Annotated in this window: 94 protein-coding genes, 4 pseudogenes and 2 riboswitches (2 of these 100 cut by a window edge); of the genes and pseudogenes, 45 read left to right on the top strand and 53 right to left on the bottom strand. The window is 38.4% G+C overall.

The features are described 5' to 3' along the window. Positions 1 to 3745 carry the 5' portion of a hypothetical protein gene (locus tag AC3B6D_RS00760; RefSeq protein ID WP_489774697.1) on the bottom strand. The gene continues 395 nt to the left of window position 1, outside the view, so the window shows 3745 of its 4140 coding nt (coding positions 1-3745); the start codon lies at positions 3743 to 3745; the stop codon falls past the left edge of the window. Positions 3746 to 4766: 1021 nt separating this feature from the next. On the opposite strand from AC3B6D_RS00760, the gene AC3B6D_RS00755 reads away from it, so the two are divergent. Beyond that, entirely contained in the window at positions 4767 to 4859 is a 93-nt protein-coding gene (locus tag AC3B6D_RS00755) for a putative holin-like toxin (RefSeq protein ID WP_489774696.1), read from the top strand. Between the two features lie 901 nt (positions 4860 to 5760). Here the strand turns inward: AC3B6D_RS00755 and AC3B6D_RS00750 are convergent. Next, a complete protein-coding gene (locus AC3B6D_RS00750) occupies positions 5761 to 8451 on the bottom strand; it encodes a BspA family leucine-rich repeat surface protein (RefSeq protein WP_489774695.1) in 2691 nt (896 codons plus the stop codon). A 412-nt stretch (positions 8452 to 8863) separates the two neighbouring features. Here AC3B6D_RS00750 and AC3B6D_RS00745 point away from each other — a divergent pair, with 412 nt between their 5' ends. Both AC3B6D_RS00745 and AC3B6D_RS00740 read left to right on the top strand, forming a co-directional pair. Then, a complete protein-coding gene (locus AC3B6D_RS00745) occupies positions 8864 to 13111 on the top strand; it encodes a hypothetical protein (RefSeq protein ID WP_489774694.1) in 4248 nt (1415 codons plus the stop codon). Positions 13112 to 13604: 493 nt separating this feature from the next. Continuing rightward, complete coding sequence (locus tag AC3B6D_RS00740) at positions 13605 to 17468, top strand: pectate lyase-like adhesive domain-containing protein (protein WP_489774693.1); 3864 nt, start codon at positions 13605 to 13607, stop codon at positions 17466 to 17468. 151 nt (positions 17469 to 17619) lie between these two features. Here the strand turns inward: AC3B6D_RS00740 and AC3B6D_RS00735 are convergent, their stop codons facing one another. The 7 genes and pseudogenes from AC3B6D_RS00735 to AC3B6D_RS00705 all read right to left on the bottom strand — a co-directional run bounded on the left by AC3B6D_RS00735 (position 17620) and on the right by AC3B6D_RS00705 (position 26948). After that, positions 17620 to 17787 carry a hypothetical protein gene (locus tag AC3B6D_RS00735; protein WP_489774692.1) on the bottom strand — a complete coding sequence of 56 codons (168 nt, stop codon included), beginning with the start codon at positions 17785 to 17787 and terminating at the stop codon, positions 17620 to 17622. Positions 17788 to 18011: 224 nt separating this feature from the next. Next, positions 18012 to 18167, bottom strand: coding sequence for a hypothetical protein (locus AC3B6D_RS00730; RefSeq protein ID WP_489774691.1), 156 nt, complete (start codon positions 18165 to 18167; stop codon positions 18012 to 18014). Positions 18168 to 18716: 549 nt separating this feature from the next. Next, positions 18717 to 18897, bottom strand: a pseudogene (locus AC3B6D_RS00725) (IS200/IS605 family transposase); the annotation flags it as partial. A gap of 450 nt (positions 18898 to 19347) precedes the next feature. Continuing rightward, on the bottom strand, positions 19348 to 19488 hold the full coding sequence (locus tag AC3B6D_RS00720) for a hypothetical protein (RefSeq protein WP_489774690.1): 141 nt from the start codon (positions 19486 to 19488) through the stop codon (positions 19348 to 19350). A gap of 313 nt (positions 19489 to 19801) precedes the next feature. After that, positions 19802 to 22504, bottom strand: coding sequence for a BspA family leucine-rich repeat surface protein (locus AC3B6D_RS00715; protein ID WP_489774689.1), 2703 nt, complete (start codon positions 22502 to 22504; stop codon positions 19802 to 19804). Positions 22505 to 23007: 503 nt separating this feature from the next. Continuing rightward, positions 23008 to 25512, bottom strand: a complete 2505-nt coding sequence (locus AC3B6D_RS00710; RefSeq protein ID WP_489774688.1) for a hypothetical protein — start codon at positions 25510 to 25512, stop codon at positions 23008 to 23010. Between the two features lie 380 nt (positions 25513 to 25892). Further along, positions 25893 to 26948: a D-alanine--D-alanine ligase family protein gene (locus tag AC3B6D_RS00705; protein ID WP_489769291.1), complete on the bottom strand. Its 1056-nt coding sequence runs from the start codon at positions 26946 to 26948 to the stop codon at positions 25893 to 25895. 285 nt (positions 26949 to 27233) lie between these two features. Here AC3B6D_RS00705 and AC3B6D_RS00700 point away from each other — a divergent pair, with 285 nt between their 5' ends. After that, on the top strand, positions 27234 to 28175 hold the full coding sequence (locus AC3B6D_RS00700) for a DUF1002 domain-containing protein (RefSeq protein WP_489756997.1): 942 nt from the start codon (positions 27234 to 27236) through the stop codon (positions 28173 to 28175). A gap of 68 nt (positions 28176 to 28243) precedes the next feature. Here the strand turns inward: AC3B6D_RS00700 and AC3B6D_RS00695 are convergent, their stop codons facing one another. After that, positions 28244 to 29611, bottom strand: a complete 1368-nt coding sequence (locus tag AC3B6D_RS00695; RefSeq protein ID WP_489769292.1) for a bacteriocin secretion accessory protein — start codon at positions 29609 to 29611, stop codon at positions 28244 to 28246. After that, a complete protein-coding gene (locus AC3B6D_RS00690) occupies positions 29604 to 31778 on the bottom strand; it encodes a peptide cleavage/export ABC transporter (RefSeq protein ID WP_489774687.1) in 2175 nt (724 codons plus the stop codon). The genes AC3B6D_RS00695 and AC3B6D_RS00690 overlap by 8 nt, the downstream gene beginning before the upstream one ends. A gap of 237 nt (positions 31779 to 32015) precedes the next feature. On the opposite strand from AC3B6D_RS00690, the pseudogene AC3B6D_RS00685 reads away from it, so the two are divergent. Then, positions 32016 to 32132: pseudogene (locus AC3B6D_RS00685) on the top strand (type II toxin-antitoxin system mRNA interferase toxin, RelE/StbE family); the annotation flags it as partial. Between the two features lie 92 nt (positions 32133 to 32224). Here AC3B6D_RS00685 and AC3B6D_RS00680 read toward each other — a convergent pair. The 3 genes from AC3B6D_RS00680 to AC3B6D_RS00670 form a co-directional block, all read right to left on the bottom strand. Next, a complete protein-coding gene (locus AC3B6D_RS00680) occupies positions 32225 to 32581 on the bottom strand; it encodes a hypothetical protein (RefSeq protein WP_489769294.1) in 357 nt (118 codons plus the stop codon). Positions 32582 to 32602: 21 nt separating this feature from the next. After that, the gene (locus tag AC3B6D_RS00675; RefSeq protein WP_489769295.1) at positions 32603 to 33364 is read right to left on the bottom strand and encodes a CPBP family intramembrane glutamic endopeptidase; all 762 of its coding nucleotides are present in this window, start codon (positions 33362 to 33364) and stop codon (positions 32603 to 32605) included. Between the two features lie 144 nt (positions 33365 to 33508). Next, the gene (locus AC3B6D_RS00670; RefSeq protein ID WP_489769296.1) at positions 33509 to 34045 is read right to left on the bottom strand and encodes a hypothetical protein; all 537 of its coding nucleotides are present in this window, start codon (positions 34043 to 34045) and stop codon (positions 33509 to 33511) included. Positions 34046 to 34239: 194 nt separating this feature from the next. On the opposite strand from AC3B6D_RS00670, the gene AC3B6D_RS00665 reads away from it, so the two are divergent. From AC3B6D_RS00665 to AC3B6D_RS00655, 3 genes are all read left to right on the top strand, one after another. Then, complete coding sequence (locus tag AC3B6D_RS00665) at positions 34240 to 34869, top strand: helix-turn-helix domain-containing protein (protein ID WP_489769297.1); 630 nt, start codon at positions 34240 to 34242, stop codon at positions 34867 to 34869. Positions 34870 to 35038: 169 nt separating this feature from the next. Next, positions 35039 to 35185 (top strand): hypothetical protein, encoded by a 147-nt coding sequence (locus AC3B6D_RS00660; RefSeq protein WP_489769298.1) that lies wholly within the window; start codon positions 35039 to 35041, stop codon positions 35183 to 35185. A gap of 333 nt (positions 35186 to 35518) precedes the next feature. Further along, positions 35519 to 35857 carry a hypothetical protein gene (locus AC3B6D_RS00655; RefSeq protein ID WP_489769299.1) on the top strand — a complete coding sequence of 113 codons (339 nt, stop codon included), beginning with the start codon at positions 35519 to 35521 and terminating at the stop codon, positions 35855 to 35857. Positions 35858 to 35946: 89 nt separating this feature from the next. Here AC3B6D_RS00655 and AC3B6D_RS00650 read toward each other — a convergent pair whose 3' ends face one another. The 3 genes from AC3B6D_RS00650 to AC3B6D_RS00640 form a co-directional block, all read right to left on the bottom strand. Further along, a complete protein-coding gene (locus AC3B6D_RS00650) occupies positions 35947 to 36135 on the bottom strand; it encodes a hypothetical protein (RefSeq protein ID WP_489769300.1) in 189 nt (62 codons plus the stop codon). An 89-nt stretch (positions 36136 to 36224) separates the two neighbouring features. Next, complete coding sequence (locus AC3B6D_RS00645; protein WP_489769301.1) at positions 36225 to 36404, bottom strand: ComC/BlpC family leader-containing pheromone/bacteriocin; 180 nt, start codon at positions 36402 to 36404, stop codon at positions 36225 to 36227. Positions 36405 to 36444: 40 nt separating this feature from the next. Then, positions 36445 to 36627 (bottom strand): hypothetical protein, encoded by a 183-nt coding sequence (locus AC3B6D_RS00640; RefSeq protein WP_489769302.1) that lies wholly within the window; start codon positions 36625 to 36627, stop codon positions 36445 to 36447. 434 nt (positions 36628 to 37061) lie between these two features. On the opposite strand from AC3B6D_RS00640, the gene AC3B6D_RS00635 reads away from it, so the two are divergent. Continuing rightward, positions 37062 to 37730, top strand: a complete 669-nt coding sequence (locus tag AC3B6D_RS00635; RefSeq protein WP_489774686.1) for a helix-turn-helix domain-containing protein — start codon at positions 37062 to 37064, stop codon at positions 37728 to 37730. 160 nt (positions 37731 to 37890) lie between these two features. Here AC3B6D_RS00635 and tnpA read toward each other — a convergent pair. The 3 genes and pseudogenes from tnpA to AC3B6D_RS00620 all read right to left on the bottom strand — a co-directional run. Then, a pseudogene (gene tnpA / locus AC3B6D_RS00630) lies at positions 37891 to 38097 on the bottom strand (IS200/IS605 family transposase); the annotation flags it as partial. Between the two features lie 172 nt (positions 38098 to 38269). Next, positions 38270 to 38398 (bottom strand): bacteriocin, encoded by a 129-nt coding sequence (locus AC3B6D_RS00625; protein ID WP_489774685.1) that lies wholly within the window; start codon positions 38396 to 38398, stop codon positions 38270 to 38272. Between the two features lie 92 nt (positions 38399 to 38490). Further along, complete coding sequence (locus tag AC3B6D_RS00620) at positions 38491 to 39162, bottom strand: ribonuclease H family protein (RefSeq protein WP_489774993.1); 672 nt, start codon at positions 39160 to 39162, stop codon at positions 38491 to 38493. Positions 39163 to 39244: 82 nt separating this feature from the next. Between AC3B6D_RS00620 and AC3B6D_RS00615 the strand changes: the two genes are divergently transcribed. Genes AC3B6D_RS00615 through cls form a run of 3 tightly spaced genes read left to right on the top strand, consistent with a single transcriptional unit; the run spans position 39245 to position 41960 of the window. After that, on the top strand, positions 39245 to 40081 hold the full coding sequence (locus AC3B6D_RS00615) for an alpha/beta hydrolase (RefSeq protein ID WP_489774684.1): 837 nt from the start codon (positions 39245 to 39247) through the stop codon (positions 40079 to 40081). A 1-nt stretch (position 40082) separates the two neighbouring features. After that, complete coding sequence (locus AC3B6D_RS00610) at positions 40083 to 40478, top strand: hypothetical protein (protein ID WP_489769306.1); 396 nt, start codon at positions 40083 to 40085, stop codon at positions 40476 to 40478. Between the two features lie 21 nt (positions 40479 to 40499). Further along, on the top strand, positions 40500 to 41960 hold the full coding sequence (gene cls / locus AC3B6D_RS00605) for a cardiolipin synthase (protein ID WP_489769307.1): 1461 nt from the start codon (positions 40500 to 40502) through the stop codon (positions 41958 to 41960). An 88-nt stretch (positions 41961 to 42048) separates the two neighbouring features. Here cls and AC3B6D_RS00600 read toward each other — a convergent pair whose 3' ends face one another. Then, complete coding sequence (locus AC3B6D_RS00600; RefSeq protein WP_489756984.1) at positions 42049 to 42522, bottom strand: hypothetical protein; 474 nt, start codon at positions 42520 to 42522, stop codon at positions 42049 to 42051. A gap of 246 nt (positions 42523 to 42768) precedes the next feature. Between AC3B6D_RS00600 and AC3B6D_RS00595 the strand changes: the two genes are divergently transcribed. Next, positions 42769 to 43605, top strand: coding sequence for an aldo/keto reductase (locus tag AC3B6D_RS00595; RefSeq protein WP_489756983.1), 837 nt, complete (start codon positions 42769 to 42771; stop codon positions 43603 to 43605). Between the two features lie 83 nt (positions 43606 to 43688). Here the strand turns inward: AC3B6D_RS00595 and AC3B6D_RS00590 are convergent, their stop codons facing one another. After that, positions 43689 to 45074, bottom strand: coding sequence for an MFS transporter (locus AC3B6D_RS00590; protein WP_489774683.1), 1386 nt, complete (start codon positions 45072 to 45074; stop codon positions 43689 to 43691). A gap of 255 nt (positions 45075 to 45329) precedes the next feature. Between AC3B6D_RS00590 and AC3B6D_RS00585 the strand changes: the two genes are divergently transcribed. Continuing rightward, positions 45330 to 46895 (top strand): Nramp family divalent metal transporter, encoded by a 1566-nt coding sequence (locus tag AC3B6D_RS00585; protein ID WP_489756981.1) that lies wholly within the window; start codon positions 45330 to 45332, stop codon positions 46893 to 46895. A gap of 84 nt (positions 46896 to 46979) precedes the next feature. On the opposite strand, the gene AC3B6D_RS00580 is transcribed toward AC3B6D_RS00585, so the two are convergent. The 5 genes from AC3B6D_RS00580 to AC3B6D_RS00560 all read right to left on the bottom strand — a co-directional run bounded on the left by AC3B6D_RS00580 (position 46980) and on the right by AC3B6D_RS00560 (position 51234). After that, positions 46980 to 47675, bottom strand: a complete 696-nt coding sequence (locus tag AC3B6D_RS00580; RefSeq protein WP_489774682.1) for a MurR/RpiR family transcriptional regulator — start codon at positions 47673 to 47675, stop codon at positions 46980 to 46982. A 102-nt stretch (positions 47676 to 47777) separates the two neighbouring features. Next, positions 47778 to 48098, bottom strand: a complete 321-nt coding sequence (locus AC3B6D_RS00575; protein WP_489756979.1) for a PTS lactose/cellobiose transporter subunit IIA — start codon at positions 48096 to 48098, stop codon at positions 47778 to 47780. Positions 48099 to 48112: 14 nt separating this feature from the next. Further along, complete coding sequence (locus AC3B6D_RS00570) at positions 48113 to 48424, bottom strand: PTS sugar transporter subunit IIB (RefSeq protein WP_489756978.1); 312 nt, start codon at positions 48422 to 48424, stop codon at positions 48113 to 48115. 48 nt (positions 48425 to 48472) lie between these two features. Further along, on the bottom strand, positions 48473 to 49771 hold the full coding sequence (celB, locus tag AC3B6D_RS00565) for a PTS cellobiose transporter subunit IIC (RefSeq protein ID WP_489774681.1): 1299 nt from the start codon (positions 49769 to 49771) through the stop codon (positions 48473 to 48475). 17 nt (positions 49772 to 49788) lie between these two features. After that, positions 49789 to 51234 (bottom strand): 6-phospho-beta-glucosidase, encoded by a 1446-nt coding sequence (locus AC3B6D_RS00560; RefSeq protein ID WP_489774680.1) that lies wholly within the window; start codon positions 51232 to 51234, stop codon positions 49789 to 49791. A gap of 246 nt (positions 51235 to 51480) precedes the next feature. Between AC3B6D_RS00560 and AC3B6D_RS00555 the strand changes: the two genes are divergently transcribed. Next, positions 51481 to 52587, top strand: a complete 1107-nt coding sequence (locus AC3B6D_RS00555) for a DUF871 domain-containing protein (RefSeq protein WP_489774679.1) — start codon at positions 51481 to 51483, stop codon at positions 52585 to 52587. 118 nt (positions 52588 to 52705) lie between these two features. On the opposite strand, the gene lplA (AC3B6D_RS00550) is transcribed toward AC3B6D_RS00555, so the two are convergent. The 5 genes from lplA (AC3B6D_RS00550) to AC3B6D_RS00530 all read right to left on the bottom strand — a co-directional run bounded on the left by lplA (AC3B6D_RS00550) (position 52706) and on the right by AC3B6D_RS00530 (position 57868). Beyond that, positions 52706 to 53719, bottom strand: coding sequence for a lipoate--protein ligase (gene lplA, locus AC3B6D_RS00550; RefSeq protein ID WP_489774678.1), 1014 nt, complete (start codon positions 53717 to 53719; stop codon positions 52706 to 52708). Positions 53720 to 53746: 27 nt separating this feature from the next. Beyond that, positions 53747 to 54760, bottom strand: a complete 1014-nt coding sequence (gene lplA / locus AC3B6D_RS00545) for a lipoate--protein ligase (protein WP_489774677.1) — start codon at positions 54758 to 54760, stop codon at positions 53747 to 53749. A 72-nt stretch (positions 54761 to 54832) separates the two neighbouring features. Further along, a complete protein-coding gene (thiT, locus tag AC3B6D_RS00540; protein WP_489769314.1) occupies positions 54833 to 55405 on the bottom strand; it encodes an energy-coupled thiamine transporter ThiT in 573 nt (190 codons plus the stop codon). A 40-nt stretch (positions 55406 to 55445) separates the two neighbouring features. Beyond that, positions 55446 to 55545, bottom strand: a riboswitch (TPP riboswitch). A 125-nt stretch (positions 55546 to 55670) separates the two neighbouring features. Next, entirely contained in the window at positions 55671 to 56408 is a 738-nt protein-coding gene (locus tag AC3B6D_RS00535; protein ID WP_489769315.1) for a DUF4811 domain-containing protein, read from the bottom strand. Between the two features lie 2 nt (positions 56409 to 56410). Continuing rightward, a complete protein-coding gene (locus tag AC3B6D_RS00530; protein WP_489774992.1) occupies positions 56411 to 57868 on the bottom strand; it encodes an MDR family MFS transporter in 1458 nt (485 codons plus the stop codon). A gap of 265 nt (positions 57869 to 58133) precedes the next feature. On the opposite strand from AC3B6D_RS00530, the gene AC3B6D_RS00525 reads away from it, so the two are divergent. The 9 genes and pseudogenes from AC3B6D_RS00525 (at position 58134) to AC3B6D_RS00485 (ending at position 66394) form a co-directional block, all read left to right on the top strand. Beyond that, a complete protein-coding gene (locus AC3B6D_RS00525; protein WP_489756970.1) occupies positions 58134 to 58595 on the top strand; it encodes a MerR family transcriptional regulator in 462 nt (153 codons plus the stop codon). Between the two features lie 175 nt (positions 58596 to 58770). Then, positions 58771 to 59508 (top strand): DUF475 domain-containing protein, encoded by a 738-nt coding sequence (locus AC3B6D_RS00520; RefSeq protein WP_489756969.1) that lies wholly within the window; start codon positions 58771 to 58773, stop codon positions 59506 to 59508. 238 nt (positions 59509 to 59746) lie between these two features. Next, positions 59747 to 60952, top strand: coding sequence for a betaine/proline/choline family ABC transporter ATP-binding protein (locus tag AC3B6D_RS00515; protein WP_489756968.1), 1206 nt, complete (start codon positions 59747 to 59749; stop codon positions 60950 to 60952). Beyond that, complete coding sequence (locus tag AC3B6D_RS00510; protein ID WP_489756967.1) at positions 60945 to 61577, top strand: ABC transporter permease; 633 nt, start codon at positions 60945 to 60947, stop codon at positions 61575 to 61577. The genes AC3B6D_RS00515 and AC3B6D_RS00510 overlap by 8 nt, the downstream gene beginning before the upstream one ends. A 12-nt stretch (positions 61578 to 61589) precedes the next feature. Beyond that, positions 61590 to 62525: an osmoprotectant ABC transporter substrate-binding protein gene (locus AC3B6D_RS00505; protein WP_489774676.1), complete on the top strand. Its 936-nt coding sequence runs from the start codon at positions 61590 to 61592 to the stop codon at positions 62523 to 62525. Then, positions 62526 to 63185: an ABC transporter permease gene (locus AC3B6D_RS00500; RefSeq protein ID WP_489756965.1), complete on the top strand. Its 660-nt coding sequence runs from the start codon at positions 62526 to 62528 to the stop codon at positions 63183 to 63185. It abuts the gene before it with no gap. Positions 63186 to 63276: 91 nt separating this feature from the next. Further along, positions 63277 to 63702, top strand: coding sequence for an Hsp20/alpha crystallin family protein (locus AC3B6D_RS00495; RefSeq protein WP_489756964.1), 426 nt, complete (start codon positions 63277 to 63279; stop codon positions 63700 to 63702). A 203-nt stretch (positions 63703 to 63905) separates the two neighbouring features. Beyond that, positions 63906 to 65456: an APC family permease gene (locus AC3B6D_RS00490; protein WP_489757699.1), complete on the top strand. Its 1551-nt coding sequence runs from the start codon at positions 63906 to 63908 to the stop codon at positions 65454 to 65456. A 58-nt stretch (positions 65457 to 65514) separates the two neighbouring features. After that, positions 65515 to 66394: pseudogene (locus tag AC3B6D_RS00485) on the top strand (aldo/keto reductase). Positions 66395 to 66558: 164 nt separating this feature from the next. Here AC3B6D_RS00485 and AC3B6D_RS00480 read toward each other — a convergent pair. From AC3B6D_RS00480 to AC3B6D_RS00470, 3 genes are all read right to left on the bottom strand, one after another. Then, positions 66559 to 69696: an AAA family ATPase gene (locus tag AC3B6D_RS00480; protein ID WP_489774675.1), complete on the bottom strand. Its 3138-nt coding sequence runs from the start codon at positions 69694 to 69696 to the stop codon at positions 66559 to 66561. A 3-nt stretch (positions 69697 to 69699) separates the two neighbouring features. Beyond that, a complete protein-coding gene (locus AC3B6D_RS00475; RefSeq protein ID WP_489756961.1) occupies positions 69700 to 70821 on the bottom strand; it encodes an exonuclease SbcCD subunit D in 1122 nt (373 codons plus the stop codon). 123 nt (positions 70822 to 70944) lie between these two features. Further along, on the bottom strand, positions 70945 to 71976 hold the full coding sequence (locus tag AC3B6D_RS00470; RefSeq protein WP_489774674.1) for a PTS sugar transporter subunit IIC: 1032 nt from the start codon (positions 71974 to 71976) through the stop codon (positions 70945 to 70947). Positions 71977 to 72317: 341 nt separating this feature from the next. On the opposite strand from AC3B6D_RS00470, the gene AC3B6D_RS00465 reads away from it, so the two are divergent. After that, positions 72318 to 72638 carry a DMT family transporter gene (locus AC3B6D_RS00465; protein ID WP_489756959.1) on the top strand — a complete coding sequence of 107 codons (321 nt, stop codon included), beginning with the start codon at positions 72318 to 72320 and terminating at the stop codon, positions 72636 to 72638. Positions 72639 to 72770: 132 nt separating this feature from the next. On the opposite strand, the gene AC3B6D_RS00460 is transcribed toward AC3B6D_RS00465, so the two are convergent. The 3 genes from AC3B6D_RS00460 to AC3B6D_RS00450 form a co-directional block, all read right to left on the bottom strand. Then, positions 72771 to 73715, bottom strand: coding sequence for a 3-hydroxyacyl-CoA dehydrogenase family protein (locus AC3B6D_RS00460; RefSeq protein WP_489774673.1), 945 nt, complete (start codon positions 73713 to 73715; stop codon positions 72771 to 72773). 286 nt (positions 73716 to 74001) lie between these two features. Then, a complete protein-coding gene (locus AC3B6D_RS00455) occupies positions 74002 to 76401 on the bottom strand; it encodes a YhgE/Pip family protein (RefSeq protein ID WP_489774672.1) in 2400 nt (799 codons plus the stop codon). 34 nt (positions 76402 to 76435) lie between these two features. Further along, the gene (locus AC3B6D_RS00450; RefSeq protein WP_489756956.1) at positions 76436 to 76999 is read right to left on the bottom strand and encodes a TetR/AcrR family transcriptional regulator; all 564 of its coding nucleotides are present in this window, start codon (positions 76997 to 76999) and stop codon (positions 76436 to 76438) included. A 148-nt stretch (positions 77000 to 77147) separates the two neighbouring features. Between AC3B6D_RS00450 and AC3B6D_RS00445 the strand changes: the two genes are divergently transcribed. Further along, on the top strand, positions 77148 to 77837 hold the full coding sequence (locus AC3B6D_RS00445; RefSeq protein WP_489756955.1) for a GTP pyrophosphokinase: 690 nt from the start codon (positions 77148 to 77150) through the stop codon (positions 77835 to 77837). Between the two features lie 220 nt (positions 77838 to 78057). Here AC3B6D_RS00445 and AC3B6D_RS00440 read toward each other — a convergent pair whose 3' ends face one another. Continuing rightward, positions 78058 to 78585, bottom strand: coding sequence for a TetR/AcrR family transcriptional regulator (locus tag AC3B6D_RS00440; RefSeq protein ID WP_489774671.1), 528 nt, complete (start codon positions 78583 to 78585; stop codon positions 78058 to 78060). 135 nt (positions 78586 to 78720) lie between these two features. Here AC3B6D_RS00440 and AC3B6D_RS00435 point away from each other — a divergent pair, with 135 nt between their 5' ends. Next, positions 78721 to 79917, top strand: a complete 1197-nt coding sequence (locus tag AC3B6D_RS00435) for a YhgE/Pip domain-containing protein (protein WP_489774670.1) — start codon at positions 78721 to 78723, stop codon at positions 79915 to 79917. Positions 79918 to 80305: 388 nt separating this feature from the next. Here the strand turns inward: AC3B6D_RS00435 and AC3B6D_RS00430 are convergent, their stop codons facing one another. The 7 genes from AC3B6D_RS00430 to rsmG are packed head-to-tail and all read right to left on the bottom strand — an operon-like array spanning position 80306 to position 85641. Next, on the bottom strand, positions 80306 to 81073 hold the full coding sequence (locus AC3B6D_RS00430; RefSeq protein WP_489774669.1) for a DUF1129 family protein: 768 nt from the start codon (positions 81071 to 81073) through the stop codon (positions 80306 to 80308). A gap of 8 nt (positions 81074 to 81081) precedes the next feature. Next, positions 81082 to 82182 carry a redox-regulated ATPase YchF gene (gene ychF, locus AC3B6D_RS00425; RefSeq protein WP_489774668.1) on the bottom strand — a complete coding sequence of 367 codons (1101 nt, stop codon included), beginning with the start codon at positions 82180 to 82182 and terminating at the stop codon, positions 81082 to 81084. 15 nt (positions 82183 to 82197) lie between these two features. After that, positions 82198 to 82449 carry a DUF951 domain-containing protein gene (locus AC3B6D_RS00420; RefSeq protein WP_489756950.1) on the bottom strand — a complete coding sequence of 84 codons (252 nt, stop codon included), beginning with the start codon at positions 82447 to 82449 and terminating at the stop codon, positions 82198 to 82200. 10 nt (positions 82450 to 82459) lie between these two features. Continuing rightward, positions 82460 to 83314, bottom strand: a complete 855-nt coding sequence (locus AC3B6D_RS00415) for a ParB/RepB/Spo0J family partition protein (RefSeq protein WP_489774667.1) — start codon at positions 83312 to 83314, stop codon at positions 82460 to 82462. Beyond that, positions 83304 to 84071, bottom strand: a complete 768-nt coding sequence (locus AC3B6D_RS00410; protein ID WP_489756948.1) for a ParA family protein — start codon at positions 84069 to 84071, stop codon at positions 83304 to 83306. Before AC3B6D_RS00410 ends, AC3B6D_RS00415 begins: the two co-directional genes overlap by 11 nt. Then, positions 84064 to 84894: a nucleoid occlusion protein gene (gene noc, locus AC3B6D_RS00405; protein WP_489769324.1), complete on the bottom strand. Its 831-nt coding sequence runs from the start codon at positions 84892 to 84894 to the stop codon at positions 84064 to 84066. The genes AC3B6D_RS00410 and noc overlap by 8 nt, the downstream gene beginning before the upstream one ends. Before the next feature lie 30 nt (positions 84895 to 84924). Then, on the bottom strand, positions 84925 to 85641 hold the full coding sequence (gene rsmG / locus AC3B6D_RS00400; RefSeq protein WP_489756946.1) for a 16S rRNA (guanine(527)-N(7))-methyltransferase RsmG: 717 nt from the start codon (positions 85639 to 85641) through the stop codon (positions 84925 to 84927). Between the two features lie 186 nt (positions 85642 to 85827). On the opposite strand from rsmG, the gene AC3B6D_RS00395 reads away from it, so the two are divergent. Next, on the top strand, positions 85828 to 86343 hold the full coding sequence (locus AC3B6D_RS00395) for a GNAT family N-acetyltransferase (RefSeq protein WP_489756945.1): 516 nt from the start codon (positions 85828 to 85830) through the stop codon (positions 86341 to 86343). Here the strand turns inward: AC3B6D_RS00395 and AC3B6D_RS00390 are convergent. Further along, a complete protein-coding gene (locus AC3B6D_RS00390; RefSeq protein WP_489774666.1) occupies positions 86325 to 87299 on the bottom strand; it encodes a S66 family peptidase in 975 nt (324 codons plus the stop codon). The two genes, AC3B6D_RS00395 and AC3B6D_RS00390, sit on opposite strands and share 19 nt — an antisense overlap. 117 nt (positions 87300 to 87416) lie before the next feature. After that, entirely contained in the window at positions 87417 to 88739 is a 1323-nt protein-coding gene (locus AC3B6D_RS00385) for a C1 family peptidase (protein WP_489774665.1), read from the bottom strand. 84 nt (positions 88740 to 88823) lie between these two features. Between AC3B6D_RS00385 and AC3B6D_RS00380 the strand changes: the two genes are divergently transcribed. Together AC3B6D_RS00380 and AC3B6D_RS00375 are read left to right on the top strand one after the other, a co-directional pair. Continuing rightward, on the top strand, positions 88824 to 89501 hold the full coding sequence (locus AC3B6D_RS00380; protein ID WP_489769327.1) for a type 1 glutamine amidotransferase: 678 nt from the start codon (positions 88824 to 88826) through the stop codon (positions 89499 to 89501). A gap of 100 nt (positions 89502 to 89601) precedes the next feature. Continuing rightward, the gene (locus AC3B6D_RS00375; RefSeq protein ID WP_489774664.1) at positions 89602 to 91365 is read left to right on the top strand and encodes a thiamine pyrophosphate-dependent enzyme; all 1764 of its coding nucleotides are present in this window, start codon (positions 89602 to 89604) and stop codon (positions 91363 to 91365) included. Between the two features lie 52 nt (positions 91366 to 91417). On the opposite strand, the gene AC3B6D_RS00370 is transcribed toward AC3B6D_RS00375, so the two are convergent. Continuing rightward, entirely contained in the window at positions 91418 to 91798 is a 381-nt protein-coding gene (locus tag AC3B6D_RS00370; RefSeq protein ID WP_489769329.1) for a VOC family protein, read from the bottom strand. Between the two features lie 137 nt (positions 91799 to 91935). Here AC3B6D_RS00370 and AC3B6D_RS00365 point away from each other — a divergent pair, with 137 nt between their 5' ends. Continuing rightward, positions 91936 to 92589 (top strand): NAD(P)H-binding protein, encoded by a 654-nt coding sequence (locus AC3B6D_RS00365; RefSeq protein WP_489774663.1) that lies wholly within the window; start codon positions 91936 to 91938, stop codon positions 92587 to 92589. 115 nt (positions 92590 to 92704) lie between these two features. Here AC3B6D_RS00365 and AC3B6D_RS00360 read toward each other — a convergent pair whose 3' ends face one another. Both AC3B6D_RS00360 and AC3B6D_RS00355 read right to left on the bottom strand, forming a co-directional pair. After that, positions 92705 to 94675 carry a cation:proton antiporter gene (locus AC3B6D_RS00360; RefSeq protein ID WP_489774662.1) on the bottom strand — a complete coding sequence of 657 codons (1971 nt, stop codon included), beginning with the start codon at positions 94673 to 94675 and terminating at the stop codon, positions 92705 to 92707. A 123-nt stretch (positions 94676 to 94798) separates the two neighbouring features. Beyond that, complete coding sequence (locus tag AC3B6D_RS00355; RefSeq protein WP_489756937.1) at positions 94799 to 95392, bottom strand: ECF transporter S component; 594 nt, start codon at positions 95390 to 95392, stop codon at positions 94799 to 94801. A 280-nt stretch (positions 95393 to 95672) separates the two neighbouring features. After that, a riboswitch (Lysine riboswitch) is annotated at positions 95673 to 95854 on the top strand. Between the two features lie 82 nt (positions 95855 to 95936). Between AC3B6D_RS00355 and AC3B6D_RS00350 the strand changes: the two genes are divergently transcribed. After that, positions 95937 to 97379, top strand: coding sequence for an amino acid permease (locus AC3B6D_RS00350; RefSeq protein ID WP_489756936.1), 1443 nt, complete (start codon positions 95937 to 95939; stop codon positions 97377 to 97379). Positions 97380 to 97508: 129 nt separating this feature from the next. Here AC3B6D_RS00350 and AC3B6D_RS00345 read toward each other — a convergent pair whose 3' ends face one another. Next, positions 97509 to 98045 carry a biotin transporter BioY gene (locus tag AC3B6D_RS00345; RefSeq protein ID WP_489774661.1) on the bottom strand — a complete coding sequence of 179 codons (537 nt, stop codon included), beginning with the start codon at positions 98043 to 98045 and terminating at the stop codon, positions 97509 to 97511. A 161-nt stretch (positions 98046 to 98206) separates the two neighbouring features. Here AC3B6D_RS00345 and AC3B6D_RS00340 point away from each other — a divergent pair, with 161 nt between their 5' ends. The 4 genes from AC3B6D_RS00340 (at position 98207) to AC3B6D_RS00325 (ending at position 103710) form a co-directional block, all read left to right on the top strand. Then, positions 98207 to 98905, top strand: a complete 699-nt coding sequence (locus tag AC3B6D_RS00340) for a Bax inhibitor-1/YccA family protein (RefSeq protein ID WP_489756934.1) — start codon at positions 98207 to 98209, stop codon at positions 98903 to 98905. 187 nt (positions 98906 to 99092) lie between these two features. Next, positions 99093 to 100277 carry an MFS transporter gene (locus tag AC3B6D_RS00335; RefSeq protein WP_489756933.1) on the top strand — a complete coding sequence of 395 codons (1185 nt, stop codon included), beginning with the start codon at positions 99093 to 99095 and terminating at the stop codon, positions 100275 to 100277. Positions 100278 to 100300: 23 nt separating this feature from the next. Further along, positions 100301 to 101164, top strand: a complete 864-nt coding sequence (locus AC3B6D_RS00330) for an NAD(P)-dependent oxidoreductase (RefSeq protein WP_489774660.1) — start codon at positions 100301 to 100303, stop codon at positions 101162 to 101164. A gap of 197 nt (positions 101165 to 101361) precedes the next feature. After that, positions 101362 to 103710, top strand: coding sequence for an ABC transporter ATP-binding protein/permease (locus AC3B6D_RS00325; protein ID WP_489756931.1), 2349 nt, complete (start codon positions 101362 to 101364; stop codon positions 103708 to 103710). Between the two features lie 82 nt (positions 103711 to 103792). Here the strand turns inward: AC3B6D_RS00325 and AC3B6D_RS00320 are convergent, their stop codons facing one another. Then, positions 103793 to 104560: a pyrroline-5-carboxylate reductase family protein gene (locus tag AC3B6D_RS00320; RefSeq protein ID WP_489774659.1), complete on the bottom strand. Its 768-nt coding sequence runs from the start codon at positions 104558 to 104560 to the stop codon at positions 103793 to 103795. A gap of 275 nt (positions 104561 to 104835) precedes the next feature. Between AC3B6D_RS00320 and AC3B6D_RS00315 the strand changes: the two genes are divergently transcribed. The 9 genes from AC3B6D_RS00315 to AC3B6D_RS00275 form a co-directional block, all read left to right on the top strand. After that, positions 104836 to 105678 (top strand): hypothetical protein, encoded by an 843-nt coding sequence (locus AC3B6D_RS00315; RefSeq protein ID WP_489756929.1) that lies wholly within the window; start codon positions 104836 to 104838, stop codon positions 105676 to 105678. A gap of 327 nt (positions 105679 to 106005) precedes the next feature. Next, complete coding sequence (locus tag AC3B6D_RS00310; protein ID WP_489756928.1) at positions 106006 to 107469, top strand: cytochrome ubiquinol oxidase subunit I; 1464 nt, start codon at positions 106006 to 106008, stop codon at positions 107467 to 107469. After that, positions 107469 to 108479 carry a cytochrome d ubiquinol oxidase subunit II gene (gene cydB / locus AC3B6D_RS00305; RefSeq protein WP_489774658.1) on the top strand — a complete coding sequence of 337 codons (1011 nt, stop codon included), beginning with the start codon at positions 107469 to 107471 and terminating at the stop codon, positions 108477 to 108479. The genes AC3B6D_RS00310 and cydB overlap by 1 nt, the downstream gene beginning before the upstream one ends. Positions 108480 to 108482: 3 nt before the next feature. Then, complete coding sequence (gene cydD, locus AC3B6D_RS00300) at positions 108483 to 110213, top strand: thiol reductant ABC exporter subunit CydD (RefSeq protein ID WP_489756926.1); 1731 nt, start codon at positions 108483 to 108485, stop codon at positions 110211 to 110213. Next, positions 110213 to 111937 (top strand): thiol reductant ABC exporter subunit CydC, encoded by a 1725-nt coding sequence (cydC, locus tag AC3B6D_RS00295; RefSeq protein WP_489774657.1) that lies wholly within the window; start codon positions 110213 to 110215, stop codon positions 111935 to 111937. The genes cydD and cydC overlap by 1 nt, the downstream gene beginning before the upstream one ends. A 180-nt stretch (positions 111938 to 112117) precedes the next feature. Then, complete coding sequence (deoC, locus tag AC3B6D_RS00290) at positions 112118 to 112792, top strand: deoxyribose-phosphate aldolase (protein ID WP_489774656.1); 675 nt, start codon at positions 112118 to 112120, stop codon at positions 112790 to 112792. Positions 112793 to 112803: 11 nt separating this feature from the next. Next, entirely contained in the window at positions 112804 to 113991 is a 1188-nt protein-coding gene (locus AC3B6D_RS00285; protein ID WP_489774655.1) for a phosphopentomutase, read from the top strand. Between the two features lie 9 nt (positions 113992 to 114000). Next, complete coding sequence (locus tag AC3B6D_RS00280; RefSeq protein WP_489769340.1) at positions 114001 to 114948, top strand: sugar-binding transcriptional regulator; 948 nt, start codon at positions 114001 to 114003, stop codon at positions 114946 to 114948. A gap of 142 nt (positions 114949 to 115090) precedes the next feature. Further along, positions 115091 to 115343, top strand: partial view of a pyrimidine-nucleoside phosphorylase gene (locus AC3B6D_RS00275; protein WP_489769341.1) — the 5' portion only. The gene runs 1046 nt beyond the window's last position; only the first 253 of its 1299 coding nucleotides appear in the window; it begins with the start codon at positions 115091 to 115093; the stop codon falls past the right edge of the window.

Genomic DNA, 115343 nt, shown 5'->3' with positions numbered 1-115343 from the left:
GACCATAATCAATGTTTTTTGGAACTGCCAAAGATACATCATATAGATTGTTGTAAGTCAGTGAACCCGAAGCACCTAAGTTCAATTGCTGGTCAGGTGCTTCCGGATCTGTTGTTTGTAAAGTTGAACCATGTAGAGTTAATTGCGTATCAGCTTTGGACTTTTTATACGTCAACGGTGTATCAACCTCAAAACTCGTTCCGGCAGGAAAACTCGTTCCCGTGAGTTTGAAATTACCCGGGGTATAGTGCTGACCATAAGCAAAGTCCGTTAACGTCTGGTCTCCTTGATTAGGAATGTGCAAAATCAATTTTGCAGTTCCCTTCTTAATGCCACCGCCATAATCGGCTGGTTCAGTCAAACAAAAATCGTTTAAGCCGACGGTACTCATCTTTGGTTGATACAGATCTTTTTCCAGATAATTTCCACTAGACAGATAGGATTGGTGCTCACCTTTAGCGGTCGTATCTAGCGGCTTGGTAAGATCATTTTGTTGATATAACTCTTTATAACCATTAAAGGCGGGCACATTTTCGACATGATAGTTATACTGCAATAGATCTGACGTAGCCAAATTGCCAGCAGCGTCCGGCTTGACGTAGGGACTCAGGCCTTGTTGATCATCACTACCCTGAATATACAGGGTGTGATCGCCTGATGTTTGTGTCACATGATCAACATCCCAAGTATGTTTTGTTAAGGTAGGCACGTCTGGTGGCGTAACAGCTGGCGGTGTAACATCTGCAGTTTGAGGTGGAGTGTCTGTGGCGGTATTCAGGCTGGTAGTGCTTCCCTTTTTATCATAGCCCTTTAAGTGAATAATATTATTACTGCTAATATCATCTTGATATTCTAACGGTACAGAAACTTTGTCGCCCAATAATACCTTTGGTCCTCGATAGACATTGGACTTGGCAGCAGCTTCTTGGTCAAAGCCCAAATACAAACTATTGATATCCACAGTTTTAGTAGCAGATTCTTGGTTATTAGAGACGGCGCTCACCTTAACCGTATCATTCGGTTTTAAGGTTAATTTTGTAAAGCCATCCTTCCCCTCATTTTTAGTATTATAATTATCCACCGCTTTATCAATATCAAAGGAGAAGTGAGGAATATTATTCGTGTCAATTTGCCAAGCGACGCCTTGAGCCCCGGATAAATATAACGGCGCAGCTGTAACTTTCTTGCCAAGATCCCAAGTGGTTGTGCCATCAGTAGCTGTACTATAAGCAATATCGTCGTCATCATTTAAGATATCGGGCGTTGACGGACTAAAACTAGGAATATAACTCCCACCAGAAGGAGTAAAACTGCTGGCAATATAGCCTTGTGTATCCTGCTTATCAGCACTCGCATCTTCATTTCGGACAGTTCCTAAATCATAATCTTTTCCTCCATCATTAACTACCACTTTCAGCATCGGCGGATCCGGATGGAAATCATCCTCTGACTTATTCAAAGAGCCGCTAACCGTACGAGATATCGGATCGATGATCGGTGTCTTTAAGTGTTCAACCGGACCATCAATTTCTGAAAAATGGATATGGCTAAATTCTTTAGAATTTCCCGAACCAGCGGATGTTTGCATTTGATTTAAGTAATTTAATAACCGTTTAATTTCTGCCTTACTACCAGTTAAATCTTCGGGTGGTGACTTTAAGACAAACTTTGTCAAATCAATATAGTTACCAGTAAACGGAATACTAAGATGTTGCATTTGTACAGGATTTTTGTCATTGGTTGAAGAATCATCGAAACCAAACGATACTTTGGACTGAGAATTCGTCCCACTAGCTCCCATTTTGATATCGTAAGCTTTAATATCCGTCGCTGCACTTGTCGAAACAATATTTGATGAAGCATTAGTATTATAACCGAGATCCAGATCGACATTTTGGGGTTTATACAAGCTGATGTCAGTTTTTCCCTTAATATTCAACAATTGCACATTACCCGAACTTGGTTGCTCAGGTGTATCAGCAATCTTAATATTAAAGTTACCACCCTTCCGTACAATTATCTTCGAAGTTTCTAATGAAGATGGAGGTCCTAACTGGAATAAACCCGAATTACTCGTAGTACCCAGATTATTCGCGGTAATATTAAAGTCACCACGATTTAACTCAGCTGTACCATCAGTAAACTGGACTAAAGGTTTAGTATCAGCTCCCTCACTCGTCACATTAATGGATTCATCCAAACCTTTTTGATAGCCACCTGAATTATAAACAATCTTTGAACTAGCACCTTTCATATAAATCGCATTGGCAGTCGTAGTGGAAGAATAAGGATCATTATAAGTAGCGGTCGTATCATAGGCACTCGTATCACCACTTAACTGTTCCATGGAGTCTTTCATCGAATCATTTTTGACATCGATATTGAGATGAGTATTAGGATTTAATGTTAAAACACCTGTATTCATTAAATACAATCCGGAAGAACCGTTGGGGGCATCTTCCCCACTGCCGCGCGGATAGAGATTAACCTCCGCGCCTTGTTTCTTAGCATCATCCCCTAATAACGTGGCATTACCAGTCAATTCCAAAACATTACCATTATAAGTAGAACCATTAAAAACAGCGTCTGGTTCAAAGGTAACATTCGTCACTTGCATAACTTGTTGATTACCAGGCCCCAAAAAGTTTTGACACGAATAAATTCGTTGATCCACTGGGCTTTTATAAGTGTTTAATGAATAAGCCGTCGTATGACCAGAAATATAAACATTAGAAGATCCAGAGGTGCCAGATCTAGTCCACAAAAATTGCGCACCATAATAAGTGATATCACGATAGAATTCATTAGTAGAACTACTAGAATTATTTCCTAACCGGACAAAGCCATAAAAAGTCGAACCATAAATTTGAAGATTATCTAGCGTGACATTATCCATTTGATTCGAATTATAAGCAAACCGTAAGCTATAATTACCCGCATTAATTTTAGGAGTACTTTGATCTGGACCATGATTACCAACAATCGTCAAATAATGATTAGTTGCTGAATCACCTGGTCGAGCCGCTAAAACAGTATAGTGATATAGTCCCCCACCATCACCACAACTAGGAGTAGGACTAGAATCGGTCACCCCACTTAAGCTACTCTTTCCTTTAAAATATTTAGCTAAAAGTGGATTATCTGCATTAAACACATCTGTTGAAACAAAATCCAAGTCTTGAACCACAATAATGCGTTTGACCGGACTAGTAGACGTTGTTGCATTATCACCAGTACCAGTACCATTACCTTCATCAATATCAGCAGTATTGGCTGGTCCCATTTTTTTAATACCGTAAACCGCTAGTAAAAATTGCAAAACGTTACGCACATAAACGGTTTTTCCATCTTCATCAGAATCGATACTCTGGGTTCCAGTACCATCACCAGTAATCGCCCCTGGTTGAACATCTTTCGTGGCATCAGCATACATTCCATCACTAGGCCAGTTAATTTTGGAGGGGTCAATTTTCGAATAGCCTAACTCTTCGAGTTTATCAGCATCGCCAAACCCCCCCTGCGAAACGCTGTCGTCTGTCTTTAATAACGAGTCCGTAGCACTAGTAATATTAGAACTAAACCGGGCTGGCGTAATACCAGTTGGTGGCAAACTACTATTTAATTGTGTCAAATCTTGCTGAAAACTATCAGCATTAGCAGCCCCCCGAACAAGATTACCCTGTTCACCGCAAACGATCGTCAAAGAAAGCAACATCAAACTAAAAATCCACCGAATTCTTTTCATATTATCCCCTAATATTCATGATTATGTAATATGATTTAAATATCATTAAAATTATTTTGTTAATTTAACTAAGATGACTTTTTATCTAAAAAATAATTGTACCATTTATAATTTAGTTCTAATTACATACACAAAATAATCATTACATAATGATATCATCATTAGACTCACTTTTAAACAACATCTGTACATTATTTATGTTTTTAGGATAAAAATTCAGTCATAGCAGGTATAATATCTGTTTTCAAAAAGATATTTTTTCATTTAAAGTTGTTTATTTAGTGCCAATACACCACCTTAATTAAATTAGTTTCAATCATTCAGCTCAACAATCGTGAAAAAATGAATTTTAAGCTAGCTTTAACTAGCTGTTAAGTTTATAACCATAAAAAAAGCAGTTTAGGCTTAAAGAACAATTCCTAAACTGCTTTCATCATTAAATTGTCATTTCACTAAGATCTTTGGGTTGAAGACAGTCACTACTCATTGGCTAATGACCATTCACTTCAAGTTGAAGAAAAATACCGGCTGCAACGCATGATTCTGCTATAATACTTGTGAGTAAAGTTACTGCTAAGGTGACGACTATTCCGCAAGGAAGTGGTGCTTATGGTGTTAATGCTGTAATCCCAGAGCCTATTGAAAGGAATAGTAATTTGAAACTACTAGCTATTGCTTATCTAAGCCATAGCTTTATTGGATTAGTCCGCATAGTTGTAGAACTTGTCAAGTTCATAAACAAGACAAGAAAATAGCCATCCTTAGCTTGTACAGAGCTAGATGGCTATCAATATAATATAAATAGTCGCTACTTTGGCAACTTTACCAAGAGTCAGTGTATCCAGCACTGGCTCTTTTTCTATCCTTAGAATAACACAAACTAAAGAAAATACCAGTTTCAGCAGATGATTCTGCTATCATATTTCTAGTAAAGTTAAGCTAAGGCGGTAGCTATTCGACAAAGGAGTGGTGCTTATGGTGTAACAACTGTAACCACAAATCCTACGAAAGGAGTAGCAGTGTGTCCGTATCAGACGCTCTTCAATTAATGTTTGCATTCGGTATGTTTATCATAGCGTTGCTTTCATATATTGATCAGCATAATGATCGGTGATACAAAAATAATCGCCTTAGCCGAGCAGGGCTAGCGATTATTAATATTTTCAATATTTAATAGCTGCTGTTTTAGCAACTTTACTAAAAATTCAGTGTATCTCTACTTCTATCACTAGGATAACACAAACTAAAAAAAATACCAGTTTCAACAGATTATTCTGCTATAATATTTACTAGTAAAGTTAAGCTAAGGTGGCGGCTATTCCACAAGGGTGTGGTGCTTATGGTGTTAATACTGTAATCCTAGATTCCATTGAAAGGAATAGCAATTTGAAGCTACTAGCTATTGCTTATCTAATCCATAGCTTTATTGGATTAGTCCGCATAGTTGTAGAACTTGTCAAGTTGATAAACAAGACAAGAAAATAGTCATCCTTAGCTTTCACAGAGCTAGATGACTATTTCAACAATTTTTAATAAATAGAATAGTCGCTGCTTTGGCAGCTTTACTAAAGAGTCAGTGTAACCAGCGCTGGCTCTTTTTCTATTTTTAGAATAACACAACTGGCAGAAAATACCAATTTCAACAGATGATTCTGCTATAATATTTACTAGTAAAGTTAAGCTAAGGTGGCGGCTATTCCGCAAAGGAGTGGTGCTTATGGTGTTAATGCTGTAATCCCAGATTCCATTGAAGGGAATAGCAATTTGAAACTACTAGCTATTGCTTATCTAATCCATAGTTTCATTGGATTAGTCCGCATAGTCGTAGAACTTGTCAAGTTGATAAACAAGACAAGAAAATAGCCATCCTTAGCTTTCGCAGAGCTAGATGACTATAAGATTTATAAAGAATTCAATAGTCGCTACTTTGGCAACTTTACTAAGGAGTCAGTGTGTCCAGCACTGGCTCTTTTTCTATCATTAGAATAACACAACTATAAGAAAATACCAGTTATTTAGTTCTTGGTATAGTAAATATCAACCACTTGATCTTGATCATTGCTGGTGACTGTTTGTGCGGCAACCGTTGCTTGACTAGCAGTATAACCACTAATCACTGGTGCCAAAAATTCATCCCAATTGCCCGTACTCCAAGTGCCGTAAACCTTTTTGCCGGTAACTTGATCAATGTACAGATTTTGCTTCAAAACAGCAACTTGATCGTAACTCTTGGTCATGCCACTGGGATAATTGACATTAATCGTCCGCAGAATGGTCTTAGTTTGTGAACTAGTTTGAATTTGATGATCAACTGCTACTTGAATAATCTGCTGGCCTGAGCCGTCAATGGTAATCGTGGTTTGCGGTTGTTCCAATAATTCATAACCCTTTGGAGCATGATAATTAAGCGTCAAGACATCACCCACATAACCCGTCAAAGTTTGCGTACCAACTTCTTGACCATCGTCCAAATATTGAATCGTCACTGTTTGTTCAACTGGTGTGTAATAAATATCAACCGTCTGATCTTGTCCATAAACATCAGCATTTTGCGCGGGTACTTCAGCTTGACTGGCTTGATATCCTGCAAAAGTCGGTACCACATAAGCATCCCATTGATCTTGTGACCAGTCGCCATAATCCACCGTGTCATCATCGTTGTAGTGAACATTGCGCTTTAAAGTGATCGTTTGCGTCTGTGTTTGCAGCCGCCCATCGGGTTGATGAATATTAATCGTGCGCGTTACGGCTTTTTTCTCAACCCGATCAGGTACGAATGGTTCGCTGTCCCAATCATAGGTAGTGATTTGGTCACGATCAGTAGTTTGTGCAATCTCTTCTGGCGTATATTTAGTTCCTTGCTGGTAACCTTTTGTTGCAACCCAATGTTGTGAGAGCAGAGTTTTATTAGTTCCTGGAATCTTAGTTCCTACTTCAGGGAAACCACCTACTTTCCCATTATATCCGAACGAGTCAAATTCAAGGGGTATATTAGGACCAACTACAATATGATTTAATGGAATCCATTCAAAAATAACATCAATACCCTCCACCACTTCAGGACATAATATATGCCAGCTGCTTAAGTCTAAGCTGTATATCGCATCTATGCATCCAAACATACCGTGCATATTAGTACCTAAAATATCTGGATTATCAATAGTCAGCTGAAATACTTTAATATTTTTACAAGACTGCATGGAATAAAACATTTCCGTCATATCTGCACCTTGCTTAATAACCCAGTTGGACAGATCTAAGTCAGTTATGGATGAACAATAGAAAAACATCCCATACGTGTTGGTCACATTAGAAACGTTCCAATTATTAATATCTAAACTCTGTAAATCAAAGTCCCACGCAAACATACCTCGCATATTGGTAACTTGAGAAGTATCAAATGATGATAAATCAATTGTTTTTAAATTGGAACATCCATCAAACATGCCCATCATGTTAGTCACTTGGGAAGTATCAAAATTGCTAACATCCACGTAGCCTAAATAATAACAACCATAAAACATACCGTACATGGTTGTTACTTTGGATGTATCAAAGTTGCTTAAATCTAAAGTTGTTAGATTACGACATCCAGCAAACATGCCATACATCGTATTAACTTTAGATGTGTTAAAATTGCTAACATCTAAGCGAAGTAAGTCACTATCATTGTAAAACATACCATACATATCAGTTACATTAGACGTATCAAAACTGATTAAATCTAAATGTTGCAAATTTAGATCGCTAAACATTTCTTTCATCGTCGTTACTTGAGATGTATTGAGTTTACTAGTATTCAAGCTAGTAAACTTGCTGCCAGCAAACATATCACTCATATCTGTAACATTAGATGTATCTAAATTACTTAAATCCAAATTGCCATAAGAACCCCGACCAAACATGCCCCGCATGTTCGTCACATGGCTGGTATTAAAGCGGCTTAAATCTAAATCGGCTGTTAATTGAATATTACGAAACATCCCCTGCGTAGTTGTAACATTAGACATATCTAAATTACTCAAACCCAAAATTCGTTTGACTGGTAAGTACGCAAATAAGAACGAAGAATTTGCATTAGCAACCACTCCGGGATCAAATTGAATCTGTGTTAGCTCATCAATCCACTTAAAGTTTTTATGGAACACATCCGGGTCGCCACCAATGCTTCCATATTCATATTCATCCATTGGATCGTCATTTGTATCTATCCCATTGACATACAAGTTATACCGGTGTCCTTCCCCCAGCGTACCGGCATGAAAAGTCAACGTATAATCGTCACCTTGGTGGACATAATCCCAATTACTGGTGCCCCAAGTTCCTGTTGCAATGACTTCGCTTGTAGTAGCGTCAGGTGTTGGATTAGTCGGCGTCGTTGTCGAAGCAACATTAGTAGTAACATTCACATTATTTGAAGCGCTATCATTAGTTGCCGAATTAACACTTGCCGCAGTTGTTGTAGAACTCGATCCCACATTATCCGTTGGTGCTGGTGCTGGAGTTACACTGGCGTCTGTGGTTGGTGCTTCGTTATCCGCCCCAACATTATCATCACCAACATTTTGCGCTGAGGTTGTCGGTGTTGTCACCGCTACTGATTGATTAGTTTGGTCTGTGTCCGCAGCCACTTGTTGTGTTAACGCTAAGCCACACACCAAGCCTAATAGTGTCCCCGTTGTGGTTAGCCATCGTTTCTTATCCAAAAGAACTCCTCCTCAATTCAAGTGATTTATTTAACAAATTTAATTATATCTTGATAATTTTAAATCACAAGTCATTTTTGATTAAAATTATTCGATCCGATCCAATCTATTTGTTACTTTTTGATTAAAAAGCAAATGTTTAATGTTTTTAAAAGTAACAGCATATTGTAATGGATTACTTTACTGAGTAGTTCATTGAATTTCACATTCGAATCAAATTTGACAGATTTTTATTAAATTAAAAACAAATAACAAAAAAATGCAAAATAACTGTAATTCAATTCATTTGATTAATAAAAAAGAAGGAATTATAATGATGGCGCATACCTTTCATATATTATGAAAAATCGACAGCATATTCATTAATGAATTACTTTGAATAATTTCTAGAAATTCAATTGAGGTCGTATTTATGTACAAAATTAAAGTTATTTTATCTACTATTCTCTTTACTGCTATTATCTCCCTAACTCAACTAACACCCGCAAAAGCCGACTTGCTGAAGCCGACTACACCTAACGATGAGATAATTGGATCCTACACAAAAAATCCAGCAATTCAAAAGACGCCTACTTTCACTCCCCAGGAAGTGACACGCGAATCTCCCTTATTAAAAGATGATAGCCAAGATGGTGTAGCTTATCCGAATATGCCAACTTACGATGACATGACAATTGTCCCCGACAGTAAACCCAACCCTGAGAATTCTAAAGACTTAAAATTCTGTCTTGGTGAAGGAAACACGGATACTTATACTGCCTATGTTGATACACCAAGAGCTTTTTTAGAAGCTGTTTATGACTTACAAGCAAGTGGAGCAAGTTCACATAACAGTGTTCCTTACAGTGCCAATTCTGATGGTATTTCACACATTGATAATATAGTAGTAGAAAAAAATTTAAATTTAGCAAAACCAGATCTAGGTGAGCCATTAGATGCTTTTGGTTTTCAACCAGGCGCTGACCACGTTAGTTATAATTACACCAGACATTTTAAGCTAACAATTGATGCAAACAACCATTCTATAAATTTTGGTGACCACAGTATATGCATAATGGGACCTGGTGGTTCAGGTGGTACTGTTCCGAAGGGTTATCTATATAAAGAAGACTGGACTTTGTGCAATGCATATCTATATGGAAGTTCTTTCTGGGGTCCTGTAGCTGCTAATACAGGGCTTGCTTCTCTAGCTGATAAAGGACTTTCAGATGAACAATTATCCGCCGGTTCTAGCCAAGGCGGCGGTGGCTATACAAAAATGACTTATGATAATTTAGATTATATTGGATCCCAGTTGCACAACTCAGTAACAGGTGGCGCAAATACTCTTATAACTATTAAAAATCGCGTAAGTTCATCATCTATTGAAAGGTATAAATACGGAACTGACGTATACAACACATCAAACAACGAAAATGGTAATCAGCAAATATTTGAAGCTGCTGATATTATATTTGATAAAAACAGCTATTTTACAGGATATACTTATGACAGTACAGGTATTAGATTAGGTTCAAATACTTCTGCAAATATAACCTTAAAAAATAATGCAAAAGTATATATTTATCCGCATGGTAATAATGATATGGAGTGGGCAGGAGATTCGAATTCGATGCCTTATGGGATTACTACTGTCGCAAAAACATCAAATATAGATTTATATGATAATTCAAAGCTTTGTGTAATAGATAACGATGCACCAACAAAAGGACAATATATTTCTAGTAGTTCTGATAAATTAAGACACGTAACTAGCAACATAGGAGGTGGATTATATCTATCTGGAACTACCAATATCAACTACCACAAAAAACACAGCACTAGTGATTCTCCTACTATTAGTATACAAAGTAATGATCAAGACAATATGTATTACGATGATCCAGACGCAGATCACCCTTATGGTAAAGAAGATGACAGCAAAAATCTATTAGAAAAAGACTCTATTGGTGCTAGTTCAGTAACTGCTCCGACAGAGCAAAGCACTGCAGATACAGCAGATACTGATTACAATCAAGACTACAGTAAATACGTTAATTACTTATATAGCAATGATTGCCCATACCAACAATCTAATGATAAAGTCGGCAACACTTTCTTATCTTGGGGAAAAAACCTTCCTTTAGTTGATTTTGCTGGTGGTGGACAAGCTACACTAGAAGATGGAACTTTTGAAATTGAAGCCGATAACCTCGGAGCTTTTAATGGCAATATCATGCATATTGGTCCCATGAAAGTTGTTATCAAAAAAGATGGTATTTTTAATTTACAAGCACTAGGTACTACCAACCAGCCAATGACCTTATTAGGAGCAGATAATGGCTTAAGCTTGGATATTTCTAATCCAGAAAAAGTCGCACTAGATGCTGGATCTAATAACAATCCCGATACACATATTGTAAACGTCAACGGTGGTAGTAATACTGTTGAGGGTGGAAACGTTGACGTTAAGAACACGACCTTTAGTGCTGATGGTAATATTTCAACTATTAAGGGACCAGCAGGCAATTTAGGTACTGATATCAGTAAAATTAGTGCTAGTGATATTGAACATTTAACTGATTTAGGTGTCATGAACAGTAGTGGCGATATTAATTTAGATAATATTCCTTTACAAAGAATTGACGTACCTTTCACATACTACGCTATCCCTGCTAATCTTTTTCAATCTGGTAGTAACGCTGTTTACGCCCGCAATCAAACAACCGGCAATAGTGACTTGGATAAGTTAAATAGTGCGTTAACTGCTATGGCAGGTAAGGAATTTCATAAAATTCAATTTGGCAAATTGGACAGTCCCCTAATTAACAACAACACAAGCTATATCATCCCCGATCACAAGACTAAAGATAAAGATGATTCTCTGATCACCGGTTCCATCAAACACTTTGATGGTGATACGCCGTTCACGCCTGCTACACCTTTAATCAGTTTAAAGGTTAAGCGCGCTGATGGCACCATTTACGATTTAGGTACCGTAACTAATGCTGATCAAGCTTACGGTATTCCGTCTACCAATAAGTTTTCAATTGTTAGCCCGAACATTTTAGGAGTTGATAGTAAAGGCAATCAAACTGGTGTCACGAATACCTTAGGAGCTTTTACCGATACTGCACCTCAATATCTAGCTACCAATACCGCCGCCGACACTTCTAAGCCGTTAACCATTACCCAAACGGATGATGGTAGCGACTCCAATAGCTCTACTTTTGATTACAGTATTGACCTCAAAAAAGCTATCGCTACCTATGATGACCAAAATCCTACTAATAAATTGCCACCATTAAAGTCCAACGATGAGATTCAAGTAGGCGCTGTTACTAACTTCCAGAGTACGCCGTTGCAAAACATTAAGATCACCAACTTATTCCTAAATACTACTAAAAATATTGACCAATATTTATTAGGGGAAGATGTTCATGTCCCTGTCACTTACTTTGATGGTGACAGTGATGCTAAAAACGTCGCTCTTTCTGGAAGTGTGACTGATAATGGTGCTTCACAAACGTGTAGCGGCTCATTACCGTTTGCCGACACCTATGATCATAAAGCAGAAGCTACTAACAAGTGGAATATCTCCGGAATCACTAAAACTGTTGATACTACTAGCACAGACAGTTCAACAGATACTCATCACACACTAACCTTTAGTGGTCACGATGATACGAATCCTGCTAACGCTTATCCAATGACAGGCGTTGATCAACCATTAACTTATAATTATCAAGTTCTGCCTTACCCAAAGTATGACGGCAAAAAATATTTAACGAAGGTTAATCATGATGGCAAAACTATTGATAAGGGGGGCAATACTTTAGAGACCGACTTTACACCAGTTGGTCATCACGATTTAAGTAACGTCCAATTTATCATTGGTGCACTCAATGGTGCTAGTGCTGACACCCCGGCCAAATCAAATGGTAGTTTGACTATTACTGCCACTACGCCCACTGGTCAAAGTGGTACTTATCGCCCCACTACTGTGCCTGACGATAACACCTATAATCTAACTGGTATCGACTTTGGCTTTGACTCTGCTACTTTACCTGCAGATACGACCTTTACGATTAAGCAACCAGTTACTTTTCCTAATGACAGTGGCTCTTTCATTCCTAGCACGGATAGTATGTATTCTAAAAGTGCTGATAGTACTCAAATTAAATTAGCTGATTCCGACAATTTAGCTACGGACGGTTATGGTATCGGGTTGCCGGATCTTAGTTTGAACGTCCCTCAGCAATTAGACTATTCCGCAATTTTAAAGGGTGAAGAACAAAAAATCTTTCCTAAAAAGCTTGCTGACACTGATCCACAAGTTACTCTAACCAATAACTATGTCGCTCCTTTGAATGTTCAATTGACGGCGCAAGTTAATGCCAAAAATTCAACAATTCGAGACTTGTTCTACTTCCAAGAAGCACCAACTACTGCCGACAGTACTACGAATGCAGCGCTAGCAGCACCAGTAACCGTCTTAGATCAACAATTCCCCAGTCAGCAAACACAAAAATTAACTTTATCAACTGATAAACAAGCCGCTAGTCCGAATATTGGGCCCTATTTGCAGATAGATAAAGACGACAGTAGCCTTAAAGCTTTAGCAAAAGAGCCCCAATCGGCTAGCATCACCTGGACTGCTACCAACAGTCTCGTTAATTAACGTCCTTCCCCGAACAATGTAATTCAGATAGAACACAAAAAAGCCAACTAGAAAATTCTAGTTGGCTTTTTTATTCATTAATAATAATTTGTACCAGTCTATCACTTAGGCAACCCTTACCTAAAGTAAGTTTAGGCTGTAACAAACCCTTTTTATTTTATCTAACTATCTGAGGGAATGCAATTCTTAATTTAATCTTTTGCTTAGTCTAAATTAATTTTAATCATAAAAAATAATTTTTTGAACTGCTTTTTGGAAAATAGTCTATAAAATCTGGCTTCGCTTACAAAATCAATTTTTGCTTAACATCGTGAAATATTTTACCACAAATACTCATTTTATTATTTTACTTAATTTTATTTACTAGATTACTTGCCTAGCAGTAGATATAGGTTTATAATACCTTAGCTTTCCAGATTAATTAATGCAATATTTTTAATCAAAAAATATTTTTCCTAATCATAATGTAATAAAAATAGGTGAGATAAGATAAATGACCAAAAAAATCAATTTTATATTCTATTTATTATTCATAGTCTTTATTAGTAGCAATTTCTCAACTAAAGTTAAAGCTGATCTACTAAAACCACAAACAGGCGCCGATGCACAACTAATCAGTGCTGTTAACCAACAGACTCCTAACACCCAAACTACTAGTCCATTACAAGCATCCCCTTTACTGGATAATCCCGCCCGCTCGGGCAGCGCTTATCCGGATATGCCCCAATATTCTGATATGGATGAAATTATCTACGACGGAACAAACCCCGATGTCGGCAATACCTATACCGTATATGTTTCGACACCCAAAGCTTTTTTAGAAGCCGTCTATGATGACCAAGCTCCAGGTGGCGTTTCACATATTGACCACATTATTTTAAAAAATAATCTGGATTTATCTAATGCCGGTGTGTATGGCTTTAGCGGTGGTGGCTATAGTTACGACTTCACGCGCCACTTCAAACTAACCATTGACGGTGCAGGCTATACGCTCAATTTTGGTTACAATAGCATTGCGCTAAAGGGTAATAACGCGGGCTTAGTGACCAGCAACTTATATAAAGAAGACTGGACTTTAAAAGATGTTAATTTGTTTAGCTCTTCATACTGGGGACCCATTGCAGGTAATTCCGGTAATTCACAAAATGTTGATTTAACCGATAACGCGGCGATTCAAGCCGCTGGCGGTTACACCCAAATCACTTATGATAATGTCAATTACGTGGGTTCACAAACCCATAACTCACTGAATGGCGTCGGCACGACTGCAATTATCATTAAGAATCGGGTTAGTTTGTCCTCCGTTCAAAAATATAAGTACCACGATAAAGTCTACACAACTGACTCCGACGGTAACCAACAAATCTTCGAAGCTTCGCGGATTACTTTTGATAAAAACAGCCATTTCTCCGGCTATACCTATAATGGCAACGGGATTGAGTTAACAGGGCCCAAAAACAGCGTGGTCTTAAAAGATGGTGCCCAAGTTTACCTCTACCCCCACGGCCAATCAGGTGAAAATAGCGGTTTTGGCTATGTGGAAAATCATAATTACGCCTTAGTGATGCACCCATCAGACTCTAATGCCACTTCTGATATTGACCTTTACGGTAATTCGCAATTAAATATTATTTCTAACGATGCTCCCGCCAAAGGCCAGTACTCTGACGGCACCAATGCACTGCGCAGTACCACTAATTTAGCTGGTGCCATTTATGTTTCTGGAGCCAGCAGTATTCACTTCCACAAAGAAGCCAGTGGCTCTCCCATTATTCGCCTGCAAAGTAATGACCAAAGTACCATGGATTACCAAACAGATGCCAACAATTTATTAGATGACCAAGGCAATATCAAGGATACCTCCGCGCAAGCCGTCGGCGATGCCGCTAGTTACGCTTCTAATCACGGTGCCGACTACGGCAAATATATTACGCCTGATAGCCCCAATGCCAAAAGTACGCTCAATCACAGTCTCCCCTTAGTCGATCTCAACGGCGGAAATATCACATTAGATCACGGGACTTTTGATGTGCAGTCTAATAACTTACACGACTTTGGCGGTAGTGGTACTACCCTAAATCCCCGATTTGGTAATTTAATGCGAATTGGTTCCAAAATGAACATTACCATCAAAAAAGATGGCGTTTTTAAATTACACGAAACCGGCACCAAACAAACAAGCAATAGTATGAATTTATTAGATACGGATGCGGGCTTAAATTTGAATATTTATAACCCTAAGGAAATCATGCTAGATTTAGGTAACAACGATAACGACAATGCTCATATCGTCAACGTTGAAGGTGGTAATGACAGCAGTGCGGGCGGTGACGTTATCGTCCAAAACACGACTTTTAGCGCCCAAGGTAATCCTTCACCAATCACTGGACCATCGCAGTCTTTAGGAACTGCTAATTACCCCGAACTGACCCTCGATAAAGTTCCAGTCCAAAGAATCGATGTCCCGTTTGCTTATTGGGCTATTCCCGCCACCTTATTCCAATCTGGTAACAAACAAATTTATGCTAAACAAGCGGATTTAATGCAACTAAATCAAGGGTTAAGCATTATGCACGGCAAAGAGTTTCACAAAATCGTCTTTGGCAAGCTCGGGAGTCCGACCATCACCAATCACACCGCGCAAATCATCCCTCACCAAGATGCCAGTGAAGACATGCATATCAAAGGCAGCGTCCAACCCTACAGCGATGATACCCAAGAAAGTTTTAACCCCACTCCACCTTTAATGCACCTGGTACTCAATCGCTTAGGTCAACAATATGACTTAGGGACAGTGACCAACTCCCAGCAAGCCTATGGAATCAAAAATGCTAATACAATTTTGCCGGTTACCCCCGGAATGTTGCTGGCCGACGATCAAGGCGTGCAAGATGGGGTGGCTGATCCGGATAATCTCGGTTCCTTAGTTGATAGTGTTGATGCCATGCCGCAATACGTTGCCGACACTGCCATTAAGTGGACCCCTGATGCAAAAGACTCGACCGTGCAAAATTACGATATCGATTTACAAAAAGTGTTAGCTAATTACAATACGCTGCACCCCACAGCTCATTTAGAATTTAATTCCAGTGATACTTTGCAGTTAAGTGCGGTGTCGAATTTTCAAGAAACGCCTAAGCAAACCATCGGGGTTACCAACCTTTCTTTAGGAATCCCCGATAAAGTGGATCAATATTTAATTGGTGATACGGTTAAAGTTCCCCTGACTTATTTTGATGGTGATGCAACTGCTAATAACATTAGTATTACGGGTCAGGTAAATGACGGTCGCAACGTTGATTTACAAAAGCACATTGCAATCACTTCGCACAAGGAACCCATCAAAGATTCTTCTTGGCAAATTGATAACATCACTAACCAAGCCGATAGCGATACCTCGACTCACCAACTACAGTTCCGCGGTCAAGATGATGCCAGTCCTACAAACGATTATCCACTCAAAAAAGAAGACCAGGCTACTTATCAATACAAAGTCTTGCCGTTTCCTAAGTACTCAGTTACCAAAACTGTGAAAAAGATTAACAAGGGACAAAATACTATCAGTCGGGGCGCTAATCATTTGCAAACCACTTTTAAACCGGTGGGGCAACATGCTTTAGACACGGTTCAATTTAAGCTAGGTAGTTTAACTTCTAATTCTACGGTAGCAACAACTAGTCCGCAACTGACATTTACTGCGAAGACTCCTGATGACCAAAAATCCATCCAAGTAGCGACGAATTCCAAAGATACCTATACCTTAACGGGCAAGGAATTTGGCTTTAGTGACGGCCAAATTCCGGCTAACACCACTTTCACAGTGGAACAACCACTGCAAGTTGTCGGTAAGAACAATAGTCGTTTAACTGGTCACAGTGACCAATTACTGGCGGTTGCTGCAGACAAAAGCACTCATTTTTTAGGCCAGAGTAAAATTCTCAATTATTTAATTACTGAACCAGATATTGAATTAGATGTTCCTCAGCAACTAGGTTTTAGTGTGATTTTAAAGCACCAAAATCAAACGATTTTTTCTAATACGCCTAGCGCTACTGCCAAATTAACGAATCACACTAAAAGTGCCACTAACGTTTCTCTCTTAGCCAGTTTCAGCGGTAATAAAATTTTGACACCCTTAATTTATTATCAAACCGCAAAGAGTGCCGCCGCTTTAGCTGATCCTGCAACAATTTTCACTGGCACACTCACTGCCAATCAAAAAAAGGACATTCAGCTTAATCCTTCCACTGCTACTAAGCAAGGACTTGCTTTAAAGATTCCAGCCAACGACACTGCGTTAAAACCTGGATCTCAGGGCGGTACGTTGACTTGGACGGTGCAAAACAGCTTAAAATAAATAGTTGAGTTTTAACTAGACCAACTGCCAAGCTAATATTATTAAAATAATATGTAATGTGTTACAATTAATAATGAAAAAGGGACTGGTGCTAACACACCAATCCCTGAACGATCCGCTTTAAAGGCGGTGACTAGTTATTTAAACAATTTTAAATCGCCCTATAACTTGCCAAAGTTACTGTAGGACGGTTTTTTATTACTTTTTGTGGTTCATGATTGTGGCAACTAATGTGCCAAAAGCAATCATCAACACCAATACCTGATAGGTATTCAAGTAAGACTGGATATCCTTTCTGTTGATTCTTCCGTATTCTCATACGCAAGCACCTCCTTGAGAACAAACAGTCACCGCCCATAAAACTTATCGCATTAATTATTTTAGCACATCGATTAGCGTGAACCACTTATTAATTTTAGAAAATGATTTTTCCCGAATAATATGTTATTATAATATTGAAAAAGGGATCAGTGCTCCAAACACTAATCCCTCAGCGATCCGCTTTAAAGGCGGTGACTAAATTATAGAATTTATTTGATCGTCCTATAACTCGCCAAAGTTATTAATAGGACGGTTTTTTGTTACTTTTTGTTCATGATTGCGGCAACTAGTGTGCCAAAAGCAATCATCAACATTAATACCTGATAGGTATTCAAGTAAGACTGTGTATCCTTTCTGTTGATTCTTCCGTATTCTCATACGCAAGCACCTCCTTGAGAACAAACAGTCACCGCCCATAAAACTTATCGCATTAATTATTTTAGCACATCGATTAGCGTGAGCCACTTATTAATTTTAGAAAATGATTTTTCTTGAATAATATGTTATATTGGTAATGAAAAAGGGACTAGTGCTACAACACCAATCCCTTAGATAAGGTTGCTAAGACAGCAGCTACTAAATTTTGGTAAATTTAATAATCGCTAGCCTTGCACGGCTAAGGCGATTATTTTTTTGTCTTGTTTTTCAACTTGACAATTTCTACAACCGTACGTACTCCGTTAACAAAACTGTTAACTAAATACGCAATGGCTAGTAGTTTCAACCGGCTACTCCTTTCCTTAGAATTGTGTTTACAGTTATTACACCATAAGTACCACCCCATTTCTGGAATAGCCACCGCCTTAGCATTTACTTTATCTGAAACATTTTAACATATTGCTTAATCTCTTTTCATTAAGTAAAAAGCCCCTTTAAGGGCCCAACAAAACACTACCAACCACTACTGCTCGTGATTTTTATTTGTTATTAATTTTTAAATGGATCAATATATTCTTTTTTACTAATACTATATTGGATCCGATCTTCCATTTCTTGATCGCGTATATATTTGGCGATCGTTTTTTGATTTAATACTACAGTACTTGCGTAAAATCCCCGAGCCCCAAAAACTAAGGTTGCCATAATTATATTCTAAATTGGCATGTCGTTAATGAATTATGACTACCCCCCTTACTTAGAGTACTTTTCTACGATATTTAGGCGTAAAAATAATGTGATAGGCTATTAATATCTTGTTTCAAGATTAGAAAAACTCTCTTTCGATAACAGTATTGGTTGGTAGCCAAAAACTGTTATATCGAAAGGGAGTTTTTAACGCTAAAGTTATTTCTGATTCCTACAAGTAAAACCTGTGGTTTATTTTCACCTTATATAAGCCAAAAAATCCAGCTCCAAATCTGCTAAAAATTTGGAGCTGGATTACATTTTGAGATTTTTCTATTGCTAAATACTTAAGGGTACAAAAATATTATAGCATGTGTTATCATTGATACTGAAAAAGGGATTAGTGCTGTCACACCAATCCCTTAGCGATCCGCTTTAAAGGCGGTGACAATTGTTATAAAACTATTTTAAATCGTCCTATAACCTGTCAAAGTTAATGTAGGACGGTTTTTGTTACTTTTTGTTGTTCATGATTGTGGCAACCAATGTGCCAAAAGCAATCATCAACGTCAATACCTGATAGGTATTCAAGTAAGACTGGATATCCTTTCTGTTGATTCTTCCGTATTCTCATACGCAAGCACCTCCTTGAGAACAAACAGTCATCGTCCATAAAACTTATCGCATTAACTATTTTAGCATATTACTCAAACTGCATGACTTTTCAATTTTGAAAAATGATTTTTGCCAAAAATGTATTGAAAAAGGGACTGGTGCTAGTACACCGATCCCTTAGAGATCCGCTTTAAAGGCGGTGACTACGTTATTAAGACATTTTTAATCGCCCTATAACTTGCCAAAGTTAGAGTAGGACGATTTTTTGTTGTTCATATCAAAAGCTCCAATGACTTTTAGTTTATTTAAAATGCAATTACCAACAATCATTTTTAATTCATCAACGAATTAGTGATTGACCACGTCAATTGTCCCTGATATTGACCACTTTGAAAGTTAAGCAAAGCCGTGCGTAAATCTAACATCAATCCGGCTACTTGTTGCCCATTAGCAGACCACCAAGCTTTTGAAATATCTGTTGTGTCAATCTTCGGCGTCTGAATAGTATCAACAGTCGCTGTTTTACTATCTACCAAAGTATCACTAGTACCTACTGTTTCTAAAGTACCATTATTTCTTTGCTGATATTTCAAAACATTACTCAACAAATCGTTATTATGATTCGTCAATGGTTCTGATAACCTAACTAATAATTGCCAATTAGGCTTTTGGGTAGTGTCCACCACTTGCAAGTTTTGGTTGGATGAACTCTCAGGCAAATGGTTTAATTGTCTACTTTGTGAAATAATCTTAGTGCCAAAATCTAAATTAGCAGGAACGCCTTGCAGCATTAGGCTACCGACCTCAGTATATACTATCTTGACTTCAACAGGATTAGCACTTGGTTTGGAACCGTCAGCATTCGCGACTGATTGATAGGTCACTGAAGCAGGGCGTGTTTTTAAATGATAACGATGATATTTAGTATAAATATCGTCGGGATAATTAGTAGTATCTTGGGCAAGATTCAAAGTCTCGCCTACCGAACCATAATAAGAAGCCGCGGGCCGGTTGCCGGTTTCCTCAGCGTTAGGTAACGGATTACCATTTTGGTCAACCGTATCCACTGTAATTTTACTATTTTCTCTAATTGTCAACTGCGCGGTGGTAACTCGGGGATTAATCGTCGTGAATTGGCCACCACTATCAATCCCATATAGGTAGATTTGATGTCCACCTTGTTTCGGTATAGCTAATGTCTTGAGATCAGAATCAACTTTAATTTGAGCTGGGTAAGTGGTATTAATCGGAGCCGAACTAGTGCCCGAGAAAGTTGTTAGTTGCTGACACTTTTTGATATCCGTTAAATTAACCAACTGCTTATCAATAGAGTAATACAGCGCCACGGTCGTACTATCAGGATCTTGAACTCGAACATCAAACTCAAATGGCGGTAATTGGTTACTATTCCAATCTTGCGCATAGGTATAACTGGTTTGAGTCGGTGTTAATGTTGGCGCAGTGTTGGCCCACTTTCTTTGCCAGACTAATGTTTCGGGCAGAATATGATTGGTTGCTAAATGACTATTTAAACTATCACTGTTAGAATAAATGGTACCTGCCGGGGCAATATCACTGCCGCCAGCAACGCTTTGCCAACCACCTACATTTTCATATTGGTAACCATTGTAAGTTGAGATTTGTCCTGCTTGGGGCATTGCTAAATCCGGCGAATTCGTAAACTTGGTATCCGTGCCTAATTGTAGCTTCCACAGTTTCAAATCCAAAGTGAACATTTGAGTCATGCCGGTCAAATGAGCAGTGTTAAAGGAACTTAAATTCAAAGTTTGCAAATTAGAACACCCGTAAAACATGTAAGACATATCAGCGACTTTGTTAGTGTCAAAGGTGCTTAAATCCAAAGTTGGTAAGTTATAACAGCCATAAAACATATACGACATATTAGTAGCTGATGAAGTTTTAATTTGACTAACATCCAAACTGGTCAAATTACTGCACTGATTAAACATTGACTTCATTAACGTTACATTACTCGTATCAAATCCCGCACCGAAGGTGATTTTTGACAAGTTGGAACACCCATAAAGCAGCCATCCCATATCAGTCACTTTACTAGTTTGAAAAGAACTTAAATCTAAATTACTTAAGCTGGAACAGCCGTAAAACATTGCTTCCATATTAGTAACTTTGCTTGTAGCAAACTTCTGACCAAAATCAATCTCCGGTAGCTTAGTACAATTATAAAACATGTAGCTCAGATTAATTACTTGACTCGTGTCAAAGTTATTACCAAAATTAATATGCGTTAAGCTGGAACAGTTATCAAACATATAACCGATGTCATGATTATTACTGGTATTAAAACTGCTCAGATCAATATCCGTCAAACTTGCACAATCGAAAAACAAGCTGCGCATTCCTTCTATATTATTAACATTCAAAGTCTTAAAATTACTTAAATCAACTTTCTTTAATGAAGTACAACTTCGAAATAAATTTCCCATCATAGTAGCTTGACTAGTATCCAAGTTTGTTAAACCAACAATCTGCTGTAAATTAGTTAAATTAGCAAATAAATAAGAACAATCACTATTTGTTTTCACACCGGGGGCAATCTTGACGGTGGTAATCTGATCGCGATAAGCAATCCAAGGACCGCAGCGATTCCGGTAAGTGCTATTAGGATCTTCACCAGGCATTGTATTGTTCACGGTTCCTATAGTTCCAGCATTAATATTTAAAATCGTATTGTTATCAGATAAATACCAATAACAACTGCCCAACGTCCCCGAAGTAACCGCAGTTGTTGGATCAGCTTGAACATTAATGACATTGTTCAACGTTGAAGCCGGTGCAGGGGACTGAGTTAAATTCTGCGGTACAGATAATAAATGCAGCACTGGTTGCGTGGTTATAGTTGTTGAACTCTTAGTATTACTTTGCTGTTGAATGCGAGATGTAGCTGCTTGTCCCCGCTGAGAAGTCGCTAATATGACCGTGTGCTGCGAGCATGCCCAGCTCATAATAAATAACAACAACGCAGTTATGAGCACTAACTTGCCAGATTTAAACATTTCCTGCACCACCCTTCTCTCGTTAATCGCCCCGTTCAGGATTGATTATTTTTACTTAAACAGTGTTTAATCCAAAGTTGCCATCAAATACTTTTAAGTCTCATCATTAATAACAGTCAGATAATATTTAATTCTTTTAAATGTTGTTTTTATCTTTTACTCTAAAATAATTAATCAAATTATATATTTATTCACTCGTAAAAACTGAATAATACATAATTTGATTCAAAAAATAAGATTTATATTATTAAACTTCGAAGAGATTATAGCACTCATCTATAACAAATAACAAATATTTTCCAATTTTTTCTAATAGTTAATTTTGAAATGTTTTTTGACATTTTTTAATTAGATTGCTTTTTTAAATATTTGTTGATGATCAATGCCGACGGCTGTAAATTAATATTGTCATCCAGAGTTAAAACAACAGCACTCACAGCACAAAAAAGACTAATTGTTTAATCCAAGAATTAAACAATTAGCCCTTTATTTTCGGTTCAATTTTACAGCGAATTAACCATCGACCACGTTAGCTTTCCTTTATAATCTCCAGCTAAAGCATTACGCTGCGCATGTAATTGCCACTGGTTAGCTCCCACTAAATCAGTCAAATCAATCCCACGTTCATTAATGCCAATACTATTACCAGAACTAGGCGTAATCTTGGCCACCTTAATACCGCTGCTTAAAACCGGCTGTTCTTGATATGCTAATAACGACGTTCCTTGTGGTATTAAGCCAACCGAGCCGTTTGTTAATCTTTGACTACCAGTATTATCATAAGCCACTCGGATCTCATAACCTTGAGCGGTCGCATTTTGAAAATAACTATTAACTTTTAACGCTCCCTTGGTAGCACGATTAGTCACGGATTGCCCCGCATTCACAACTTTACCAAAATCAATCGTCGTCGGTATCTCAGTAAAATAAGCGAAATTAGCACGCTGCAATATTAATATTGGCGCGTTAACAGTATTCCCTTGCCCAGAATTGAGAGGTGCTGAAGCATTGACATTATGTTGTAAAGTTTGATAACTACTATTATGTGCTCCAGATAAATCCCCTACGGCTACACCAGTAATCGTTAAACGCAAGTGATCGCCCGCTTTGAAAGCTTCTCCGCTGCGTTTTTTAACTACAATTGTTTGCGGCCAATTGGCATTTGTCTGATCTGTCATATAAGTAGTTACTAAATCAGTATTATTAATGCCGTCGCTCGCAAAAACATAATTAGCAAACTTCAAACCAGCACTGGCTTGTGTTGTAAAGACTAGCTGTGATGCCGTGGCCGTACTATCCGCAGCAATCTGATAGTCTAAATAAAAATCAATCGTATCTCCGGGAACATAATAATTGGTTGGTAAACTGCGCGTACGATCCACCGCGGTTTGCGTTAAATTGGCAGAAAAAGTTAATTTTTCAACTGGAATACTCAAAGTGGAACCATAAAAATCACTGGTTGGATGACTACTTAAATTCTGTTCTATGGCTGTCGCCTTAGGCGTCGTACTTAAAGTTGTTCCATTAGCACTCGTATTAATTGTCCCCAGAAAAGTAATCTTTGCCTTTTGGTTATCCTTGAGTACAATTGCATCAGCAGGGCTCAATTGCAGTCCTCGATTAGCAATATTATAAGCAACCGTTTTGTCCTGACCATTGGCGTAAGTAATTTTAGCACTTGTAACTTGGAAATCAGTGGGGAGCAAATTACTTAAGTTGGTGGTTTGATAAGCACTCGCAAAACCATCATTACCTAAAGTCACATCAAACTCAATTTGATCTTGGGGATAATTTTTGCCATCACTCCGGGAAACGTTGCGCCAAGTTTCTGTCAACCATGGTTTAGAATACGCACTAGCATTAATTCCCAAATCAACCGCGTAATGCTTAGTTTGACCAACCGCCAAATTAGTTACTGGCCACAGCAGAGCATACGCTGAATCGGGATAGGAACCGCCGCTTTTTGGTAATAACTCAGAGCCAGCAGGATAACTACCAACCTCTTGACCGGTAGCATTGGCTAAACTACTGCCCTTAAACACGGCAGTGCCATAAGCAAAAGTACTGACTCCACTCGTATTGCACTTGATATAATCGCCATAAAAACCCGCGAGCCAATGCGTAGGACCATCGGTAACATCGGTATTAATATTTAAACGATGATTTGGAGACTGGATATACATGCCCCGGTTATCCCCCAAGGCATAAACCGGTACCCGGTCACTAACATAAGAGCCAATCTGATCTTCATTTTCTAACTTCGTATCTTCCCCTTCAGCTACCACATAATTTTGCAATGTCGTTGAAACATTCTTAACATACAATTCCTGAGCTACGCCACCATCTGAGTAACGAGAAGTCCGCAACACTTCTTCCACTTCCAAAGCCCCAGAACGTAAGTATCCCATAATCTTAACTGCCTGGACTCTTCCACTGGCATCTTTAGAAACAAAATACGTCAAATTAGACATCGTTTGTAAAACTCCTCCTGTTTGCCCAATGGAGGTCGTCGTACTATCTAATAAGGCATAATCAACACTGGTACTGGGACCAATACTGACACCACCATAGAAAGCTTGAATATTGTTGGGAGTTCCGTTATCTTTTTGACCATCATGTAAGAAGATATTGGCCTTGCGGCTAGCAGTTAATTGACCCGAAATCGTAAGATCACCCCAACCACCAAAGGTAAAACCCATATTGACACTTTTACCTTGATTATTCGTAATAGCTGACGTTTGACCGAGCTCAATCCGGTTTTGAGCCGGCGACCAAGTCAAGCCATCATCAATATCTGTAGCTTGTGGCGGATTAACTGCCAAATTACTGACAGTAATGGTCGGCGCCTGTAAAACTTGATTATTCGGTAACGTAACTGACCCCACTTGTTTGACCAGCGGGGCAGTCACATCATTGGGATCAGCATTAACATTATTAACGTGTAGTTGCAAAATCAAAGCCCAACTAAATAATAAAATTACTATTGATAAAATTTTATCGTTACGCATTAGCCTCACTATCCATAATATATTTTAGAAAATATTTATTCAAAATATAATTATCAAAATTACAGCAGCAGTTATACTTTTATCGATAATAAAACGCCTACAGATGGGGATTACATCAGTTTTTTGTCAGTATCATTTGTTAGAGTATACCATGAATCACGAATTTTGTTGAGTAATATATTCATTATATCTAATATTTTTTTATATTTAATAAATATAAAAATATTTAGATTTAATTACTAATTATTCTTTTTAATGTAAATTATTAAAGTAAAACCATTATTATGTAACATTTGAATTAATTCATTGGCTTTTCTAAAGCACAAAAAAACGACTGTGGCTTTTTTGAACCATCAGTCGTCTTGTTTATCTCTTAAATTTTAAGCTTGTTGCTCGTACCAACGCCATTTACTTTGAATAATCTTCTCACATAAATCAGGATAACTAATCCCCACGGCAGCCGCTTCACGCGGAATCAAAGAGCGCGGCGTCATGCCCGGTAGTGAGTTAGCTTCCATGACGTAAGCCCCTTCTTCACTTACCAAGAAATCAATGCGCCCGTAATTTTGCATATCTAAGGCCGCAAAAGTTTGGCGCGTCAACTTTTCTAAAACTTGCGCTGTTTCATGATCCAACTCGGGTGGTGTAATGAATTGCGTTTGGTTATTATCTTGGAACTTATGCTGAAAATCATACCAACCAGTCGTCACCACAATCTCCACGGGTGGCAAAACTTCGCCATCAATAATGGCCACCGAAAATTCGCGCCCTTGGATGTACTTCTCAATCAAAGCTTCCTCGTCAAATAAAAAGGCATCCTCTAAGCTCGCCGCCAAATCCGCATATTCGCGCACAATGTGCGTACCTACACTCGAACCACCATTAGCCGGTTTTACCACAACTGGAAAACCAAACGGAATGTCCGCTGGAGCGATTTGCGTGGTTTTGGTCGTTATATAAGGTGCCGTAGGAATTTGATTTTGCACAAAAACTTCCTTAGAAAACTTCTTATTCATTGCCAGACCGGAAGCTAAGGGACCGCTACCCGTGTAACGAATATCAAAGACATCTAACACGGCTTGGACTTTGCCATTTTCGCCATCTTCACCGTGCAAACCAAGATAAACCAAGTCAGCAGCTTGGCAAATCTTGAGTACGTTTTTGCCAAGTAAGCCACGCGTACCATCCGTGCGCAAAGCATTAATCTTTTCATCTGTGAGCACTTCATCATCAATCACTAACTTGGTCTCATCCGCTAATTGCGTCGTGAAAAGATCTTCAACCTTCTGATTGGCCGCTAGTTCTTGGCCCAAGAAAGAATCCACCAAGGCTACAGAGTAGCCTTTAGAGCGTAAAGCATTGGTAATTTTGACACCAGACGATAGTGAAACATTGCGTTCGGTGCTGCGGCCACCGGCCAAAACAACTATTTTCATTTGTTTAACTCCTTTAATTAAATTGAAGTTCATTTATCGGTCGTACTTAGAACCTTGAGTATAACACATTTAATTAAAGAACCAATAGAAAATCGTTCCTCCTGGTAGCTATCTACCACTGAAATGTTTAGCAATAGTAACTCCAAGCAGCATAAATTCTAACAATTTTCTGCTAATCATTGACCGAATAAGTTTGTCATTACATAAGTACTCTTTGCGCGAAAGTAGTCAGTAATTTGTTAAGTTGTTATAATAATCCTAGATCCCCATGAGGAGGAAAACACCATGAAATTACGAACACGTTTATTAACCTTATTGACTGTGTTAATTGGTGGCTGGTGGCTAACGACGACCACCACCCAAGCGGACAATAATTGGGACACCCCGGTGATGACCTTAGGAACTTCATTGTCCAACGCCCAAAAGCAAGGGACGATTGACGTTTTATCGAATCAAATCCAAAATAAAAACTTTCAACAAATCACCGTCACCGGTGCCACGTTAGTGCAATACCTCAATCCGGCAGGCGATAACTTCACGGAGCAATCAGGCGTTTGGTCCTCAGCTTTAATTGAAAAGACCAGCCGTGGTTCGGGCATTAACGTCCAAATTTTAAAATATGACGGTCACAATAACATCACCACGATTACTGCTAATCAATACCGTAATGCGGCTTTAACCGCCGGGATTAGCGACGCTAATATCTACGTCACTTCGGCCACTCCGATTGATGGTTCGGGTGCCTTAGCTGGTGTTTACGCCGCCTTTGCTCAAAATGGCCAACAACTCAATGAGAATCAAGTCGCCGCAGCGCAAAATGAAATGGGAACGTTAAGCCAAATTAGCCAACAAAATAAGGGCCAACAAGGCTATAGTGATACCCAACTCAACAACGCGATTGCGCAGGCTAAGAGTCAAATGGCCAAGATTGGGAATAACGTGACGGTTAATCAAATCACCAATATCGTCAACAACACGATTCAAAATAATAATCTGCAAAACATTATTACTGATAATCAGAAACAAAAAATCATTAACTTATTGGTTCAAATTCGGGATTCCGGTGCTTTAAAAAATGGCAACTTTCGCCAGCAGGCCAATAAATTAAGTTCGGATATCAAAAGTCATGCCCAAGATTTATTTAACAAAGTCAATACTCCCCAAAATCAAGGCTTCTTACAGCAATTGTGGACTAAAATCGTCAACTTCTTTCAAAATTTGTTTTAATTGATATGTCAAAAGGCTAGGTATCAGTCAGCAAGACAGCGACTTTGATCCTAGCCTTTTTTATTAACTTAATTATCTTCATGATTAAATAAGCGGTTTTTATAATAAGTGAAAAATGATTCCCGACCGGTGATAATGGAACCTTGTCCCGCCATGCCATAATGCAAATTAGCAATTTGTGCCGCTGGGACTTTTGCCAATGCTTCAACGACATAATAATTACTCTTACCCACAGTCACCGGTGCAACACTAATGGTTTTAATGCGTCCGCTCAAGACAATGGGGGTCGGCACATTGCGACTGATTTTAACTCGTAAAATTTGCTGGCGCCGTACGGTTGAAATATCATTGGGCGCAACATAAGCCTGCAATTTGAGTGGTTTTTGAACCGTCAACGGCGGATAAATTTGAGCCAGCGGATTGCCCGTGCCCACCAATTTATTACGCTGATTGGGATTTAACACGTGGACGATCCCCGTAATCGGCGCTTTAACTTTCAAATCATGCGTGGAATCTTGAACTTCTTTGAGTTTTAAATTATTCTGACTTTGCTTTTGTTTCAGATCTATTTGTTGTTGAGAACAGGACCTCAATTGTTCCGCTTGTAAACTAGCCAATTTTTGCTGATTAGTTGCCACATCGTATTGACTACTATCAAAATCGCTTAACTCTAATTTTTGCTGAGTCGTCGCTTGAATGCTGTCTTGCAACTGGTCAATTTGTTGCTGAATATTGGTTAAAGCATCTGCTTGCGCAGTGCTCGGATCTTGGGTTTGTTTGGCTGTGAGATAAGCTGTATATAAATAACGATAAGTGGAATTGCCCGGATCAGAGCCTTGCTTAATCGCTTGGGCAATATTTTGATAAGCAGCTAATTTGGTTTGCGCTGTTTGTAAACTAGTATTTAAATTCGCGATCAGCTTATTCTTTTTGGCAGTATTCGTTTGGGACTTTTGTTGTAACAATTCATTTTCCAAGAGATATACTTGGCGTTGATTTTGATAACTGTGATACAAATCCTCATAACCAAATTGATCCGTCTGGGCAAACAAATCTTGATTTTGCTGCAGGCTATTATTCAAAGTGGTGAGTGCCGTTAACTGTTGTTGAAATAACTGTTGTTGTTGCCGTAATAAAGTCAACTGATGCTTTAAAGATTGGGACTGATAAGTGACCAATAGCTGCCCCTTATGAACGTGTTGTCCTTCTTTTAAATAATCATGCGTAATTTGATTATTACTCGTCGATTGTAAAATGGAAACTGCTTTGCCCGAGGCGACTTGACTAGGCGCCTTAATCGTAATTTCACGTTGGCCAATCAAAGAAAATAAAATTACTAACACAATCAAAATGGCCACCGGCACAATTAATAATGTCGAAAAGTTATTAAAGCGCGCATGATAAAATTCACTACTCTCTAATTGAGACTCATCCATTTAAACCACCTCCCGTTGCGTTTAATAAGCGGAAGTATTCGCCTTGTTGGGCGACTAATTCTTGGTGCGTTCCTTGTTCAATTAATTGGCCCTGTTTTAAAACGACAATGTTATTGGTTTTTTCCGCAATTGCTAAGCGGTGGGCGATAAAAATCACCGTTTGTGGCAATTTTAAGAGTGCCGCCACCAACTTAGCTTCCGTAATAGCATCTAGCCCACTGGTTGATTCGTCAAAAATCAAAACTTGCGCCGGTGATAATAGTGCCCGTGCAATTGTTAAGCGTTGCTTTTGCCCGCCAGATAAAATATCGCCATTTTCATCAAGTTTGGTTTCATATTGTAAGGACATGTGTTCAATGTCGGATTGAATTTGCGCCACCGCACAAGCTTGGCGAATGTCTTCAAACGTAACCCCCGGGCGATTGCCTAATTTGAGATTATCCAAAATCGTCCCCGAAAAAACATACGGGTCTTGCGGTACATAGACAATCTGGTGCCGCAAAGCGGTTTTATCAATTTCTTGGACGTTATGATCATTAATCAACACTTGTCCTTTGGTCGGTTCAAAAAAATCAACTAATAGTTTGACCATGGTGGACTTGCCCGAGCCACTCATCCCCACGATTGTTAACTTGGAACCCGCTTGAATCGTTAAATTGATTTGGTGCAAAACGTCTTGACCGTAACCATAGCGGTAACTCACATTTCGCAATTCTAAATCACCATGCAACAGCTCCTGTTCTTTCAGCGGACGTTCTTGATTAAACTCCGATTCCACCAAATATATTTCGTTGAGTCGATTATTAGCTACCTTGGCACTTTGAAGTTTAGGTTGCAGGTTCACAATATTTTGCAGCGGATTAGTAAAATAAGTCAGTAAGGCGTTAAAGGTCATTAATTGGCCGACTGTCAGCACATTTTTGACCACCAAATTGGATCCCACCCATAAAACTACGACGCCGAGTCCTAATTGCACAAAGAGCTTGAGGGCTTGTTGTAATTGATCAGCTTTGGTATATTTTAAATTTTTTTTGAGTAAATCCACAAATTCATGATCAACTTTTTGATAACTCTGTTCTTCGCTCGATAATGACTTGATCGTTTCAATTCCGTGCAAGTCTTCAATAATGGAAGAATCTAACACTGCACTGCTTTCCATTTGCTTGCGATTCAAGGTTTCAAACGGTTTATTAAACGCCCAAATAATTACAATATAAATCGGCAACGCAATTAATGTAATTAAAAATAACGTCCCGTTTTGCAGCGTTAAAACTGTCCCCATAATAACCACGATGGTTAAATCTAAGCCAATCGAAATAATGGAGCTCGCTAGCGCATCAATAATTTTGTTGGCGTCATTAAACCGCGAAATAATATCGCCTGTTTTGCGCGTGGTAAAAAACGACATCGGCAATTCAAAAATATGGCGCACATAGCCTAAAATAATCTCAATTGATAGCCGCTGACCTAAAATTGCCAGTAAAAAATTTTGCGCATACGAAAAAATTGCCTGAAAGATGTAAGCCACTACTAAACCCAGCGCAATAATTGATAGGGTGTGAATCATATTATTGGGAATATATGTATCAATTAAACTTTGGAGAAAATATGATCCCAAAATACTGATTAACGTCACTAATAGTGCGGCTAAAATAATGTTGACTAATAATTTTTTTTGCTTGAAAATTACGGGCAAGAATTGTGCCAATGAATTCTTTTGTTGGTCTTTCACCGGCTGATACGTTGGTTTGGGCGCAAAAAACAAACTCACCCCCGTCCACTCTTGGTTAAACTGCTCGTAAGTCATTTTAGTGACGCCAACATCTGGATCGGGATCAGCAATCAACACGCCTTTCTGTTCTGCCTTGAGCACGACATAATAATGTTCCAAGGCTTCATCTTTCACGACGTGCGCAATAAACGGATATGGAACATCCTTCATTTGAAATAACGAAGCATCAGCTTGCACGGCTTGAACTTCCAAGTCAAAATGTTCCGCGGCCTTTTTTAAGCCAAGGGCTGTGGTGCCTTCATTCGTTGTCTTAGTAAAAGTGCGCAAACGCGCTAAGGAAAATTCCGAACCATAATTTTTCAAAATCATGGCTAGAGCTGCCACACCACAATCTTCTTCATCAACTTGAGGAATATAAAGTTTTTTGGGATTCATCAACACACTCCAACTTGTCTTTAAATTAAGCTAAATAATAATTTAGCAGATTCTAGACATTCATTAAAATGAAAAATCTACTAATATACTTAATGTAAAACCATTTTTCTCAAAGTACAAGCTATCTGTGACAGACATTATTACCTAGGAAATATTAATGACAAATAACTTAAACAGTAAAATATTTTAAATCCATAATATAATTTTGAAAGACGCTTTAAAAGCTACTATAAAAACATCTTAAAAGTCGTTATAAAAAAGAAGATTTTGAAAAAGTATATAATTTGCCATTGAACTTGGGTGAATCGTAAACCGGAGCGTGATTTACATATTAAGCCAGATTGGTTATTGATGCTGGTTCACACGTAGAGCTTTTCAGATAATTAAATACATTCAAAATCCTGCCTAGCTAACAAGCTAAGTAGGATTTATCAATTGCAGTAAAATTACAAAATCAAAAATAAACTAATACTAAAAATAATGTATACGACCGTTTTGCCAATGTTTGTCCAATAAAATTTTGTTTTATTCTCAGCTTTAATTGAAGTGTGGGCAACTTTAGTTTTCCAAAATAAAGCTGTCCAAATTACGGCACCAATAATGTAGACACCAATTAGGACTACGAACAAAATATGATAATTGGTTATCGACAAATGGGCTACATTTCTCTGCAAAATTACATTGCCTAAACAAATTGCTAAAGTCCATAACATTAAATTAACGAAATCAGAATTTTTCTTAGAATGGATTGTTTGCTTCATCTCCATGCCAACGCCAGTAAAGGCACCATCTTTTTGAGCCATTTATTACTTCCTCCAAGTTTATTAATTGTTTATATTATGAGTTTTTAATTTTGATAATCGCCAAATTAAATAACAAATTGGCACAAAGAAAACAACAAAAGCTAGCGCCAATGGCCACCATGGATTGACTGGCTGAACGCCAGTAATGCTTGGAGCAAAATCCAATAAAAAATGTACAACAATAGGTAACGTAAATCCATGAAAGACAATACGCAAATATGCTAAGAACAATCCCATAATCAAAGCCATGAACATTTGTTGAACGGTAGAAATGAATGATTGTCCCTCAAGAAAATTCATTAAGTGTAATAGTGCAAAACAGACACTACTCCCAACGGACGCCCACAATAAGCGATAGCGACTATTTTGTTTCCATTGCCAAAACAGATCAAATAATAAGCCACGGTTTAATAACTCTTCAAATATGCCTGCCGCAGCAGCTATCAAAAAGATATTAAAAATTTGTAATGGCTTTTCTTGTAGCGCATTAACCACCCCTACAATTGTTCCGTTAAACAAAAAGTACAAGATCATATAAATTAAAGCTACAAAGTAATAGACCAATCTATGAGAGAACTTAGCTGTCACCAATACCTTAACAGGTTCAACCTGTGATAAACGTCTAATACCAACAATTGCTAAGCTTAAAACAGCTGCCAAGATGAACTTAATCACACCTAAGCGAAAATTGTTATCGTTACCGTATTGAGCCAATAACGCATCTACTCCAAAATAAACAATTATAATACCAATTGCCAACTGTACTTGTTTACTTAACTTCATTCAAGTCACACTTTAAATTTAATTTTCATCACATATGGTTGTTGGACGCTGAAATAAGCAAAACAACTAACACAATATCCAACATTATTGCACCCAACGACTTACTAAATCGCTTCACTAAGATTAGTGAAAAAGTTCAAATTTTTATTCAGGTAAATATGGTTGTAAACCAGTCAACTTTTGCCGGAAATTTTGTTGATCATAAACATAGTCAATTGATAAATCAATCGTAATAGTTTGCGAATTTTTTAAAGTTAACGTTAAATTAATTGGATTCTTAGCAGCCAGCATTCCTGGCAAGAAAGCCCCGTAAGCAGTGGAAACTGGCAGTGGCAAATTAACATCAGTAAATTTATCATGGCGCCCTTGAATTTGATAAGATGACACCTCATCAATTGCAACACTTTGTGGTTTTTTAAAAGGCAATAAAACTAAGGAAATCCGCTCACCAAAACTAGCTGTAGGATAATAATAAATTCTCTGCTCATCAACTTGTAAATAACCATCTAACGTGGCAACTTTCCGCGTATAATTTAAAATCATCAAAATAAAAACTACTACAAATACTGCGACACCTAAACCCACGTTCCAAACCGATCCAACAAACAAGCCAAACACTGCACCTATTAACAAACTCATTATTAATGGACGATATAACGGTTTACGACCAAAAGTTAACATAATTTAACTCCCCCTGTAAAATAGCATTTTATTATACGCTTACATTTAAAGACTTTTTCTTCAATTTAACAAGCTTCATTTCTCAGACACTACTTATTTGGGGCAATATTTCCCTGGAAATATTTGGCTCAGCTGAAAAATTCGTAATATAATTAAAACATTGTTTATTAAGTCAAAACTTAGGGGTACAAACAATGAATATTGGCGAAAAAATCAAATTTTACCGTCAACAACAAGGATTAACTCAAGCGCAACTGGGACAAAAAATTATGGTTTCTCGCAAAACTATTTCTGGCTGGGAGAACAACCATAGTATTCCCGACATTAACATTCTTATCAATTTATGCGATATCTTTCAGACGAGCTTAGATGATTTAATTCGTAACGATCCCCAAGTATTAGATCATTATGAACAGCAAGAAAAGAAACTATCACGTTTCAAGCATTTAAAACTATACATTTATTGGCTACTGCCAATATTATTAGGACTAAACTATTTTAAATTTTTTGGAACGATTCCTCAGGTACGCTTTGTTTTTACAACAATGGTCGTGATTTTGATATTTTATCTTTATCTTTTTGATGATTGGCAAAGATTCCAACAACACCGCCTACTGTTCCGTCTCATGATCTCTAGTATATTGGCATTCATTTTCAACCTTTTAATTTTGTTATTTAACCAACATATTATTAATACTTTTTCAACTAACCACGTCTTCGATTTGGGCCTGTGCATTGGTATTTTACTAATGACTCTTATCAATACTTGTTACTTAATTATGATTTTTAATTTGTATCCTACAAAATATTACTCAAAATCGTAGACAAGTTTAAAAAACAAACATTTGCTGACTGCCATTTGTGAACGTTAATCATTGAAAAATAGACGTTAAAAACAAGCCGACCTTTTCTAAAAAATATTTATTAAAATAAAAGTTGTAAGTTACAACGACTTACGTCAATAAAAATAGTTGATGGAAAGGAGTACAACCAATGAATAACTTTCAGATTATTGATAATATTAAACTGCAAAGTGTTACTGGTGGTGGTAAAGCTGATTATAACTTTGGTTACGGCATTGGCCACGGTCTACACAAGGGATGTAATAGCGTTAGTTCTTGGCTTCATAAACATTTATAAAAATACAAGATGAATAGTATTGATTTAACCAATACTATAATACAAGTATTTAATAAAAGGGAAGCATCTTTTCGCTTTTTAGTTTAGTAAAATAACAAACTACACAAAATAACGAGGAGTCAATAAATATTGAAAAAAGTTTTAATTTTTATAGCTGCTCAAATTCCATCACTGGCAGAGACTTTTTGGAATAATGAAAATAAATATCACGCGTGGTGCCAGTTAAAAAATAGTTGAAATAAAAAGCCTGACTAGGCTACACTTTAAGTTACCTCTAACAAGAAAGTGATAGCCATGTCAGACCTACTTAAGTGTAACCAAGAATCTCTTAGCTTGCAATCTTTAATTCAAACTTGGATTAACATTTTAACGCCACTCTATCAAGAATTTGTCCCTATTACTATTCAAAACCTCCGCAATGTGCATTTGGCTAAATTATCAGACGTCCAATTATTAGCTTTAATGGTGTCTGCAAGTACAATTGGTATCTCTAATCAACGTAGTTTTTATCGTTTATTAAGCTTGTTAAATTTGTTTGATTTACCAGAAAGATCAAGATTTAATAGTCTCACCCAAAGATGTGATGATTTATTTCAATACATTAGAACTGGTATCGTTAATCAGAAAATTAAACCAAAATATACGATTATGAAATCAAATATTCGATATTAAGCGCAACCATGACCGTTATTTAGCGTAATTCGTTATAACAATGTTTATTTGTAGATAATTTGGAAAAAATAATTAGCACAACGCGTATTTTATTTTTCAAATATAAAATATATTAGTCCCAAAAATGTTGCCAGTAAAAGTAAAGCATCTATAATAAAAGCAAAAATATTAGTATCCAAAAATTGCTTTATATGCTCCAGACAAAAATAATTTATTACAGATAAAATAACTATTATTAATCTTTTATTACAATGGCTTTTTATTAATTTTTTAATCATAATGAACTCCATTTCTACAAATACAAAACGAGCCAAAGAAATTGATATTTCTTCAGCTCATTAAAATCACTTACAAAAGCAGCTTTTTGTTATCCCCATTTAATTCCTTGTTCATAATGTTGAGCGTAGTAAACATTGTTATTACATGCAACATGTGACCAATAACCAACTCCATACCAAAATTTTGATTCCCAATTTCCTCCATTGATATTATTCAATGCTTCAGTATCAATTTTATCAAAATTATTAACTTTAAAGTTTTGGGTCATTTTACTATTCCTCCATAATTAATTAAAATTACATTATAAATTATCTTTTATGACCAGCATGCTTCCAACCAGAATAAATATTGCCAACGTGGCTTATAGCTGAACTTGCTATATTACTACCGACAAATCCCAATATTCCGCCCCATGCACCGCCACCATTAATATTAGTCATATCAGCTTCAGACAAATTATTAAAGGCACTATTTTTATTAAAGTCAACCATATAAATTTCTCCCTTAACTATAAATTTAATGATATAAATATCCGTAAATTGATTAACTAGTATTTAATTTTCGGACATCTTTATATTATTTTAAAATAGTTATACTCTCAAGCTGCTTAATTAAGACATTCAAAGTTTTCCATTAAAAATATACTATCTTAGTCCTAACAGTATTATCAATGCTGTATATCTTTAATCAACGTAGTTTTTATATCCTATTAATCTTTAACAACTTATTTACTTCCTGCTAATCAAATATATTCTAATTAGAAATTCAACTTATAATTAAAGACTCCCGGTATCTTTAAAAATAAGACATAAAACTACCTATAATTTTAAACAACAGAATATTTATACTGAAACTTAATAACCATTGTCATATAATGTAAATATGTAAGCGAATTAATATAATTAAACCAGGAGTATACATAAAGATGACAATCGGTGAGAAAATCAAATTAAATCGGCAAAAGCTGAACTTAACCCAAGAACAACTGGGACAAAAAATAATGGTTTCGAGGAAAACTGTTTCTGGTTGGGAAAATAATCGCAGTATTCCGGACATTAATACTTTAATTGATCTAAGTAATTTGTTTGATCTTTCCTTAGATTATTTAATTAAAGATGATGCCGTGATTTTAGATCACTATGAAAAACAAGAGAAAACTGCTAACCATAACCACTATATGGAAAGCTTTTTATATGTATTGTTGATTCCGTTATTATGTTTAAACTACTTACATTTATTTGGTCAGTTACAGCAGATTAAGTTTGTACCTTTGTTAACATTAATCGTCTTAATTATGTATTTATGTTTCTTCACTGATTGGCAAAGATTCCAAACAAAAAAGAAACTAGTTTGGTTACTAATTTCTTTTGCTGGATCTTTAATAGTTAACATTGCTCTTTTGATTAATAACCCTTACATCACAAACATATTATCAAGCGATTCCAATGCAACGCAAACTCTAGGAACATCCATTAGTATGCTAATAATAATTATTATAAACACATTTTTATTAGCAACACTTCTAACCCTATATCCACTTTGGATTAAAAATAAATCCGATTATTTGTCAAAAAAATACAATAGTGCTAGTTAAATTTAAATACTAGTTAATTATCCACTAGCTGAGCTGGTGGCTTTTTTATTTAGCCCTAAAAGGGCTCTCACCCGACGCAAAAAGTCCCTTTAAAGCCCCAGTCAACACACTACCAACTGCTACTACTCGTGATTTTTATTTGTTCTTACTTTTTAAGTAGTATTTTCACTAACATGTGAATATAATCTGGCGTCGCATGTGCTTCAATAATTTCCAATTCTTTTAATTCACACAAACGCCTTAAGATTAAGACAAATGTCTGGCCGTAATTCTCCATAGATTACTTTTCGACGATATTTAGGTTAAAAATAATGTGATACTTACAATTCCATCTTGTATGTGCTAGGCTATTAATATCTTGTTTCAAGATTAGAAAAACTCCCTTTCGATAACAGTATTGGTTGGTAGCCAAAAACTATTATATCGAAAGGGAGTTTTTAACGCTAAAGCTATTTCTGACCCCCACAAGGGTTTATTTTCAACTTATATAAATTAAAAACGCCAATAAAAAATTCATCAGCGTTAATTATTAAATAGTATTAATTAGTAAAAGATTTAAATAATGGCTTAAATCCTACCCATAAATCATGCCACATATTTTTCTTTCCCCCAATAACACTATTTAATTCATTATTACTTAAATTTTTAAACTCATTTACATTTTTCATTTAATTTTCCTCCTTACATCCTTTAACATAACGTGAACTTGACCCTGGTTTCAAGCTGAATATCTAAGACATCAACAATTTTTACTTCTAGCTTACATCTGATCCATTGTCCGATTTAACAGCTCGTCAACAAAGACATTACCGGCATTATCCGCGTGTCCTTTTGTCCATACAAATTTAATTTGAGGAAACTGAGGTAATAAGGCGGCAATTTGCTGCCACAACTCGACATTTAAGACCGTTTCGCCGGATGCTTTTTTCCAGCCACGGCGTTGCCACCCCGCTAACCACTTTTGATTAATAGCATTTAAAACATATTTAGAATCCATCACAACTGCAATTTTTAACCTATTGAATTGTAAATCCACTAAGCGCTGCAAGCCCATTTGCAGCGCGGTTAGTTCCATTTGATTATTGGTTGCCCCTAAACAACCCTGAGTGCCAGAAAATTCTTTTCCTGCACTTTGAATTAAGTACGCCCACGCGGCTTTATCGCTAGCTTTGACATGACCACCTAAGACATTGCCCGTATTACGCGTGCCACCATCAGTATACATTGTCACTTGCGCCGTCCAGTTTGGCGCTTTTTTAGTAGCAGTGGCCGTGGCCGTCTGCGCAACCATAAATGTTTGGGCTTGTTTTAAAGTAGGAAAACTTTTGAAAATTGCCCCTTTGAAACCTTGAACTTGTTTTTGGCAATCGGGCCAATTGTGATAAATTCCCGGCTTTCGACCCTTTTTAACTGCATAATATTTTGGCATAATTTCTCCTTGAACCTAGAATTACTAGTTTAGAACCTGTATCATATTTAATAGTTAACTTTAGCTAGTAAGAGGCACTTTCTCCATGAAACTTTGGCATTCTTCCAAGCATCAGACCGCAACTATTCCCATCTGTAAATTAGACGAACGAGTTTCCGTTGATTCGAGCACTGAACAAATCCCCACTTTTTATCTTCATGGCTTTCGTGGTGGTAATTATACCACGGAAAAAATGGTCGGTTCGGCGCAAAAAATGACTGGTTCACCCGTTTTTTTGCGTGCCACGGTGGATTGGCAGAGTAAGATCCATTATTCTGGTTACTGGTCCACCGCCAAATATCCAATTGTCCAATTAATTTTTAAAGATCGCTGGATCCCGTCTAGCACGATGGAACGTTGGTTTAATCAAATCTTAAGCGACTTATACCAACGTTATCACTTTCAACAGTATAATGCCATTGGACATTCGCTGGGTTCCGTGGCCTTAGTTTCCTATCTAATTAAAACTTACAATCGTCCCTTACCCAATATCAATCGCTTGGCACTGATTGCCGGTCCGTTTGACGGTTTAGTCGCGTTTGGTGATTTACCTAATATTAACCCTTTAGCAGTTTCCGGCAAACCCGCTTTTATGACGCCCAAATACTTATGGATGTATTTGAATCGTTTTAAGTTTCCTAAAACAGCACGGGTTTTAAATATTTATGGTAACATCAATGACGCGTCCAACACAGACAAGTATGTGTCCGTGAGTTCTGCGCGCTCCATTAAATACCTTTTACAAAATCACGTCCAGGAGTTTCAAGAATACAGTGCCTTAGGCGTGAGTGGCGAACATTCGCAAATGCATGATGACGAAGACGTGCTCAACAAGATTAATAATTTTATTTATCCCGAATTTACTACAACTAAGGAGGATTAATTTGCCACAAGTTAATAACTTACACCCCATAATCACCGCCCATTATCAACTGGATTTTCTCAGTTACTTATCTGGTCAAGAACTACAAAAATTTTTGGCCGTGGACTTACCCGAGTCCGCACACATCATTAATCACGCTATGCAACAGACGATGGCTAATCAAGCCGTCATCTGGGGCGTTACAGCCAAACAATCAGCCACCATTTTAGGACTGATCACGTTAAGTCATTTTGCAACCACGCCACTAACTTTAGATTTAAACTTTAAGCAAGCTGTGCCTGAAGAAATTTTGACACGCTTAAAACAGTTAATTCACGTGCAATTTTCCAACCAGGCGGTCCAAGTCACGCCGTCATCCAAGAATGCGACACAAGTTCAACAATTTTTTAATCATTAAACCTTTTTGAGGAGTAGGTTCATGCGTATCTTTTTTTTAATTTTGAGTTTAATTTTATTACTTAACACGATTGCCGCCATTATTACCGTGTTTCACCGGCGGCGTAGTATTCCCACCACTTTAGCGTGGTTGATTGTCTTAATTTTATTACCTGTCATTGGCTTTTTAATTTTTGCTTTCTTTGGCCGCGGGATTGCCCAAGAAAACCTCTTTGCCATTAGTAATGCCGAACATATTGGGCTTGATCGATTGAAGCAGATGGTCAACCAGAGTAGCGAGCAAAAGCGCCCGTTAACCCCCAGCGATACGACTTTACTTGCCCAACGTCAAATCGATTACTTTAATCATAATGATGATGTTCCTGTGACAATCCATAATGATCCCCAGATTTTTACCGATGGTCACGCCAAATTCGCCGCGTTAGAACAGGATTTGCGTAATGCCCAAGAAACCATTCATTTAGAATACTATTCTTTTTTTAATGATGAGTTAGGGCGCCAAGTCTTAGATATTCTGACTCAAAAAGCTCAAGCTGGCGTTGAAGTACGCGTGATTTACGATCGCTGGGGGTCTCCCGGGGCCAACAAAAAGTTCTTTCAACCACTAGTTGCCGCTGGGGGGCAAGTCATGCCCTTTATCACTTCACAAAATGCCATCGCTAAGTACCGTTTAAACTACCATTTGCACCGCAAAATCGTCGTCATTGATGGACGCATTGGTTGGACGGGCGGCTTTAATATTGGCAATCAATATCTTGGCCTCAAACCCAAGTTTGGTTATTGGCGCGATACTCATGTGCGTATTTACGGTTATGCCGCGTTATCTTTACAAGAACGCTTTGTTTTAGACTGGAACGCTTCCGTCGATCGCCACCACGAAAAGATTTTATTTCAGGAAAAATATTTTCCCACGCAAATCAAACAGCCCCAGCACATTACCCCGATTCAAATCGTTTCTGATGGTCCCGACAGTAATTTTGACACGCTCAAGGGTGGGTTCATGAGTTTAGTCATGAGTGCCAAAGAAAGCATTTTAATCCAAACGCCCTACTTAATTCCGGATGAACCAATGATTGACGCCCTCTTAGTGGCCGCACGCTCCGGTATTAAAATTAAAATCATCATCCCCGACAAACCAGATCATCCCTTTATTTTTCGAGCTACACAATTTTATGCCAATTTATTAAGCGAGCACAATATTGAAGTTTATAATTATAATAATGGTTTTATGCATGCCAAAACGGCTGTTTTTGACAATCAAGTCAGCGCTATTGGTTCAATGAACCAAGACTACCGCAGCTATAGCCTCAACTTTGAAGCAGATGCCTTCTTTTACGATACTCAGGTCAGCCAACAGCTAACGGAGATCTTTCAAGAGGATTTAAAACACAGCACCTTGTTGACTCCCGAAATCATTCAGCAACAGTCTTACTGGCTCCGCTTTAAACAACTTTTCTCACGCTTACTGTCACCAATCTTATAAATAATTATGTACTAAAAAACCTTGTTTTCCAGAAAATCATCTAGAAACAAGGTTTTTTTATTATATTTAATTTTTGTCCGCAAACTACCTACATGTGAGCAATTTCGACTTCGATATTCTGTGGTAAAACTGCTTTTAACTCTTGCTGTAATTGGGCGACCGACTGTTTAAACGTCATTTGAATATTTTGCCGATTAGCCACGGTAAAAATTGAAATTACTTGCACGGGGGCATTAGGCAATTCTACCGGAATCAGTGTTACATGAGTCAATTTTTGATAACTCAGTGAATTAGAAAAAAAGCCGCTGGTCACTAAGCGCTTTTGCGCCATACCGCCAGTACCTTGCATTAAGGTCACTGTTAAAAAGGCAGCCACCATTACCACGTACCACCACGAATCTTCCGGCATGGATAACACCCACACTCCAAAAATCACAGCAATAATTAAACTGGAAATTTTATATTTAGCATGTACCACAATCTGAGATTGCCAATACAAATTATTTAGTAGCATCGCTACAAAAAAGATATCAATTAAGATTAGTAGCCAATCGTTTAGCATAATGTCCCCCAATTAGTTAATTTGTGAAAGCAAATAAGCTGGAACTACAAAAATTTTTCGTCAATTTACACGAACATTTTTTCTGATGGTACTCCATTTGTCCCAATCTCAATGAATTGCTTCTAAACTTAAATATGATAACATTTAAGTAAGAACTCGCAAACCAAAAGTTCGCAAAAATCTGGCTTTTTGTACCAGATCATTAACATGTAACAACAGTGGTTTTAATATTAAAGGAGGTTCCTTATGAAAATTCCTACCCGCACCACTTATGATGGCTTAATTTTACCACAGATTGGCTTTGGAACTTACAAATTAAATGGCGCAACAGGCGTCAATGCCATTACCAGTGCCTTAAATGCCGGCTATCGGCTCTTAGATACGGCTTTTAATTACGAAAATGAAGGCGCTGTCGGTCAAGCCATTAAGCAAAGCGGCTTGCAACGCTCGCAAATTATTGTTTCTTCTAAATTACCCGGGCGACACCATCGCTACCAAGAAGCACTTCAAACGATTCAAGAATCGCTTTATCGTGCCGGTTTAGACTACTATGACCTGTACTTAATTCATTGGCCTAATCCTAAAGAAGACCTCTATGTCGAAGCTTGGCAAGCCTTAATTACAGCTCAGCAAATGGGTTTAATCAAAACAATTGGCGTGTCTAACTTTTTACCAGAGCATATTGACCGTTTAATTGCCGAAACTAACGTCAAACCAGCAGTTAATCAAATTGAATTGCATCCTTATTTCTCTGAAGCCACATTACGGCACTACGATGATCAACATCAAATCATCACTTGGGCTTGGAGTCCGATCGGCCGTGCTAGTTCTATGTTATCCGACCCCATTATTCAAGGTATTGCGCAAGATTTAGGAAAAAGTGTCGCGCAAGTGATTTTACGCTGGGAAATTCAACTCGGCGTCTTGCCGATTCCAAAAGCTACACATTTTAGTCGGCAGCAGGAAAATTTGCAGGTCTTTGATTTTGAATTAACTCCTGCACAAATGCAGACAATTACTAATTTAGACCGACCTGATGGGCGACTCAAGAATCAGGATCCCGCTGAATATGAAGAATTTTAATAATTAAAATTAAAAAAGGTCCAAAGTTACTGTCAAATTATCGCAATGTTTGACCAGTAATTTTGGACTTTTTTGCTGTCTGACTACCGGCCGTGCTGATTTTTAATCAAACACGCTATCCCTAATCCGAATAAACTAATTGCGAAAAATACCCCAAAGACCAAATGAAATTGTCGTTGTTGCCGCAGAACTAACGTCGCACCATTGGCGGGTAACGCCAATAAAAGTGTGGCTAACGTGACGCCAAAAGAGCCTAAGATTTGTCGTGCGGTGGTAATAACCGCCGTACCATGCGCAATATATTTTTGAGGCAACACATCGGCTCCCAAGGTCACCGCTGGCATCATTACAAAGGCATTGCCACCTTCAATCAGCGCTGCCAAAATCATTAACCAACCTAAATTTAACCGTTGCTGCAACACAAATAATAGTAACCAACCGCCAGTAATCATACTCATTCCTAATAGTAACGTCACTTTAAAGCCCCAATGATCCGCTAATTTTCCGGTTAAGGGGTTCAAGAGACTTAACAAAACCGCTCCTGGAACTAACGCCATTCCAGAAGTAAAGGCCGTTAAATGCAAGATGTTTTGGTAATACAACGGAAAAATAATCGTTACCACGATTAAGGCAATATAAGAAATCCCCGTTAATAATACTGCCCAATCAAAATTAATTTGTTTCAAGACCCGCAATTCTAGCATGGGGTGCAAGCTAGTCAATTGTCGCCAAATAAAAACTGCTAAGCCCAGACTACTCAAAATTAAAATCACACTTAAACTAAAGGTCCACTGCTTACTTTGCCCCCACTTAGTTAAAACATATAAAAAGCCAATAAAATTCACGGTTGAAAGAGCAGAGATGAAATCCAGTTTTGTCGGTTGTAAAACTAAGGGGCTCGTGATCGTAACTAAAGAAAGACCTAAGACCACTGTAATAATGAAGGCAAAACAAATGAAGACCGCTTGCCAAGTAAAAAAGCGTAACACAATCCCCGAAATAATCGGTCCAATAGCTAATGCTGATCCCATAACTAAGCCCGCGGTCCCCATCACGCTGCCACGCCGCTTAGATGGTGTAATTTTTAAGAGCACCGTTTGATAGGCAGGGAATAAAACACCTACAGCCATCGCTTCCAGAATGCGTCCGAATAGCATTAAACCAAACGTTGGCGCCCAGATAATGATCACGGTGCCCACATCAAAAATGGCTAATAAGTTTATAAATAATTTTTTAAAAGCTACATTAGCCAACAACCACGGACTCACTGGAATCATCACCGTCATCACCAACATAAAACCGGTAGTCAACCATTGAATAGTGGTTGCCGGCACCGCAAAATAATGCATTAAAGTCGGATACGCTGTTGACAAGGAAGACTGACTGATGGACATCGTAAAAGTTCCTGCTAATAACGTGGCCACAAACCACCAATGCGCACTTTTGGATAAATGGATTGAATCAGCCATTGCCATCGCTTCTTTCAAACAAACAAATTAAAACAGTTTTATTAGTTAAACGCCCGCAAATCCTTGATAATTAAGGCAACTACTCGCCACAAAATTATTGCTAGTTACTAACCTCGACTTATTTTCCCCCTCATTATTAAACCCTTTTCAGAAAATAGCAAAGAAAATGTTTTTTAAGTTCACCTAATTTAAGGTTTAATTTTGGCGAAAGTAGGAGTATCATTGTTTTTTGGAAAAACATGAGGAGGAATTCTTTTGGTTGAAAATACAAAGAAAAAACACCATTTAATTGAATATGCCAATGGTCCTTCCTTGGAGGAAATCAACAGTACCGTTGAAGTTCCCCATGGCAAAGGCTTTTGGCGCACATTATTTGCCTATTCTGGTCCTGGAGCCTTAGTTGCTGTCGGTTATATGGATCCCGGTAATTGGTCCACATCTATTACTGGTGGTCAGAATTTCCAATATTTATTAATGTCCATCATCTTAATTTCAAGTTTAATTGCCATGCTTTTACAATACATGGCCGCTAAACTTGGCATTGTGACGCAAATGGACTTAGCGCAAGCAATTCGCGCTCGGACAAGTAAATCGCTTGGTGTCATTCTCTGGATTTTAACGGAGTTAGCGATTATGGCGACGGATATTGCGGAAGTTATTGGGGCCGCGATTGCTTTATATCTCCTGTTTAATATTCCGTTAGTCATCGCCGTTTTCATTACCGTCCTGGATGTTTTAGTCTTGCTGTTATTGACTAAAATTGGTTTTCGAAAAATTGAAGCGATTGTTGTGGCCTTAATTTTAGTAATCTTGGTCATCTTCGTTTATCAAGTAGCTTTATCTGATCCCAATTGGGGTGGCGTTTTGAAGGGATTAGTTCCTTCAGCTCAAGCCTTTTCTTCACATCCTGTTGTTAATGGCATGAGTCCGTTACAAGGTGCTTTAGGAATTATTGGGGCGACAGTTATGCCACATAATTTGTATTTGCATTCTTCAATTTCGCAAACACGGAAAATTGATCACAACAATCCCGACGAAGTCGCTGATGCTGTGAAATTCTCTGCTTGGGATTCTAACATTCAATTAACCTTTGCCTTCTTTGTTAATGCGTTGTTATTAATTACTGGTGTCGCAGTCTTCAAGACTGGCGCTGTCAAAGATCCATCATTCTTTGGTTTATATCAAGCTTTATCCGATACTTCCAAATTAAGTAACGGCATTTTAATCTCCATTGCCAAAACAGGCGTTTTATCTACCTTATTCGCGGTCGCTTTGTTAGCTTCTGGTCAAAATTCGACCATCACTGGTACTTTAACTGGTCAGGTTATCATGGAAGGTTTCGTGCACATGAAGATGCCACTGTGGTTACGGCGTTTAGTAACCCGGGTTATTTCCGTGATTCCGGTCCTCTTCTGCGTCTTGATGACTAGTGGTCAAAGCCCCATTAAACAGCACGCTGCATTAAACGATTTAATGAATAATTCACAGGTCTTCTTAGCCTTTGCCTTACCATTCTCCATGCTACCGTTATTAATGTTTACCGATAGTAAGGTAGAAATGGGAACCCGGTTCAAAAACTCACTTTGGGTCAAAGTGTTAGGTTGGATTTCGGTTATTGGTTTAACTTTCTTGAACTTGAAAGGTTTACCAGATTCCATTGCCGGTTTCTACGGTGATAATCCAACAGCCGCGCAATTAACCCAAGCCAACGTGATTGCTTGGATCTTAATTGTCCTAGTTTTAGCTTTATTAGTTTGGACGATTGTGGAATTATACAGAGGCAATAAACGCTTTGAAGAATCCCAATTAGCTAAACAATAAAAAAGTTAAGTATTTGAAATATGACTTTAATTAAAAGAAGTGTTCGCATTGATTGTGAACACTTCTTTTTTAGTTCCAACTGTTTTAACAATGAACAACTTGGGCCAAACGCTCTAACAAGTAAACCACGGGGACTTGACTGGTGAGATTCACCGATTGGCCAATAATACGACTATTAATATGGTAGGAAAAATTTAAATCCGCTAAAGTAGTTAAGGAATTATGGTCATCATTGGTAATACTAACCAAGGTTGCCTTTTGATCATGAAAACTCGTCGCCTGCTCCAGCATTTGCTCAGTTTCACCACTCACCGATAAAATCATCACCACATGATTATTCATAGCCGCATGTCCTAGTTGAATAGGATAAAAAGGATCAGCAATCACGTAAGCTTCACGCCCATTATTCACAAACTGCCGCGCCCCGTAACTAGCCAAATCACCGGAAGTCCCTACACCGAGAAAAACAAAAATCGTCGCCGGATCAAACAAAGTTTTAAACTGCTGAATCTTTTGGTCATAGTTTTCAATATGGGAAAAATAATCGTGCGCTTGATAGGTAATATCATCCACTAAGCCTTGACCAGCTACTTCTTGCTGTAATTGCTGGCAAAATTCATAATAATGCTGATAACCTAAACGATTAATTGTCCGTAAGACTGAGGCCGGCGCCACCCCTAGTTTAGCAGCCAAATGACGCAAACTGTAATCTTTGACTTGCTCCTTATGAACTTTAATATACCGATAAATTCTTTTTTGCGTCGCTGTTAATTGTGTCAATGACTTGTTGAACAACTCCTTTTTTTAAAAAAGACGTAGTCATGACAAAAGTTAACCTCAGCTTTTGTCTCAACCACGTCTTAATTAATTATTGTATCATTCTTATTTAGCAGCTAATTGCTTATATAAATCAACAATTTCTCCTGCTAAATCGCGAAAAGTGATCGCATTCATGATATGATCTTGACCATGAACCATCAATAGCGTCACTTGCTCATGTTCACCACTAGCTTCTTTAGTTAACATGCCCGTTTGCGCGTTATGGGCTTCTGCTAAAAATTTGTCCGCTTCTTTCAGCTTGGCTTCCGCAGTAGCAAAATCATTCACCTTAGCGGCTTTAATTGCTTCAAAAGCAGCACCTTTAGCATTACCACCATTCATGATGAGACCCATAACTGTTTGTAAATTTTCTTCTTCGTTCATTAATTAAATATCCTTTATTCCTGAATTAAACTTAAAGCTTCATCTAAAACTTTCGGTCCGTTCATCATACCGTAGTCTTGCATATTGATGACTTCGACTGGAATGGAAACCCGCTTTTTAAAATCATCTAACATGTAGCTAACTTGCGGCCCCAACATCAAAACATCTGGGTTTTCGGTTTCCATTTTGGAATCTGCATCTGCAGCAGCGGTTGCAAAGATATTAGCTTCAACGCCCTTTTCTTCAGCAGCTTTTTGCATCTTGCTAACTAATAAACTCGTGGACATGCCGGCGGCACATACTAACATAATCGTCTTTTTACTCATAATTAAATTCTCCTTTAATCTTTTACTTACTTATATTAAACCACTAATCTAGGCATTTTGCGCTGCTTTTTCTTCTTTTACTTTTTGATTATCCATGCTCTTAAAGAAGAAGAAGTAAATCAAAGTATCTAAGACAATATTGACAATTTGTAAGACTGCTCCTGAAATATGACCAGTAGCTAAATAACCTGACATAATCGGTGGTGTGGTCCAAGGTACCATGACACCCATCGTTTTAGCAACCCAACCCCATTTCATAGTTAAATAGGTCACGGTAACATTCGTTAACGGTGCTGCAATAAACGGAATGACCATCTTATAGTTCATGACAATTGGTAAACCAAAGATAATCGGTTCGTTAACATTAAAGATCGCAGGTCCAACGACTAATTCACCCAAGGTCTTATACTCTTTACTCTTGGACATAAAGGCAATCATCAACGCTAAACCAATCGTGGCGCCAGAACCACCCATGTGAACAAAGTTATCAAAAAATTGTTGTGTAACAATATTTGGTAAAGCATGACCAGCTTTTAAAGCGGCCGCATTTTGGGCCATCGCAGCTAACCAAATAGGTTGCATCACGCCAGCCACCGTATTGGAACCGTGAATCCCAAAGATCCACAAAATGCAGACCAAACCTTCTGCAACTAGTGCTCCCGGTAAAGTATTACTCAAATGACTCAACGGATCCTGTAAGAAGAAGGTAATCACATTAGGAATACTCTTCATTGGTGTAGCTTCAATTCCTAAACGAATGACCCACACAACTAGTAACGAAATTGCACCCGGAATCAATGACGAGAATGAATTACTGATGGCCGGTGGCACACTCGCGGGCATCTTAATCGTCCAGTTCTTATGAATAATCCAGACATATAAATCAGTAATAAATAAACCGACTAAAATCGCAATAAATAAACCTGAGGAATCCAGTTCTTTTAATGGTACCCACAAATTACCAGCTTTATCCGTTTTCAGCGGAATGGTTAAAATATAGGCTCCAATAGAAACGATCATCGCTGAAAAAGCATCAACTTTATAACTGCGTGCTAAGTTATACGAAATCCCGGCGACAGCGATTAACCCCATAATATGAAACGATGCATTAGTGATATACTGGGCCACATTTGCCCAATTTGGTCCAAAAGTATGCGCCATAAAAGCTAAATAACCCTTAATCGGAAATTGCGCAATAATCATGAAGATTGAACCAATGATAATCATTGGAATCGCAGCTGCCATCCCATCACGTAAAGCTACCATATGACGTGCTGACGATATTCTTTGGAAAAATGGAATCAGTTTAGTCGTTAAAAAACTATTTTTAGACTTTTCTTCAGCCATTTTAACTGCCCCCTTTTTTAAGCTAAATCTTCGCCATTAGATGCAATGACTTTTTGATACCAAGTAAAGGAATCTTTTTTCGAGCGTTCCAAAGTGCCGTGACCTTCATCATCTTTATCCACATAGATAAAGCCATAACGCTTAGACATTTGTCCTGTCCCCGCAGAAACTAAGTCAATGCAACCCCATGGTGTATAACCCATTAAATCAATCCCATCTTCTTCGACGGCTAACTTCATTTGTTCAATATGTGCGCGCAAATAATCAATCCGGTATTGATCATGGACTGAACCATCAGCTTCTTTTTGATCAACCGCGCCAAAACCATTTTCTACAATAAATTGCGGTTTATTGTACCGATCTGCTAACCAATTCATGGCGTAACGCAAACCCTCAGGGTCAATTTGCCAGCCCCACTCAGAGGACTTGACATACGGATTAGGAGTTCCATCTTGGTCTTCATCATAATGATAATTAACTGGTTCATGGTCTTTTGCCCGAACAGCCCGGGACATATAATAACTAAAGCCAATATAATCAACGGTGCCTTGTGCCAAAGTTGCTAAGTCTTCAGCGGTAATATCCATCTCCCAGCCTTGATTAGCTTGATAAGTCCGAAGCCAATGCGGATAACGACCATTAGATTGCACATCTTCAAACCAATACCGCGCTTCATTCGCCCGTTGGGCTTTTAACATATCCGCTGGTTTAGGACTTGCTGGATATAACGGCACCATCGCGATCATCGAACCAATTTGAAAGTCCGGATTAATTTGGTGTCCGATTTGGACCGCTTTCGCACTCGCCACCAATTCATAGTGTGCGGCTTGATACATGGTCTGTTCCATATTTTCACCCGGACGTTTTAACAGCCCGGAATTAGTCATCATCGAAAAATCATTTTTGTAATCGGTTTGATTATTGATCTCATTAAAAGTCATCCAATATTTAACTTTATTTTGGTAGCGTTTAAAGACAGTCTCAGCAAAATTCAAGAAGAAATCAATCACCTTACGGCTGCGCCATCCACCATATTCGGTAACTAGATGATATGGCATTTCAAAATGTGATAACGTAATGACCGGTTCAATGTTATACTTTAAGCATTCATCAAATAAGTCATCGTAAAACTTCAATCCTGCTTCATTAGGTTCTTTTTCATCGCCATTAGGAAAAATGCGCGTCCATGCAATTGACGTCCGAAAACATTTAAAACCCATTTCGGCAAACAATTTAATATCTTCCGGATAACGGTCGTAAAAATCAATGGCTTCGTGATTAGGATAGTACAGCCCGTCTTTAACACCATCGGTAATTTGCCGGGGAACACCATTAGCGCCAGCCGTCATAATATCGGCAACACTCACACCTTTATGACCTGCTTGCCAGCCACCTTCTAATTGATGCGCTGCTACAGCGCCTCCCCACAAAAAATCTGGTCGTAATTGTTTCTTGTTAGTCATCAAACAGCCTCCCAATTTATAAAAACTTTTTTATGTAACGCTTACAAGAAACATTTTACTATTTTGTTTCTAAAAATCAAGATTATGTGGTAAAAAATCAGAAACACGTTTCTCAAAGAAAAATATCTTTTTCCGTCATTCTTGCAAATTAGGCTCATTCAGTTAAACTAAAATTACAATTTAATTAATTAGTTAACACAATGCCCAAGAATTTGCTCGCTGATGAATTTGCTAAAGGAGTTTATTATGACAAAACGACAATTAGGACTATCGATTTATCCAGATCATAGCAATTTTGCAGAAGATAAAAAATACTTAGAATTGGGACACAAATACGGCTTTTCCCGAATTTTCATGAGTATGTTAGAAGTTACCGATTCTCCGGAACAAACTAAAGCTAAATTTCAAAAAATTATCGACGTGGGTAACAAGCTCGGTTATCAAACCATTATTGACGTTGCTCCTAACATCTTTGATGAATTGAATATTTCTTACGATGATTTATCATTTTTTGCTGAATTACATGCAGCGGGCATCAGGTTGGATCAAGCTTTTGATGGCGCCACTGAAGCCATGCTGTCTTATAACCCTTACGGCTTAATTATTGAACTGAACCTTAGTAATAATGTTGATTACTTAAATAATATTTTAAGTTTTCAAGCCAATACGCCCTTTATCTATGGCTGTCACAATTTTTATCCGCAAATAGGAACTGGTTTACCCTATGATTATTTTATGGAGTGTAATCAGCGCTTCAAAAAAGCTGGGATTCATACTGCCGCCTTTGTAGCGAGTCATGTGGGCGACCAAGGGCCGTGGAATGTCAACGATGGCTTACCAACTTTAGAAATGGATCGAAAATTACCTATTGCTGTGCAAGCCAAGCACTTATTTGCCTCTCAAATGATTGACGACGTGATTATCGGCAATGCTTACGCTAGTGAAAGTGAGTTGCGAGCCTTAGCCCAAACTGATCGCTATCAATTAGAATTTGACTTGGAGTTAAATGATACTGTTAATCCGGTTGAAGCAGACATCATGTTCAAGCCACAACATTTTCGGCGCGGTGATATTAATCAATTAGTCATTCGTTCCACTATGCCGCGCGTTACCTATCACGCTGTGGCCAATCCACCGCATGATAATGACCAAGTTTTCCAACGTGGCGATGTTTTAATCGGCAATGATAACTTTGGCGTTTATAAAAATGAACTGCAAATTGCTTTAGAGCCTCATCAAGATTCACGTAAAAATAAAGTCGGACAATTAAAACCGGAAGAACTATTCTTGTTGGACTTCATCAAACCGTGGACAAAATTTAAATTAACGCATCGAACTGACTCCAAGAATTAAATTCTAAGCAGAAAAAACAGCTAGCCTTAGTCCAAACTATTGCTAGCTGTTTTTTAATTGTTAGAAACTGGAACCCAAAGAATGCTGCGGGAATTGCAACGACTTTTGTTCTAATCTTTCATGGCTTTAACAAATCAACTAATTGCTGTGCCGTAAAATTGGTAAAATATTGATCCACATCAACCTGATCTAAGGCCTGCGTTAACGCTGATTCCGTATAGTCAATGCCAACTAAATATGCTGGTAATTCACTAACATCTTGTTGGCCAAAGAAATCTCCATAAAACTTAATTTGAGCAATTTTCCCATGGTCAATCAATAACCGCGCATCAATGGTCCCCGCATTAAAATGCTGACGCTTTTGAATGGTAAATTGTGGCGATTGTCCATAAACCCAATCCCAATTGGAATATAATTCTTGGTTTAGTTGGGCAATCCCCGCCTGATCTTGAGCGTTCAAGTGATACTCTTTATCCTTGATGTCTGCTAAGTCTCGTGCTTCAAACAGACTCAACAATAAAGCATCGCGAAACTGTTCAATGGTTAAGTTTTGATATTCAGGTGCCAAATAAGGTTTCAAATTCGTCACGCGACTGCGGACTGACTTAATACCCTTAGACGCAATTTTATCAGGCGCCACCTTGAGTGCTTGGCTCAAAACATCTAAGTCCACATCATAAGTCAACGTCCCGTGCGAGAAAGTTTTGCCATTTTTAGTATACATGGCATTGCCGGAAAACTTTTTACCAGCAATTAATAAATCATTGCGCCCGGAAACTTCTACCCCCGTGGCTCCCATCCGCTGTAAAGCTGCCACAATCGGTTGGGTCATTTTTTGAAAATCGCCAAACCGCTCATCTTGCGCATTAATCACAAAACTAAAAGAGACGTTACCTAAGTCATCATACACGGCGCCACCACCCGAAAGCCGTCGGGTAACCGTAATTTGGTGTGCTTTCACGTAATCTAAGTTTAATTCTTCCAAAGTATTTTGATTGCGTCCCACAATAATACACGGTTTTTGAATATAGAACAAAACCAATGGTTCATCAAAGTCCTTATTGTTCATTAAATATTGTTCGGTTGCCAGATTTTCACGAATATCTTGTGCTGGCATGCAAAAATAATACACGGTCCTGCACTCCTTTGGAAAAGATTTTTAAGGTGTCACTAGCTTGATCAAATCATCTGCTTTAATACCGGTAAAATACTGGTCTAAATCAATCGTTTGTAATTTTTGAGCAAGATGATCATAATCATAAGTCACACCTTGAAGTTGTTGTTCTAATTGTTCAACATCTTGTGTACCAAAGAAATCACCGTAAAACTTAGCTTGACTAATCTTGCCTTGCTCAATGACAAACCGTGCATCAATGGTCCCCATCTCAAAGTGTTGGCGATTCTTCACGGTAAACTCGGGTGATTTGCCGTACACCCAATCCCAATTAGCGTAAATGTCTGTTTTTAATTGCGCAATTGCTTGCTGGTCTTGGGCGGTAATTTGGTATTCGTGATCTTTAATGTCTGCTAAATCATCAGCTTGAAAGAGACTTAATAACAAAATATCGCGAAATTGTTCCGTCGTTAAATTTTGATACTGTGCATCTAAATACGGCCGAATATTCGTTACCCGACTGCGCACCGACTTAATACCTTTAGAAGCAATCTTATCTTTGGGTACATGCAAGGCTTTTGTCAGGACGTCTAAATCGACATCATACGATAAAGTACCATGTGAGAAAGTTTTGCCATTCTTGGTATACATGGCATTGCCCGAAAACTTTTTACCGTCTATTAAAATATCATTGCGCCCGGAAACTTGCGCCCCGGTTGCCCCTAAGCGGTGTAAGGCGTCAACCAACGGTTGGGTTATTTTTTTAAAGTCACCAAACTTTTCATTTTTTGCATCAACTACAAAACTAAAACAAAGATTACCCAAATCTTGATATACTGCGCCGCCCCCCGAAAGTCGTCGAGTAACCGTGATTTGATGTTGACGGACATAGTCGTTATTCAATTCTTCAATTGTGTTTTGATTATGACCAACAATAATACAAGGACTTTCAATATAAAACAATACTAGTGGTTCATCAAAATCCTTATTATTCATTAAATACTGCTCAGTGGCTAGATTATCACGGATATCATGCGATTGCATTACTACATAGTACATTCAGAGCACCTCTCTTTATAAACGTTTTCAATAACATTATAAAGAAATTAAGCTCAAATGACTATCTTTAATTTATTTTATTTTTAAATTTAATAATTTAACTAAAATATTTTTTAAACAGCCAAAGACGATTAACGCAAAAACTAAACTGGCAACTGCACTACCACCATTAACTAATAACGACCATGTCCACGGATTAAATGCTTTGGGAGCATAAGAACCCCACACCAAGACGCCCGCCACAAAATGACAAAAGTATTTGATAAATAATGCAACACTACTACTAACTAATACTGCTGGCAAAATCGATCGGTGTTGTTGAATCCGCTGCTCAATCACAGGCGCCCAAAGACCAGCTAAGCCTAAGACCCCAAAGGCCACAGGATATTCCAATATTCCTTGCCACACATTTAAAACCGAACCACTACTTAAGCCTCGTAAAATCAAATCCAATAATCCCCACACAATACCAGCGATAATGCCGGCTTTAACACCCCGGCGCCAAGAATATAAACACAAAGGAACGACTCCATACAAAATCTCAATTGAGGAAATTCCTAAACTGTGAGGAATATACGACAAAGCCATGGCTAGCGCCACGATGATTGCACCTTCAACCAACGTTTGTAACTTATTTTTTGACACCAAAAAACACTCCTTTTTAACTATCTCGCAAAAAAGAGTGTCTACCACTAATCACAATTCCTACGCTTGTACTAACAAACAGGTTCCAAGGGTCTGAACTTAATCACTCTCAGCTATTTATAGCTCCCCTTTGCGATGATAATCTGATTTAATTAATTCGAGTGTAACCGAATTGATGTTAAAACACAAGAAAACATCCAAAAAAATAGACTTTTGAGAAATTTCTCAAAAGTCTATTTGGAACATTTAGTTGTTGTCACACAGTTTATTGACCAACTGCTTTTTTAATCAATTGCGTTTGAAATTCTTGCGCATATTGTTTACTCAAAGCTGTCATTTTGGTCTTATTAGTCATTAAACTAGGATCTTTCTTCGCTGCAGCAGCCAATTTTTGTTTAACATAAGCTTGAGCTTGTGTTTTAACTTGCGCTTGACCAGCTGGCGTTTTCATTTGGGCCATTTTCTTTTGTAATTGCTTCACTTGATTCATTGATAAATGTAACCAATTCTTAGGCAAATAGAACGTATTAACCCGTTTAACTAATTTATTATCCATCCCAGAAACGCCAAACCAAATCTTATCCGCATTTGATTTATACTTCCAACGCGTAACCGTCTCTTTTAAAGAACCGTCCTGTTTAGTGGTGGACTTAATGTGGTTATTAGAAATTGTTTCTTCATTAACTTGTGAATGAACGGGCTTTTTCTGATCTGGATCAGTTTTATAAACTTGCACCGTTTCTTTTCCATTGGTACCCACAGTCTTATACAACATTAAGTTCAAGCCATTAGCTGATTTAGCTGGGTAAATCTGGGTAGTTTTACTTTCGGTCACTTGGTGCATACCGAAGTGATTATAATCATTCAAGACTAAAAAGACGAGTGACAATCCGAAAATAATTAAAGCAATAAGCGTAGCGAATGTCCGTAAAAGTGGTTTTCTTAAATAGACAAAACTCATAAAGGTAGCGACTGCACCGATAACTAAAGTTACTAAAATCATGCCTATTCACCCCCCTTTACTACTTTGTTAACATCAACATCTTTAGCCTGGTTCTTTTCCTTTAAGAAGAAGGCCAAAACCACACCAATCACAGCAAAGACTAAGGAGAACATAAAGGAAGCATGATAACCTGCTAAAGTTGCATTTAAGAAGTCATGCTTATATTGGAATGGTGCCGCATGCAATAAATGCTTACCTGGTTGTTGACCTTTAGTAACATTAGTCAATAACGTAATCATAATCGCTGAACCAATCGAAGACGCAATCTGACGTGCCGTGTTGTTAGCTGCCGTACCATCAGCAATTAAATCATCTGGTAAAGCATTCATTCCGGAAGTGGTAACTGGCATTAAGACCATCGAGATTCCTAATGTCCGTACTACCTGTAAAATAACAATGTAACTGGTTGGTGTGTCAGCAGTTAACCACACGAATGGCAACGTTGCTAACGTCAAAATAACCAAGCCAATAACCGCTAAACGCCGACCGCCAAATGCATCAAAGGTCCGTCCTGTAATAGGACTCATGAAGGCCATGACTAACGCCGCTGGTAGTAAAATTAAACCAGACTTCAAAGCACTCATACCGTGCACAATTTGTAAATAAAGTGGTAAGACTGTAGAAACACCTAACATCGCAATTGTCACAATTGAGGACAAAATAGCTGCTAAAGTAAAGTCTGCTGTCTTAAAAACTCGTAATTCCAAGAACGGCTTAGGAATTACTAATTGCCGCCAAATAAAGAGAACGACACCAATTGCACCACCAATTAAGGTTGCTAAAACGTTAGCGGAAGTCCAGCCGTCATTCCCTGCGGCGGAGAAGCCATACAATAAGGCTCCAAAACCTGCCGTGGATAAGAAGACGGATAACCAATCCAATTTTTGTTTGTGGGTTTTTATAACTGGCTTCATGAAGATTAAAGCCAAAATAACTACGACCACCACAAATGGAATTAATAAACCAAATAAATCACGCCAATTCATGTTATCGACGATCCAACCAGATAGAGTTGGTCCAATCGCTGGCGCAAAGCCGACAACAATACCAACTAAGCCTAGCGCGGCTCCCCGCGATTCTGCCGGGAACAACGATAACATAATTGTCTGTAATAATGGCATGGTAATTCCCACACCAACTGCTTGGATTAACCGCGCAGCTAACAAAATGCCGAAACTAGGAGCAATAAAAGCTAAAACTGTCCCAAATAAGAAAATAACCATCGCTGAGATATATAACCATTTAGTATTAACAGTCGTTGCTAAATAAGCAGACAATGGAATCATAATTCCGTTCACCATCAAGAAGCCAGTCGTTAACCACTGAACCGTTGCTGTCGAAACATTAAATGTGGACATCAACTTTGGTAATGCTGTCGATAATAAAGTCTGATTTAACACAGTACAAAATGTTCCAACTAGTAGAACAATAATCAGCATTAATTTGCTGAACTTATTCATTGTGTTACTTTCTGCCAAGTAAAATCCTTCTTTCCAATAAAATTATTCATTAAACATGTAGAACCGATTTAAGAACTTCTTAAATCCCGATAGCAAAGCAATACTGTACAATATAAACTATCTCCTACTCTTTGTCAATTATTTGATATTCATGTTAACAAATTTACAAATTAACAGAAGAACTTTATAATAAGAAGACGTTTAGTTTTGCTACACAAATTTTCTTGATGCTCAGATTTTATTTTAGACAAGAACTAGGTGAAAAATGGCTCAAATTAATGATTACGCACAATGGTTTCATAATATTATTCGACCAGACAATCTGTATCTCAGCATTCGCGACACTGCCCGTGCCTGTCAAGTTACTGATACGCAGATTCGCTACTGGATTAAAAATGGCTATCTCAAAACCGTCAAAACCGAAAACGGCGCAGTGAAGTTACCCTACCAACAAGTAATTCACGCCCGCATGATTAAAAATTTTTTAGACGATGGTTATACCCTGCACGCTGCCGTTGACAAGATGAGAGACAACCTGTCAATTGCCCGCTCTGTCCAGCACATTTTATTAGATAGTATTCAAAATATCTCTATCCAAAATGATAATATTATTTTAGATTTTGGTCCGCTAGCCGAAGATCATAGTCAACATGTCTATTGCATTGATAATCATCAACAAACAAAATTTACTATTCAAAAACCGGAGCTGCTCAATCAAACATTTTAGTCAAAATAACTCTTATGCCAGGCTGCACAGCCGCACTGGCTTTTTCTTTTCAGTAGTAGATTTGTTACAATAAACTAAATTGCTAGTAGCTGGTTAATTGGCTTTATAACCGAAAGCAGCAGTTAATATGAGCTGAATGCATTTTTTTGACGTTACTATTCTAAAGGAGAATTCTGTGAATTTCATTATTAATTTGTACCGGCCGTTTTTTGAGTTACACAATTGGGAGAAAGTCATTCAGTCACCGAATGACTGGTTACTGATTATTTCGTTAATTATTATGGAGTGTCTTTTGTCTGTTGATAATTCGATCGTTCTCGCCGCCCAAGCACATACCTTAAAAACTAAAAAAGAACAGGCAGATGCCCTGTTTTACGGTATTTGGGGAGCTTTTATTTTTCGCTTCTTAGTAATTGGCATTGGCACTTATTTAATTGACTTTTGGTGGATTAAAATCCTAGGTGCAATTTATCTAGTATATATGTCAGTTCATTTTTTCTGGGAAAAATTTTCCGGCGAAAAAAAGCAAATTAAAATGTTTAAAATCAAAGGCTTATCTCCATTATGGCAAGTGATTATTTCGGTTGAATTTACCGATATTATGTTTTCCTTGGACTCCGTTTTAACCCTCATCGCGGTGTCCAATAATCCCGTCATTATTTTAATTGGTAGTGTGATCGGGATTATTGCCATGCGGGGAGTGGCCGAAGTGATTATGAGTTTAATGAACAAAATTCCCGAATTGGAACCCATGGCTTATATTTTAATTTTATTAATTGCCGTGAAATTATTTTTGACGATTCCCGCCATTAACATTGAAATTCCGAATTCCATGTTTACGCTGGCTTTAGCCGTTGCTTTTATTGTTACTTTTGTGATCCATTTTATCCGTAAAAAACAGACTAAAAAATAGTCTGTTTTTTGATTTCATTCTAGCGCTTCGTTATTATGGTAGTAAGATCTCTCCTTAAAATACAAGTATTTTTGCCAAGATCGATTCTATTACCTAATGGTATCAAGACAACAATTAATTGGATTTAACTTGACGCTTATAACACTGGCGTGATTTTAATTAATTGTACTTTTGTCGTAGCTATTTTTAATGTCAGCGACTATTAATCCTGACAAACACAGAGAGGAGTATCAACTGCATGACAGATAATACACCAATGGTGGAGTTTAAAAATGTCACTAAAATCTATAAAGGAAAAACGCCCGCGGTTAGTAACGCTAATATCAAAATTGCTCAAGGAGAATTTTGCTGTTTTATCGGTACTTCCGGTTCGGGCAAGACCACTTTAATGCGAATGATTAATCGCATGAATAGCATTACTTCTGGTGATGTTTTAATTAAGGGAAAAAGTGTTAACAGCTTTAACGCGGTCGATTTGCGCCGCAAAATTGGGTATGTGATTCAAAATAATGGGCTCATGCCCCATATGACGATTAAAGATAATATTATTTTAGTTCCAAAACTATTAAAATGGCCTAAAGACAAACTAGACAAACGGGCCAAAGAATTAATTCAACTGGCCGAATTACCAGAAGAGTATTTAGACCGCTACCCTTCCGAATTATCCGGTGGCCAACAACAAAGAATTGGTGTGGTTCGCGCCCTCGCAGCTGATCAAGATTTGATCTTAATGGACGAACCATTTGGGGCATTAGATCCTATTACGCGGGATAATTTACAAGATTTAGTTCAAAAATTGCAACGCGATACGGGCAAAACCTTTGTCTTTGTCACTCACGATATGGATGAAGCTTTAAAATTAGCCACCCATATTGTCATTATGCATGATGGTCAAGTGGTCCAAGATGATACCCCTGATCAAATCTTACGACACCCCGCTAATGATTTCGTGGAAAACTTAATTGGTGAAGATCGGTTAGCTGAAGCCAAGCATGATATGGTGCAAGTTAAAGAAATCATGTTGACGGAGCCGGTACAAATCAACTTGGGTGCTTCCTTAAAAGAAGCTTTGGTTTTAATGAAACAACGGCATGTTGATACCTTATTAGTAACTGATGATGACAAACACCTCAAAGGTTTGATTCGCATTGAGCGCTTGGAACATCGTTACCATAAGGCCGCAGGAGTCAGTGATATTTTAGATACGAATATCTATACTGTACGTCCTGAAGCCTACTTGCGTGATACAGTGGATCGAATTTTAAAACGGGGTTCTAGTTATGTACCTGTAGTTGATCATAATGGCGTTTTAGTCGGGATTGTTACCCGTTCAGCTTTAGTTAATTTGGTTTACAACACCATCTGGGGGGATAGCGATCCGCTCGCTGAAAGCCAGGATAATAATCACACGCCATCTAAAGGAGCTGAGCAAAATAATGAGTAGTTTTTTAGCACAGCATGGTTCTGAATTATTAGTTAAAACTTGGGAACAAATTTATATTTCAGCTATTTCTCTAGGCTTGGGCATTTTGGTCGCTGTTCCCTTGGGCATTGTATTATCTCGTTTTCCCAAAACGGCCAATATTGTCATGAATATTGCTAGTATGCTGCAAACTATTCCGGCCTTAGCTTTATTAGCCTTAATGATCCCAGTGTTTGGCATTGGGCAATTACCCGCAATTATTGCTTTATTCATTTATAGTTTAATGCCGATTTTGCGTAACACTTATATTGGTATTAAAGGGGTCGATCCTAATATTATTGACTCCGCCAAGGGCATTGGCATGACTAATTGGCAATCAATTATTAAAGTCGAGGTTCCTTTGGCGATGCCCGTAATTATGTCGGGGATTCGTTTATCCGCTATCTATGTCATTGCGTGGTCCACCTTAGCTTCTTACATTGGTGCTGGTGGTTTAGGCGACTTCATTTTTAATGGTTTGAACTTGTTCCAACCAGCCTTAATTTTAGGAGGCACCATTCCAGTCATTATCTTAGCCATTCTCACCGACTATCTATTAGGCAAATTAGAACAAAAGCTAACACCAGTTTCCAGTAAAATTAACTAAGGGGGTTGAACTATGAAAAAGAAACTACGCCACTGTTTACTGGCCTTAGTTTTATTATTAACAACTGTCACCGCTAGTGGTTGCAGCCTACCCGGTCTCAGTTCCGCACAAGGCAATAGTGATACGGTACGAATTGCTTCTTTAAATACAACTGAATCACAAGTTATTGCTAACATTATCAGCGAATTAGTAGCTCATGAAACCAATTATCATACCGAAATCGTCAATAACCTCGGTTCGGCACCGCTTATGCACCAAGCTTTAATTCGTAAAGATGCTGACATTCAAGCTGTATCTTATAGTGGTACCGAATTAACCACGACGCTAAATCTACCGCCAACTAAAAGTGCAGCTAAAGCAACCCGAATTGTTAGTCAAACGGTTAAAAGCCGCTATAATCAAACCTTATTTCCTACTTACGGTTTTGAAAACAAATTTGCCTTTATGGTCACACAAAAAACTGCTAAAAAGTATGGTTTAAACAAGGTGTCCGATTTAGGTAAAGTGGCCAATAGTTCCACGATTGGTGTAGATGCTAACTGGTTAAATCGTAAGGGCGATGGTTATAAAGATTTTACTCGTTATTATGGTTTTGAGTTTGCGAAAGCCTATCCCATGCAGATTGGGTTAGTTTATTCGGCATTAGCCTCTAACAAGATGGATGTCGTTTTAGGTTACTCTACTGACGGACGCGTAGACAGCTATCACTTAAAGCAACTACAAGATGATAAAAAGTTTTTCCCACCATATAAGTGTTCTATGCTCGTGAACAATTCTTTATTAAAAGAACATCCTGATTTAAAACCCATTTTACACCGCTTAGATGGCAAGATTAACGTCCATACCATGCGTAAGCTCAACTATCAAGTTGATGATCAATTGCTAGAACCCCAAGTTGTCGCCCACAAATTCTTACAGGAAAATCATTATTTCCGAGGTGATAAGTAGATGTCACATTTAAATATTTGGCAACAATTAATTTATTATTATCAGCACAACGGCATGTATATCTTGCAACAATTCTGTCGGCATTTTTTAATTTCGATTTATGGCGTTTTGTTCGCGGCCATCATTGGTATTCCTGTGGGCATTTTAATTGCTCGTAATCATAAGCTTGGTAACTTCGTGATCAGTATTGCCAATGTAATTCAAACCATTCCGTCTTTAGCCCTCTTGTCGATTATCATGATTGGCATGGGGTTAGGCGTCAATACGGTCATTGTGACTGTGTTCTTATATTCTTTATTGCCAATTATCAAGAACACTTACACTGGTATGCGCAATGTTGATGCTAATATCATTGATTCTGGTAGAGGCATGGGGATGACCAATTGGCAAATCTTGTATATGGTCCGTTTGCCCCTATCATTATCAATTATTATGGCCGGCATTCGCAACGCTCTGGTCTTAGCGATCGGGATTACAGCAATCGGGGCATTTGTTGGTGCCGGTGGTTTAGGCGACATTATTATTCGGGGTACCAACGCCACCAATGGTGGTGCCTTGATTTTAGCTGGGGCTTTACCGACTGCCTTAATGTCAATTATTTCCGATACCCTTCTCAACTTATTAGAAAAATGGTTAAAACCCGCTGGTTTAGAAGGTTAATTAGCACTATCTAATTAATAGTGCTAATTAGTTGAAATTTATAACGTTGGAGGCTACAATGTGGTTATAAATTGAAAGGAAGTAATCAGTTATGAATAATAATTTAACGAATCGTCGTGGCGATATGTTTGATATGTTCAACAATATGGATCGTTGGTTTAACAATATGACACCGAGTTTTACTAACTCTAATATGAAGACTGATGTTTCTGAATCAAGCCAAGCCTATGATGTTGCCATTGATTTACCCGATTTAGATAAGAAGGATATTAGCATTAATTACGACCGTGATATCTTGACCGTATCTGCAAAGCGTGATTCTTTCTCTGACGCCAGCAATGACCAAGGTCAGATGATCATGAATGAGCGCTCCTACGGTCGCTTTAGCCGCCAATATCGCTTACCTAATGTGGAGCGTAATCAGGTCAGTGCGCAATATACCAACGGTGTTTTACAAATTCATTTACCTAAAGCTCAACCAAATTCTAGTAACGATACCAAAATTGACATTCAATAATTAATATTTCACAACGTCCTCTGCAATTGTTATCGACAATTGCAGAGGATTTTTTTATAATCATTAGCACAACCAGCTTTAGACTTGATTGCTCGTTTTCAAAAATTTTTTTATGTTGCTTATCAAAAAGTGGTAAATTAATTAAGTATTAGTACTCTTGGGAGAATGAAATGAAAAAGAAAATTAATTTATTTCACTTAGTCATGCTGGCACTGGGATCATTAATTGGTTCCGGTTGGCTCTTTGGTTCGTGGGAAGCCGCCAAAATTGCCGGTCCGGCGGCCATTTTAGCTTGGGTAATCGGAGCAGTCATTATTGGCGCAATTGCTTATAATTATGTCGAATTAGGGACCATGTTTCCCGAATCTGGGGGCATGAGTAAATTCGCCCAATATAGTCATGGTTCCTTACTCGGCTTTATTGCTGCCTGGGCCAACTGGATCTCTTTAATTACTCTAATTCCGATTGAAGCAGTAGCGGCCGTGCAATATATGAGTTCGTGGCCGTGGTCTTGGGCTCAATTTACCCACCATTTATTAAATCATGGAGTAATTACCAATTCCGGCTTACTAGTCGTTTTTGTATTCATCATCGTGTTTACACTGATCAATTACTGGTCTATTGATTTATTAACGCGTTTTACCAGCTTCATTTCTATCTTTAAAGTCGTTGTTCCCCTATTAACTATCATTCTATTAACCATCAGTAGTTTTCATCCGGCTAATTACGGCCATAGTTGGCACACTTTTATGCCTTATGGTAGTGCGCCCATTTTTGCGGCCACTTCTGTTTCCGGGATTATTTTTTCCTTTGATGCTTTTCAAACCGTGATTAATATGGGTAACGAAATTACTAATCCGAAAAAAAACGTAGGCCGGGGCATTACCATCTCACTCAGTATCAGTGCTGTATTATACATTCTCTTACAGAGTACCTTTATTACCACATTAACACCCAAAATGTTAAGTCATGGCTGGCAAGGTTTGAATTTTAATTCACCCTTTGCGGATTTAGCCATCTTAATCGGACTTTCCTGGCTGTCAATTCTTTTATACTTAGATGCTTTTGTTTCGCCCTTTGGTACGGGAGTTTCGTTTGCTGCCTCCAGTTCGCGCGCTTTAGCGGCTATGGTCGACAGTGAACACTTGCCGACTTTCATTGGCAAAATGAATGCCAAATACCACACTCCGCGCACGGCCATGATTATTGATGCCGTTTTGAGCATGATCATGGTGAGTGTTTTTCGTTCCTGGTCCACGCTGGCAACGGTCATTTGCACTTCCACATTAATCGCCTATCTTACAGGACCAGTCACTGTCGTTTCCTTGCGTAAATTAGCCCCGCAGTTTCACCGTCCTGTCAAATTAAAACATTTATCCTGGTTAGCACCGCTTGCCTTTGTGCTAACTTCTTTAGCGATTTATTGGGGCATGTGGCCCACTACCATTGAAGTTATTTTAGTCATTTGCCTGGGTCTACCAATTTATTTTTACTATGAGGCCAAAAATCATTGGCAACAAACCAGCGCTAATCTCAAAGGTGCCGCCTGGTTGTTATGTTATTTACTATTTATGACACTTAGCTCTTTACTAGGTAGCCATGAATTTCACGGTTTGAATTGGATCAAATATCCTTGGGACTTTGGTGTCATTATTATCGGCAGTCTATTATTTTACTTCTGGGGTTTGAAAAGTGCTTGGCCATCCACCTTCTTAAAAAAAGCTCAAACGGCCAACCAAAAATCGCACTCTTAATCCTTGACTTCGTGTTACTCGAAGGTGCTACAGTCAATTTATCCTAGGAGGTTAGATCATGAAGCAAGTTCCAAATATTACGTTGAATAATGGTGTGCAAATGCCTCAAGAAGGTTTTGGCGTCTTCAAAATTGCTGATTTAAAGCAGTGCCAAACTGCCGTACAAACAGCTTTAGATACTGGTTATCGCTTAATTGATACCGCGCAAGCTTACTATAATGAAGAAGCTGTCGGTCAAGCAATTGCTGAGAGTTCCGTCAATCGGCAAGATATTTTCTTAACTACTAAAGTTTGGGTTTCAAATTACGGTTATCAACAAACTAAAGATTCTCTCCAAGAATCAATGCACAAACTCCAAACTGATTATTTAGATTTAGTGTTACTCCACCAACCATTTAATGACTACTATGGTGCTTATCGTGCTTTAGAAGAGTTATATCAAGCTGGGCAAATTCGGGCGATTGGTGTTTCCAACTTTTTACCTGATCGTTTTGTTGATTTAGCAGAATTTAACGATGTTCAACCAGCAGTGAACCAATTAGAAACGCACGTTTTCTATCAACAACGTACTGCCAAAAAATATTTAGATCAATACCAAACCCAACTGATGGCGTGGGGACCTTTGGCTCAAGGTCAAAATGATTTATTCCATAATCCCACCTTGGTCCAAATCGGACAACAACATCACAAAACAGCGGCGCAAGTTGCTTTGCGCTACTTGATTCAATTAGGCATTGTCATTATCCCGAAGTATCCCGAAGTCAATTCATCCTGACCGCATGCAACAAAATTTAGATTTATGGGATTTTGCATTAACACCTGAACAAATGCAGCAAATTCAAAAACTAGATGCGCCGAATGCGCCCAGAAAAGATCGGCGTGCTCCAGAAAATGTCAAGTTCTATAAAGACTACGATCAAAATAATCGACCTTCCTAATTAGCTCCGACAGCTGATTAACAAAGAATTACAAATCAAAAAAGACTGGTTCTAGTCATTGATCCTTAAAAACCACTAGCTACAATGCTAGTACGCAATTAACGTGGATCATTGTTCGGCTGATTGCTCCAGTCTTTTTTTGATATACATAGCGAACTAATATTTTATTCAGCAGTCATTTCATTAGTAATCAGGCGAATCTTACTTTGGCCCTGACCCGTAGTCTGAATACGAATTTGATTAGGAATTTGTTCCCGCAATAAATCGACATGACTGATAATTCCGATCAGCCGATCTTGACTTTCCAATTGTTCCAAGGCCGTGAGCGCCGTCGTTAAAGTAGCTTGGTCTAAAGACCCGAAACCTTCGTCAATAAACAGCGTTTCAATACTAATACCACCAGCCTGTTGCTGAATCACTTCCCCCAATGCTAAGGCTAAACTCAAAGCTGCTAAGAAACTTTCTCCTCCCGACAACGTATGAACACTCCGTACTTGGCCGACGTGATCATCATAAACATCAATTTCTAAACCGGTATTTTTCTGATAAACACCTTTTTGTTGGTGCAACAACATGTAATAACGCCCCGAACTTAACTGCTGTAAATGTTGATTCGCGACTTCCAAAATTTCGGCTAGTTGGGCCTGCAAAACAAAACGTTCTAAGCTTAACTTGACTTCATTGTTGCCCGACATTGTTGTCACTAATAAGGTTAATTGCTCTAGTTTTTGCTGAATGGCTTGCAACTTTTGCGCACTAGTTTGGATCTGTTGCAGGAGTTGTTCATTGAATAGAACTTGTTGCTGTAATTGGTCGCAAGATTGTGTTTGTTGCACTAATTGAGCTTGTAGCTGATCCAATTGTGCTTGCAGCTCCTGTAAATCAATCATTTCTTGTTGACCGACTAAATTTTGGTAAATATCAATTTGATTATTCACCTGCTGTAATTGTTGCTGATACTGTGTAAGTTGTGTTTGTAAAGTCGGCAATTGGTCCAGTTGCGATAATAATTGCTGCCATTGTTGTTGCGCATTCTGCGTAAAATGGTCCTGGAGGCGTTGCTGCCAATCAGCGGTTTGCTTGGTCAATTCCGCCGTTAATTGTTGGACTTGTTGGCTTAAAACTTGCGCTTGTGCTTGCGCGGTAACTAGTTGTTGCTTGGTCGTAGCTTGTTGGTGTTCTAGCAACGCTTTTTGATCATTAAATTGGTTAATTTGCTGTTCTAACTCTTCCATACGTTGCTCTAGTTCAGCCTCATGAGACCATTTGATCGTCAATTGCGCTTGTAAATTCTGCTGTTGACTCTGCAAAACTTGAAGTTTTGTAGTCTGCTCTTGTAATTGTTGCTGTGTAGCCTGTTTTTGAGCAAGTTCTGTTTGCCAAGCTTGGCGTAATTGTGGCAACTCTTGGGTTTGCTGTTGCCAGTGAGTCCAACTAGCGGTACGTTGTTTAATTAATTGTTGGTGCTGAGTAATTTGTTGCGTTAACTGCGACTGTAATTGCTCCAGCGTCACAGCTGAATCCCATGTCAGATTGATACTTTGCCATAATTTTTGTAATTGTTGCTGAGATTGTTGGTAATCTAACTGTTGGTTTTGTAATTGCTGCGTTTGCTCTTCTACAATAGTTTGCAAGCGAACTAACTGTTGTTGGTGTTGCTGTAATTGCGTATTCGTCGCTTGCCACTGCTGTAAACTAACAGTAGCTTGCGTAATCACCGGCGGTTTGGGATGCTTGCGACTACCACAAACAGGGCAGGGTTGGTTAGTTTGTAATTGTGCGGCCAAAGTTTGAATTTGTTGGTGTTGACGTTGGCGCTCTTGCTGTGCGGATTGTTGCTGCCAGTGGCGCACATTTTGTTGCTCTTGTTGCAATGCTTGTTGCTGAAGCTTTTGATCCGCCTGCAATTGTACTTGTTTTTGTTGCAATGTACTTAATCGTGCGACCTGAGTTTGCATGGTCTGCATGGTTTGCAATTTTTGCCGGTCTGTAGCGATTTGGCTGAGATCTTGTGGCGGACTTTGTAGTTGGGTTTGAACTTGCTCATACTGCGATTGTGTTTGTTCGACCACTAACTGTTGCTGCTGCAATTGTTCTTGCAAGGTTTGTACTCGGGGCTGCAATTGTTGAATTTGTTGCAGTGTTGCTTGCAACTTAGTCAAAATCGGCTGCTGCTGTTGTAAGAGTTCCAATTCCTGCTGCTGGCGGTCTTGTTGGGCTTGCTGTTGTTGTAATTTACTTAATTGTTGCGTTTGTTGTTGATAAATTTGCTGCTGTTGGCACACTTCTTGCTGGACTTGTTGTAATTGCTGTTGCGAAGATTGTTGACGGTCTTGTTGCTGGTGGATCATTTGTAATAAAGGCTGTTGCTGTTGCACCCACTGCAATTGCGTAATTGTTTGTTGCATTTGCGTAAATTTCGGTTGCTCTTGCCTTAATTTATGCTGCTCAGCCTTTTTTTGCTGCAACAATTGAATTTGCTGATTCAATGTTTGAGCATGTGTTAATAACTGCTGCTGTTGTTGTACTTGTTGCTGTAGCTTGGTTTGAGCGCTTTTTTGCTGTGCCAATTGTTGCTCGTCATGGTCTTGTTGTGTCGTTAACTGGGATATTTTACTATCTACATCACTAGTAGTTGGTTTGACCGCCCAGTGAACCTTCTCCAATAACAGCTTCAATTCTTGTTGCAAATTAGTCTGTGTTTTTTTATAATCTTTCAATTGTTCATTCAAGACTTGCGTCCATTTTTGATACAACTGTGTCCGAAAAATTTTGCGTAAAACTGTTTCTTTATCATTACTAGAAGCCATTAAAAAGCGTTGAAAGTCTCCTTGTGGCAATAACACAATCTGCACAAATTGTTGGCGGGACAGCTGTAAAACATCGAGTAATTTTAAATTAATATCTTTGATTTTGGTCAATTCCGCGATTTGTTGGCCCTGTTCAAGAATTGCTAACCGCCCGGTGCTTTCGTAAACTTTTTGTCCCGCCCCGCGCTTTTTGGGTAGAACCTGCTTAGGACAGCGAGTAATTTGATACTCACGTTGTTGATGTACAAAGTTCAACTGCACTTGGGTGGGTTCACTGGCGGATGCAAAATCCGAACGAAAACTCTCCGGTGTCCGCGCATCGGTAGTTGTTGCTCCATATAAAGCAAAAGTCAAAGCTTCAAAAATAGTGGTTTTACCACTCCCCGTCGGACCGGTAATTAAAAACAAGCCCGAATGTGCAAAGGTCGTAAAATCCACCGTTTCGTGGACATAAGGTCCAAAATTTTGCATTACTAATTTTAATGGCCGCAAAGCTTACACCTCTTTTTGAGCCGTTTTTAAAGCTGCAGTGGCCCACTTTAATTGCTCAGTTGTTAAAGTTCTTTGTGTGGTTTGTTGATAAAACTTGGTTAATAATTGCATCGGATCTTGATGTAAATCCGGCCGCTTTTTTAAGGTCGTCTGCGGTAGTTGAATGGCTGTTGCCCGTTGCACGCTCAAAATTTTCGGATAAATTTTTCGTAAACGAGATAATACATTGGGAATGATTTGCTGATCAGTTAAGATAAAACCAAAATAATCATCTAAATTTAACTGCTGATAATAAGTTGGCGTGATTAAAGTTTGAAAATCCTGCGTTAGTTGGTGGACATCATGCAAGGGGTTTAAGGGCATAAAGGTTAAGTGAAAAGGTTCGGTATCCACTAGCCAAATTCCCTTAGTTTGCTGGGCTTCGGACAATGAAAATTTAATCGGCGAACCACTATAACGAGCATTCGGCAATCTTAAAGCATCCTTACCATGTAAGTGCCCTAAGGCAACATAATCAAAATCAGCTAACAAATTTCCTGGTACCGCGGCCAAGCCTCCAATTTTTAATGGCGTTTCGGAATTGGTTTGTAAACTCCCTGCCACAAAAAAATGTGCCACTAAAATATGCTTTTTTTGCGGATGAAACAACTGCTTAATTTTTTGCAACACTGGCACAATCGCTTGCTGTAAGGTCTTAATCTGAGCGTTCGCAAAATATTGGCGGACGGCGAACGGTTCAAAATACGGCAATAAAAAAATCTGCGTATCCGCTAATTCAATCGGTTCAAACGCCTGTGCCAATTGGGTCGCCAAATACAAATTAGTATTTTGGTACCATGAACTACCGGTTGCTAGCCGCGTAGCACTGTCGTGGTTGCCCGCAATCGCATAAATCGGCAAATGATCAACTAAATTAAGTTGCTTTAATTGCTGATTAAAGAGCGCTACTGCTTGTTCAGATGGTAAAGTTCGATCATATAAATCGCCTGCAATAATTATTCCATCAACATGTTGTTGCAAAGCAATTTGTTCAATTTGCTGAAAAGCAAACTCTTGCTCCGCTTGTAAACTAAAGCCGTGTAATTTTCGTCCTAAATGCCAATCGGCCGTGTGTAAAAAACGCATATTTTAACCTCTTTTAATTCATTGTACACTGAAATTTATGTACAACAAAAAAAGTTCGGTTCCATTAACTAGCGCCATTAATTTACAATAGGACTGTTTTGAAAATTCCCTTAGCAAGCTTTTTTACGTAAAGGATAATTGAAAATCCTGACTATTAAAAAGTCGATGATTAAAAATTCGATTACTAATTAATCCCAGGACAATGGGTAAGAACAGAAATAAACTTAAAACAATAATCCAGTTAGAACTGGTAGCGCCCATTGTTTCTAAGGCCGTAGCTGGACCAATCAAACCAGAAAAACCAAATCCTGCACTTTGTGTCGTTCCAGTCACTTTAAAGATGGCGCCTACAGCTCCTAGGAGACCAGAATTAATCAATACCGGAATTAATAACTTCGGCTTGGCCATTAAGTTAGGCATCTGCATTTTGGGTGAACCTAAAAAATGGGCCAACGACGTGCCAATGGAATTAACCTGCCAGCCATAAATTGCTAAGGCAAAACTAGCCGCCGTAATCCCCAAATTAGCGCAACCAGCAGCTACACCACTAATTCCAATGGCCGAAGCGATTCCCACTGAAGAAATGGGGGACAAAATCAATAAAGCAAAAGTCATTCCCACTAAAGTTCCCATTACAATTGGTTGAAAAGCCATTAATTGTTTAACCCCGAAGCCAATGAAGGCCGTTACTTGTTGGACGTAAGGCAACGTCACTAAGCCAATTCCTCCAGCAATGACAATGACGATTAAAGGGACCAATAAAATGGTATAAGCTTTTAATTTTTGGCCTAAATATAAGATCACCGCCTCAGCAAGCATAATCGTTATCGCTATATTAATCACATCACCACTACCTTGGACCACTAACTGTTGATGACTTAATTTTACATTTCCGGCGCCACACATAGCCGCAATAGCGACGGCACCAGTTTGAATGGGTGTTAATTTTGCAGTCATCCCCACACAAATTCCGCCCATCACTGGTAATAAGCTGGTCGCAACTCCCGTTAAAAAATTTAAAATTTGAATTTGTGGCCAAATGGGCGTTAGCCACTTCACCAATAAACTGACTAAAACTCCGGGTACCAAAGCTAATACAATTCCCGTCGATAAACCGTTAATTGTTTCCCAACAAATTTTTTTAACATTTGCCATTTTGATTCCTCCATCGCACTAAAAAAGCCTACAGGTTTGACCATGCAGGCTTTTGACTTCTTACTCCAGCACTACACAGTTCAAAAGATGATGTTTTGATCTGTGTAGTCGTATAACAAAGAATACTGGTACTCAGATCAACGATCGAAAGTACCGGTAAAAATGAATATTCAACTGTCGGTTAATACTTAAACGCATCATGTTCACCTCAAATTGAATTTTAATTAAAAATACTTAATTTTTGATTAAAAATCAAGAACTTTTTTTAATTTTATATTGCTTGCTTTCCGCAGATAACCTCTTTAAAGTAATGATTATTAATTATATGAAGGAGAAACTTTATGAGTTATTTATACTTGCTCATTGCCGTCATTGGTGAAATCATCGGTACTTCACTACTGAAAGCCTCAAATGGTTTTACCCAATTATTTCCTACTGGTGGGGCCTTAATCTCTTACGGAATTTGTTTTTACTGTCTGTCATTATCATTACGCAGTATCAACCTAAGTATTGCTTATGCGTTATGGTCAGGCGTGGGGATTATTGCCACCACCATCATTGGCGTCTTATTATGGCATGAAAAATTAAATTGGATGAGTGTTTTAGGTTTACTGTTGATCCTCATGGGCGTCATCTTAGTTAATTTATTCAATCACCATTGACCTAACTTTCTAGTAAATTTTTTCTTGGACAACTATGGTTGTTCTCAAACGTTTCACGTGAAACGTTTTCTCAGTAATAGACTCAAAAAGTCCCAATTACCGGCCATTCCACCGTAATTGGGACTTGCTTTTTTAAGCTTGTTTTTGATCAAATTTACATTGATGCAGTAGTACTTGATAGGACTGTTCTTGCATTTTGGAAATAGTTTTTTGATCCCACGCGTAAAAACCTTGCTTAGATTTAACGCCTAGTTGGTCCGTCATAACTTTATTTTGCAAAACCCAGTCCGTCTGTTTAGCACTGGACAAATTAGAATAAAGATAACTGCTCAAACGCTCCAACACATCTAAACCAATTACATCAGCTTGTGTTAGTGGACCCGCAGTTTGCCAATAACGGGCTAAACCATATTTAAAAATCGTATCAATCGTTTGGGCATCCACTACGCCGTGATCAATCAACGAAGTAGCCTCTCTCAGCACTGCCATTTCTAAGCGCTCACTAATAAAGCCTGCCCCCTCAGCAGTTAAATGCACCGGTTTTTTATTTAACGAAATAAACCAATCCATTAAGTGTTCGACGACCGCTTGAGCGGTCAATTGCCCAGACATAATTTCTACTAGCGGGATTAAATAAACTGGATAGCCAAAACATAGTCCCACAAAACGTTTGGGGTATTGTAATTGCTTTTGAATATCCGTCGGACACAAGTAAGTATTACAGTCAGCCAAGATGGCGTTTTGACTGACCAAGGGTTCAACTTCCTGCCAAAAATGCTGTTCCGCGAGCATCGTCATATGGTTGGTAACAAATACAATATCTGCATCTTGAAAAGCGGTGGCAGCTTGAATTACTAGATGAATATCATTCCAAACTTCTGTCAAAGTTGTTTGTAATAATTTTTGTTGCACCAAATCCGTTAATTGTTGTTGAATCTTTTGGTGGCATGTATCTAAATCAGCTTGCGGTACGATTAAATTAACCTGGTAACCGGACCCAGCCAATTGAATTGCTAAAGAACAACCCAATTTGTTGGAACCAACGATACAGCAGTTGTTTATTAGATTTGACTTCATCAATTAGCCTCCTAATTAATTAAACGTCAAATAATCAATTTAACCCATATCTTCCCCTAGCTTCATCATAGTCTGGTTCGATAACGATTACAAGCGTAACTTGGTGTGAACTTTCTGAAGCCGAGTGGAGAGTAACCTTACGAACCTTCAGCTGTTCAAACAAGACGAGACAAAAAAATGTTCGTATCAAATGATACGAACATCACACTGCTCTAGGGGTCAGCAGTTTATATTTTTTCTGAGTGCTTTTAGTTCTAAATTGTTACTATCAATGAAAAATTTCAGCTTACTTTTCCACTGCTTGTAAATCTTGATTACCATCTAGTTCTGATTTACCAGCAAGATGCTTTCGTTGTAAGAAATCCATACTTAAATATAACAAAGCCAAACTGATCACGATAATTGATACTAAGACAATCACTGCTTGCACAAAGGTATTGTAACCTAATCCCGAAGTCAAAGCTTCCCGAAAACCATTAATTGAATAAGTCATTGGCAAGTAAGGATGAATTACATTATAAAAATGACTCGTAATTGGCATAGGGAAAGTTCCACCAGAACCGCCTAATTGAAGCATCAACAAGACCATTGCTAAAAAGCGTCCTGGATTATCTAATAACATCGCCAAAAACATAATTAGGAACATCGACGTCAGCGAGAATAAAATGGCAATCGTAAAGTACTCGCCTAAATTATCTGGTTGCAGTCCACCGACTAACATCAAGCCTGCATTTAACACGCCCATTGCGACAGCAATCACTGCTCCCACACTAATTTTACTTAAGAACCATTGCCAAGAAGGTTTTCCTGTCTCAGAAACACGACGAATCGGATAAATAAAGTTAAAGACGATAGAACCAACATATAATGCCACTGACAATACATACGGTGCTAGCGCATGACCATAATTAGATACGCGGCTATAATGATGCTGTTTAACCTTAGTCGGCGCAGCCATCATCTGGGCATTTTTAGTAGTTGGTTTAATTTGACTTAACGTCTGTGAACCTTGATTCAAGGCTTGACCTAATTGACCACTACCACTGAGTAATTGTTGCGCACCCGCGGTCAACGGCTCACCACTGGATGCCAGTTGGCCGGTGGCACTAGCCAGCTGTTGCACACCTGAACCCAATTGCTGACTACCAGCATCTAATTGATCAATCCCGTTAGTTAATGTCGGTACAGATTGATTAAGTTGTGACAAACCACTAGCTAATTGATTAGCACCCGAAGTTAAACCTGCTTGTGTACCCGTACCATTTAAAGCACTTTGAATACCTTGCACACCCGAGTTCAATTGGTTGATTGCCTGGCTGGCACCTGGTAAGGCTAAGTTAGAAGCTTGCGCTAATTGTTGGACACTACCTTGTAGTTGACCTAATTGACCTTGAATTTGTTGTAATTGCGGTTGTGCTTGTTGCACTGCTTGTAAGTTAGCTCCAATGCCTTGTGTAGCGGCACTGGCTGCCTGCAAATTACCAGCTACACTTTGTAAAGCTGGTTGCAAGTCACTGGAAGCACTACTATCAGTTCCTTGAGCTAAACCAGATTGTACCGCTTGACTAACAATTGCTTGTTGATCAGCCGTCAATGGCGTTCCTTGATTAGCTAATTCTTGATTGATTTGGCCAATAATTGCTTGGGAACTTGTCGCCACATCAACTCCACTACCGGTATTTGTATTCAAACTGGCCAAAGTTTGACTAGCTTGTTGTAAATTACTACCAATCGTTTGCGTTTGGCTACCAATTCCTGCTAGATTATTTTGAAAATTACCTAAGGCACCAGTATTTGTTTGTTGTAAGGTTTGATTTAATTGTTGCAAACCAGAATTGATTTGAGGTAAAGCCGCAACAACTTGTTGTAATTGTGCTTGTTGACTGCCAGAAGCGCTCGCGCTCACAGCATTTTGTAGCTGGGCCAAGCCGGAACTTAATTGATTAGCACCGTTACTTAATTGGCTGACACTGCTTGCTAGAGGTTGCACTTGTTGTTTTAATTGCGCAATCCCGTTCGTTAATGGCGCAACATTTAAACTCAAAGTTTGCACACCGTCATTAACCTGGGATACTGCCGCCGTATATTGATTCAAACCATCACTCAATGTGACCGTACCAACGTTGAGTTGACTAGCACCACTCGCTGCCTGTTGCATGCCATGGGTAATCACATTTAAACCAGCAAACATGGCTTGCGCATAAGCTTGAGTGACCGCAGATCGAACTTGCGAATTTAACTTAGTAACTCCCATCTGACTAATCACACTGCCAATATAATTCAAGGAATCATTAGTTTGGTATTGTAACTTCATTTTCTTAGGATGTTTGTCTAAAGCAGTTGCCGCATTTTTAGAAAAATCCTTCGGAATCGTCACCACTGTAAAATATTTTTGATCTTTCAGACCCTTTTTTGCTTGTTTAGCGGAGACAAAGCGCCAGCCTAACTGGTGATTTTTTTTCAATTTTTTAACCGTTTGCTGTCCTACCGCTAACTTTTTCCCCTCATAGTGCACTGGCTTATCTTCGTTAACCACGGCGACAGGAAGATGTTGCGTTTCACCATACGGATCCCAAACTGAACGCAAGAAGAAAATGGAATACAAAAAGGGAATTAATGCAATGGCAATCAATGAAATCCAAATCATATGATGTTTGCCAATAAATTTCCATTCTTTTTTAATCATAAATAACAAACTACTCCTTATTAATTTCTCTTAGTTATTCAATAATTTCATTGAGCTGCAAAGCCAGAAGTTCTTGAAATGACTGTTGGCGTTGCTTTTGTTCAGATGGTAAGAAACCCATCATTTCAATAGCGGTAAAGCCGAGTACCGCACTAATAAAAGTTTGGACAAAATTCTTCGCATGCATATGCTTCAAATGCACCCCCGTGACCAATTTATCCAAGATTTGCCAATTACGGGCTGTCTTTTGATAAAACAGGCTATCATGACTAAAGCGATGGACTTCATAAACTAGTTCCACCAGTTTACCCTGACTTTCAAAATAATGATGGGCCACTTCCCCATACTTTTGAAACGCCGCTTTGCCGGACAGACCAAGCAAATTATCCATAAATAATTGATACAAATTGTCCATAAAGTCCGCACCAATCTGATTGATTAAATCTTGCAGATTTTTAAAGTAATTGTACAAAGTTTGCGAACGAATATCCAATTTTTGGGCGATGAGTGGAAATGATAGCGAACGAATGCCATCATCAAAAACGATTTGCTGCGCAACTTGAACAATCTGCTCCTTAGTTACACGTCGATTAACCATTTTCCATCTCCTTATATTTGTAAAAACAATATTACAATGTGTAATTTTAATATAAATTTTTTCGGCTTTCAAGCACAAAATCTTCAAACTTTCAAAATAGTTCTACCAAACAAAAAGTTTTATAATAATGAACATTGGAGGTTTCCTTATGATTCTAGAACGTAATAATTTTTTAAGTATTGACCAAATTGAAATGCAGATTAGTTCCGTCCTCATGAAAGATCACGACATTGATCTCACTCAACTAATTAACCTATATATGTTACGCCGTTCTGCCATTAAAGAGATCGGCACGAAGTTAGAAAACTTAGATGATGAGTATTCCATCACGCACCATCACAATCCGATTAATCTCATTGAAGAGCGAATCAAAAGTCCCGCCAGTTTATTTGATAAACTAGAACGCAAACAGCTCCCTTATTCAATTGAAAGTATCAATAAAAACATGCTCGATATTGCTGGCATTCGCGTTATTACCAATTATCTGGATGATATCTTGCGCGTTAAAGAAGCCTTAATTAATCAAGACGACGTCAAATTAATCAAAAGTAAAGATTACTTAAATCACCCTAAACCTAACGGCTACCGTGGGTTGCACTTAGTTGTTAGTGTCCCGGTCTTTTTAGCCAATCAAACGCACAAAGATATTCCCGTGGAAGTGCAATTACGCACTAGCGGCATGAACATGTGGGCTAGCCTCGAACATAAATTACATTATAAAAACCTCACTAGTACCGCTAAAGCTGATACCTATACTGATAAGCTCGGCGAATACTCCCAGCGGATCAACGATATTGAAGTCGGAATGCAACAAATTGCTAAAGATTTAGATAAATAGTTCCTACCATATATTTTTATCATGATCATTAATCATAAGGTTATCATCAGCCGAATTTATGAAAGTTATGTGACTATGCAAATTGGCTTGAAGCCAAGTCTACTGGCCTGAAAATGTTCCTGATGAAATCGTTGAAGGTCATTTTTCCCATTTAGCTTCAGCAAAAGAGCGTTGTTCAACTTCCAAGCAGAAGTTGAACAACGCTCTTTGAATATTCCAATTATTTATCGGCGCCTTGATTAATTACCGAAAACATTGCCTGACGAGCTTGATTAATTTGTTCAGCCGTAATTTCGATCTCAGTCGAGACAATATACTTAATCACAGAAATAGCATTAATACTAACCAACGACGACTGTAATGAATCCGGCGACCATTGATACTTTTGATGTAATAATTCTTTAAAAGATTGCGCCAATTGACTCTCAAAATCTTGATGTTGTGAATAAAATTTACTATTAAATAGTGCTTGAATCAACTCACGATGTTCAAAAAAATAATGAATGTGCTCAGCACTTTGGTTTGTGATCGCGTTGTCTAACACGTCCTTAGAATCTACAATAAATCTCTGACTTAATTTTTCTACTAAATCTTCTTTATCTTCAAAATAGTTATAAAACGTATTGCGATTAATCATTGCTTTTTGGGCTAATTGATTAATCGTTAATTTGTGATAGCCGTTTTTATTAACCAATTCTATAAAGGCCTCTACAATAGCTTTTATTGTCTTTTTTTTACGTAAATCCATATTTTCTCCTCAAATAGTGAGCACTTTGCTTAAAAATGTCGCAAAACGAACATTTTCAGAAAAATTAACTAATGATTTTTAATATTAATGTGGCTAAAATGGAACAATCACACAAGCAAAGGAGTTTTCACAAGTATGAAATTTTTCAATTTCTTAAAAGCTAAAGGCTTTTGGATTGCGATAATTGCTGCCACCTTAATGGTAACCTTTTTAGGTGGTATTCAAATCGGTGTCCGCAATAACGTAGCTGTTAAAAAATTACCCGTGGCAGTGGTTGATCTGGACAAAGGTCCCCAGTCCCAGAAAATCGCTGATAAATTACATTATGCTGGCACCAAAAAAGATGACAAAATCAAATTTATTAAAAAAAATTCTGTTTCAACTGCCAAAAAGGCAATTAACGAACACAAGGCTTACGGAATTATTGTTTTCCCAAAGAATTTCTCAAAAAAACAAAAACAAATTGGCACTTACGTACAGCAAGTGGCTATCGCCAGCATGACCAACAAGCCTGAGCCAACTGCGCCACAGCCGATTAAAGTTAAAATCATTGTTAGCCAAGGTTCGAACGTTTCAGCCAGTTCTGCTTTAACTACCGGCCTCCCGGTCTTAATTAATAAATTAAATGCAGGTATGAGTAAACAAATTAACTTACAACTTGCTCAAAAATCTGTTAAATTGTCACCACAAGCTTACTCCGCACTCAATAATTTAATGGTGACCCAAGTTAAGAATATCAATAAAGTACCTGATAAATCAATGAGTGGCATGATGCCAATGATGACCACGGTCTTCATTTGGATTGGAGCTATGATGGGCAACATGATGTTATGGCGCTATTTAAAAGCCCAAACCAAGACTAAACGTTTAACTACTAGATTAGTAGGACAGCAAGCTGTCGCTGGTATTTTATTAGCTGCTATTGTTACACTAGTAATTTATGGAATTAGCAGTGCCTTCTCCGTACCAATTCCAAATACTGGATCTTATCTCGGAATACTCTTTACTTCAGTCTTAGTCTTCTTCTATTTACTCAGTGCCCTCTTTGATTGGTTGGGGATGGGCGGTCAATTAATCGCAATGGCCGTTTGGATGTTATCAATGGCTGTTGCTGCTTATCCTAAGGAAGCCTTAACCGCATTCCAAAGAGACTTTATCTTTAGTTGGACCCCAATTAAATTTCCAATGGAAGCTTTGACCAATATTTTCTATCTACCCAATGGTACCACAACTGGTAGTATGATGAGCATCATGGCCGTGATTGGCATTATCTGCTTAATTGTAATGTTCTTAGCTAGTCTAGGACAAAAAGATAAGACCGTCACTGCTTAGAATCAACTATTTTCAGTCAGTAAAAAGAGTAGAACAAAAGTGAGCAACTTTTTGTCCTGCTCTTTTTTGTATATTAATATGAGCTTAATACCGAAAATAACCACTAAAATTAAAGCAAAAGTACCTACTCTAGATAACCTTGTAACAAACAATAATGGAACCCAGCTAGGCATCTGCAAATAAAACCAGGATGTTGGGACAATAACATTAATTAGTTACTTTCACTACAACGGCAATTTTTAATTAGGTTTGCCAGCAATTACCAAAACTTTTCTCGAGTATACCAGCCGTTTTTAGGACAATTTTCTCCAAAAGAAAAAGATTGAATGTAAAAGCTTAAAACAGCCACTTTCACTTCAATCTCTATTATTTCCAAAAATTAAAATTTCTACCGTCCGGTAAACGAACTAAACGTAATATGATAATACTTCCGAAAGCCCCAGCGAGCTGCATAAGCTACGATGGCAATTACTATTTCAGCCCAAGCTGGTAAAATCGGATTGAGGACTGGTGGGACAAGCACCGTTAACATCCAGACAAAGAACATGATCAACAAACCAATAATGATAATCAAAATGGTTTTCCAGAAAGGTTCGCGTTTGTGATCCTCTGCTAACATGCGTTTATTCAACCAACCGAATAAAACGCCCCAAACAATCGCAATCACTAAAATAGATAAAATTCCACTTTGGTTTTGCCGACTAGGATGCTTAATGAATAAGCTCATCACTCCATACATAATGGCAAAAATTGCTACAAATAACAAGGAATTATCCACCGCCATTTGCCAAGTCGGTGTATTGGAAGCTGTAGCCTTCGGCGTCTTTTTATGAATCAACGAATCGATTTTCGTCGTTACGGAACCATAAAGTTGGCGCGCCGGAATCCCCTTAATTTGATTATCAAGGACTTCTTGTAGCAAACCATCAACCAATGTTTGGGCTTGTTGTGGCGTTTTTCCTTGCTGTGTCAGCCCTTTTTGCAACCGAAATAAGTAATCTTCATTTTTATTACTTAGTTTTTGACGTAATTGTTCGGGCGTGGCATCTTTAATTTGCTCTTCAACTTCTAATTGATGTTCTCGTTTTTGAGTACGTTGCTGCTGTTGTTCTTGTTGGTGTTGTTGTGCTTGTTTATTTTTATCTCTGGGATCCATAGCTACTCCTAAACATTAAACCGGAATTCAATAATATCGCCATCTTGAACTACATAATCTTTACCTTCAAGCCGTAAACGTCCAGCTTCTCTGACCGCTTGCATACTACCATATTTGTCTAAATCGGCATACGAAACCGTCTCAGCTTTAATAAAGCCCCGTTCAAAATCTGAATGGATCACTCCAGCCACTTGGGGAGCTTTCATTCCTTGCTTAAACGTCCAAGCTCTGGTTTCTGGACCACCAGCCGTAAAGAACGTCGCTAAACCTAGTAAATGATAGCTAGCACGAATCAACCGATCTAACCCGGATTCTTCTACACCTTCAGCTTCCAAAAAGACTTGGCGTTCATCATCATCTAATTCCGCAATTTCTTCTTCCGTTTTGGCTGAAATACCAATCACTTCTGCATTTTCCTTTGCGGCATAGTCTGCAACTTGTTGATAATATGGTGATTGAGTAGGATCGGCCATGTCATCTTCAGCGATATTAGCTACATATAAAACTGGCTTGGCGGTTAATAAAAATAACCCCTTAACGATTGGCTGCTCTTCCTCACTGAAATCAATACTCCGCACGGCACCGCCTGCTTCTAAGACTGGTTGAATTTTTTGTAAAACGGCTAATTCTGCCACTGCCGCTTTATCTTTGGTGCGTGCTACTTTTTCAACTTTAGCTAAGCGTTTATTAACACTGTCTAAATCCGCAATACTTAATTCCAAATTAATCGTTTCAATATCATCCAAGGGATCAATTTTACCATTGACATGAGTGATATTATCATCAGCAAAGGCCCGCACCACGTGCACAATTGCATCCACTTGGCGAATATTTTCTAAAAATTTATTACCCAAACCTTCACCTTGGCTAGCACCCTTAACAATCCCGGCGATATCCGTAAATTCAAATGTGGTATGAACAATTTTCTTAGCGGGAATTAATTCATCAATCCGCTTTAAACGCGCATCTGGCACCTCAACCATCCCGACATTGGGATCAATAGTGGCAAAGGGATAATTAGCCATTTCTGCTCCTGCTTTGGTAATTGCATTAAATAAAGTTGATTTACCCACATTAGGTAAACCAACGATTCCTGCTGTTAAAGCCATGATCTAAACTCCTTATTAATTTAATTGATTAGGTATTTTTAGTTTTGCAGTTGCGATATAAAATTCTTCTTGAGCGGTTTTAACTTCGTGCTCTTTGGTAATAATTTTTTTGAATTTTTTATTAAATTCCGCCCGAGGCATCATCACTTGGTGGCCGCAGCCTAAACACCGGATCTTAATATCGGCACCTAAGCGCACAACCTCCCAGCGATTATAGCTACAAGCATGCGGTTTTTTCATTAAAACAATATCACCTAGCTGATACATATTGGCCCCCTTAATCAACAGAAATGTCTAATAAATCTAAAATTCGATTTAAATCTTTCGTCGAAGAAAAATCAATTTGAATTTTACCTTTACCATTTTTGCCATCGGTCACCTTCACACTAGTACCAAACTTATCAACCAACTGCTCTTCAGTGGCCCGAATGAAGGGAGATTTGGTTATTTTCTTTTTGGTTTTCACAGGTTGATTAGCCATTGCTTCTAATTGTCGCACAGTTAAGCTTTGTTGGACGGCCATCTTCGCTACTTGATCAATTTTTTGTGGATCTTTAAAAGTCAATAAAGTCCGAGCTTGCGCCATCGTCAATTGACCATTAATTAAGTATTGTTTCGTTTGGTTAGGCAAACTGAGTAGGCGTAAATAATTTGCAATATAAGGTCGACTCTTGCCCAGACGTTCCGACACTTGTTCCTGCGTTAAATGCAATTTTTCAATTAAAGTTTGATAAGCCTGTGCCTCTTCAATCGGATTTAAATCTTCACGCTGGAGATTTTCCAAAACGCCAATTTCCATCATTTGGCTTTCGTCTAATTGCCGAACAATGGCGGGAATTGTTTGCCGTTGAGCTATTTTACTAGCGCGAAAACGGCGTTCCCCCACTACAATCTGGTAGCCATTAACACTTTTACGCACCACAATTGGTTGAAACACGCCATTTTCTTTGATTGATTGCGCCAATTCATTTAAAGCTTCTCGATCAAAGCTTTTACGTGGTTGATACGGATTGGGACGAATGGCTTCTAAGGAAATCTCAACAACATTTTCAGAACTAATTTCATTATTTTCAAAATCTGAAAAGATGGCATCAATTCCGCGACCTAAGCCGCTTCTCTTTTTATCGGGCATCGTTGTTCATAACCTCCTTGGCTAATTGCAAATAGACCTCCGCTCCCCGTGACTTACGATCAAAATCAATAATCGGCAAACCATAACTAGGAGCTTCGGCTAAACGAGTATTCCGTGGAATAATCGTTTTATAAACGTGATCTCCAAAATAACTTTGTACTTCCGTTACCACTTGGGTCCCAAGATTAGTTCGCGCGTCAAACATTGTTAACAACACACCTTCAATGGCTAAATCGGGATTAAAATGTTTTTGCACTAAGCGAATCGTATTTAACAATTGACTCAATCCTTCCAAAGCATAGTATTCGCTTTGTACTGGAATAATAATTGAATTGCTAGCAGTAAAAGCATTGATGGACAATTGCCCCAAGGAAGGTGGACAATCAATCAATACGTAATCATAATCAGTAGCAATCGAACCAACGGCCTCCTTGAGGCGGGTTTCACGGGCCATCATTGAAGTTAGTTCCATTTCGGCCCCCGCTAATTGGATAGTAGCGGGCACAATGTCCAAGTTTTTGCGCTGTGTATGCATAATTGTATCTTTCAAGGGCATTTCATTAATAATGACATCGTAAATATCTTGTGCCACATCAACTTTCTTAATACCTAAACCACTAGTGGCATTGCCTTGCGGGTCAATATCAATGACTAATACTCGCTGGCCTAGTTCAGATAAACAAGCACCCAAGTTAATGGTCGTCGTTGTTTTACCAACGCCACCTTTTTGATTGGCGAGTGAAATTACTTTAACCATGCTTGTTCTCCTTTTTAATTGTGATAATCATTTGGTATTCTTGGTCAGTTTCTGTTTCTTGGTAAACAAATTGTGCTCCATTTTTTCGCGCCAATTTCACTGAATCGCGCACAGTATTAATGGCTAATTGTGAACTTTTCGAAGTTAAGGCCCGAATTTTTTTATGCTGCTTAGCAGGCGCTGGTTGTTGCTCTTTTTGAATTAAACGCTCCGTTTGTTGCACCGTTAGGTGTTTAGCTTGAATCTGCGCTAATAACTGACTTTGATGCGCAACCGGTACTTGTAATAAGGCACGGCCGTGACGCTGAGAGATTTGCCCCTGGGCTAAAGCCGTTTGCACGGTGGGGGTTAAGTTTAATAAGCGAATTTTATTAGCGATATAAGATTGACTCTTCCCCAAATGTTTCGCCAAATCCTTTTGCGTCAAATGATTCATTTGCATCAAATTTTGATAAGCTTGGGCTTCCTCAATCGGATTGAGATCTTGTCGTTGCAAATTTTCAATTAAAGCTAATGAGGCCGACTGTTGGTCATCATAATCGCGTACAATGGCCGGAATTTTGGACCATTGTAGCTGGCTAATAGCGCGAAAGCGCCGTTCACCAGCAATTAACTCATACTTTTGATCAGCTGTTAACCGCACAATAATTGGTTGCAATAAACCATTAGTAGCAATAGACTGCGCTAACTCTAAAATTTTCTCATTATCAAATTTTTGCCGTGGCTGATAGCGATTAACAATCACTTGTGCTAACGGAATTTCTTGAACTTGGTCCGTTTTGGTAGGGCCATTTTTCTCTTTAAAGTGTTCCCAAAATGACACTCCGTACTCCTCCTACTATGACAAAAACTCTTATAACGGTTGTTTCGTGGGCGTTCCGGGCTTGCGGGGATATTTAGCTGGTGTCTTATGGATTTTTTTGATTAAAATTAATTCGCGTAACCCCGCTTGCTCCGGCAATTGCCATTGTTGTAATTTAGTAACTTGACCACCTAAAACCTGTAAAGCATTTTGTGCTTGATCAAGTTCATTTTGTGCTTGTTGAGACTTTAAAGCAATAAAAGTCCCCTCTAACTTCACCACTGGCAAACACAATTCTAATAATGCGGGTAACTTAGCCACCGCGCGCGCCGTCACAAAATCAAAGTGTTCACGATAATCTTTTTGGCGGCCAAATTCTTCTGCACGCGCATGAATCAACTGGACATTATCTAACCGGAGAGTTTGCACGACTTGCTCCAAAAAATTAATCCGTTTTTGCAACGAATCGACAATCGTTAACTGCAACTGAGGATTAATAATTTTTAAAACTAAGCCTGGAAAACCAGCGCCAGAACCAATATCGGCTAAACTCACAGCTTGTTGTAACTGTGGTTGCACCAAGAGAGCTACTGCCGAATCATAAAAATGCTTAACATAAATTTCAGCGGGATCGGTAATACTCGTTAAATTAACCACTTTATTGGTCTGAATTAATAAATCTAGGTATAGCTGAAATTGGGTCAATTGTTGGGATGACAAATTAACCCCTTCCTTACTTAAGGCTTGTTGAAATTCTTGCGGACTCATGTAAACTCCTCACGTGAAACATAGCTTATGTTTCACAATTATCCTATCTTAATTAGCTAGTAAACGCAATAACTGTCTACTATTATACATGTTTTTTTAACAAACATTATAGTAAAATTAACCCCAAGAATTAGCTCTTTTTCCGCAGCTGTCTGGAATCAAAGTTTTATAGAAAGCAGGACTTTTATGTTACCTTTTTTACGTTTAACCCAAAATAATGATTTACAGCAAATTCAAACCCTCATTACCGCCGCGCAACAACTTCTCGCAAAAGATCACATCAACCAGTGGCAAGATGGCCATCCTAATATTCGTCAAATCCAGCAGGATATCACTCAACACGCCAGTTGGTCGTTATGTTTACAACAACAAGTTGTTGGTACTGCAGCGCTAATTAATGGCCCTGATCCTAATTATCAAACTTTAGCCAATAACAACTATCACAGTCATGAGCCTTATGCTGTTATTCACCGCTTTACCGTTAATCCACAGTTTAGCGGCCAACAGCTGGGCCGTTATCTCATGTCTAATTTAATCACGCAAGCTTATCAACAGGGTTACCAAAATTTACGCATTGATACGCATCCGCAAAATCTACGCATGCAACATTTAATTGAACAAACTGGTTTTCAAAAACGGGGAACGATTGAATTGCTAGATAACCAACATGCTTTGCGGTGGGTTTATGAATTAAATTTGTGAGTTACATCAAACTGTACTGTTTTAGAAACTGCATCAATCTGAATTTGTGCTCCCAAAACAGTAGGCAACATTGGCACTGTGTGACAACTATCATAATCATAAATAATTGGTAAGTCAGGATTATTAAGGACCTCTTGTAAAATATCAATGGGGCGCTGGTGACTTTGTTGATCGTCAAACAAGGCGTGCTTTCCCAAAATAATACCGCCAATTCGGTCAAAGACTCCCGCTATTTTTAGATGCGCAAAACTACGTTCCACCGTCGCCGCATCTTTTTGTGCATCTTCCAGTAGTAAAATGTCACCTGTTTGCAGCCGTGGAAAATATTTCGTACCAAAAATCCCCGCCATGGTATTTAAATTGCTGCCCATCACGCGACCTGTTAAATAAGGAGTTACTGTATAATGCCAGTGATTAGCATGGCGCTTTTTAGGATGTTGCCACTTTTCCCAATTAATAGCTTCCTCACTCCAATATGGACGTTGGTGTAAAGTTACCGTTGTACTAGCCTGTAAAACAGCTAATAAATCTTGCCACATCAAATCCACATACGGTGGCCATTCACCAAAGGAAGCCACCACTGCCGGACCATAAATCACCCGACAATTGGGAGCCTGTGCTTGCACAGCTAAAAGTAAGGCTGTCGTATCCGAATAACCGATAATCGTCTTGGGATGCCGGTTTAAATAAGAAAAATCCACATAGGGTAAAACTGAATTAGTATTATTACCACCAATGGCAGCCATTAAAATAGGGATATCCTCCCGATAGATTAATTCGTTAATTTCCTGTGCACGCTGCCGAATTGAGCCCGAACGATAAAACTCACTTTGTCCGGTTAATGACCCTGCTACTACCGAAACACCTTGTTGTTTTAAGAAATTAACCGCTCGTAAGTAGCGCTGAGGTGCGAGTGCACTAATGGGTGTTGAGGCTGAAAACATTCCTATTTTCATATTTTTCACTTTCTTTTATGATTAAACATGAATATTAAATAAGAGATTAGAAATAATTGGCCTTTGCCTTATCTAATCTCTTATTATCTTAATATTTAACTGTTAAAATTTTCTGGGTTAAGCCAATGGATCCCAAGCAGGAACCAAAATTGGATCTTGTTGCCACTGTTGTTGTTCCACAGGAGTCAAGAATGCTTTTTGAACAATAATTTCGTATACATAGTCACTAAACCATTGATCATCCATGACAAAATAGCCTTTCGTACCGACTTGTTCGCCCCAAGAATTTTCCACTTTCCACTTGCGTGCGTGGCCCTGTTCGTCTAAATCAACACCAGTCAAAACCATGGCGTGAGACATTTGAGCTTGCCGAGTTTCTAAGCGTTGTTCTTTTGTCATCGTTAAATCCATCGCTAATAATTCTTGATACTGATACAAATCACCAGCTAATAGTCCTTGCTGACGATTAGACTGCGCACTAACATCATTGCCAAACCACACTGTATCTCCCGCTTGTAATTGCTGAATGGCAATTTGCTTTAAACGTTCGATTGGCAAATTTAAATCTTTTTGTTGCTTAGTGCCCACCATATTCGTATCGTCTTTGAGATGATACGTCCGACCGTATGGTTTGCTAGCTTGTGGCGCATTGAGTAAAGAAACATAGTCGTTAAATGGATAAGCACAATATTCTTGTGCAAATTGTTGTGGTGTAATGTTCGTTGCTTGAATTAATTTACCAGTATCCGTTTTTAATTCTAAATCAAAGTTAACTGGTGGCTGGCCAAAACATAGCACACAAATACGGTAAACTTCACTGAGCATGGCTTTGATACTTTGTTGTACTTGTTCATCTGATGCTTGTTGTTGCACTAAAGAACGCAATTTTTCCGCATCTTTGCGCAATTTAGTATTCAAAACTTGGGAAAATTCCTGCGTATGTTCCGAATTATAAGTTTCCGGCATCACATATTTGGGTACCACCCCGTATTTTTGAACCAAATTATATCCGTAATTCCAACGGCCACCATCTTCATCCGGTCCCGCTAATAATTGGGCCACATACCGATCCGTTAACTCCCGATCAGCGGTTGCAATCACTTGTTGGTAAAAAACATTCGCTTTTTCCAAGCGGTCATAAAAAGACAGGTAATTCTGAGATAATTCAAAATCTTTAATTTGATATTTCGTCGCAAACTTCGTGCGCAAAGTTGTGAGCGTTGAAAATAGCCAACAGCGCCCAGACTTTTTTTGATTCGAGACTTTACCAGTGGCTACTTCAACATTAAATTCTGGGTTTAACTGCCGCAACTGTGCTTGATTTTGGGTGGCTTTATTAAACCCATTATTCTGCACTAAAGCTCCTTTAATTGCCGCAGCTGGTTGTTGTTTTAAATCTTGATGAAATCGCTGTAATTGTTGTTGGTCAATTGCTTGCAAGTTGATCACTCCTAGACTTTTCTTATCAGACAGTTTAAACTATTGGAGATTAATAGTAAATAGTTTAATGAGGAAATTCTAAGAATGCAACCAGTTAAAATTGCTTATTTATATGAAGATTTAATGAACACCTACGGTGATTCGGGCGATGTCAAAATTTTACGTTATTTTTTAAAGCAGCAAAATTTTGATTGCACCGTAACCAATATTAGCTTAAATGATGACTTCAATGCCTTAGACTACGATTTTTTGTTCTTTGGTGGTGGGCAAGATTTTGAGCAATCGGTGGTAGCGCACGATATTTTACGCCACAAACAAACCATTACCGACTACATTGAAGACAATCGCCCCATGCTCGGAATTTGTGGCGGCTATCAATTCTTGGGCTCCTATTATCAAACGAGTGGCGGGCAAACCATTCAATGTTTGGACATTCTCCCCTTTCACACCGTCTTCAATCCTCAAAAACGAATGATTGGTGATACGCATTTCACCACCAAATTTGGTGAAGTTCATGCGTTTGAAAATCACAGTGGGCAAACTTTCTTTGATGATTCCAAGCAGTTAAAACCGTTTGGCAAAATGATTGAAGGTTACGGCAATAATCCAGATGATGGTGTCGAAGGCATGATTTATAAAAATACAATTGGTAGCTATGCGCACGGTCCCTTACTCAAAAATACTAACGTTGCCCAAGGTTTAGTACAATTAATCATCACTAATTATCAGCAGCATCATGCACCAGCTGAGCTAAATAATTAACAGTCACCGCCTCAAGACCGTATAATAATCTATATATGAAACCATAAAACATGATTTTTCTTGTTAAAAATTAAATAATCGCAAATTAAGGAGTGATTTTATGACCAAGATGACTGCAGGTCGTGCTTTGGCTCAAGTCTTAGTCAAATGGAACATTGATCATTTATATGGTATTCCGGCTGACTCAATCAATAATGCCGTAGAAGGTTTATATCAAGAACGTGAACAGCTCAAGTACATTCAAGTCCGTCATGAAGAGATTGGTGCTTTAGCAGCCACCGCTGATGCTAAGTTGACTGGTAAAATTGGCGTTAGTTTTGCTTCTGCCGGTCCCGGTGGTGTCCACCTGTTGAATGGCTTATATGATGCCAAGATGGATCATGTCCCCGTTTTAGCACTCGTCGGTCAATCAGCCACTGGCATTATGAATACGAACTTTTTCCAAGAAATGAATGAAGATCCCATCTTTGCCGACGTAGCAGAATTTCATAAGCAAGCTACTACAGCTGAACAGATTCCTTACTTAGTAGACGAAGCCATTCGTCATGCTTATGCTACTAAATCAGTTTCCGTTGTCATTTTACCGGATGATTTATCAGGCCAAGAAATTGATTTTCAAGGTTTCCAAACAGCTGCCATTGCCCACAAACCGGCTAATTTATTAAAGCCAACTGCAACGGAGATCCAACAGGTTATTACAGCTTTAAAAGAAGCGCAACGGCCCGTTTTGTGGCTAGGTCAAGGAACCAAGGGAACCAGAGAACTGGCAGTACAAGTCGTGGAACAATTAAACTTACCCGTCTTAACCACCGTTCCTGCAACTGGCGTTATTCCAACTGACCATCCCAACTTCATGGGTTCACGGGGTCGATTAGGGACCAAACCTGGCTTTGAAGTTACTAACGCGAGCGATTTAGTTATCTTTGTTGGTTCCAATTATCCGTTTGCGCGCTTTTTACCCGATTCTGTCAAATTTATTCAAGTGAATAATAATTTAGCCGATTTGGGCAAACAATACGATGCCAGCGTGACCGTTTTAGCTGATAGTGCCGAATTTTTCAAAGCGTTATTAGCTAGTGGCTATCAACGACCTGAAACTCCGTTTGTCAAAGCAGCTAAGCAAAACAAAGCTAATTGGGATCAATGGTTACTGCAATGCGCCCAAGATGACAAAGACGGCTTGCGAGCTGAAGGTGTGATTCAAGCCATTAAAGAACACAGTACGAACAATGCCGTTTATGGTTTAGATGTTGGTAATAATACAGAATGGTCTATTCGCCAATTATCATTTAATCAAGACCAATCATTTACCATGTCCCCGTGGTATGGGACCATGGGCTTTGGCTTACCCGCAGGCTTAGCCGCCCAATTGAATTACCCTAACCAACAAGTTTGGAGTATTTCTGGCGACGGTGGCTTTGCAATGGTCATGCCTGATTTATTAACCGAGGTCAAATATCAATTACCAGTCATCAATGTCGTTTTGGAAAATAATTCCTTTGGTTATATCGAACATGAAAAAATTCAAAATCAACAATCCATGTATGGTATCAACTTATTAGGGGCTGATTGGGGACAAGTGGCCACAGCCATGGGTGCTCACGGTTTTACTGTGCAGAACTTAAGTGAATTACAGCAAGCCATGCAACAAATTGATGAATTACAAAAGCAAGGTAATCATCTACCTATTGTGTTAGATGCAAAGATTCAAAATATTGATCCAATTGATACCAGTTTTGTTCCTGTCAATGAAGATCTATTTGATCAACCTACAATTGATCATTATCGTAAACTTTACGATGTCTCAGCAACAAGTCAGCCTTCACTGCAGACGTTGATCAAACAATTTTCTGAAGTTGAATAATATTTCTATTAAAAATGCAGTTTACAAAACGTTTGTAAACTGCATTTTTTGTTTATTTTTGATTTCTCTGACAAACTTCAATAATTTCATGGTTCGGACCGTAAAAATTAAAATAACTAATTCCATGTTCCCAAAACGGTAAATGCATCACCTGGTCATCAATAAATTCAAAACCCAATTGGTGCACATAATCATAGGCTGCTTGAATGTCATCGGTATCTAATGCCAGGTGATTAATTGCACCATTCACAGGATTAATCGGTGCTTCATATAATTCAATCAGCAAGTCATTTAGTTGCAAGAAACCGACTTTACTGCCTTGATTGTCTTCTTGATTAATTAACTGAAAACCTAATTTTTCATACAAGTCAACACTCTGGTCAAAATCTTGCGTAGTGATACCAACATGTGAAATACCCTTAAAATAAGCCATTTTGCAATCCTCCAATATTATATTTTTCAACTTGATTATAATCTTTTTCTAAAAAACAGACTGAATTAATCTTGTCTTAGAGTCGACTACAAGGTGTACACTGCCACTAAAATTTGTAATAAAGAAGGTTTTAGCAAATGACTAATATTTTAATTATGGCAGCCAACGGGCAGATTGCGCGGATTGTTGAAGAACGAATTCTGTCCGAACAACAATTTCAAAATATTCATTTGACTTTATTTTTAAGAAACAAACGGCGTCTAGCCCGCTACCAAAATAATTCCCGGGTAACTTTAATCGAAGGCGATTTATTAGATGAGGTGGCAGTAAACCAAGCCATGATAGACCAAGCTTTAGTCTTTGTAGCAGTCGTTGATCACGATTCAAAAAATCGCATCACCCAAAACGTAGTTACTGCTATGAAACAGCAGGGGGTTAACCGGGTACTGTTTGCCAACGTGCTGGGATTATATCACGAAGTTGGCGGTGAATTTGGCCGCTGGAACGCTGAATATATTGGGCGCGGTTTACCATCTGCTAGACATAGTGATCAAATTCTCAAAGAATCTGGTTTAAATTACACAACATTGCGTTTACCTTGGTTAAACGACCGCCCTGAAATCAAGTATCAAATTACAACTCAAGCGCAACCTTATTTAGGTGTTTCAGGCTCACGTCAAAGTATTGCGGACGCAATTTTAAAAATAATTGCCGATCCAAAGCAATATAGTTACGAAAGTATTGGTATCGCTGATCCGGACACTCAAGGTGCAGACCGCCCGGTTTATTAAATTAAGCATCTGCTACTTACTAATTAAAAAAACGGTTCATCACTTGTTTAACTGGCGATGAACCGTTTTTTAATTGTGCTTCAAAATTAGCCGCGATTAGCGGTCAACTTGTTATTTAATTATCAGACATCATATAAACAAATTGGTCTGTGGAAATTTTCTCGTTTAAAGCCGTGACTAGCTCCGGAGCTAACTGATGTTTGCGGAGTTCTTGTTGCACAAATTCATATTCATATTGAAAAGCAATAATAATCAAATCACGTTCTTGGGTTTCATCCGTTTCATTGTTACTGAAGCGCTGATGCCGATAAGCATAATAATGTTGCACTAAATTAACTTCGGCAATATTTTCTGGATCACGTAATTGCTTTAAATATTGACTGACAGCCTGATAACCGACATTCTCCAATTTACGCAACTGCTCCTTATTATAAACCAACGCTTTACGGTCTTTTTTAGACAACTGCACTGCTCGTTTTCTTCTTAACCGCCGAATACGCCAGCGCAAAACCACTAGCTTACACCACATCTTCAACTGAATTAATGGATTGGTAATAATTTTGCGCATTTGCAATATCTGTTGGCGATTGTATTGCCAAACAATCTTAGAATCGATATCTTCATTATTTTGCACAAAGTGATCGATTGCTGTAAATTCAATACTTTCGGTTTTTTCTAATAAATTTCGTACTTGCTTAGGGTTAGCTCGGGCATTATCTAATTTTTGGCTATTCAATAATGTAATGACATGGCTGAGTGCTAGTGGATTTTGGTCATTATTTTCACGTAACTCTTGAATCGCATAGTTGACCAATTTTACTAGCTGGTCAGTAAATTCGTTAATCGTAAATGGACTGACCTTGGCCGGTAAGAGTCGTGGTAACAACAAAGTGGGAACAACTAGACTCAATAAGATAATAATTTCGGCCACAAAAATCAGATCTGTCCGAAAGGGAATCAACTTACCATGTTGCATAATGGGTAACGAAAATGCCATTGCTAAAGTAATTGTGCCGTGAATTCCACTCAAAGCAATGATCAGACTGGTTTTTGCTAAGCTTTGACCTGTATCCGGTAATTTGATCCAGCGCCAGTACACCCATAAAAACCGCAAGGCTAACATCAACAAATACAAACCACTTGCCAATAACAACAATGTGGAAAAATGTAAATTATTATAATCGACGATGGCCAGCAAATTGCGGGGCAAACTAATTCCCAATAAGACAAAGACAAACCCATTTAATAAATTAGATATAATATCCCAAGTTGATGATAAAACCACTTGATTCGATGATGAGGTCAAGCGTAGCTGACGTTTATAAATACCAAATACTACCCCCGCAGCAACGGCGGCTAAAATACCTGACAGATGAAATTCTTCGGCCACTAAATAAACAATAAATGGTGCCAAGACATTAAAGGGAACTGTAATCGCAGTCGCATCAAATAAACGGCGTTGAAAAACAATTTGGATACTAACGAGTACTAATCCTAACAGAATGCCCACAATGACTCCGCCGACAAAAGTCGTCAAAAAAGTCCCAACGCTATGCCAAATACTAAATTTTCCGGTGACAAACGCTGCAAGCGCCAAATTTAAAGCCACTAAGCCCGAGGCATCGTTAAATAACGATTCATTTTCTAAATTCTGCATTAAAGATTCTGGCACTTCAATATCGGCAGTGATGGAAGAAACCGCCACTGCATCGGTAGGCGCCACAATAGCTGTTAAAGCTAAAGCCAAACTTAATGGTAAAGCATCCCACAGCCAGTGAATGAAAAAGCCGCCCACAACAATCGTTAAAATGGCTAGTACAATCGCTAATGACAACACATTACGAAAATTACTTTTTAAACTATGAAAGTCTGTATTCTGACCATCATTAAACATGAGTGGCGCAATAATAATCAAAAAGAAAATTCCAGGTTTTAAATTAAAATGTGTAAATTCCGGTAGCCAAGACAAAGCAAAACCCGTGGCAATTTGATAAAAAGCTAACGGAATTTTTGGATAAAGTGAATAAATGATATTAGCTGCAATAGTTGCACTAATTAACAACAAGCATGTAAAAAATAATGACACAAATTTCCCCCTTATTGTTGAATAGGCAGCTGTGAGTTAATTATTGGTTGACTGAAGAAAATGGGAACAATAATCTTATTAGCAATACATTAATTGTTCTTTATAACCCCGATACTTGCTAGATTAACGCTCCAAAAACTTATTAGCTTTAAAAATAGCTAAGGAAATAATCGGTACAATGATCACCGCCGCCAATAATTCTGGCACCCCATTACTGCCAACGACTCCCATGATTGCCCAATTTAATCCTTTAACCGGCACTTTATAAGATGCCGCCATCGCTGAAGCATAAAGAATCCGCATTAAACCTAAAACTAATAATGTATTGGTTAATGCTCCAATAGCAGCGGCGACCACCATTGCTGGCGTTTTACTTTTCAGCTTATTAGATAACCAGCGGTAAACCCAACCAGCAAAGTAGCCAACTAAAATCCGTGGCAAGACCGAGATCACCGGATTGGTAAACACAATCGTGTCCAAAATACTAGACGGCGCTGCATAAGCACGTATTAATGAACCTAATCCCCAAATAAAACCAATCAAAGCTCCATCGTTGGGGCCTAACACAATTGCTGCCACAATAACTGTGATATGAATAATTGTAACATTAAGTACCCCTAAAGGAATATAACCTAAAAATGGCGTCATTGATTGAATCAAAATAATGGCAATCAAAATCGCCCGAATGGCAATTTTATAAGCTTTACTTTTACGCAATGTTTTCTCCCTACCCCAATCATCAAAATCAATTCTTGGTTACTAGATTAAAATCAATAATAAGTATACCATTTTTCAAAAAACTAGCTAGACTTGCGAGCAATTAAAGCTTAGCAGCTGCCAAAACTATACCAATTGTTAAATTAGCCGGTTAAAGCTTATTTAAATGAGTTCTTTTTAACCGAACCATTTTGGATTAATTGACTTTTCACCAATTACCACTACTTGCTTTAAGTTGGCTTGACTTTCCAACAATTTGCGCTAAAATTATAAAGCAAACAATCAAAGAAGAGGTTGCTAAATTTAAGAGTAACGTTCAGCCGATTATGAAGAATCTAAGCCTGAACGTGAAAGGACTTTTAGCCGAAATGGTGTTTAACTTCATTTATTCACTGTTGGGTTCAGATTGAATAAGTCTGAGACTGTCGCAATTAATAACAATTGCGGGGCGCTATCTACGATTTTATACTAGTAGCCTCTTTACGATTTTCGTAAAGAGGCTTTAATCGTTTTTAGAGTCCTTCTCACTTAGGAGGATTTTTTTATGGCAGAAAAAGGTTCACAAGATCACGTACAACGTAATCTTAAAAACCGCCATGTTTCCATGATCGCTTTAGGCGGTTGTATTGGAACTGGTTTATTCATGACCTCAGGTTCGACAATTTCTAAAGCTGGCCCGGGGGGCGGCTTAATCGCCTATCTGGCCATGGGGATCATGGTTTACTTTTTAATGACTAGTTTAGGTGAATTAGCCACTCATTTGCCCGTTTCGGGTTCTTTTGCTACCTATAATGCTAAATATGTTGACCCCGCACTAGGCTTTGCGATGGGGTGGAATTACTGGTTCAACTGGGCTATTACTGTTGCGATTGATATCTCGACAGCTGCCTTATTGATTCAATACTGGTTGCCCCATACTCCCGGTTGGATTTGGAGTTTACTCATTTTAGTCGTGATCTTTTTGATTAATGCTTTAACCGTTTCTACCTTCGGTGAAACCGAATATTGGTTATCTTTAATTAAAGTGGTGACGGTTATCGTCTTCTTAATCATTGGCTTTGCCATGATTTTAGGAATTATGTATCATCCGGCTGCTGGTTTAAAGAACTTCACTTATAAAAAGGCCCCCTTTGTTGGCGGCTTTCCAGCCATCTTAAACGTCTTCTTAATTGCCGGCTTTTCCTTCCAAGGAACCGAATTAGTTGGTGTAACCGCGGGGGAATCAGAAGATCCAGAACATGCAGTACCGAAGGCCATTAAAGAAGTCTTTTGGCGGATTTTATTATTTTACATTTTATCTATCTTTGTGATTGCTGCTTTAATTCCTTACACCAGCAAGAATTTATTGAGTGCGGCTAATGGTAATATTGCTGTTTCGCCATTTACCCTAGTCTTTAAACGTGCTGGACTAGCTTTTGCCGCCAGCTTAATGAATGCCATTGTTTTAACAGCCGTACTTTCCTCAGCTAATTCTGGTGCTTATGCTTCGACAAGAATGTTATATGCCTTAGCACACGAAAATTACGCTCCTAAAGCGTTTGGTAAAACAACCAAACATGGTATTCCTTTACTGGCTTTAAGCGCTACTATGTTAATTTCTTTATTAACTTTCGCAACCAGCATCTTTGGGCAAAAGATTTATATGTGGTTAGTGGCCGCTTCTGGCTTAACCGGCTTCATCGCTTGGGTTGGCATTGCCTTAAGTCATTATCGTTTCCGGAGAGCCTTTGTGCTACAAGGTCATGATTTAAGTGAACTCAAATACCACGCTAAGTTATTTCCTTTAGGACCAATTATTGCTTTAATTTTGTGTATCCTAGTCATCGGTGGACAAAATATTGATGCCTTTGTACATTGGGATTGGCAGCAAATTGGAATTACTTATATTGGCATTCCATTAGTTCTAATCTTATATTTTGGTTACAAATGGAAACACCACACTAAGATTATCCCGCTAGAAGAGATTGACGTTTCAAGTGAAAAATAATTATTACTAATAATAATTTAAGAGACTGGCCATGACAGCTTACTGATGACATTCTTGACAATTCGATCAGTAACTCGTTGCTAAAGACCAGTCTCTTTTTGTTAACAAATTAATTACTAGATTTTTCCGTTAATGCAACAATGGCCGTAATCTACGGGCACAAAAAACTGCTACGATCGCTTTTAGTGTATCTCCTGGAATAAACGCCAAACTCGAAACTACTGCTTTACTCCAGGCTAAATGACTTTGAATTGCTAACCAGCTAGCGCCAACTAAATTAACGCCAACAACGCCCAGCAACCAGACCACCAAAAATTCCGTCCACCATTTGGTAGAAAATAACGTGCGCTTTAAAGTACTGCCGACCAGTAATGGCACAAAAAACCAAGCCACTAAGTAACCCCCCGTTGGTCCAATGAAACTAATTATTCCACCACGTCCGCCTGATAAAAAAGGAAAACCTAGCGCCACTAATAATAAGAATAATCCTACGGCCGCTGTCCCTGCTTTAGGGCCTAACAACTCCCCTGCCAGCATCACGCCTAAATTTTGCAATACAATAGTCACCGGAATAAAACCCAATGGAATTCCCGGAAATAATCCCAAAACGATAATAATTGTCGTCATCAGCGCTGTGGAAACTAAAGCTTTTAACGAATACTTCACGATTTCTCTCCTTCAAAAATTACAATTTATTTAATTCAATCTGCGTTTAGTTTACCAGCTACTAAATTAAATTAACATCCACCGATCACCTGGCGTCATAAGCATTTGACTTTATCTTAAGTATCCAGTATGTTTTAATCAATTAATAATGGAGGTTATTTATGCAAACTTATGAAGAATCCCAAGCAACTGGTTTAAGCCGTTTTACTTCCTTAGTTTATCTATATACTGGTTTAGGCATTGTTTTTTGGTTAATGGCCGCTTTTGCTCTTGCTAAAAATCAAGCTTTCACCATGCCCATCATCATGTGGGGCGCACAACATTGGTTATTATCAACCATTATCATTGTGGGTTTGTCCATGATTTTATTAACCATGTGTCAACGTTTTGCGCAAAGTTCTTATTTAATGACGTTTGTCTGTTACCTCGCCTTTTTATTTGTTTTTTCATTTTTAGGAGTACCATTATTTTTTAGTTATTCCGCTAAAAGTATTGCCCAAGCTTTAATTTTGACTTCCGTTGTCTTTTTCGTAATGGCCGGTTATGGTTATTTCACCAAAACCGATTTATCGTCTTGGAGTCGGACTTTATTAATTGGCTTAGTTGCTATCTTAGTGGTTTCCTTATTAGATGTCTTTCTTTTTAAGAGTCCAATGATTGCTTTAGTCATTAATATCTTAACGATTGTTATTTTCATGGGCTATATTGCCTTTGATTCCCAAGACCTCAAACGGATTTATGCCAATAGTCAAGGCCAAAACTTAGGCGCCTTAGCTTTAGTCGCTTCCGTGAATTTAGTCTTAGATTTTATCAATTTACTAATGAATCTGTTAGCTATTTTTGGTAATGACAATAATTAAGAACTTCATGAGCAAATTTCTGGCTACTCTCATTAAAAGAGAGTAGCTTTTTTTATGTTGCGGTGAAAATTCAATCCAAAATCTCGCCCAGTACCTACTTAATACTTAACTACCCAGCTCCAACAGCTTTGAGATTTAACTAGATCATAATTGAACAGCAACAAATTATTTTCAGGAGGAACATTTTTTGAATACTCGTAAAGTACAAATTTCTACTTTAGTCGGTATTATTGCTCTCACCACGGTGACGCGCTTGGATTCCATCATGGCCCCGTCCATCGTCAAAATTCAACAAGCTTTTCCCAACGCTGATGCGACTCAGGTTGAATCCATTGCGTCTATCGGTGATGTAGCATCCATGCTGGCCTCTTTTATTTTTGGTTTTATTTTAACCAAAATCACTTACAAATATGCAGCCGCTATTGGCCTAGCTTTATTAGCCGCTGGTGGCTTACTACCTATCTTCATTCACCAAAGTGTCAACCAACTAATCTTTTTTGCTTTGATTGTCGGTTTAGGTAGTGGCGCGATTACAACTGTTTTACCTAGTTTATCTGCAGCTAATTACCAAGGTGAACGACGGTCAACTCAATTTGGCTTCAATGTCGCGTTAGAAGATGGTTTTGCTATGGTCTGGATCGTGGTTGGCGGCTATTTAGCCAACATTAGCTGGGTTCATAACTATTACATTTACTTCATCACGGTTATCGCATTGATTTTAGCTTTAATCTTTATTCCGAACGTTAAGCCTAGTGAAGATCAAGCTGTTAATGAAACTTATGCTGCGAAAAATCATTGGGGCTTAATTATTGGTTTAGTAGTCATTTCTACGTTTGTGGAAGTCTTAGCCGCTGTAATGTCCAATAAAATGGCCATTTACCTACACACTTATCACATTGGTGGTCCTAGCACTTCCGGTCAAGCCCTCTTGTTTGTCCGCGCAGCTTCTATTGTGGCGGGGTTATTTATTAGTCTTTACCGCAAGGTTTTTGGTAATTATTTATTGGCAGCCGGCTTTGGTTCTGCAGCCATTGGGGCAGCATTATTTATTTTCTCCCATGCGTTTTGGAGTAGTGCGTTAGGCGCTTTTCTAATTGGAACTTGTGCTTCAGTTACTTTGATCACTGTGCCTTTTTTGTTATCTAATTTAGCCACAGCTAAAGTTTATCCCATTGTCATGGGTTCGTTCTCTGCTTTAACTAGTTTAGGCTTTTCGTTTTCTGTCTGGTTCTTCAAATACACGGCACCACTATTCAATCCTAATCATTTAATTGGAACTTTTGAATCCATGATCGCTCTAAGCGTTATAATTATCATAGTACTAGTTGGTACTAACTTGCAGAAACGCACCACACAAGTTACTAATTCGTAGTTTTTCGTTTGGAGGTCATAGAAATGAAAATTGGTTTGATCGGTACAGGCGTAATGGGAAATGCAGTTGCTGTGAATCTTTTAAAAGCGGGCCATCAACTTTGGGTGTACAATCGTACAAAATCTAAAACTGACAATCTCGTACAACAGGGCGCTACTTGGGAAGATAATCCCCAAAAAGTCGTTGAACAAAGCGACGTCATTTTGACTATGGTCGGTTTTCCTCAAGATGTTGAGCAGGTTTATTACGGCGATAACGGCATTTTTAGTGCTGATGTCCATGATAAATTCTTAATTGATTTAACAACTTCAAAACCGCAGTTAGCACAAAAACTGGCAGCTAGCGGCGAAAAATTGGGCGCGAAAGTTTTAGACGCCCCCGTTTCTGGTGGCGATATTGGTGCCAAAAATGGGACTTTAACCGTGATGGTTGGTGGCCGCCGCGAAGTCTATGACCAAATTAAGGCTTTATTCCCTGATTTTAGCGGTCAAGTTAACCTGTTTGGTCCGGCAGGAGCCGGGCAAAATACCAAGATGGCTAACCAAATTATGATTGCCGGTACCATGACTGGTATGACTGAAATGTTTGTTTACTCTAAAGCCGCGGGCTTGGATTTACAAGACGTGCTCAAAACAGTCAGTGGTGGTAGTGCAGCTAATTGGAGTCTAGAAAACTATGGTCCTCGGGTATTAAAAGGCGATTATACTCCAGGCTTTTTCAGTAAACATTTCTTAAAAGATTTGCGGATTGCGTTAGACACTGCTGACGAAATGCACTTGAACTTGCCTGCCACTAAACAAGCCAAAGAACTATACGAACAACTAGTTGACCAAAAGCACGATGGTGATTTAGGTACTCAAGGCTTAATCAAGCTTTGGTGGGATTAAACACTTCATCCAATAACTGAATAATTACTTTCAACTAAAAATCTAGATTAACTTTCAATTCACGAGTAATTTACTTGCTGGTGAATTGAAAGTTTTTTTTGATTATTTCTTTTTAATTAAAAACATGATAGTTTTCATTTTCAAAAAGCGTTAAAATGAGCTCATAATTAATGAATTTTTGAAATTAGGAGAGAACCATGCTGAAACTGCAACATATTAAAAAGTACTTCACAGTCGGCGATACGACCACCAAAGCATTAGATGACGTCTCTGTTGCCTTTCGTTCTAAAGAATTTGTTTCGATCCTCGGACCTTCCGGTTCCGGTAAAACCACGATGCTAAACATTATCGGTGGCCTTGATCATTACGATTCTGGTGACTTAATTATTGACGGTAAGTCAACCAAAACTTTTAAAGAAGATGATTGGGATGCTTATCGTAATAATACCGTCGGTTTTATTTTTCAGAATTACAACATCATCAGTCATTTAAGTATTTTAGATAACGTCAGTTTAGGAATGACTTTGAGTGGCGTTTCGAACGCTGAAAAGAAACAAAAAGCCCAACAAGCATTGGAACGTGTCGGCTTAAAAGAACATCTATCTAAAAAGCCCAGTCAATTATCTGGTGGACAATTACAACGTGTTGCCATTGCGCGGGCCCTGGCGAATGATCCCCAGATTTTATTAGCTGATGAACCAACGGGGGCCTTAGATACTAAGACCAGTAACGAAATTATGCAGTTAATTCAAGACTTATCCAAAGAACGATTAGTCATTATGGTGACGCATAATCCCGATTTGGCACACCAATATTCTGATCGCATTATTGAATTTTCCGATGGTCAAATTCAAAACGATTCTAATCCTTATCAAGAACCGGATGAACAACCACACTTTAATCCCGTACGTACTAAGATGAGTTTTTGGACGGCGTTAAAACTATCATTTACCAATATCAAAACTAAAAAAGGCCGCACTTTCCTTACTATTTTGGCGTCCAGTATCGGTATTATTAGTATTGGTGTCGTGTTAGCTTTATCGAATGGTTTTCAAAAACAAATCGACGCCACCCAATCGGAAACTTTATCGCAATTTCCAATTACCATTTCTCAAGTTACAGCGGATCAAAAGCAAATGCAAAAAAGCGACAGTTCTGGTAGCACTGGTAGTCAAAAGTTTGCTTCAGGCAAACAGCTGAAAGCACAAGCTAATCAGTTAACTTCTGCCCAACATTTGAATAAAATCACGCCCAAATATTTAAATTATATTCGCAAGATCAAAAAGTCTGATAGTAAAAATATTGCTTATACCTATACGACCGGCTTAAATTTAATTCGCAAAGTGCACGGCCAATACCGGCCGGTATCTTTTGCCACAACTAATATCAGCAGTTCCGAATCTAGCAATGCGCAAAGCATGGTTACTTCTAACTTAGGTATTGGTGGCAGTGTTTACCCCGTTGATCGCAATAATCAACAAAGTTTCCTCAAGAAAAATTATCGCGTTTTAGCTGGTAAATACCCTACCAATAATCACGAAATTGTTCTGATTACTGATAAGAAAAATAATCTGAACTTAGATGCGTTGAAAAATCTTGGTTTTTCATTCAAAGATCAACAGCACATTCAACCACAACAATTATTGAATACTAACATTCAAGTCATTGCGAATAACAATTTTTACCAGCAATTACCAACTGGCAATTTTGTCCCTAGTAAAGATTACAGCCAAATGGCCACGGCTCATGACACTATTAACTTGAAGATTGTCGGTATTTTACGAACTACTTCTAAAAATTCTGACGGTTTATTATCGAGTGGGATTGCCTATTCTGACCGTTTGACTAAAGAAGTCATTAACATCAATAAGAATTCGCACATTGCGCTAGCTCAAAAGCAGAGTAAGAATAATGTGATCACCGGTACACCATTAAAAGGTATGGAAGGTGCTTTAACTCTGACTGCTCTAGGAGCTACCGATACGCCTAATTCGATTCAAATTTATCCCAATAACTTTAAAGAGAAAAACAAAATCACCGCTTATTTAGACAAATATAATAAGCATAAGAGTAAAGCTAATCAAGTTATGTATGTAGACTTAGCGGGCAACATCACCAGCATTACCGGTGGTTTAATGGACGCTATCACTTACGTGTTAATTGGATTTGCGGCCATTTCCTTAGTTACTTCCATGATTATGATTGCCATCATCACTTATACTTCCGTTATTGAACGAACCAAAGAAATTGGAGTTTTAAGAGCTTTAGGAGCTCGTAAGAAAGATATTACGCGCGTTTTTGATGCTGAAACTACTATTTTAGGCATTGGTTCCGGAATTTTAGGTGTTATCATTGCTTGGCTCTTAACTTTCCCTGCCAACGTTATTTTAGAAAATATGACCGGTTTAAGTCACGTTGCTAAATTAAATCCGCTCCATGCGATTGTCTTAATTATTGTCAGCACCATCTTAACTGTCTTAGGTGGTCATATTCCGGCCCGCATGGCTTCCAAAAAAGATGCGGCCACGGCCTTAAGATCAGAATAATAGTTATTAATTGTATGTAAAAAAGAGGTTGGAAATTTAAAATCCAACCTCTTTTTTTATAAATATAAGATTTGTTCAAACACTAACCTTCTTCGCAAGCCTTAATCGCTTTAATCAAAGCTCCGCGAAAGCCGTTTTCTTCTAAAGCGGCCACTCCGCGAATCGTGGAACCACCAGGAGTAGCTGAGTAATCCTTTAAAGCTTCAAAGTCTAGTTGCTGATTTTGCACTAATTGGACTGTGCCTTGCAACATCTGTAAGATAATTTGATGACTATCTTCACGTTTCATGCCGTAATACACTCCAGCATCACTTAAAGCATCCATCATTACCGCCATTAACGCTGGTGTACAACCGGCAATCGTACCATAAATACTCAACTGCTGTTCAGGAACCACGTACACTTGACCTAGTTTATTAAATAAATTGGTCACCAGCTCTTGATGAGCCGCCGTTTCTTGTTCTTGAAAGCTCACAGCAATTATTCCCTGGGCAATTTCCACTGCCGTATTAGGTACTGCCTTGGCAAAACCAGCTGCCCCGGTTAATGATTGATTAATTTGTGTTAAATCACCACCAGAAACTGAAACAATCATTCCCTCATAATCTTGACTTAACTCTTGAATCACTGCTGGCACCGCTGGTGCTGGAATCGCTAATAAAATAACTTCACAATCCAACAATTCTGATACACTTTGCGCCGCTCCCAACTGATACTGCGCAATTAACTTAGCTGCCGTTTGGTGCCGTCCACCCTTAACGATAATCTGTTGGGGACTAATGCCCGCTTTCAATAATCCTTTAATCATCGCACTGCCAATTCGGCCAGCACCTACAAGTCCAATTTTCATTTAATCACCTCAATTTTTTTCATTGTACAACAGAATAGTTTATTAATAAATTATTGGTTTCAAACCACAGTTTGCGGTAAAATGCAATTAGCTAAACTAAACAAGTACAACAAGTTGATCTAATTCAAACAAAAAACTTAGAGTATTTGTATTAGTTTTAAAAAAGGCAATAAAATTTTGAACTATTCTATATTGACTTTGTTCTAATTTAGATAAAATTCTTATTAGTTCTAACTCTTATTCAATGTTTAAATTATGCTGGAGGTTTTTTTCTTATGAAAATAGCAAGGCTAATTACCGGGATTATTACCATTATCTTAGCCATTGTAATTGTGATTCAATTTAAATTTGATAGTTTTATTCAAGCATTAATGGGTTACGCTGACTTAGGTAGTACCGCTAGTGTCCTAGTAGCCTTATCATATTTAATTGCTGGAATTATTTACATTGTTTGCAATGCTAGTACCAGCATTGTACCAGCCATTACCAGCTTTATTATTCTCATTTTAGGTGGCGTGATGGGCATTTTTAATGCTTTAAGTTTTCCTGGGATTATGATTTGGTCTTGGGTTGGTATTGGCATTGGGACGGTCATGGTCATTGCCAATCTGATCGTTCGCTTCTTCTTTACACCAGCCGTTGATGAATACGGTAATGCTTATAGCAATAGTTCTTACGATAACAATAATAACAATTATCAAAATCCTACGAATAACGGTTACACGGATCAAAATAATTTTGTCAACAATCAGCAGCAAATGCCGAATAATTATCAACAACCGGTCAATAATAACTATCAAGCTCCCAATAATTATCAACCAAATTCTAATCCTAACTTTCAACAGCCACCAATGGCACCGAACAACTATCAAAATCCTAACCAACCGCAACCGATGAATAATCCTGAAATGAATAATAATCAATTCAATCAGCCACAGCAAAACTTTGCACCCAATCAAGCTAATCCTATGGCACAAAACCCCAACCCAGCACCACAACAACCTAATCCGTCATTTGATAATAATTATGCTAATAACTATTATCAACCGACCCAAAACTCCGTTCCACCAGCTCCAACCAATAAACATCGTCGCTTTAAAACCAAAAACAAACCCTAATTTTCAAAAAACTAACTTTTACCACTTTTTCTTCACATTTTCATCATAATTAATGAATACTATTATTAGTGTAGATAACCGATAGGTTGCTACAACATATAAATTGTATTCACATCCTTACTCCTCCAAGAAACGACAACTAAGTTGTCGTTTCTTTTTTGTTTTAAAAAATTAAAAAAAGACTGCTTTAATTTTTATTTAAGCGATATTTTAAAAAGCATTTTTAGCCAAAAAAGCGTTTTTCTTGTTCGTTTTGTGGTAAAGTAATAGTTGGTAAGTTATGGATTAATGTAATTAATTTTACATAATTTAAGGAGTGTGAAATTCATGTTAACTTTGAGTTTGTCATTGTTATCATTAGCAAGATTACAATTTGCGATAACAACGATTTTCCACTTCTTTTTTGTACCGTTTTCAATTGGAATGGGTTTTTTAGTTTCAATTATGGAAACCATTTATGCAATTAAGAAGCAGGAAATTTATAAAAAAATGGCCCAATTCTGGGGCAAAATATTTTTGCTCAGTTTTGCGGTCGGCATTGTGACCGGGTTAATCCAAGAATTCCAGTTTGGAATGAATTGGTCCAACTATTCTCGCTTCATGGGCGATATTTTCGGTGCTCCTCTGGCGATTGAAGCTTTATTGGCCTTTTTCTTGGAATCGACTTTTCTTGGCGTTTGGATGTTTACTTGGGATCGTTTCAAGCCCGGAATTCACGCCTTATTTATTTGGTTAACTTCCATTGGTACCATGTTATCAGCTATTTGGATTTTAACTGCTAACAGTTTTATGCAACATCCTACCGGTTTTACTATCAACGGTAAAACACATCATGCTCAAATGACCGATTTTGGTAGTATTGTTGGTAATCCTCAATTGTGGCGGGTGTTCCCCCACGTTATTTTAGGTGCTTTTGCTACTGCCGCTTTAGTTATCGTGGGAATGAGTGCTTGGGGCTTAATTCGGAAGCAAAAAGATCGTGCTTTCTTCAAAAAGTCCTTACATTTCGGTTTATGGTTCAGTTTAGTGGCTTCTATTGGCGTCATGGTTGCTGGTGATTATCAAACCCAACAAATTATTCAAGACCAACCAATGAAATTTGCTGCTACAGAAGGCGAATATAAAGATACTAGTTCCCCAGCTTCTTGGAAGATCGTCGCTACTTTTGATACTAAAGATCATAAAGTTAATCACGAAATCTCCGTACCTTATATGTTGAGTTTATTAGCTTATCATAAGCCTGAAGGCTCCGTTAAAGGTATGAACACGATTAACAAAGAATTAAAACAAAAATTTGCTCATAATAAGAGTAAGAGTATTCGCAATATTAAAAACTTCTATATTCCAACGACCGCTATTTTCTGGAGTTTCCGGGTCATGGCTGGTTTTGGCGCTTTGTTTGCTTTAGTTTCCATCGTTGGCTTGTTCTTGATGCGTAAAAAGCATGACATGATTGAAAATCAACGTTGGTTCTTATATATCTTAGGTTTCGTAATGTGGTGTCCATTCATCGCCAATACTTGTGGTTGGTTAATTACCGAATTAGGTCGCTATCCATGGATTGTTTATGGATTGTACACTATTGCAGATGCTGTTTCACCATCAACAACAGCTGGTGAGTTATTATTTAGTAATATTATTTATCTTGTTTTGTTTACCGTCTTGGGTGGAGTTATGATTTATTACTCACGGCAAACATTGCATCATGGTTTAAGTGCAATTGATGGACCTAGTGCTACACAACAAGACACTGTAACTGCGGATCCTTTTGCAAAGGAGGCCTTTGACTAATGACTGCCTTACAATTTATTTGGTTTATTTTAATCTGTGTGCTCTTTGTTGGCTTTTTCTTTTTAGAAGGTTTTGATTTTGGTGTGGGCATGGCTTCTGGTATTATCGCGCGCACTGATGAGGAAAAACAAACTATGTTGCGCATTATTGGCCCCCACTGGGTAGTCAATGAAACTTGGCTGGTTACAGCCGGTGGCGCCATGTTTGCTTCATTTCCAATGTGGTATGCGAGTTTGTTCTCTGGCTATTACATCATGTTCTTATTAGTCTTAGTCGGATTAATTCTACGGGGTGTTTCCTTTGAATTTGCGGAACATGCCGAAACCAAGCGTGGGCGGCACCTTTGGTATAACGTCTTTGTCTTTGGTAGCTTAGTCGCACCTTTAATGTTATGTATTATTTTCTTCAGCATGATTCAAGGTGTGCCAATCAATGCGCAAGGCGATATGCACGCTGGTTTCTTTGATATTATTAACTGGTTATCATTAGTTGGTGGAATTGCAGGCGTCTTGATGTCTTTAATTCACGGCTTAAACTATACACGACTAACCACAACGGGCATTTTAAGAGAACGGGCACGTAATCTTAATCGCTATCTCTATCCTATTTTGTTCGTTGGTGAAGTTGTCTTTGCCTTACTAGTAATTTTCCAAACAGACTTCTTCACTAATAAACCTGTTTCTAGTACTTTAATTACCTTACTCATCGTTTTGATGTCTATCATCGGGACTTGGGGAACGTACAAAGATCATGAAGTCTGGAGTTTACTTGGCAGTGGCTTATCCTTAGCCTTTGTAGTGATCTTAATCTTTAACGGTTTATTCCCACGGGTCATGATTGCGACTAACCCTGCCAATAGCATTTTAATTAAAAATGCTTCCTCTTCACCCGCAGCTTTAACGATTATGACTATTGTAGTCTGCATTTTACTGCCGATTGTTTTAATCTACTTTACTTGGTCTTACTATATCTTTAAAAAACGGGTACCATCTGGGAAAGCGACCAATTAATTTATGATTGATAAACGTTTATTCAAATTACCCAAAGTTAAATCACTATTCGTAATGCTTGCAGGACTAACCGTCTTGCAAGCATTTATGATTTTATTACAAGCTAGCTTCCTCACACAGGCCTTAGTTTTTTCTTGGCGGCAATTGCATTTACACGCATTACTCAAGCCCACAATCGGCTTTGTAATTGCCTTTTTAATTCGCCACTTGCTGGTCTGGTTAAAGAATATTCTGCTAGATCACTTTGCCACTCAGACAACCGAAAACTTACGCCAAGATATTTTAGACAAAATTTATCAAACGGGGCCCGACTTTATTTCCACAGCCGGTTCGGGCAACTTAGTCACCGAAACACTCGACGGAATGGATAAAGTTAATAATTATTTTAATTTGATTTTGACCAAGTTTATGGACATGATGATCATTCCATGGATTATCTTAATTTATATCTTTTTCCAAAACCGGACATCCGGAATTATTTTGCTGTTAGTTTTTCCTGTCATTATTTTATTTATGATTATTTTAGGCTACGCGGCTCAAGACAAGGCTGACGCGCAATATAATGAATATGTGGTGCTGTCGAATCATTTTTTGGATGCTTTACGCGGCTTGACTACCCTGAAAATGCTCGGTTTAAGTAAAGATTATGCGCATAATATCCAAACCGTTAGTGAAAATTATCGTAAAAAAACAATGAGTACTTTGCGCATTGCTATTTTATCGACTTTTGCTCTAGATTGGTTTACCACGCTCTCCATTGCTTTATTAGCCGTCTTTTTAGGTTTAGCTTTAATCAAGGGCTCAATTCCGTTATACCCTGCCCTGGTAACCTTAGTGTTAGCACCGGAGTACTTCTTACCATTACGAAATTTCTCCAATGATTATCATGCCACCTTAGATGGGGCTAATGCCTTCACTGCAGCCACTGAATTATTAGATCAACCCGTGGTCAGCGATCAACAGCTCGTAACTAACTTTACTTGGAATGAACAAAGCACGTTAAAAGTGTCCCATCTAAACTTTCAATATGATACCCAAAACCAGTTGGTTAATCTCCACGACATTAATTTAAACCTCCATGGTTATCAAAAAATCGCCATTATCGGCAAATCTGGCGCTGGCAAAACCACCCTCTTAGATACTTTAGGTGGTTTTCTCACTCCGAATAACGGACAAATCCAGCTTAATGATCAAGCTTTACCACATTTGTCCCAAACTAATTGGCAAAAACAAATAACCTATTTACCGCAAAAGCCGTATTTGTTTAGTGACACAATTGCCAACAATATTCGCTTTTATCAACCTGAGGCCACTGATGAACAGGTTCAACTAGCATCCCAGCAGGCCGGTTTAACCGACTTTATTGCGAGTTTACCGCAGGGATTAAATACTCCTGTTGGTGAAGGCGGCCGGGGCATTTCCGGCGGTCAAGCCCAAAGAATCATGTTAGCACGGGCCTTTTTGGCCCAACAGCGCCGCATTATTCTGTTAGATGAACCAACGGCCCATTTAGATATTGAAACGGAATATCGTCTCAAGCAAACCATGTTGCCTTTATTTGACCAACACTTAGTTATTTTTGCTACGCATCGTTTGCATTGGCTCCAACAAATGGACTATGTCATTGTCTTAGATCACGGCCAAATTGTGGAACAAGGACCAATTGAACAACTACAACAAGAAACGAGTGGCCCCTTTGCTGATCTAACTTTCCAAATGCGAGGTGATCTATAATGTGGAAGCACGATACTTGGGTTAAACCTTACCTGAAACAATATAAATTTCTTTTAGCTACAGCCTTATTCTTAGGCTTTCTGACAATTTTCTGTGGTGGCGCCTTAATGTTTGCCTCTGGTTATACCATTGATCGCTCGGCCACTCATCCGTACAATATTTTAATGATCTATCCGGCCATTTTGTTAACACGTGCTTTTGGAATCGGCCGCCCGACTTTTAAATATCTCGAACGTTTAAAAAGTCATAATTGGGTTTTAAAAGTCACCTCCGATTTGCGAACTCGCCTGTATAAAACAGTGGAAAAAGATGCGGCTTTCTTTAATGAAAAATATCGCAGTGGTAATCTGCTGGGCTTATTATCCGAAGATATTGATCATTTACAAAACCTGTATCTGCGAACGGTTTTTCCCACTGTTGTGGGGATCCTTTTAGCTATTTTTGTCACCATTGGTATTGGCTATTTTGACTTATGGTTTGCCATTATCACCGCCATTTTATTGTTACTCGAAATTTTGGTTGTACCTTTAGCTTCAACCGCAATTGAAGCCGCACGTCGTAGTCACCAAAAAGCGTTAACTGATCAGTTATATACTCAGTTAACCGATAATATTTTGGGGGCTAATGATTGGATTTTATCTGGACGCAAACAAGACTTTCAACAAACAACTACCCAGACTATTGCGCAATTAAACAGTTCCAAATTAAAGAGTAAACATTTTCGTTGGCAACGGGATTTCTATCTGCAAGTCATTCTAGTACTAATTTTTCTAGCCATGATTATTTTCACCAATTTGCACTTCACTAATACGCAAATGCGAGCTAACTACACGGCAGCCTTTGTCTTGGCAGTTGCTCCAATTGGTGAGGCCATTGTGCCAATTAGTCAGGGATTTGAAGAATATCCGGTTTATAAAGATTCGATTAAACGTCTCAATAATCTTCATCCCACCCTGCAACAATTACCACCGCAACAAAAATTATCTGCGACAGATTTTCAAACTTTAAAATTAGAAAATTTGCAATTTGAATATGATGCAGATTCTCCAATCCTTTTGACAGACTTCAATCAAACCATTCAACGGGGACAAAAGGTGGCTTTAATTGGGCCTAGTGGTACCGGTAAAACGACCCTACTACAATTAATCAACGGGGACTTAACTCCCCAAAAGGGTCAAGTTACTTTAAACGGGATCAATGTGCGAGCACTTCAAGACGAACAAAAACAATTGTTCTCTTTTCTCAACCAACAACCATTTTTATTTAATACGTCTATTTTAAATAATGTGCGCCTTGGTAACGAAACAAAATCGAATGCTGAGGTGAAAGCCGCCTTAGATGCTGTTCAATTAACTAATTTAATTGAGCAATTACCCCAAGGCTACGAAACATCCGTACGCGAAGCGGGCGCACGCTTTTCCGGTGGTGAACAACAACGCATCACGCTAGCCCGCATTTTATTGCAAGATGCGCCAATTGTGCTACTTGATGAACCAACGGTTGGTTTAGATCCCATTACCGAAAATGATTTATTAAAAACTATTTTTGAAGTTTTAAAAGACAAAACCATCATTTGGGTTACCCACCATTTACAAGGCATTAATCACGTTGACCAAGTGGTCTTTTTAGACCAAGGTCAAATTAAAATGCAAGGTAATCCCAAAGATTTAGCCGCTAATAACCACCATTTCCAAGAACTTTATCGCATGGATCGTGGCTTCTAACTTTAAAAATTACAGCAAGCTAAAATTTTATACGCAGGACTAATTCTGATATGTAACCAGAATTAGTCCTTTTTTTGCTTAAAACACATGGTCATTTGAACATAATTTCAAAAAATAGCTTTACATTTGTCAAATAAACTATATAATTTAAATTGGAATTAGAGAAAGGGGTTTCAATCAATGAAAGAACTTAATCAAGCGGAGTTGGCTAAATATTTGGATCACACACTGTTGAATCCAAACGCTACTAAAGAAGATATTTTAAAGACTTGCGAGGAAGCTAAACATTACCAAACAGCTTCTGTTTGTGTGAATGCTTACTGGGCCAAACTAGTACATGAACAATTAGCTGGTACTGATATTAATACTTGCGTGGTTGTTGGTTTCCCATTGGGCGCTACCAGCACAGCTACTAAAGTTTTTGAAGCAAAGCACGCCATGGCAGATGGCGCTGATGAATTAGACATGGTCATCAATGTTGGTGAATTGGTGGGCGGCAATTACGACGCTGTCAAAGCTGATATTCAAAGCGTTGCAGAAGCAGTTCATGCTGAAAACAAATTATTGAAAGTCATCATCGAAACATCATTCTTAAATGACGAACAAGTCGTCAAAGCTTCACAATTATCAGAACAAGCGCAAGCTGATTTTGTTAAAACTTCAACTGGTTTTAGTTCTGCTGGTGCTAAAGAAGCAGATGTGAAATTAATGCGCGAAACTGTGGGCGATCGTTTAGGCGTGAAGGCTTCTGGTGGCATCCACAGTTATGAAGAAGCTATGGGCATGATCGAAGCCGGTGCTAGTCGCTTAGGTGTTAGTGCAACTGTTAAGATTTTAGAAGGCGCTAAAAAGTAAAGGAGAACAAAATGGCTTATAAGAGAATTTTTGGCATTGTTTTAGATTCCATTGGTACTGGTGAAGCGCATGATGCCGCCAACTTCGATGACGTTGGCTCAGACACCTTAGGTCACATCGGTGAATACTTCAAAGGTGAATTGAAATTACCTAACTTACAAAAGCTTGGCCTTTCTAACCAACGTCAAGAAGCAATCTTGGGTGTACCTAAAGCTGAGCAACCAATTGGTTACTACGGTAATATGCAAGAAGTTTCTGTGGGTAAAGACAGTATGGATGGTCATTGGGAAATGATGCAATTACCAGTTATGACAGAATTATCTTTCTTCCCGAATGGTTTTCCAGATGACTTATTGAATAAAATTGCTGAATTTTCCGGTCGGAAAATTATTGGTAACCGACCAGAATCTGGTACCAAAATTATTGCTGAATTAGGCGAACAACAAATGAAGACTGGTGATTTAATCATCTATACTTCTGGTGATTCCGTTTTACAAATTGCCGCTCATGAAGATGTAATTCCTGTTGATGAATTATATCGGATTTGTGAATATGCACGTAGTTTAGTTAACGGTCCTGAATATACTGTTGGTCGAATCATTGCGCGGCCTTACGTTGGACCTGACAAAGATCACTTTACACGGACTGCTAATCGGCATGACTTTACCTTGAAGCCATCAGCTAAAACCACCTTAAATTATTTGCAAGATAATAATGTAACAACTATCGGCATTGGCAAAATTAACGATATTTTCAGTGGCGACGGGATTGGTGAAGGTTATCATAACGAAAGTAACATGGACGGTATGGATCATTTAGACAAGGTTATGCAACAAGACTTTACCGGCTTCTGCTTTACCAACCTCGTTGACTTTGATGCGATGTATGGCCACCGGCGTAACGCGCAAGGTGATGGTGATGCTTTGATGGACTTTGACCACAGATTAGGTCATGTTTTAGAGCAAATGCATGATGATGATCTTTTAATCATTACTGCTGATCACGGCAATGACCCAACTTATAAAGGTACCGATCATACACGTGAATTAGTACCCCTACTCGTTTACTCACCAAGTATGAAAAATCCAGCTAGTTTAGGTACTCGGACAACCTTTAGCGATTTTGGTGCGACGGTTGCTGAAAACTTCAACATTAACACCAACGATAAAGGTACGAGCTTCTTAAACCAACTTCAATAAAGGCTAACTATGACAAATAACGGTGAAACTAAGTTAAAACAAGCTTTAATTGTGGCACAGCTTTATTACGAAGAGAATCTCAGTCAAACAACCATTGCCAATAAAATGCAGCTGTCACGTCCAACAATTTCGCGTTTATTGCAATTAGCGCGCGAATCTGGTTTAGTAAAAATTCAAATTGAAAATCCCTTTATTAATTATTCGGATTTAGGCGATATTTTATCGCAAAAATATCGTGCTCAAATTGAAATTGTCCCGTCACATTATGCCGGGCAAGCATCGAACCTTGATAGCGTTGGTGCTTATGCAGCTAACTTTTTAACCAATTTAGTCAAACCCAATGACATCATCGGCATTGGTTGGGGCAAAACGGTGCACGCCGTCACCACCAATTTAGCCGAACAAACGACTCCCGGTGTCAAAACGGTGCAATTAAAAGGTGGCTTTAGTTTTAGCCATGAGAAAACTTATGCCTATGAGAGTATTAATGAGCTAGCGCAAGCGTTTCAAACTCGGGCTCAATACCTGCCCCTACCCACTATTTTTGATAGCAAAACAACCAAAGAATTAGTGGAACAAGATCGTTTTATTAAACAAATCCTCGATCTAGGGCAACAAGCTAATATTGCGCTGTTTAGTGTTGGGACCGCAAGCAGTAATTCATTGCTCTTCAATTTAGGCTATTTAACTCAAGCCCAAAAGACAGAAATTCAAACTAAAGCTGTGGGTGATATTGTTTCCCGTTTTATTGATAATGATGGACAAATTATTAATCAAGAACTCAATCAACGCACTGTTGGGATTGAGGCGCAGGCTTTAGGACAAAAAGAAAGCTCGATTGTCGTGGCCAGTGGCTTACAAAAAACTGCAGCTGTGCATGCGGTTTTAAAAGCACATTACGCCAATATTGCAATTTTAGATGTACCTTTAGCCCAGAACTTGATTGATTATGAATAATTTTTCTTAAAGATTACCCGTAGTTGCTGCTTTAATGCTAGCAAAGGTAGTCTTTAAGGTACTAATAGTAAGCGTTTTCTTAAAACAAGATTAATTAAATCTTCGCTTTCTAATTTTATAAATCCAAAGGAGTGTATGACTCATGAGAATGGTCGATATTATTGATAACAAACGCAACGGAAAAGAATTAACTGCTGAAGAAATTCAATTCTTCATTGATGGCGTTTGTGATGGCACTATTCCTGATTATCAAACTAGTGCCTTATTGATGGCAATCTATTTCCAAGACATGACAGCTCAAGAACGGTCAACTCTGACCATGAAAATGATGGAATCGGGCGATCATTTGGATCTGTCCGAAATTCCAGGTATCAAAGTTGATAAGCATTCTACTG

It is taken from the genome of Bombilactobacillus sp. ESL1097 (assembly GCF_058107205.1).
This window is presented reverse-complemented; position numbering and strand designations above follow the sequence as displayed.

What these genes read in the sequence shown, in the direction of transcription:
- AC3B6D_RS00745 (WP_489774694.1), top strand. Translation starts at nt 8,864, where the DNA reads ATGTACAAAATTAAAGTTATTTTATCTACTATTCTCTTTACTGCTATT.
- AC3B6D_RS00740 (WP_489774693.1), top strand. Translation starts at nt 13,605, where the DNA reads ATGACCAAAAAAATCAATTTTATATTCTATTTATTATTCATAGTCTTT.
- AC3B6D_RS00735 (WP_489774692.1), bottom strand. Translation starts at nt 17,787, where the DNA reads ATGAGAATACGGAAGAATCAACAGAAAGGATATCCAGTCTTACTTGAA.
- AC3B6D_RS00730 (WP_489774691.1), bottom strand. Translation starts at nt 18,167, where the DNA reads ATGAGAATACGGAAGAATCAACAGAAAGGATACACAGTCTTACTTGAA.
- AC3B6D_RS00720 (WP_489774690.1), bottom strand. Translation starts at nt 19,488, where the DNA reads ATGAGAATACGGAAGAATCAACAGAAAGGATATCCAGTCTTACTTGAA.
- AC3B6D_RS00715 (WP_489774689.1), bottom strand. Translation starts at nt 22,504, where the DNA reads ATGTTTAAATCTGGCAAGTTAGTGCTCATAACTGCGTTGTTGTTATTT.
- AC3B6D_RS00710 (WP_489774688.1), bottom strand. Translation starts at nt 25,512, where the DNA reads ATGCGTAACGATAAAATTTTATCAATAGTAATTTTATTATTTAGTTGG.
- AC3B6D_RS00705 (WP_489769291.1), bottom strand. Translation starts at nt 26,948, where the DNA reads ATGAAAATAGTTGTTTTGGCCGGTGGCCGCAGCACCGAACGCAATGTT.
- AC3B6D_RS00700 (WP_489756997.1), top strand. Translation starts at nt 27,234, where the DNA reads ATGAAATTACGAACACGTTTATTAACCTTATTGACTGTGTTAATTGGT.
- AC3B6D_RS00695 (WP_489769292.1), bottom strand. Translation starts at nt 29,611, where the DNA reads ATGGATGAGTCTCAATTAGAGAGTAGTGAATTTTATCATGCGCGCTTT.
- AC3B6D_RS00690 (WP_489774687.1), bottom strand. Translation starts at nt 31,778, where the DNA reads ATGAATCCCAAAAAACTTTATATTCCTCAAGTTGATGAAGAAGATTGT.
- AC3B6D_RS00680 (WP_489769294.1), bottom strand. Translation starts at nt 32,581, where the DNA reads ATGGCTCAAAAAGATGGTGCCTTTACTGGCGTTGGCATGGAGATGAAG.
- AC3B6D_RS00675 (WP_489769295.1), bottom strand. Translation starts at nt 33,364, where the DNA reads ATGAAGTTAAGTAAACAAGTACAGTTGGCAATTGGTATTATAATTGTT.
- AC3B6D_RS00670 (WP_489769296.1), bottom strand. Translation starts at nt 34,045, where the DNA reads ATGTTAACTTTTGGTCGTAAACCGTTATATCGTCCATTAATAATGAGT.
- AC3B6D_RS00665 (WP_489769297.1), top strand. Translation starts at nt 34,240, where the DNA reads ATGAATATTGGCGAAAAAATCAAATTTTACCGTCAACAACAAGGATTA.
- AC3B6D_RS00660 (WP_489769298.1), top strand. Translation starts at nt 35,039, where the DNA reads ATGAATAACTTTCAGATTATTGATAATATTAAACTGCAAAGTGTTACT.
- AC3B6D_RS00650 (WP_489769300.1), bottom strand. Translation starts at nt 36,135, where the DNA reads ATGATTAAAAAATTAATAAAAAGCCATTGTAATAAAAGATTAATAATA.
- AC3B6D_RS00645 (WP_489769301.1), bottom strand. Translation starts at nt 36,404, where the DNA reads ATGACCCAAAACTTTAAAGTTAATAATTTTGATAAAATTGATACTGAA.
- AC3B6D_RS00640 (WP_489769302.1), bottom strand. Translation starts at nt 36,627, where the DNA reads ATGGTTGACTTTAATAAAAATAGTGCCTTTAATAATTTGTCTGAAGCT.
- AC3B6D_RS00635 (WP_489774686.1), top strand. Translation starts at nt 37,062, where the DNA reads ATGACAATCGGTGAGAAAATCAAATTAAATCGGCAAAAGCTGAACTTA.
- AC3B6D_RS00625 (WP_489774685.1), bottom strand. Translation starts at nt 38,398, where the DNA reads ATGAAAAATGTAAATGAGTTTAAAAATTTAAGTAATAATGAATTAAAT.
- AC3B6D_RS00615 (WP_489774684.1), top strand. Translation starts at nt 39,245, where the DNA reads ATGAAACTTTGGCATTCTTCCAAGCATCAGACCGCAACTATTCCCATC.
- cls (WP_489769307.1), top strand. Translation starts at nt 40,500, where the DNA reads ATGCGTATCTTTTTTTTAATTTTGAGTTTAATTTTATTACTTAACACG.
- AC3B6D_RS00600 (WP_489756984.1), bottom strand. Translation starts at nt 42,522, where the DNA reads ATGCTAAACGATTGGCTACTAATCTTAATTGATATCTTTTTTGTAGCG.
- AC3B6D_RS00595 (WP_489756983.1), top strand. Translation starts at nt 42,769, where the DNA reads ATGAAAATTCCTACCCGCACCACTTATGATGGCTTAATTTTACCACAG.
- AC3B6D_RS00590 (WP_489774683.1), bottom strand. Translation starts at nt 45,074, where the DNA reads ATGGCTGATTCAATCCATTTATCCAAAAGTGCGCATTGGTGGTTTGTG.
- AC3B6D_RS00575 (WP_489756979.1), bottom strand. Translation starts at nt 48,098, where the DNA reads ATGAACGAAGAAGAAAATTTACAAACAGTTATGGGTCTCATCATGAAT.
- AC3B6D_RS00570 (WP_489756978.1), bottom strand. Translation starts at nt 48,424, where the DNA reads ATGAGTAAAAAGACGATTATGTTAGTATGTGCCGCCGGCATGTCCACG.
- celB (WP_489774681.1), bottom strand. Translation starts at nt 49,771, where the DNA reads ATGGCTGAAGAAAAGTCTAAAAATAGTTTTTTAACGACTAAACTGATT.
- AC3B6D_RS00560 (WP_489774680.1), bottom strand. Translation starts at nt 51,234, where the DNA reads ATGACTAACAAGAAACAATTACGACCAGATTTTTTGTGGGGAGGCGCT.
- AC3B6D_RS00555 (WP_489774679.1), top strand. Translation starts at nt 51,481, where the DNA reads ATGACAAAACGACAATTAGGACTATCGATTTATCCAGATCATAGCAAT.
- lplA (WP_489774677.1), bottom strand. Translation starts at nt 54,760, where the DNA reads ATGTACTATGTAGTAATGCAATCGCATGATATCCGTGATAATCTAGCC.
- AC3B6D_RS00535 (WP_489769315.1), bottom strand. Translation starts at nt 56,408, where the DNA reads ATGATTTTAGTAACTTTAGTTATCGGTGCAGTCGCTACCTTTATGAGT.
- AC3B6D_RS00530 (WP_489774992.1), bottom strand. Translation starts at nt 57,868, where the DNA reads ATGAATAAGTTCAGCAAATTAATGCTGATTATTGTTCTACTAGTTGGA.
- AC3B6D_RS00525 (WP_489756970.1), top strand. Translation starts at nt 58,134, where the DNA reads ATGGCTCAAATTAATGATTACGCACAATGGTTTCATAATATTATTCGA.
- AC3B6D_RS00515 (WP_489756968.1), top strand. Translation starts at nt 59,747, where the DNA reads ATGACAGATAATACACCAATGGTGGAGTTTAAAAATGTCACTAAAATC.
- AC3B6D_RS00510 (WP_489756967.1), top strand. Translation starts at nt 60,945, where the DNA reads ATGAGTAGTTTTTTAGCACAGCATGGTTCTGAATTATTAGTTAAAACT.
- AC3B6D_RS00505 (WP_489774676.1), top strand. Translation starts at nt 61,590, where the DNA reads ATGAAAAAGAAACTACGCCACTGTTTACTGGCCTTAGTTTTATTATTA.
- AC3B6D_RS00500 (WP_489756965.1), top strand. Translation starts at nt 62,526, where the DNA reads ATGTCACATTTAAATATTTGGCAACAATTAATTTATTATTATCAGCAC.
- AC3B6D_RS00495 (WP_489756964.1), top strand. Translation starts at nt 63,277, where the DNA reads ATGAATAATAATTTAACGAATCGTCGTGGCGATATGTTTGATATGTTC.
- AC3B6D_RS00490 (WP_489757699.1), top strand. Translation starts at nt 63,906, where the DNA reads ATGCTGGCACTGGGATCATTAATTGGTTCCGGTTGGCTCTTTGGTTCG.
- AC3B6D_RS00475 (WP_489756961.1), bottom strand. Translation starts at nt 70,821, where the DNA reads ATGCGTTTTTTACACACGGCCGATTGGCATTTAGGACGAAAATTACAC.
- AC3B6D_RS00470 (WP_489774674.1), bottom strand. Translation starts at nt 71,976, where the DNA reads ATGGCAAATGTTAAAAAAATTTGTTGGGAAACAATTAACGGTTTATCG.
- AC3B6D_RS00465 (WP_489756959.1), top strand. Translation starts at nt 72,318, where the DNA reads ATGAGTTATTTATACTTGCTCATTGCCGTCATTGGTGAAATCATCGGT.
- AC3B6D_RS00460 (WP_489774673.1), bottom strand. Translation starts at nt 73,715, where the DNA reads ATGAAGTCAAATCTAATAAACAACTGCTGTATCGTTGGTTCCAACAAA.
- AC3B6D_RS00455 (WP_489774672.1), bottom strand. Translation starts at nt 76,401, where the DNA reads ATGATTAAAAAAGAATGGAAATTTATTGGCAAACATCATATGATTTGG.
- AC3B6D_RS00450 (WP_489756956.1), bottom strand. Translation starts at nt 76,999, where the DNA reads ATGGTTAATCGACGTGTAACTAAGGAGCAGATTGTTCAAGTTGCGCAG.
- AC3B6D_RS00445 (WP_489756955.1), top strand. Translation starts at nt 77,148, where the DNA reads ATGATTCTAGAACGTAATAATTTTTTAAGTATTGACCAAATTGAAATG.
- AC3B6D_RS00440 (WP_489774671.1), bottom strand. Translation starts at nt 78,585, where the DNA reads ATGGATTTACGTAAAAAAAAGACAATAAAAGCTATTGTAGAGGCCTTT.
- AC3B6D_RS00435 (WP_489774670.1), top strand. Translation starts at nt 78,721, where the DNA reads ATGAAATTTTTCAATTTCTTAAAAGCTAAAGGCTTTTGGATTGCGATA.
- AC3B6D_RS00430 (WP_489774669.1), bottom strand. Translation starts at nt 81,073, where the DNA reads ATGGATCCCAGAGATAAAAATAAACAAGCACAACAACACCAACAAGAA.
- ychF (WP_489774668.1), bottom strand. Translation starts at nt 82,182, where the DNA reads ATGGCTTTAACAGCAGGAATCGTTGGTTTACCTAATGTGGGTAAATCA.
- AC3B6D_RS00420 (WP_489756950.1), bottom strand. Translation starts at nt 82,449, where the DNA reads ATGTATCAGCTAGGTGATATTGTTTTAATGAAAAAACCGCATGCTTGT.
- AC3B6D_RS00415 (WP_489774667.1), bottom strand. Translation starts at nt 83,314, where the DNA reads ATGCCCGATAAAAAGAGAAGCGGCTTAGGTCGCGGAATTGATGCCATC.
- AC3B6D_RS00410 (WP_489756948.1), bottom strand. Translation starts at nt 84,071, where the DNA reads ATGGTTAAAGTAATTTCACTCGCCAATCAAAAAGGTGGCGTTGGTAAA.
- rsmG (WP_489756946.1), bottom strand. Translation starts at nt 85,641, where the DNA reads ATGAGTCCGCAAGAATTTCAACAAGCCTTAAGTAAGGAAGGGGTTAAT.
- AC3B6D_RS00395 (WP_489756945.1), top strand. Translation starts at nt 85,828, where the DNA reads ATGTTACCTTTTTTACGTTTAACCCAAAATAATGATTTACAGCAAATT.
- AC3B6D_RS00390 (WP_489774666.1), bottom strand. Translation starts at nt 87,299, where the DNA reads ATGAAAATAGGAATGTTTTCAGCCTCAACACCCATTAGTGCACTCGCA.
- AC3B6D_RS00380 (WP_489769327.1), top strand. Translation starts at nt 88,824, where the DNA reads ATGCAACCAGTTAAAATTGCTTATTTATATGAAGATTTAATGAACACC.
- AC3B6D_RS00375 (WP_489774664.1), top strand. Translation starts at nt 89,602, where the DNA reads ATGACCAAGATGACTGCAGGTCGTGCTTTGGCTCAAGTCTTAGTCAAA.
- AC3B6D_RS00370 (WP_489769329.1), bottom strand. Translation starts at nt 91,798, where the DNA reads ATGGCTTATTTTAAGGGTATTTCACATGTTGGTATCACTACGCAAGAT.
- AC3B6D_RS00365 (WP_489774663.1), top strand. Translation starts at nt 91,936, where the DNA reads ATGACTAATATTTTAATTATGGCAGCCAACGGGCAGATTGCGCGGATT.
- AC3B6D_RS00350 (WP_489756936.1), top strand. Translation starts at nt 95,937, where the DNA reads ATGGCAGAAAAAGGTTCACAAGATCACGTACAACGTAATCTTAAAAAC.
- AC3B6D_RS00340 (WP_489756934.1), top strand. Translation starts at nt 98,207, where the DNA reads ATGCAAACTTATGAAGAATCCCAAGCAACTGGTTTAAGCCGTTTTACT.
- AC3B6D_RS00330 (WP_489774660.1), top strand. Translation starts at nt 100,301, where the DNA reads ATGAAAATTGGTTTGATCGGTACAGGCGTAATGGGAAATGCAGTTGCT.
- AC3B6D_RS00325 (WP_489756931.1), top strand. Translation starts at nt 101,362, where the DNA reads ATGCTGAAACTGCAACATATTAAAAAGTACTTCACAGTCGGCGATACG.
- AC3B6D_RS00320 (WP_489774659.1), bottom strand. Translation starts at nt 104,560, where the DNA reads ATGAAAATTGGACTTGTAGGTGCTGGCCGAATTGGCAGTGCGATGATT.
- AC3B6D_RS00315 (WP_489756929.1), top strand. Translation starts at nt 104,836, where the DNA reads ATGAAAATAGCAAGGCTAATTACCGGGATTATTACCATTATCTTAGCC.
- AC3B6D_RS00310 (WP_489756928.1), top strand. Translation starts at nt 106,006, where the DNA reads ATGTTAACTTTGAGTTTGTCATTGTTATCATTAGCAAGATTACAATTT.
- cydB (WP_489774658.1), top strand. Translation starts at nt 107,469, where the DNA reads ATGACTGCCTTACAATTTATTTGGTTTATTTTAATCTGTGTGCTCTTT.
- cydD (WP_489756926.1), top strand. Translation starts at nt 108,483, where the DNA reads ATGATTGATAAACGTTTATTCAAATTACCCAAAGTTAAATCACTATTC.
- cydC (WP_489774657.1), top strand. Translation starts at nt 110,213, where the DNA reads ATGTGGAAGCACGATACTTGGGTTAAACCTTACCTGAAACAATATAAA.
- deoC (WP_489774656.1), top strand. Translation starts at nt 112,118, where the DNA reads ATGAAAGAACTTAATCAAGCGGAGTTGGCTAAATATTTGGATCACACA.
- AC3B6D_RS00285 (WP_489774655.1), top strand. Translation starts at nt 112,804, where the DNA reads ATGGCTTATAAGAGAATTTTTGGCATTGTTTTAGATTCCATTGGTACT.
- AC3B6D_RS00280 (WP_489769340.1), top strand. Translation starts at nt 114,001, where the DNA reads ATGACAAATAACGGTGAAACTAAGTTAAAACAAGCTTTAATTGTGGCA.